Here is a 115,343-nt window from a genome sequence, read left to right on the forward strand (position 1 = left end):
ACCTCGCGGTCGGCATCGCCGCGTCTTCGCGGATCACCTAATGGTCCTCATAGGGGCCAGCCGGCCCTCCGCCGACTTCTTCCACACCCGCAACTCGACGTGCGCCTCACCGAGCGCGGTCTTGAGCTCCTCGACCTCGGCCGCCAGCGACTCCTCCCGGCTCGACGGACGGGACGACCCGCCCGCGGCCAGACCGGCCCGGCCAGCCTCCAGGAACTGCTGCTTCCACTTGCCGACCGACGTCTCCGACACCTTGTTCCGCCGGGCGGCCTCCGCGATCGTCACCTCGCCGGCGAGCACCGACAGCACGATCCGGATCTTGTCCTCGGCGGGGAACACCGGGGGCCGACTCATCTGATCTCCTTGGGCTCAGGGCCAACAAACCCCTGTGCCAAGAATTCTGACGCGCGACACTCGAACAGGACTGCCCTGAACAAAAGCCTGAACAACTGCAGAGACGGTCGCCGTGGTGCGCGCCGCGATACGCAACGGGCCGTCCGCTCCGGGTGGAGGGGACGGCCCGTGCCGTCGGCGGAAGCCGCCAGCGCCCCTGCCGCTGCCTCCGTGCCTCCCCCCGCGCCTGCCCCTGCCCCTGCCAGCGCTGCTGGCAGGGGCGCTGACGGCGCCGCTGTCAGGCGGTGGGCACCGCGGGCTGGGGCTCCCCGGCGCGGTCCGCTGTCAGCTCGGCGTGCAGGAGGCGGGCCAGCCCCGCGGCCGTGGGATGGTCGAACACGGCGGTCGGTGGCAGGCGCACCCCGGTCTGCGCGTGCAGCCGGCTGGTCAGCTCCAGGGACGTGAACGAGGACAGCCCGGCGTCGATGAGGCTGGCCTCGGGGTCGACCAGGTCCGCCGAGGCATGCCCGAGTATGTCGGCGATGTGCCCGCGCAGCAGTTCCACCAGCAGGTGCTCCCGTTCGGCCTCGGACGCCGCGGCCAGGTCCTGCCACCACTGGCCGGTCCATGCCGCCGGCTGCGCGGCGCCGTCGGCGGCCTGGCCGTCGACCGCGCCGTGACCGGCTGCCGCGTGATCGGCCGTGGTGTTGTCGGTGCCCGGGTCGTCGACGGGTTCCGCCGGCCGGAGCGGGCGGGTGGTGACCCAGTAGCGGGTGTGCTGGAAGGCGTAGGTGGGCAGCCGGACCCGGCGGGCGCCGGCGGGGATGGCCGGCGCCCAGTCCACGGCGGCGCCGTCGGCGTGCAGCCGGCCGAGGGCGGTGAGCAGCGCGCGTGGTTCCGGCCACCGGTCGCGTAGCAGCGGTACCTGGATCCCGGCGGCCGGGTCGCGCAGCGAGGCGGTTGCCAGGGCGCTGAGGGTGCCGTCCGGGCCCAGCTCGACGAACCGGGTGACGCCCAGATCCTCCAGGGCGCGGATGCCGTCCTGGAACCGGACGGTTCCCCGCAGGTGCCGCGTCCAGTAGTCGGCGGAGAGGAGATCGTCGCCGGTGGCCAGCGCGCCGGTCACGTTGGACACGACGGGGATGGCCGGTGGGGTGAACGTCAGCCGGCCGGCCTGCCGCCGGAACTCGTCGAGGACGCCGTCCAGGTGAGGTGAGTGGAAGGCGTGGCTGACCCGCAGCCGGCGGGCCTTCACCCCGCGGGCGCGGAACCGTTTGGCCAGGTCCGCCACCACCTCCTCGTCGCCGGAGACGACGGTCGACGTCGGGCCGTTGACCGCGGCGATCGACACCCGGCCGGTCAGCTCCGCCAGTTCCGCGGCGACCTCGTCCTCGGTGGCGTGCAGCGACACCATCGCGCCGCCCTCGGGAACGCTCTGCATCAGCCGTCCGCGCAGGATGACGAGAGCGGCGGCGTCGGCCAGGCTCAGCACCCCGGCCAGGTGGGCCGCGACCAGCTCGCCGACGGAGTGGCCGATCAGGTAGTCGGGCGTCAGCCCGAACGACGTGACCAGCCGGTACAGCGCGACCTCGTGGACGAACAGCGCGGCCTGCGCGAGGGCCGTCCGGTTCAGGATCGTCGTGCTCTCGGGGCGGGGCGGGGCGAGGACGAGGTCGCGCAGGGGACGGCCGAGGTGGGGGTCAAGGTGGGGATCGAGGTGGGCGGCGGCTTCGTCCCAGGCGGCGGCGAAGACGGGGTGGTGGTCGTGGAGTTCGCGGCCCATGCCGGGGCGTTGGCTGCCCTGGCCGGTGAACAGGAAGGCGATGCGCCCCGGCCCCGCCGCCGGGCGCGGCGCGCCGCGGGTCCCGCCGCCGGTGGCGACGGCGCGCAGCCCGGCGAGTGCCTCGGAGCGGTCGGCGGCGACGACGACCGCGCGGTGGGCGAACAGCGACCGGGTCGTGCGCAGCGAGTGCCCGACGTCGTTCAGGTCGAGGTCGAGGTCGGGGTGTGCGGTGAGGTGGGTGTGCAGGCGGGTGGCCTGGGCGTTCAGGGCGGTGGAGGTGCGGGCGGACAGCAGGAGGGGAACGGGGCGGGGCAGGGCGGTGCCGGCGGCATCGGTGCCGGTGGTGCCGGCGGCACCGATGGCGTCCGCGGTGCTGGCGTGGTTCTCGCTGCCGCTGGCCGTCGGAGCGGTGCCGTTCGCGCTGGTGCCGTCCGGAGCACTCGGCGTGTCCGGGGTGTCCTGGGTGCTGGCGCTGTCTTCTGGCGTGGGGGGTGCTTCGAGGATGAGGTGGGCATTGGTGCCGCTGATCCCGAAGGAGGAGACGGCGGCGCGGTGCGGGTGGGCGCTGGTGGGCCAGGGGGTAGGGGTGGTGGCCAGGGCGAGGGGAGTGGTGTCCCAGTCGAGATGGGGGGTGGGCGTGGTGGTGGAAGGAATGGTGGCGGGGATGTGGCTGTGGCGCAGGGTGTGGGTGGTGGTGATGATGCTGGCGATACCGGCGGCGGCTTGAGCATGACCGAGGGTGGCCTTGATGGCGGAGAGGAACAGGGGCTGGTCGGTGGGCCGCTGCTGGCCGTAGGTGTTGTGGAGGGCGTGGGCTTCGATGGGGTCGCCGAGGGTGGTGCCGGTGCCGTGGGTTTCGACGAGGTGGATGTCGGCGGGGGTGAGGCCGGCGTCGGTGAGGGCGGTGGTGATGACGCGTTGTTGGGCGGGGCCGTTGGGGGCGGTCAGGCCGTTGGAGGCGCCGTCGGAGTTGACGGCGCTGCCGCGGATGACGGCGAGGACGGGGTGGTTGTTGCGCTGGGCGTCGGAGAGCCGCTCAAGCAGGATCATCCCGGCGCCCTCGGAGAACGCGGTGCCGTTGGCGTCCGCGGAGAAGGGTTTGCAGCGGCCGTCGGGGGCGAGGCCGCGTTGGCGGGAGAACTCGATGAAGGTGGCGGGGCTGGCCATGACGGTGGCGCCGCCGGCCAGAGCGAGGGTGATCTCGCCGCGGCGCAGGGCCTGGACGGCGAGGTGGACGGCGACGAGKGAGGAGGAGCAGGCGGTGTCGATGGTCAGAGCCGGGCCGTGCAGGCCGAGGGTGTAGGAGATCCGCCCCGAGGCGACGCTGCCGGCGTTGCCCGTCATCAGGTGGCCGTCGAGGCCGGCGGGCGGCGGGGCGGCGAACGACACGTACTCCTGGGCGATCAGCCCGACGTACACCCCGGTCCCGCTGCCCCGCAGGGACAGCGGGTCGATGCCGGCGTTCTCTATCGCCTCCCATGACGTCTCCAGCAGCAGCCGGTGCTGCGGATCCATCGCCCGCGCCTCCCGCGGGCTGACCCCGAAGAACTCGGCGTCGAAGTCGCCGGCGTCGTCCAGGAAGCCGCCGTGGCGGGTGTAGGTGGTGCCGGAGCGGTCGGGGTCCTCGGCGAAGAGCGTGTCCAGATCCCAGCCGCGGTCGCGCGGGAACGTGTCGATGATCTCCCGTCCGTCGGCGAACAGCTGCCACAGCTGCTCGGAGGTGGCCACACCGCCGGGGAACCGGCAACCCGCCCCGATGATCGCCACCGGTTCGCGCTGGGCGTTCTCCAACGCGGCGAGCCGTTCCCGGGTCCGGGTGAGGTCGGCGGTGACCCAGCGCAGGTAGTCGACGAGTTTGCGGTCTTCTGACCGGTCTTCTGACATGGGGCGGTTCCTCTTCCGGCGGTCCTGGTCCTCTTCCGACGGCTCTTTCCGGCAGCTCGGCCGGTGGCTCTTCCGGCGGCTCAGCGGTCGGAGAGCCGGCCGAGCTCGTTGTCGATGAAATTCATGATCTCTTCGGCGCTGGCCACCGCCACTGTGGAGCTGTCGGAGCTGCCGGAGCCGTCGACGCCGGTCGCGCCACCGCTGCCGCCAGCCAGGTCGTCGAGGACCCGCCACAGCCGGGCGCCGAGATCCAGCTGGGCCGCGCCGTCGCGGCCGAGCGCGGCCAGCGCCTCCTCCAGCCGCTGCAGCCCGGCCAGCGCCTCGGCGGCGGGGTCCGGCGGTGGGACGAGCTCGGCCAACAGGTGGTCGGCGAGCGCGGCCGGGGTCGGATAGTCGAAGACGAGGGTCGGTGGCAGCCGCCGGCCGGTCGCCGCACCCAGCCGGTTACGCAGCTCGACGGCGGTCAGCGAGTCGAACCCCAGCTCCTTGAAGGCCCGTTCCGCGTCGACGGCGGCCACGTCGGCGTGGCCGAGCACGGCGGCGGCCTGGGTACGGACCAGCTCCCGCACCACGTCCACCCGGGCGGGTTCGGACAGGCCGGCCAGCCGGGTGGCCAGGTCGTCGCCGGCCACCGGCTGTGCCGCCGCGGCGGCGACGGGCAGCCGACGGGTGCCGACCAACCGGCGCAGCAGGGGCGGTACCGGTCCGCCGGAGCGGTCGAGCGTCGACAGATCCAGCCGGGTGGCGAGGAACGTGGCGGACGTCGACGTCAGGGCCTCGTCGAAGAGAGCCAGGCCGTCGGCGGTGGGCAACGCGATCAGGCCGCCGCGGGCCAGCCGGGCGAGATCGGCGCTGCCGAGGCCGCCGGTCATCGTGCTGGCCTGCGCCCACAGCCCCCAGGCGACCGAGGTCGCGGGCAGCCCGCGGGCACGGCGGTGGACGGCGAGCGCGTCCAGGGCCGCGTTCGCCGCCGCGTACGCCGCCTGACCGGCCCCGCCGAACACCCCGGCCGCCGAGGAGAACAGCACGAAGGCGGCCAGGTCCAGGTGCGCGGTCAGCTCGTGCAGGTGCCAGGCGGCGTCGACCTTCGGCCGCAGGACCGCCGCGAGACGCTGCGGGGTCACCGAGGCCAGCACCCCGTCGTCGAGCACCCCGGCGGCGTGGACCACCGCGGTCAGCGGATGCTCGGCGGGCACCGTGCCGAGCAGCGCCGCCGCGGCGTCGCGGTCGGCGACGTCAACCGCGACCTGCCGGACCTCGGCGCCCAGCTCGGTGAGCTCGGCGGCAAGCTCGGTGGCGCCGTCGGCCGCCGGCCCCCGCCGGCTGGCCAGCAGCAGGTGACGTATGCCGTGCCGGGTCACCAGATGACGGGCGACGAGCCCGCCGAGGGTGCCGGTACCCCCGGTGATCAGAACCGTCCCGGCGGGGTCGAGCCCGGTCGGCAGCCGCAGCTCCAGCTTGCCGATGTTGCGGGCCTCCCGCAGGTGGCGCAGGGCGGCCGGCGCGTGGCGGACGTCCCAGGCGATGGCCGGGGGCGCCGTCACCACGCCCCGCGTGAGCAGCCCGACCACCTCGCGCAGCTCGCGCTGGATGTCGTCGTAGTCGAGCTCCACCAGGTCGAACGGCAGGTAGCGCACCCGCRGGTGGTCGGCGGCGACCGCCTGCGGCGCGCGCAGGTCGGCCTTGCCGAGCTCGACGAACCGGCCGCCGGGGCGCAGCAGCCCCAGCGAGGCGTCGATGAACGTCCCGGTCAGCGAGTTGACGACCACGTCGACACCGGCGGCGAAGCGGGTGGCGAAGTCCAGGTCGCGGGAGGAGGCGATGTGCTCGTCGTCGAGCCCCAGGGCGCGCAGCGCCGGCCACTTGCCCGGGCTGGCGGTCGCGAACACCTCCGCGCCGAGATGGCGGGCCAGCCGGACGGCGGTGACACCGACCCCGCCGGCCGCCGCGTGGACGAGCACCCGCTCGCCCGGCCGCACCTGGGCGAGCTCGACCAGGCAGTGGTAGACCGTCAGCCAGGCCGCCGGTACCACCGCCGCCCGCGCGAAGGTCCAGGTGTCCGGGACCGGGACGAGCAGCCGGTGGTCGGTCACCGCGTGGCTGCCGACCGCCCCCGACAGCAGGCCGAGCACCCGGTCGCCGACCGCCAGGCCGGTCACCGCGGAGCCGACCTCCACCACGACGCCCGCCGCCTCGGTGCCGATCAGCGCCTTCCCTGGATACACACCGAGGGCGATGAGCACGTCACGGAAGTTCAGCCCGGCCACCCGGACGGCGACCCGCACCTCCTCGGCGGCCAACGGCCGGTCCCCCTCCTCGGTCGGGAGCAGGGCCAGGTTCGCCAGGGTGCCGCGGGCGGTGATGTCCAGCCGCCAGGAGCCCTCGGCCGGCACGGCCAGCGCCGCGGCCGGGTCGGGCCGCTCGAGCGCCGGGGCGAGCGTGGCGCCGTCCCGCAGGGCCAGCAACGGCTGCCCGCCCGTCAGCGTGGCAGGCAGGTCCGAGACGCTGGCCGAGCCCGGCCGGTCGGGGACGCCGAGGTCGACGAGGGTGATCCGGTCGGGATGCTCGGCCTGGGCGCTGCGGACCAGCCCCCACACGGCTGCGGCGGCCAGATCCGGCGCGCCGTCGCCCTCGGCGACACTCACCGCACCCCGGGTGACGACGACGATCCGGCTGCTGGCCAGCCGCCCGTCGGCGAGCCAGGACGTCAGCGTGGCCAGCACGGCGGCGGTGGTGTCGTGCACGTCGCGCACGCCGGCGCCGCCGTCGACCGCGAGGACGGCCACCGCCGGCGCGGCGTCCCCGGCGTCTCCGGTGCTGTCCGTGCCGGGCCAGGGTGACACCTCGATGCCCGTCTCCGCCAGCGCCGCGGCCAGACCGGCCGTCCATGCCGGGCCGGCCGAGGAGACCAGGCCGTCCGAAGCCAGGCCATCCGAGGAAGCCGGACCGTTCGAGGCGACAGGGGTCTTCGAGGAGACGGGGGCCTTCGAGGAGATGGTGGCCTTCGAGGAGATGGTGGCCAACACCCAGCGGGGGTGCCGCGCCGCCGGGGCCGTCCCGACCGCGTCGGTGGAGCGCCGGGGTGCCGGCACCCCGGCGGAGACCGGCGCCTCGGCGGGGAGCGGCGCCCAGACCAGGTCGTAGCGGGCGTCGCGCACGTCGACGCCGCCAAGGCTGGCAAGGCCTGCGAGCTGGCCGGCGTCGACCGGGCGGACGGTGAGGGCGTCGGCGGTCAGCACGGGCGCCCCGGACGGGTCGGTGACGACCAGTTCGACGGTGTCCGCTGCCAGCGGCCGTAGCCGCACCCGCACGAAACCCGCCCCCTGGGCGTACGCGGTGACCCCGGACCAGGAGAACGGCAGCCCGGCCTGGTCGAGGACGCCGAGCCCGAGCCCGTGCAGGGCGGCGTCGAGCAGCGCCGGGTGCAGGCCGTGCCAGCCGGCGGTGCCGCCGGCGGCGTCGGGCAGCCGCACCTCGGCGAGGATCTCGTCCCCGAGCCGCCAGGCTGCGGTCAGCCCACGCAGCGCCGGGCCGTAGTCGTAGCCGCGGGCCGCGAGGCCGTCGTACAGGTCGGTGACGTCCAGCGGTTCACCGCCCGGCGGTGGCCATTCGGCCGTGGCCGTGGCCGGGGGTGGGCCGGCGTCCGGCGACGGCGACAGGGTGCCGCTGGCCACGGCACTCCACGGCCGCGGTGGCGTGGTGGCGGTGGGTGTGGCGGCGTCCGCGTCGTACGGCCGGGTGTGGATCTCGAGCGCGCGCCGGCCGTCGTCGTCGGGCTCGGCCACGCTGACCTGCAGGTCCAGCCGGCCGGACGCCGGTATCACCACCGGCGCGGTCAGCAGGAGCTCGTCGAGCCGGCCGGCGCCGACCTCGCCGCCGGCCCGCAGCGCGAGCTCGACCAGTGCCGTGCCGGGCAGCAGCACGGTCCCGGCGACGGTGTGGTCGGCGAGCCAGGACGCGGTGCGGCGGTCGGCCTGGCCGGTGAGCAGCAGCCGGTCGCCGGTCGCCGGCCGGACGGCCGCGCCCAGCAGCGGATGGTCCAGCCCGCCGAGGCCGAGGTCGGCCGGGTCGCGGCGGCGGTGCGCCGGCTCGAGCCAGTAGCGTGACCGCTCGAACGGGTAGGTCGGCAGGTCCACCTGCTTCGGGCGCGGCCCGGCAGCCCCGGCGAACACGGTCGGGAGGTCGACCGGCACGCCGTGGGCGTGCAGCGCGCCGAGAGAGGTCAGGAACCGGCGCGGCCCCTCCTCGTCCCGTCGCAGCGACCCGACGGCCAGCGTCGGCAGCGGCCCGGCAACGGCGTCGAGCGTCTCCTGGACACCGATGGTGACCACCGGGTGCGGGCTGGACTCGACGAACACCCGGTGCCCTTCCGTCACCAGCTGGCGGATGACCGGTTCGAACCGGACGGTGCCGCGCAGGTTGCGGTACCAGTACTCGGCGTCGAGGCCGGCGGTGTCGATCAGTTCCCCGGTGAGCGTCGAATGGAACGGCACCGACGACGAACGGGGACGGATCTCGGCGAGCGCCGTCACGATCTCGTCGCGGATCGCCTCCACCTGCACGGAGTGCGACGCGTAGTCCACCGGGACGATCCGGGCCCGCACCCCGGCGGCGACCTGCGCGTCGACGAAGGCGTGCAGGGCGCCGACCGCRCCGGAGATGACGGTGGACGCCGGGCCGTTGATCGCGGCGACGTCGAGCTCGTCACCCCACGGGGCGATCAGCTCGGCGACCTGTGCCGCGGGCAGCGGCACGGAGGCCATCCCGCCGGCGCCCACGATCCGCCGCAGCACCGCCGCCCGCCGGGCGACGACCGCCGCCGCGTCGGACAGGCTCAGCGCACCGGCGACGTACGCGGCGGCGATCTCCCCCTGGGAGTGGCCGACGACCGCGGCCGGCTCGACACCGAAGGAGCGCCACAGCGCGGCGAGCGAGACCATCACGGCGAACAGGGCGGGCTGCACCACGTCCACCCTGCTCAGCCAGGCGTCGTCGGGATCGCGCAGCACGTCGCCCAACGTCCAGTCGACATGCTCGGCCAGCGCGCGCTCGCAGGCGCGCAGCTCGTCGGCGAACACCGGGAACGCCGCCGCCAGGTCGGCGGCCATGCCGAGCCACTGCGAGCCCTGCCCGGGAAAGACGAGGACGACCCGTCCCGGGTCGGCCGCCGCCGTGCCGGTGACCAGGTCGGGGCTGGGCGTCCCGGTGATCAGCGCGGCCAGGCCGCGGCGCAGCTCGTCGCGGTCCGCGGCGACGACGACCGCCCGCTCCTCGAACGTGGAGCGCCCGATGGCCAGCGCGTGCCCGACGTCGACCGGGCCGAGCTGTGGGTCGGCGTCGAGCAGCGCGTCGAGCCGCTCGGCGCTGGTGCGCAGCGCACTGGCGGTGCGCGCCGACAGCGTTACCGGTACCACCGCTGGCCCGGCGGTGGCCGCCTCGGCCGCCGTCCCGTCGCCATCTTCAATGTTGTTACTGTCGGTGACAGAAGGCTCCGGTGTGGTGTCCCCGCTGTCCTCGCTGTCCCCGGGTGGGCTTTCCAGGATGACGTGCGCGTTGGTGCCGCTGAGGCCGAAGGCCGACACCCCGACGCGCCGTGGCCGGTCGACGTCCGGCCACGGCGTCGCCTCAAGCAGCGGCTCGACCGCGCCGGCGCTCCAGTCCACCTTGGGGGTGGGGGCGTCGACGTGCAGCGTCGGCGGCAGCACGCCGTGCTGGAGCGCCATGACCATCTTGATGACCCCGCCGACGGCCGCCGCCGCCTGGGCGTGGCCGATGTTGGACTTCAGCGACCCGAGCAGCAGCGGACGCCCCTCGGGCCGCTGCGCGCCGTAGGTCGCCAGCAGCGCCTGCGCCTCGATCGGGTCGCCGAGGACGGTGCCGGTGCCGTGCGCCTCCACCGCGTCGACGTCGGCGGGCCCCAGCCGGGCCGCGGCCAGCGCGGCGCGGATGACCCGCTGCTGCGCCGGGCCGTTCGGCGCGGTCAGCCCGTTGCTCGCGCCGTCGGAGTTGACGGCCGAGCCGCGGACCACGGCGAGCACGCGGTGGCCGTTGCGGCGGGCGTCGGAGAGCCGTTCGACGAGCAGCATGCCCGCCCCTTCGGCGAAACCGGTCCCGTCGGCGGTGGCGGCGAACGCCCGGCAGCGCCCGTCGGGCGACAGGCCGCGCTGCCGGCTGAAGTCGAGCAGCAGATGCGTGGTGGCCATCACCGTCACGCCGCCGACGAGCGCCAGGTCCGCCTCGCCGCGGCCCAGCGCCGCCCCGGCCAGGTGCAGGGCGACCAGGGACGACGAGCAGGCGGTGTCGATGGTCAGCGACGGGCCGTGCAGGCCGAACACGTAGGACACCCGGCCGGAGGCGACGGAGGCGGCGTTGCCGGTGCCCAGGTAGCCCTCGAACCCGTCCGGCGGGTCCGCCATCAGCCGGGAGACGTAGTCGTTGACGTTCAGCCCGGCGAACACGCCGGTGCGGGTGCCGCGCAGCGTCGTCGGATCGATGCCGGCCCGTTCCACCGCCTCCCACGCCGTCTCCAGCAGCAGCCGCTGCTGCGGGTCGGTGGCCAGCGCCTCCCGGGGGCTGATGCCGAAGAACGCCGGGTCGAACTGGTCGGCGTCGTGGAGGAAGCCGCCCTGGCGGGTGTAGACCTTCCCGGCCCGGTCCGGGTCGGGGTCGTAGAGGTCGTCCAGGGGCCAGCCCCGGTTGGTGGGGAAGTCGCCGACCGCGTCGGTGCCGGTGACGACCAGGCGCCACAGGTCCTCGGGGGAGCGGACGTCGCCGGGGAACCGGCAGGCCATGCCGATGATCGCAAGCGGTTCGGCGCTGTCCCCGCCGGAGCCGCCGGCGCGGACGGCGGTGACCACCGGCGCGCCCGCGGCGGGCCCGCTGCCGGCGAGCACCTCCAGGAGATGGTCGGTGAGCGCCCGCGGCGACGGATGGTCGAAGACGAGCGTCGCCGGCAGGGTCAGCCCGGTGACACGCCCGAGGCGGTTGCGTAGTTCGACCGCGGTCAGCGAGTCGAAGCCCAGGTCCTTGAACGACCGCTCGGCGCCCAGCTCCCGGCCGGCGGGCAGCCGCAGGACCGCGCTCACCTGGGCGCGGACCGCGTCCGCGACGGCGGCCCGGCGCGCCGGCCGGGACAGCCCGGCCAGCCGGTGGACGATCGAGTCGGCGCCGTCCGCCGGGCCGCCGGCCGTGGTGGTCGCGGCGACCCGCCGACGCACCCGCCGGGGCGCCGCGGCGCGTGCCGCCGGCGTGGCGTCCGCGCCGGTGCCCGCCTCCTGGTTCGCACCGGTTCTGGTGTCGGCGTCGGCGTGGGTGTGGGTGTGGGTGTGGGTGTCGGTGTGGGCGGACGCCTCGGCCGGGTCGTCCGGGCGGGTGCCGGCGCCGAGCGTCCCGGCGAGCTGCCCGGCGCTGATGGAACGCAGCGTCACGGCGCCGGCGGTCGCGACCGGCGCGCCGGCCGGGTCGGTCAGCGTCACCTGGACGGTGTCCGTGCCGCGTGTGACCAGCTCGACCCGCAGCGCGCGGGCACCGACCGCGGCCAGGGTGACGTCGGACCAGACGAACGGCAGCCGCAGCCGCGGCGTCCCGTCCGCTTCGACGGCGCCGAGCGCGTCGAGGGAGAGGGGCTGCAACGCGGCGTCGAGCAGCGCCGGGTGCAGGCCGAAGCCGGTGTCGTCGGTGTCGTCGGGCAGCGCGATCTCGGCGTGGACGGCGTCCGGTGTGCGCCAGACCGCGCGCAGGCCCCGGTAGGCGTCGTCGTAGTCCACCCCGGCGGCGGCCAGCCGCGGGTACAGGTCGGAGATGTCCACCGCGACCGCCTCCGGCGGCGGCCACGCGGCCGCTGTTCCCGCCGTGGCCGGCGCGATGTCGGCCGGATTGCCGGCCGGATTGTCGGCCTGGTTGCCAGTCGGATTGTCGGTCAGGTCATCGATCAGAGCGTCGTCGGGGCCGAGCCGGCCGGTGGCGTGCCTGGTCCACGGCTCGTCCGCCGCGGCGTCCGCGGGACGGGAGTGGACGGCGAGCGCGCGCCGGCCGGTGCCGTCGGCGGCGGCCAGGGAGATCTGGATGTGCAGCGGATCGTCCGTCAGCTCCAGCGGCGTCGCCAGTATCAGCTCCTCCAGCCGGCCCAGCCCCACGTCGTCGCCGGCCCGCAGGGCCAGTTCGACGAAGGCGGCGGCGGGCAGCAGCGCCGAGCCGAGCAGCCGGTGCCCGACCAGCCAGGGGGCGCTGGTGGCCGAGACACGCCCGGTGAGCAGCACGGTGTCGCCGTCGGCCGCCCGCACGCTCGCGCCGAGCAGCGGATGGTCGACGGCGGCGAGGCCCAGCCCGGCGGCGTCGCTCGGCGCGGTCGTCACGTCCAGCCAGAGCCGGCTGCGCTCGAAGGGATAGGTGGGCAGGTCGACGTGCGCGGCCCGCCGGCCGGCGAACAGCGGCGCGAAGCCGGCCGGGGCGCCGGCCGCGTGAGCCTCGCCCAGCGAGCGCAGGAACYGCGCCCAGCCACCGTCGTCACGCCGCAGCGTCCCGATGGCGAGGGCGGTCGTGGCGGCTCCCGCCCGCTCCAGCGTCTCCCCGATGCTCACGGCCAGCACCGGGTGCGGGCTGGTCTCGATGAACAGGCGGTGGCCGTCGTCGACGAGCGCGCGGGTCGCGTCGCTGAAGCGGACCGTCTCCCGCAGGTTGCGGTACCAGTACTCGGCGTCGAGGGTGGCGGTGTCGAGCCGGCCGCCGGTGACCGCGGAGTAGAACGGCACCTGGCCCGTCCGCGGTGTCACCGACGCCAGTGCCGCCAGCAGTTCGTCGCGCAGCGCCTCGACCTCGGCGGAGTGTGAGGCGTAGTTGACCGGGATGACCCGGGCCCGCCCACCGGCGGCGTTCACCGCGTCGACGACGGCCTGTACCGCCGCCACCGGCCCGGAGATCACGGTGGCGGTCGCGCTGTTGACGGCGGCGATGCTGATCTCGGCGCCGATCGCGGCGGCCTGCCGCTCGACCTCCTCGGCCGGCAGGGCCACCGACGCCATCGTCCCGGCGCCGCTGATCCGGGCGATCGCCTGGCTGCGCAGGGCCACGATCCGGGCCGCGTCGTCGAGGGAGAGCGCGCCGGCGACGTACGCGGCGGCGATCTCCCCCTGGGAGTGGCCGACGACCGCGGCCGGCTCGACACCGAAGGAGCGCCACAGCTCGGCGAGCGCGACCAGGATCGCGAACAGCGCGGGCTGGACGACGTCGACCCGGTCGAGCGACGGCGCGCCCGGGGCCTCGCGCAGCACGTCCGGCAGGGACCAGTCGACGTGCCCGGACAGCGCGGCGGCCGCCTCGTGCAGCTTCGCGGCGAAGACCTCCGAGGTGTCCAGCAGCTGCCTGGCCATGCCGGCCCACTGCGACCCCTGCCCGGGGAAGACGAACACGACCGGGCCGGCCGTGGCCGCCGCTGGGACGGCGGTGTCCGCCACGGTGTCCGCCGCCTCCGCCAGGGCTGGGAGCGCCTCGGCATGGTCGGCCGCCACGACGGTGGTCCGGTACTCGAACAGGGCGCGGCGGGTCAGCAGGGCCTGCCCGACGTCGCGCAGGTCGAGGTCGGGGTGCGCGGTGAGGTGGGCGTGCAGGCGGGCGGCCTGGGCGCTCAGCGCGGCCGAGGTGCGGGCGGACAGCAGCAGGGGGACGGGACGGGGCGGGGCGGTGTCGGCGGTGGCGTCCGCGTCGGTGGTGTCCGCGTGGTTGTCGGCGATGCCGACGCCGGCGTCGGCTGCCGGGCTGAGGGTGACCGTGGCGCTGTCGCTGGTGCTGTCGGGTGCGGGGGGCGCTTCGAGGATGAGGTGGGCGTTGGTGCCGCTGATCCCGAAGGAGGAGACGGCGGCGCGGTGGGTGCCGGTGGGCCAGGGGGTGGGGGCGGTGGCCAGGGCGAGGGGGGTGGTGTCCCAGTCGAGGTGGGGGGTGGGTGTGGTGCTGGCGGGGATGGTCGCCGGAATGTGGGTGCGCTGGAGGGTGTGGGCGGTGGCGATGATGCCGGCGACGCCGGCGGCGGCCTGGGTGTGACCGATGGTCGCCTTGACGGCGGACAGGAGCAGGGGCTGGTCGGTGGGGCGGTGCTGGCCGTAGGTGTTGTGGAGGGCGTGGGCTTCGATGGGGTCGCCGAGGGTGGTGCCGGTGCCGTGGGTTTCGACGAGGTGGATGTCGGCGGGGGTCAGGCCGGCGTCGGTGAGGGCTGCGGTGATGACGCGCTGCTGGGACGGGCCGTTCGGCGCCGTGAGCTGGCTGCTGCGCCCGTCGGAGTTCACCGCGCTGCCGCGGACGACGGCGAGGACGGGGTGGTTGTTGCGCTGGGCGTCGGAGAGCCGTTCCAGGACGATCACGCCCGCGCCCTCGCCCCAGGCGGTGCCGTTGGCGTCCGCGGAGAAGGGCTTGCAGCGGCCGTCCGGCGCCAGCGCGTGCTGCCGGGAGAACTCGACGAACGTGTTCGGGGTCGCCATCACCGTGACCCCGCCGGCCAGAGCGAGGGTGATCTCGCCGCGGCGCAGGGCCTGGACGGCGAGGTGGACGGCGACGAGGGAGGAGGAGCAGGCGGTGTCGATGGTCAGGGCGGGGCCCTGCAGGCCGAGGGTGTAGGCGATCCGTCCGGAGGCGACGCTGCCGGCGCTGCCGGTGCCGAGGTAGCCCTCGAAACCGTCGGGCACCCGGCCCAGCAGCCGCAGTGCGTAGTCGTCGTACATGACGCCGGCGAAGACGCCGGTGGGGGTGCCGGTGAGGGTGGTGGGGTCGATGCCGGCGTGTTCGAGGGCTTCCCAGGTGGTTTCGAGCAGGAGGCGTTGTTGGGGGTCGATGGCGAGGGCTTCGCGGGGGGAGATGCCGAAGAAGTCGGGGTCGAAGTCGCCGGCGTTGTGGAGGAAGCCGCCGTGGCGGGTGTAGGAGGTGCCGGGGTGGTCGGGGTCGGGGTGGTAGAGGTGGCCCAGGTCCCAGCCGCGGTTGGTGGGGAATTCGGTGATGGCGCTGACCCCGGAGTTGATCAGTTCCCAGAGTTCGGTGGGGGTGGTGACGCCGCCGGGGAACCGGCAGCCCGCTCCCACGATCGCTATCGGCTCGTTCTCACGCGCGGTGACCTCGCGCAGCCGTCGACGGGTCTCCTGCAGATCCGTCGTCACCCGTCGCAGGTACTCCCGCAGTTTGTCCTCGTTAGCCATGGTGTTGTCAGCCCCTCAAACCGTCAGGGAGTACCGAGTTCGTTGTCGATGAAGGCGAAGATCTCGTCGTCGGACGCGTCGGGGGCCGGCCCCGCGGCACCGTTCCCACCACCGGTGTCGTGCCCGCCGTCGGTGCCGTTCCCGTCGCCGGGAGCACCGAGGTGGGCGCTCCCGTCCGTTGCGGCGAGCGCGTCGAGCAGCTTCCGCAAGCGTGCCGCGACGGCCTTGCGTCCCCCTTGGTCGGACGCGAGCGCCGGTAGCGCCGCCGCCAGCTCGTCCAGGCCGGCGAGCAGTGCCGCCGGGTCCGGGGCCGCCGCGGCGGCGAGCTGGCCGCGGACGTGGGTGGCCAGTTCGCCCACCGTCGGATAGTCGAAGACCAGCGTGGTGGGCAGCTGCAGCCCGGTCGCGTTGGTGAGCCGGTTGCGCAGCTCGACGGCGGTCAGCGAGTCGAACCCCAGGTCGAGCAGCCCACGCCGGTCGTCGAGGCTGGCCGAGGCGTCCAGGCCCAGGACGCCGGTGATCTCGCTGTGGACGAGGGCGCGGACCGCCGTGGTGCGGGCCGGCTCCGTCAGCGCGGCCCAGCGGTCGGCCGGCTGCCCGGCGCCGCCGTTGCGATCGGCCCCGGCGTCCGGCGCGGCCGCGCCCGATGGCAGGCCCGATGACAGGCCCGATGGCAGGCCCGATGGCAGGCCCGGTGCCGTGCCCGCTGCCGGGCGGGACGGCGTGGCGCTCCCGGCGGCGCCGGGGCGGGCCGGTACCAGCCCGCGGACCAGGCCGGCGGAACCCGGCCGGGTGGCCAGCGTCGGCAGGTCCAGCCGGGCGGGGACGAGGAGCGCGTCGTCCGCGCCCAGCGCCAGGTCGAACAGCTCCAGCGCGGACCGGTCGGGCAGCGGCAGGACGCCGGTGCGCGACAGTCGCCGCAGCGCGGCCGGATCCAGGCCGCCGCCCATCCCGTCCCCGTGCGCCCACAGGCCCCAGGCCAGCGAGATCGCCGGCAGGCCGCGGGCCCGCCGGTAGGCGGCGAGCGCGTCGAGGAACGTGTTGCCCGCCGCGTAGTTCGCCTGGCCGGGGTTGCCGACGACGCCGGCGACCGAGGAGAACAGGACGAACAGCGACAGATGACGGTCGGCGGTGGCCTCGTGCAGCGCCCAGGCCGCGTCCACCTTGGGCCGCAGCACCGCGTCGAGCCGCTCGGCGGTCAGCGACGTCACGATCCCGTCGTCGATCACGCCCGCGGCGTGGACCACCCCGGTCAGCGGGCGGTCGGCCGGCAACTCGTCGAGCAGCCGGCGCAGCGCGGCGCCGTCCGCCGCGTCGACGGCCGCGACCGTCACCGTCGCGCCCAGGCCGGTCAGCTCCTCGACGAGGTCCGACACGCCCGGCGCGGCGGATCCCCGCCGGCTCGTCAGCAGCAGCTGGCGCGCCCCGTGCGCGGTGACCAGCCGGCGGGCGATGAGACCGCCGAGGGCACCCGTCGCCCCGGTGACCAGCACCGTCCCGGCCTGAGCCGGGATCGAGGCCGATTCCGGTCCCGATCCCGACACCGGGGTCGAGGCCGGGGCCGCGGCGGCCGGTGGGCGCGGGCCGCCCCGGGTCAGGTGGGGCACGAGCGCCACCGAGCCGCGCAGCGCGAACTGGCTCTCGCCGGTGGCCAGCACCCCGGCCAGCGCCGCCGGGTCCGGGCCGGCGCCCTCGTCCTCGTCGGCATCGATGTCGACGAGGACGAAACGCCCGGGGTGTTCGGCCTGCGCGGTCCGCACCAGCCCCCAGACGGCGGCCGCCGCCGGATCCCGCACCTCCCCGACGTCACCGGCGGGCATCGCCCCCCGGGTCACCACGACGAGCCGGCTGCCGGCGGAACGCTCGTCCGCGAGCCATCGCTGCACCAGGTCCAGCGCCCATCGGGCGTACCGGTGCGCGGTGGCGGCGGTGCCGCCGTCCGCAGCGTTCGCTGTCTCGGGTGCCGCCGGCGCTGGCGCCGCTGTCTCTGCCGCGTCCGGCGTGGCCAGGGCGCGTGGCAGCGGGGCGAGCAGGACCGTCCCGTCCTCGGGCGGAGTCAGCTCGGCGTGCCGCTCGGCGCCGGGCAGGCCCAGGTCGTCGTCGCCCAGCACGGCCCACCGGGTCGGCGTCCCGGCGGGCGGGAACGGCAGCGGGTTCCAGGTCAGCCCGTACAGCGGTGGCCGGCCGCCGGCCGTCACCTGCCCGGYGTCGATCTCCCGGATCCGCAGGGACGCGACCGTGCCGAGGGGACGCCCCTCGGAGTCGGCGATGTCGATCCGGATGTCGTCCGGGGCGGTGCGGGTCAGGGTGGCGCGCAGCGTCGAGTGCCCACCGCTGGGCAGGCTGACCCCGCTCCAGGAGAACGGCACGGTCAGCCGTGCCTGCTCGCCGCTGTCCTCCGCCGTGACGAGCAGCACGTGCAGCAGGGCGTCGAGCAGGGCGGGGTGCGGAGTGAACACGCCCGCGTCCGCCGTCAGCGCGGCCGACGGGAGCGACACCTCCACGTGCAGGTCGTCGCCGGCCCGCCAGGCGGCGGTGAGGCCCTGGAAGGCCGGGCCGTACCGGTAGCCCCGATGCGCGAGCGCGTCGTAGGCGCCGGCCAGGTCGATGGCCCGCGCGCCCGCGGGCGGCCAAGCCGCCGCGCCGGGGGAGCTGTCCGGCGTGCCCTGGCCGTCCGGCGTGCCCTGGCCGTCCGGCGTGGGCTGGTCGTCCGGCGCGAGCTGCGCGGTCAGGTGGCCCCGCGCGTRCCGGCGCCAGGACGTCGCGGCGGTGCCGCCGTCCCCACCGGTCCCGTTGACGGCTCTGTCAGCGGCTCTGTCAGCGGCTCTGCCGCCGCTGCTGTTACCGCTCCCGTCACCGCCCCAGCCGTCGGTTTCGTCGGCGGGACGGGTGTGGATGCTGACCGCCCGGCGTCCCGCCGCGTCCGGCCCGGAAACGGTCAGCCGCAGGTGGCGGCCGCCCTCCTCGGGCAGGACCACCGGCTGTTCCAGGACCAGTTCGGCCAGCTGCCCGGCACCGACCCGCCGGCCGGCGTGCACCGCCAGCTCGACCAGGACGGCGCCGGGGACGACCACGCTGTCGGCCAGGCCGTGGTCGGTCAGCCAGGCCGCCGCGTCGCGGTCCAACCGGCCGGTGAAGATCACGCCGCCGTCGTCCGGCAGCTCGATCTCGGCGGCCAGCAGGGGATGGTCGCTGGAGCGCTGCCCGGCCCCGTCCGGGCCGGTGGGGGGTGGCGGGGGGTCCAGCCAGTAGCGCTGCCGCTGGAACGGGTAGGTGGGCAGCGGCACCGGACGCCTGGCGTCGCCGGCGAACACCGCGCGCCAGTCGACGCCCACACCGGCGACGAAGGCGGCGCCGAGCGCGGCGGCCAGCGTCTCCGGCTCCGGGCGGCCCCGGCGCAGCAGGGGGATCAGCGCGGGGGCCAACCCGTCGGCGTCGGCGAGCACCGCGTCGGCCATGGGGGTGAGCACCGCGTCCGGGCCGATCTCCAGGTAGCGGACCACCCCGCTGCCGTGCAGGGCGCGCACCGCGTCGGCGAAGCGCACCGCATCCCGGGCGTGGCGCACCCAGTACCCGGCGTCACGCAGCTCCTCGCCGCTCGCCGGTGCGCCGGTGAGCGTGGACACCACCGTCAGGCGTGGTTCGTGGTAGCTCAGCGTGGCCGCGTGCTGGCCGAACTCGGTGAGTATCGGCTCCATCAGCGGCGAGTGGAAGGCATGGCTGACCCGCAGCCGGCGGGTCTTCACCCCGCGTTCGGCGAGGACGGCGACGATCGCGTCGACGGCCGGGCCCGCCCCGGAGAGCACCGTCGCCTTCGGCGCGTTGACCGCGGCGATGCCCACCTGTCCGGCCTGCCCGGTCTGCTCAGTCCGTCCGGCCAGTTCGGCCAGCAGCGGGAGCACCTCGTCCTCGTCGGCGGCGACGGCCACCATCACCCCACCGGCCGGCAGTTGCTGCATGAGCCGGCCACGGACGGCGACCAGGGCGGCCGCGTCGGGCAGGGTGAGCACCCCGGCGACGTGGGCGGCGGCGATCTCGCCGATCGAGTGGCCGGCGACCGCGTCCGGGCGCAGCCCGAAGGACTCCAGCAGCCGGAACAGCGCCACCTGGAAGGCGAACAGGGCTGGCTGGGCGTAGCCGGTGGCGTCCAGCGCCGAGGCCAGGCCGCCCTCGCCCTCGGCCGGGGCCGGGGCGAAGACAAGATCGTGCAGGGGGCGGTCGAGATGGGGGTCGAGGTGGGCGGCGGCCTCGTCCCAGGCGGCGGCGAAGACGGGGTGGTGGTCGTGGAGTTCGCGGCCCATGCCGGGGCGTTGGCTGCCCTGGCCGGTGAACAGGAAGGCGGTGCGCCCTGGCAGGGTGGGCTGCCCGCGCCGCACCGTGGGCGTGCTGCGCCCCGCGGCCAGCGCGGCCAGGCCGTCGAGCGCTTCGCGCGGGTCGGCCGCGACCACGGCCGCCCGGTGCGGCAGCACGGCCCGGGCCGTCACCAGCGAGTATCCGACGTCGCGCAGGTCGAGGTCGGGGTGTGCGGTGAGGTGGGCGTGCAGACGGGTGGCCTGGGCGTTCAGGGCGGCGGGGGTGCGGGCGGACAGCAGCAGGGGGACGGCCGGAACGGGCCGCGGCCCGGCCGTGACAGCTGTGCTGGCTGTGCTGGCCGTGCTGGCAGTGACAGCGGTGTCAGCGCCGGTGTCGGTGGTGTGCGCGTGGCTGTCGTCGGTGTCGATGTCGGTGTCGGCCGTCGGGGTGGCGTCAGCCGCGCTGGTGGTGCGTGCGTCCGAAATACCTGAGATACCCGAAGTGATCGAAATACTCGAAGCGTCGGGAGCGTCGATGACGCGGGATGCGTCGCCGGGGGGCGCTTCGAGGATGAGGTGGGCGTTGGTGCCGCTGATCCCGAAGGAGGAGACGGCGGCGCGGTGGGTGGTGGTGGGCCAGGGGGTGGGGGTGGTGGCCAGGGCGAGGGGGGTGGTGTCCCAGTCGAGGTGGGGGGTGGGTGTGGTGCCGGCGGGGACGGTGGCCGGGATGTGGCTGTTACGCAGGGTGTGCGTGGTGGTGATGATGCTGGCGATGCCGGCGGCGGCCTGGGTGTGACCGATGGTGGCTTTGATCGTGGAGAGGAACAGGGGCTGGTCGGCCGGGCGGTGCTGGCCGTAGGTGTTGTGAAGCGCCTGGGCTTCGATGGGGTCGCCGAGGGTGGTGCCGGTGCCGTGGGTTTCGACGAGGTGGATGTCGGCGGGGGTGAGGCCGGCGTCGGCGAGGGCGGTGGTGATCACACGCTGCTGGGCGGGGCCGTTGGGGGCGGTCAGGCCGTTGGAGGCGCCGTCGGAGTTGACGGCGCTGCCGCGGATGACGGCGAGGACGGGGTGGTTGTTGCGCTGGGCGTCGGAGAGCCGTTCCAGGACGATCACGCCCGCGCCCTCGCCCCAGGCGGTGCCGTTGGCGTCGGCGGAGAAGGGTTTGCAGCGGCCGTCGGGGGCGAGGCCGCGTTGGCGGGAGAACTCGATGAAGGTGGCGGGGCTGGCCATGACGGTGGCGCCGCCGGCCAGGGCGAGGGTGATCTCGCCGCGGCGCAGGGCCTGGACGGCGAGGTGGACGGCGACGAGGGAGGAGGAGCAGGCGGTGTCGATGGTCAGGGCGGGGCCCTGCAGGCCGAGGGTGTAGGCGATCCGTCCGGAGGCGACGCTGCCGGCGCTGCCCGTCACCAGGTATCCCTCGAGGGACGCCGGCGCGCTGGGCGCCAGGTGCAGCCGGGCGCCGTAGTCGTCGTACATGACGCCGGCGAAGACGCCGGTGGGGGTGCCGGTGAGGGTGGTGGGGTCGATGCCGGCGTGTTCGAGGGCTTCCCAGGTGGTTTCGAGCAGGAGGCGTTGTTGGGGGTCGATGGCGAGGGCTTCGCGGGGGGAGATGCCGAAGAAGTCGGGGTCGAAGTCGCCGGCGTTGTGGAGGAAGCCGCCGTGGCGGGTGTAGGAGGTGCCGGGGTGGTCGGGGTCGGGGTGGTAGAGGTGGCCCAGGTCCCAGCCGCGGTTGGTGGGGAATTCGGTGATGGCGCTGACCCCGGAGTTGATCAGTTCCCAGAGTTCGGTGGGGGTGGTGACGCCGCCGGGGAACCGGCAGCCCGCTCCCACGATCACGATTGGGTCGTCGTCCGGCGCGGCGGAGGTGCCCGACGTGACGACCGCGGCGACCGTGGCGGCCGTGGCCGCTGTGTCGTCGGCCGCGGACAGGTGGTCACGTAGCAGGTACCCGGTGAGCGCCGTCGGCGTCGGGTAGTCGAAGATCAGCGCTGTCGGCAGGGTCAGCCCGGTCGCGGCGGCCAGCTTGTTGCGCAGCTCGACCGCGGTCAGCGAGTCGAAGCCGAGCTCGTTGAACGTGCGGTCGGCCTCGACGGTCTCCCCGGCCGCGTAGCCGAGCACCGCCGCGACGCCGCGGTGCACCAGGGCGGCCACGGCGTCGGCCCGCTCCTGTGGGGGCAGCGCCAGCAGCCGGTCGCGCGGCGTCTGCCCGGCCGGGTCGCCGCCGGCGTCGGTGCCGGCACCGACGCCGGCGGGCCGTGGCCGGCGGGCGGCCACCAGGCTGCGCAGCGGGGGCGGCACGACCGAGCCCGGCGCGCTCAGCGGCGTCGGATCCAGCCGGGCCGGAACGAGCACCGGATCCCGCGCGCCGAGCGTCGCGTCGAACAGTTCCAGCCCCTCGTCCAGGTCGAGGGGTACGACCCCGGTGCGGGTCAGGCGGGCGAGGTCGGCCCGGCTCAGGTCGGCGCCGAGCCCGGCCTCGCCGCCCCACAGCCCCCAGGCCAGGGAGGTGCCCGGCAGCCCGCGGGCCACCCGGTGGGTGGCGAGGGCGTCGAGGACGGCGTTGGCCGCGGCGTAGTTGGCCTGGCCGGCGGTACCGAGAATCCCGGTCACCGAGGAGAACAGCGAGAAGATCCGCAGGTCCAGCTCCCGGGTGAGCTCGTGCAGGTTCCACGCCGCGTCCACCTTCGGCCGCAGCACCGCGTCCAGCCGCTCGGGGGTGAGCGCCTCGACGATCGCGTCGTCGAGCACCCCGGCGGCGTGCACGACCGCGATCAGGGGATGCTCCGCCGGTATGGCGGCGAGCAGTTCGCGCAGCGCGTCGCGGTCGGCGACGTCGCCGGCGGTGACGGTGACGGCGGCGCCCAGCTCGGTCAGTTCCGTGGCCAGCTCGTCGGCGCCGGCCGCGGCGCGGCCACGCCGGCTGACCAGGAGCAGGTGACGGGCACCGTGCACGGTCACCAGCCGGCGGGCGATCAGCCCGCCGAGCAGGCCGGTGGCACCGGTGACGAGCACCGTGCCGTCGTCGAGCCGGGGTGTCTCGCCCCCCGGCGCCGCCGCCGCCAGCCGGGGGACGTACGCCGTCGTGCCGCGCAGCGCGAGCTGGGGCTCGTCGAGCGGCAGATCGGTGGGTACCGGGCTGACAGCGCCATGCGCTCCGTCCGTGCCAGCCGTGCCAGCCGTGTCAGCCGTGTCAGCCGTGTCAGCCGCGCGGTCCACGTCGAGCAGGACGAACTGGTCGGGATGCTCGGTGGCGGCTGTGCGGACCAGCCCCCAGGCGGCGGCCGCCGCCGGATCGGTCACTTCGTCACCGTCGGAGACGGAGACTGCTCCTTGGGTGACCACGATCAGTCGGGCGTCGGCCGGTCGGCTCTCGGCGTCGGCCAGCCACCGCTGGACGGCGTGCAGCGTCTCGTGGGCGGTGCGCCGGGCCGCGGCGTCCACCTCCACCGGGCCGTCGGGTCCCGTCCCGGCCGGGTCGTGCCGCAGGTCCAGGACGGTCCAGCCGGGAGGCACCTGTGTCGATGCCGGCGCGGTGCCGGGCCACCAGGTCAGCGGCTGCCAGGCCAGCGTGTGCAGCGAGCCGTTGCGACCGCCGCCGGCGGCGGCGATCCGGGCCCGGTCGACTGTCGCGAGGGTCAGCGCCGCCACGGTCAGCAGCGGGTTGTCCGCACTGTCGGTGAGGGTCAGCGTGACCGTGCCGGTGCCGGCCGGGACGATCCGGACCCGCACCGTGCGCGGGAAGGCGCTGGTGTGCAGGCGGACGTCGGACCAGGCGAACGGCACCCGCGTACCGGCGCTGGCACCCTCCGCCGGGAGAGCGGCGTCGAAGGCGAGCGGGTGCAGGGCGGCGTCCAGCAGCGCCGGGTGCGGCAGGAAGCCGGGCGCGGACGTGTCGCCGTCCGGACCCGCGGCCGCCTCGGCGGCCACGTCGGCCACGTCGGCGGCCACGTCGACGGTCACCTCGGCGTAGGCCGCCTCCCCGTCGCGCCACAGCCGGCGCAGCCCCCGGAACGCCGGGCCGTAGCCGTACCCGTGCTCGGCGAGCCGGTCGTACCCGTCGCCGATCGGGATCTCGGTGGCGGTGGCCGGCGGCCAGGGCAGCGGGCCGTCGCCGGCACCCGGCACCGGTGCCGGCGGCACGGGGGTGTCCGCGGCGGCGAGCACCCCGGCGGCATGCCGGGTCCACTGCGGGCGGCCCGTCCGCGGCGGGCTGGAGTGGATCGCCACCGGCCGGTCACCGGCGTCGTTCGGGGCACCCACCGTCACCTGGACGCGCACCGCCTCCCGGTCCGGCAGCACCAGCGGGCTGTGCAGGGTGAGCTCGCGCAGCGCGCCGGAGCCCACCAGCCGGGCGGCGTGCAGGGCCAGTTCGACCACGGCGGCGCCCGGCAGCACCGGGGTGCCGAACAGGGCGTGGTCGGCCAGCCACGGCGTGCTGGCCAGCGACACCGTCCCGGTGAGCACCACGCCGGCGTCATCCGGCAGCTCGACCGCGCCTCCCAGCAGCGGATGCTCGGTGTTCCACAGGCCCAGCCCGTCCGCGTCCGGCCGGGTCGGGGCCGGGTCGAGCCAGTACCGGGCGTGCTGGAAGGCGTATGTCGGCAGCGCGGTCCGGCGGGCGCCGGGCAGCGCCCGCGCCCAGTCCAGGGCGCTGCCGTGCGCGTACAGGCGGGCCAGCGCCACGGTCAGCGTCTCGGCCTCCGGCCGGCCGGAGCGCAGCGACGGCACCAGGGCCGCGGTGGCGGCCCGCTCGCCGTCAAGGCCGTCACGCGCCATCGCGGTCAGCACCGCGTCCGGGCCGACCTCCAGGAAGCTGGAGACGCCCTGACCGTCCAGGTAGCGGACGCCGTCGAGGAAGCGGACGGTGCCGCGCAGCTGGGCGGCCCAGTAGTCCGCCGAGGCGAGCTGCTCGACGCCTGCCGGGCGGCCGGTCACGTTGGAGATGACGGGGATGCGGGGCGCGGTGACGTTCAGGTTGCCGACCACCGCCCGCAGTTCGTCGAGGACGGGGTCCATGTGCGCCGAGTGGAAGGCGTGGCTGACCCGCAGCTGGCGGACCCGACGGCCGCGGGCGCGCCAGCCGGCGGCCACCCGCTGGGCGATGTCGGCCGATCCGGAGATCACGACCGCGGTCGGGCCGTTGACGGCGGCGATGTCCACCGTCCCGGTGGCGTCGGTCGAGGAGCCAGCCGAGGTGCCGGCCCGGGTGGCGGCCAGAGCTTCGGCCAGGCTGGCGGTGACCTCCTCCTCCGTCGCCTCGATGGCGATCATCGCTCCGCCCGCCGGCGCGGCCTGCATCAGCCTGGCGCGGGTCGCCACCAGCGTGGCGGCGTCGCTGAGGGTCAGCGCCCCGGCCACGTGGGCGGCGGCGATCTCCCCGATGGAGTGGCCGGCGACGAAGTCGGGCCGCAGCCCACGGTGCTCGACCAACCGGAACAGCGCCACCTCCAGCGCGAACAGCGCCGGCTGGGTGTAGGCGGTCTGGTCGATCAGCGCCGCGGCGTCGCTGCCCGGCGCGGCGAACAGGATCTCCCGCAGCGGGTGGTCGAGCAGCGGGTCGAACTCAGCGATGATCTCGTCGAGCGCCGCCCGGAACACCGGCTCGGCGCGGTGGAGCTCCGCCCCGGCGCCGGGCCGCTGCGCGCCCTGGCCGGTGAACAGGACGGCGGTGCGGACCCCCCGGGCCGCGGTCTCCCGGGCGGCCAGGTTCTCCTCGCCGCGTTCCACCGCGGCCAGCCCGGCCAGCAGCGTCGCCGTGTCCCGGCCGGCGACGACGGCGGCCCGCCCGAGGCGGGCGCGGGCGGTGGCCAGCGAGAACGCGATGTCGCGGATGTCCGGCGCGGGCTGTTCGGCGACGAACCGGCGCAGCGCCCCGGCCTGGGCGCGCAGCGCCGCGTCGTCGTGCCCGGACACCACCCAGGCCACCGGCGCCGTCTCGCCCGAGGCGGTGCCAGCGCTGTCGACGGTGCCGGTGCCGTCAGCGGCAGTGCTGTCGGCGGTGTCGGCGGTGTCGGCGTCGGTGGTGTCCACGTCCGTCCCGGCGGCCGGGGCGACGGTGATCACCGCCTCGGCGCTGTCCGCGGCGGTGGGCTGCTCCAGGATGACGTGGGCGTTGGTACCGCTGATCCCGAACGACGACACCGCGGCCCGCCGGGGGCGTCCCGGCCCGTCCGGCCAGGTCACCGGTTCGGTGAGCAGCCGGACCGCCCCGGCCGACCAGTCCACGTGCTCGCTCGGCGCGTCGACGTGCAGCGTGCGGGGCAGTGCGCCGTGCCGCATCGCCTCGATCATCTTGATCACGCCGCCGACCCCGGACGCGGCCTGGGAGTGCCCGATGTTCGACTTCAGCGAGCCCAGCCAGCAGGGCTGGTCCGCCGGCCGCCGCTGGCCGTAGGTGGCCAGCAGCGCCTGGGCCTCGATCGGGTCACCCAGCCGGGTGCCGGTGCCGTGCCCTTCGACCGCGTCGACGTCGGCGGTGGTGAGCCCGGAGCTGGCCAGCGCCGCGCGGATGACCCGTTCCTGCGCCGGCCCGTTCGGGGCGGTCAGGCCGTTGCTGGCGCCGTCGGAGTTCACCGCCGAGCCGCGCAGCACCGCCAGCACCGGGTGGCCCGCCCGCCGGGCGTCGGACAGCCGCTCGACGAGGAGCAGGCCGGCCCCCTCGCTCCAGCCGGTGCCGTCGGCGCCGGTCGCGTACGACCGGCACCGGCCGTCCGGGGACAGGCCGCGCTGCCGGCTGAACTCGATGAACGTGCCCGGCGAGGCCATCACGGTGACGCCGCCGGCCAGGGCCAGGTCGCACTCCCCGGCCCGTATCGCCGCCGCGGCCAGGTGCAGCGCCACCAGCGACGAGGAGCAGGCGGTGTCGACGGTGACCGCGGGCCCCTCCAGCCCGTAGACGTAGGCCAGCCGGCCCGACACCACGCTGGAGGTGTTCCCRGTCAGCAGGTAGCCTTCGACGTTCTCCGGGGTGGCGGGCAGCCGGCTGGCGTAGTCGTCGTACATCACGCCGGCGAACACGCCGGTGCGGGAGCCGCGCAGCGCCGTCGGATCCAGGCCGGCGCGCTCGAAGGCCTCCCAGGCGACCTCCAGCAGCAGCCGCTGCTGCGGGTCGGTGGCCAGAGCCTCCCGTGGGGAGATACCGAACAGGTCGCGGTCGAACTGGTCGGCGTCGTGCAGGAACCCGCCGTGACGGGTGTAGGTCCGGCCCGGGATGTCGGGATCCGGGTCGTAGAGGGCGTCGACGTCCCAGCCGCGGTTGGTGGGGAAGTCGCTGATCGCGTCGGTGTCGGTGGCGACCAGCCGCCACAGGTCCTCCGGGGAACGCACCCCGCCGGGGTAGCGGCAGGCCGCGGCCACGATCGCTATCGGGTCGTCGACGTCCGCGGCCGTCGCGGTGGCCCGGCGGGCCGGTGAGGCCGCCGGCTGGCCGGCCGTGGCCGGCGAGGGCGCGAGCTGGGCGAGCAGGAAGCGGGCGAGCGCCGCCGGGGAGGGGTGGTCGAACACGGCGGTGGCCGGCAGCCGCAGGCCGGTGGCGGTGCCCAGCCGGTTGCGCAGTTCGACCCCGGCGAGGGAGTCGAAGCCCAGGTCACGGAAGGACCGCTGCGGGTCCAGCGGCGTACCCGGCGGATGGCCGAGGACGGCCGTCGCGGTCGCGTTCACCAGGTCGAGGACGACGCGCTCGCGCTCGTCGGGGTCGGTCGCGGCGGCCAGCTCCGGCCAGGAGCCGCCCGCCCCGCCCGCCGCGCCGGGCCGGGCCGCCGCGGCAGCGGCGGAGACGGGGGTGGGGACGAGGTCGCGCAGGACCGTCGGCGCCTCGCCCTCGATCGTCGCCGGGGTGAGCCGGGCCGGGACGAGCAGCCCGCCGCCGTGCGCGACCGCCGCGTCCAGCAGGTGCACGCCCAGGTCGGCGGGCAGCGGCGCGACGCCGCGCCGCCGCCAGCGCAGCACGTCGGCGTCGGTGAGCCCGACGGCCATGCCGCCCGCGGCCGCGTCCCACAGCCCCCAGGCCAGGGCGGTGGCGGGACGCCCGTCGGCGCGCAGCGCCTGCGCGAGCGCGTCGAGGAACGTGTTCGCGGCGGCGTAGTTGGCCTGCCCGGCGGTGCCCAGCAGCCCGGAGATGGACGAGAAGAGCACGAACGCGGTGAGCGGGATGTCGCGGGTCAGCTCGTGCAGGTTCCAGGCACCGTCGATCTTGGGACGGAGGACCGCGTCCAGCGCCTGGGGGGTCAGACCGGTGACGGTGGCGTCGTCGAGGACGCCGGCCGCGTGGATGACGGCGGTCAGCGGATGCTCCGCCGGCACGTCCGCCAGCGCCGCCGCGAGCGCGGCGCGGTCGGCGGTGTCCGCCGCGGCGACGGTCACCGTAGCGCCGCGCTCGGTGAGGTCGGCCACCAGCTGGCCCACTCCGGGGGTGTCGGCGCCGCGGCGGCCGACCAGCAGCAGCCGGCGGGCACCGCCGGTGACGAGATGCCGGGCGACCAGGGCGCCCAGCCCGCTGGTCCCGCCGGTGATCAGTATTGTGCCGGCCGCGTCCCACACCGGCTCGGCGGGGCCGGGGACGGCTTCCGCCCGGGAGATCCGCGGGACGTACGCCGTCCCGTCCCGCAGCGCCACCTGCTCCGGCCCGCCCGGGGTGAGCCCGGTGAGCGCGGCCGTCCACCACCTGGCGGGACCGTCCGTTGCCGTTGCCGGCTGGTCCGCCGGGGCGGTGGCCGCGGTGGGCCCGGCGGGCTCGGCGGGCACCGCGGGCTCGTCGATGTCGACGAGCCCGAACCGGCCCGGATGCTCGGTCTGCGCGGTGCGTACCAGCCCCCACACGGCGGCGTTGACGAGGTCGGTCACCACGTCGCCCGGGCGGGCGGCGACCGCGCCCCGGGTGACGAACACCAGCCGCCGGGTGCCGTCCGGGTCGGCGGTGAGCCAGTCGCGGACCAGCCGCAGCGCCCGCGTCGCGGCTCCGCGCGCCGCCGCCGGCAGGTCCGCGCCGGGCTCGGCCGGCGGTACCGGCGGCACGACGACGTCCCCCTCGCCGGGGAACGCCACCTCGGCCGCCGCGGCCAGGTCGTCGGGAGACGCCAGGCCGTCGAGCAGGGCGAAGCGCGGCGTGTCCGTGTCCGTGTCGGCCGAGCCAGCGGCGTCCGCCGTGTCCGCGGAGCCGGCTGAGGAGGCGGCGCCGAGGCTGGCACCGGCGCCGGGGAGGTCCGCTGTACGCCAGGTCAGCGTGTGCAGCGCGGAGGCCGGGTCGAGCCCGGACCGGCCGAGCCGCTGCCGGGACACCGGGCGCAGCACGACCGAGGCGATCTCGCCGACGGGCGCGCCGTCCTGGTCGAACAGCGCGAGCGCGAACGCGTCCGGCCGGATCCGCGTTGCCGTCACGCGGAGCACATTCGGTGCCACGGCGGGCAGCCGGGCTCCGCTCCAGGAGAAGGGCAGGGCGATATCGCTGCCCACCTGCTGTGGCGCGAGCTCGAGCACCAGCGGGTGCAGGGCCGCGTCGAGCAGCGCCGGGTGGACACCGAACCCGTCGCTGTCCGCCGTCGCCGCATCGGGCAGCGCGACCTCGAAGCGCAGCGTGTCCCCGTCCCGCGCCAGCCGGCGCAGGCCGGTGAACGCCGGCCCGTACTCGTAGCCGTGCTCGGCGAGGCGCCGGTAGGCGGCGTCCAGCACCGCGCCGTCCGGCTCCGGCCAGTCCGCCCCGGCAGGGGGCGTCGTAGCGGACAGGCTGTCGTCCGCTACGACGGCGGTGAGCACTCCGGAGGCGTGCCGGGTCCAGGCGGAGGCACCGGCCGGCGCCGGCCCGGTGCCGGTGGCGCCGTCCGCGCCGGCGCTGCCGCCGGCACCGGTGGACGGCGTGGGGCCGTCCACCCGGGCGTGGATGTCGACGGGGCGGCGGCCGGCCGAGTCCGGACGGCCGACGACGACCTGCAGGCGCACGGCGGCGTCGGCCGGCAGCGCGAGCGGCTCCTCCAGGGCCAGGTCGGCCACGACGGGGTGGCCCACCCGGGCGCCCGCGGCCAGGGCCAGGTCGAGCAGGGCGGTCCCGGGCAGCAGTACCCGGCCGTCGATGACGTGGTCGGCCAGCCACGGCCGGGCCGCGCGCGAGACCCGGCCGGAGAACACCGCCTCGTCCCGGTCCGCGAGGTCGAGGCGCAGGTCGAGCAGCGGGTGCCCGGCCGCGTCCGGGCCGGCTGTCGCGGTGGGGGCGGTCAGCCAGTACCGCTGCCGGGTGAACGGGTAGGTCGGCAGGTCGACCCGGCGGGCGCCGGGGAAAACCGCCCGCCAGTCCGGCGCGGTTCCGTTCGCCCACAGCGTGCCCAGGGCGGCGGTGACCGTCGCGTCCGCCGGACGGTCGGGGCGCAGCAGCGGGACGGCCACGGCGTCGGCGGCCGTGGCGCTGATGGCCTGCCGGGCGGCGGCGGTCAGCGTCGCGTCCGGCCCCAGCTCCAGGTAGGTTCGCACGCCGCGGGCGTCGAGGTCGCGGACGGCGTCGTGGAAGCGCACGGTGCCGCGCAGCTGGGCGACCCAGTAGTCCGGCGAGGTGAGCTCCTCGTCGGTGGCGAGGGTGCCGGTGGCGGTGGAGACGATCGGGATACGCGGCGGGTGGAAGCTCAGAGCGGCGGCGACGGCGCGGAACTCGGCCAGGACCGGGTCCATGTGCCCCGAGTGGAAGGCGTGGCTGACCCGTAGCCGGCCGGTCCGCCGGCCCTGTTCCCGCCAGTGCGCGGCGACCCGTTCGACCGCGTCGGCGTCACCGGAGACGACGACGGCGTTCGGCCCGTTCACGGCGGCCAGGTCGACGACCGCCCTGGCGCCGGTCCCGGCGTCACGGCCAGGGTCCGAGCTGGCGTCCGAGCTGGCGTCCGGGTCGGCGGCAGCGTCGGTGTCCGACCTGGTGGCACCGTCAGCGTCCGACCTGGTGGCATGTTCGGCGTCCAGTTCGGCGCGCAGGGCTGCGATGCTGTCGCGCACCTCCCGCTCGGTCGCGGCGATAGCGATCATCACACCACCCGGCTGGCCGGACTGCATCAGCCGGCCCCGGGCGACGACCAGCGTCGCGGCGTCGGGCAGGGACAGCACACCGGCGACGTGGGCGGCGGCCAGCTCCCCGATGGAGTGCCCGACGAGCAGGTCGGGCCGCAGCCCCAGCCCTTCGGCGAGCCGGAACAGCGCCACCTCCAGCGCGAACAGCGCCGGCTGGGTGTAGGCGGTCCGGTTCAGCAGTGCTGCTTCCGGGGTGTCGGGGGCCGCGAGGATCAGCTCCGCCAGCGGCCGGTCGAGATGCCGGTCGAGCGCGGCGAGGACCTCGGCCAGCGCGTCGGCGAAGACCGGTGAGCGCTCCCACAGCTCCCGGCCCATGCCGGGACGCTGGGAGCCCTGGCCGGCGAAGAGGAACGCGGTCGGGCCGGTGGCGTCGGGGACCCGGCCACGGATCACCCCCGCGTCGGCGCTGTCGCGGGCGAGCGCGTCGAGGCCGGCGAGCAGCGTTGCGCGGTCGGCGCCCGGCACCGCGGCGCGCACCGGCAGGCCGGCCCGGGAGGTGGCCAACGAGAAGGCGATGTCGTCGACCGGTGTCGCCGGGTTCGCCGTGGCGAAGGCGTGCAGGCTGCGGGCCTGCGCCCGCAGCCCGGCCTCGTCACGGGCCGACAGCGGCCACAGCGACGGGGACGGGGTGGCCGGGCCGCGGGTGTCCGTGACCCCGTCCGGGGCCGCGTCTGTGGCCGCGTCCGGGGCCGGTTGGCCCGACTCGGCAGCGGCGGCCGGGGGCTGGCCTAGCACCGGCGCGGGCACCGGTTCGGGGGCACCCGGCGCCTCCTCGATGATGACGTGCGCGTTGGTGCCGCTGATCCCGAAGGACGACACCGCCGCCCGGCGCGGCTCGGCGCCGGCCGGCCAGGCGACCGGCTCCGTCAGCAGCCGTACGTCACCCGACGACCAGTCCACGTGCGGGGACGGGGCGTCCACGTGCAGGGTGCGCGGCAGCTCACCGCGCCGGAGCGCACCGATCACCTTGATCACGCCGCCGATGCCGGCCGCCGCCTGGGTGTGCCCGATGTTCGACTTCAGCGAGCCCAGCAGCAGTGGCCCGCGCTCCCCCCGGTCCCGGCCGTAGGTCGCGAGGATCGCCCCGGCCTCGATCGGGTCGCCGAGGGTCGTCCCGGTGCCGTGTGCCTCGACCGCGTCGACCTGGGACGGGGTGAGGCCCGCGCCGGCGAGCGCGGTCCGGATCACCCGTTCCTGCGCCGGCCCGCTGGGGGCGGTCAGCCCGTTGCTCGCCCCGTCCGAGTTCACCGCCGACCCCCGCAGGACGGCGAGCACCGGGTGGCCGAGCCGGGTCGCGTCGGAGAGGCGTTCGAGCACCACGATGCCGACGCCCTCGGCCCAGCCGGTGCCGTCGGCCGCGGCGGCGAACGCCTTGCAGCGCCCGTCGGCGGCCAGCCCCCGCTGGCGGCTGAACTCGACGAACATCCCCGGGGTGGACATCACCGCCACCCCGCCGGCCAGCGCCAGCGAGCACTCGCCCAGCCGTAGCGCTCCCGCGGCCAGGTGCAGCGCGACAAGCGACGACGAGCAGGCGGTGTCGACGGTCACCGCGGGGCCTTCCAGGCCCAGGGTGTAGGCGACCCGGCCGGAGATCACGCTGGTGGCCCCGCCGGTGAGCAGGTAGCCGGCGGAGCCGTCCGCCGGCTGGTGCAGGCGCGGCCCGTAGTCCACGGGGGAGGCGCCGACGAACACGCCGGTGCGGCTGCCACGCAGCGAGACCGGGTCGATGCCGGCGCGTTCCACCGCCTCCCAGGACGTTTCCAGTACCAGCCGCTGCTGTGGGTCCATGGCGGCGGCCTCGCGTGGCCCGACGCCGAAGAAGGCGGCGTCGAACCGGTCGGCGTCGGCCAGGAAGCCACCGGCGCGCACGTAGGAGCTGCCCGGCTGGTCGGGGTCGGGGCCGAACAGGGCGGCGAGGTCCCAGCCCCGGTCGGTCGGGAAGCCGGAGATGGCGTCGGTGCCGGCCGTCACGAGGTCCCAGAGGTCCTCCGGCGTGGCGACCGCGCCCGGATAGCGGCAGCCGATGCCCACGATCGCGATCGGTTCGTCCGCGGGCCCGGGTTCGCCCGGCCCGTCGGTGGGCGGCGTCGCCGTGCCGGTGGCACCGGTGGCGCTGTCGCCGGCGAGCGCGTCGGAGAGATGGCGGGCCAGCGCCGCCGGGGTCGCGTGGTTGAAGGTGACGGCGCTGTCCAGCCGCAGCCCGGTCGCCGCGGCCAGCCGGTCGCGCAGTTCGACGGCGCCGAGCGAGTCGAAGCCGAGCTCCCGGAAGGTGTGGCGCGCGTCGATCTCGTCCGTCCCGACGTGGCCGAGCACCAGGGCGACGGTGGTACGGACCAGGTCGAGCAGGCGCCGTTCCCGCTCGGCGCCGGCGAGCCCGGCCAGCCGGGCGGCCCGGTCGGCGGCCGGCGTCGCCGTGGTCCCGCCGACGCCGGTGGTGACGTCCGCGGCGCTCCCGGCGTCCGTGCCGTGCGTGGCCGCCGCGGCGGTGATGCCGGCCACGGGCGCCTCGACGGTCGGCCCGGTGGGGGGCCCGGCAGCGGACACAGTGGTGGGCCCGGCGGTGGGCGTGCTGATCCAGTGCCGGCGCCGCTGGAAGGGGTAGGTCGGCAGCTCCACCCGCCTGGCCGGGTGGCCGCGCCGGCCGGCCACCGCCGGCCAGTCCACCGCGGTGCCGGCGGTGAAGACGGTCGCCACCGCGGTCACCAGCGACTCCGGCTCACCGCGGCCCCGGCGCAGGGCAGCGGCCAGTACCGGCTCGTCCGCCGGCCCGTCCGCGGCGTCCCGCAGCACCTCGCGGGTGAGTGCGGTGAGGGCGGCGCCGGGACCCAGCTCCAGGAACGTGGTCACGCCCTCGGCGGCGAGGGCGCGGATGCCGTCGCCGAACCGGACCGGCTGCCGGACGTGGTCGACCCAGTAACCGGCCGTGGTCAGGTCACCGGAGCCGGCCAGCCTGCCTGCGACGTTGGAGATCACTGGCAGGGTGGGCTCCGCGAACGTCAGCTCGGAGGCGACCTGCCGGAACGCCGGCAGCATCGGTTCCATCAGCGGCGAGTGGAACGCGTGGCTGACGGTGAGCCTGCTGGTACGCCGGCCCTGGGCCCGGAAGTGCTCCGCGATCGCGGTGACGGCGTCCTGCTCGCCGGAGACGACCACCGCGCGGGGGCCGTTGAGGGCGCCGAAGCCGACCGTCCCGGACAGCAGCGGCGCGACCTCCTCCTCGGAGGCCTCCACCGCGACCATGGCGCCGCCGGGCGGCAGATCCCGCATCAGCGTGCCGCGCGCCACCACCAGGGCGGCCGCGTCGGGCAGCGACAGCACCCCGGCGACGTGTGCCGCGGCGAGCTCGCCCACCGAGTGCCCGGCCAGCAGGTCCGGGCGGATCCCCCAGCTCTCGACCAGCCGGTACAGCGCGACCTCGATCGCGAACAGCGCCGGCTGGGTGTACGCGGTGACGGCGAGCGTCTCCGCCGGGCCGTCGAACACCAGCTCGCCCAGGGGACGGTCCAGGTGCCGGTCCAGGTGCGCGACCACCTCGTCGAAGGCGGCGGCGAAGGCGGGGAACGCGGCGTGCAGCCCTCGGCCCATGCCCGGGTACTGGCTGCCCTGCCCGGAGAACAGCACGGCCAGCTTTGCCGGCCCGCCGTCGGCGGTACGCCGGATCCGGCCGCGGATCACGCCTGCGGCCGGCTGGTTGTCCGCGAGCGCGCGCAGGCCGGCCCGCAGTGCGCCGCCGGTGCGCCCGATGACGACCGCGCGTTCCTCGAACGCCGTCCTGGTGGTCGCCAGCGCCACGGCCACGTCCACCGGATCCACCGTGCCCGCTGGATTGCCCGCTGGATTGCCCACTGGATTGCCCACCGGATTGCCCACCGGATTGCCCGCTGGATCCGTGCCCGCCGGCTCCGCAGGGGCATCCGCTGACTCCGCCGGACCGGGCTGCTCCGGGCGCGCGCTGTCGGGGCCGGCGTCGTCACCGCGCTGGTCGTCGACAGGCTGGTCCTCGGCGAGCTGGTCGGCAAGCTGGTCCGCGAGGCGCCCGGCGGCGGCGCGCAGGGCGTCCGTGCCCCGGGCGGAGACCACCCAGGGCACCACGGCGGAAACCGGCCGCGACACCACGGCCGGTTCTGAGGCGGTGTCCGTTTCCGCGGTGTCCGTTTCCGCAGTGGCGGCTTCCGCAGTGGCGGCCGGCTGTGAGGAGATAGCCGGTTGTGAGATGACGGTCGGTGGTGAGCTGACAGAGGGTGAGCTGCCAGAGCCGGCCGGACGGGCGGTCGGACGCCGCCCGGGCGCCGTCTCGGCGGGGTGGCCCGTTGCCGCAGGCGGCGCGGACACCACGACGTGGCAGTTCGTCCCGCCCATGCCGAAGGAGCTGACACCGGCGAGCGCCGGTCTGTCCCCGGCGGCCCGCGGCCACTCGGTCAGGGCGGTCTGCACCCGCAGGTTCAGCTCGTCGAGTGGGATGCGCGGATTCGGCCGGACGAAGTTCAGGTTCGGCGGGATCTCGCCGTGGCGCAGGCTCAGCGCCACCTTGAGCAGCCCGACGATGCCGGCGGCACCCTCGAGGTGGCCGACGTTCGTCTTGGCCGAGCCGACCAGCAGCGGCGAGCCGGCGGGCCGGCCGCGGCCGAGCACAGCGGCGAGGGCCGCCGCCTCGATCGGGTCACCCGCCGCCGTGCCGGTGCCGTGCAGCTCCACGTAGTCGACCGTGCGGGGGTCGACGCCGGCCTGCCGGTACGCCTCGCGCAGCGTCTCCGTCTGCCCCTTCAGCCCGGGGACCGTCAGACCCTCGGTGGCCCCGTCGTTGACGACGGCGCCGCCGCGGATGACGCAGTAGATCGGGTTGCCGGCCGCGAGCGCGCTGCGCAGCGGGCGCAGCACGACCACCCCGCCGCCCTCGCCGCGGACGTAGCCGTTGGCCCGCTCGTCGAAGGTGTAGGACCGGCCGTCCGGTGACAGCGCGCCGAAGCGCCAGGCGGCCAGGGTGCCCTCGGCGGTCAGGGCGAGGTTCACCCCGCCGGCCAGGGCGAGGTCGCTCTCGCCGCGGCGCAGGCTCTCCACGGCCAGGTGCACGGCGACTAGCGCGGACGACTGCGCCGAGTCGACCACCAGGCTCGGCCCGTGCAGGCCCAGCAGGTAGGACAGGTGGTTGGCGATGACGCCCCGGTTGATTCCGGTGATGCTGTGCCGGTTGAGAGCACCCGGCCCGCCGCGGTCCACCAGCGCCGCGTAGTCGTTCCAGGTGGCGCCGATGAACACCCCGGCACGGCTGCCGGCGAGCTGGCCTGGCACGATCCCGGCGTCCTCCAGCGCCTCCCAGCCGAGTTCCAGCGTCAGCCGCTGCTGCGGGTCCATCGCGGCGGCCTGGGCCGGGGAGAGCTCGAAGAAGGGCGCGTCGAAGGYGTCCACCCGGTCGAGGAAGCCACCGCGGCGGGGCATCCCGTCGAAGGCGGGGTCGGCCGGGATGGTCCACCGGCCGTCCGGGACGTCGGTGATCGCGTCCCGGCCCTCGCGCAGCAGCCGCCACAGCGCCGCGGGGTCGGGTGCCTGCGGCAGCCGACAGGCCAGGCCGACGACGGCGATGTCGTCCACGATGCCGTTCACGGCGCCGTCCACAGGGGCACCTCCGAGGTCACCCGCGGGGGCGTTCCGGCTGACGGAGCCGGTCTCGGCGGGGACGGCGGGGGGACGCCGGTGTCGAGGCCGGCGCCGTCGGCGGCGCCGTTGGGGGCACCCGTGGGAACGGGGCGGATCTGCTGGCGGTGCTCGGTACTCATCGGTGGGATCGCCTCTTGGATCGGTGGGATCGCCTCTTGAAGGGTGGGACGGCGAGGCCGGACACGTCGGCGCCGCCCGGCTCGGGGCGGCGCTGCGCGGCGTGTGCTACGGGGCGGAGCTACGGGGCGGAGCTACGTGGTGGAGCACGGGGCGGGATCGTGTGTTACGGAGTGGAGTCGAGGAGGTCCCGCAGCGCCTGCACCGTCCAGGCACGGGTCTCGGCGGCGTGCTGGGGGGCGCCGTGGACGTCGTCGTGTTCGAGGACCGCCAGGTCGCTCAGGTGCGTCCGCAGGAGCTGGACGTCGTGCGCCGGGATGATCTCGTCACGGGTGCTGGCCACGTAGCGTACGGGGACGTTGACGGCGGCAAGCTTCTGGTCGGACAGCGCGAATCCGGGCAGCAGGTCGGGCAGCCGCTCGACGTCGACGCCGGCCAGGTGGGCGAGGGTGTCGCGGGTCACGGGGGGCAGGGCGTTCTGCCAGGCCCGGTCGGTGAACAGGTGCCGTACCGGGGCGCCGGCGGTGACGATCCCGCGCAGGCGGGGATCCTCGACAGCCCAGCGCAGCGCGAGATGCCCGCTGAAGCTCAGGGCCAGCGCGAACGTCCGGGACACGTCGGCGGAGTCGGCCAGCGCGTCGAGGATCGCCGGGAATATCCGCCAGCTCTCCGGCGTGTACCGCAGGGTGTTCTCGCCCACGCCGGGCAGCTCGGTGACGACCGCGGCCAGGCCCAGCTCGGCCGCTGTGAGCAGGACGGTAACCCACTGTTCCTTGATGCTGACGATACCGCCAGTGATGATCAGTAACGGTCGTCGCTGGCCGCCGGCCAGGCTGTCGGGGCCGACCAGGCCGGTGGTCCAGGCACCGACGGTGCCGTTGCCGATCTTCAGGTCGAGGCGTTCCACGGCGGGCACCTCGTACCGCCACTCCTCGATGGTGCGCACGCAGTTCTCCAGGGCGTCCAGACGCGCGTTGCCGTCCACGAAGGGGAACCGGGCGAAGTTGTAGAAGGCGGCGGCGGTCAGCAGCTCACCTTCCGCCTCCCGCTCCTCGGCGGCCCGCGACCATTCGTAGACCCAGGACCCCGGGCCGACCCCGTCGTGGGAGATGCCGGCGGTCAGCGCCTGGTACTCCTGCGGGCCGATGCCCAGGGTCGCCGCGTGTGCGGCGACATGCCTTTTGAGCTCGTCGACGTCGCTCATCTATGCATCCCCTCCGCCTGACTGCTGTGCCTGCTGCGTGTGTGCCTGCTGCGTGGCCACACCGACGGGCGTGCGCCCGCCGGCTGGCTCGGTGCTCGTGGGCTCCGCGGTGTTCGTGGGCTGAGTGTTCGCGGGCCGCGTGGCGGCCGCGGGCCGCGAGGCGGCCGGGGCCACGGCCCACGGGAAGGTCTCCAGCCCCTCCTTGATCTCGGCGAGCACGTCCGCGGCCTCGGCGCCGTCGATCACCCGATGGTCGAAGGCCAGGCTGAGCCGCAGCACCGGGGCCACCACGACCCGGCCGTCGCGCGCGACCGGGCGATCGACGGTCCGGCCCAGCCCGAGGGTGATGGTGGTGCCGCCGACCGAGTGGAAGCTGTCCACCGGACGGTGGCCGAGGGAGGTGACGGCGACGGTGCCCCACACCGTCGGCCGGGTTTCCAGCGGCCGGACCACCCGGCGGAACGCCCGGGCCGCCTTCGTCCAGCTCCTGGCGGCGTGCAGCCGCCGCACCCCGCCGAACTCGGGCATCGTCGCCGGGTCGCCGTCCCGGAACCGTTCGACGTGCTGCTGGATCTCCGCCAGGCTGCGGCGCTCCAGGTCCGGCACGACGGTGGCCAGCACCACCCGGTGCCCGTCGATGGTCTTGTCCAGGGTGACCTTGCCGTGCACGGCCGGGTAGCGCGCCGTGCGGGGCCGGCGTCCGTCGAGGATCGCCGCGTTGGCCTCCGGATGGTTCGCCAGGACCCGCCCTGCGACGTAGAGCACGTAGGTCACCGTCGAGTGGCGGGCCTGTGAGTCCTGTGAGCGCAGCGCCCGCAGGCGGCTCATGTCCACCTCGGTGTCGAGGAAGACGGGCGCGAACCCGCGGGTCTCCCGCAGGAAGAAGAGGGTGTGCCGGCGCTGCCGGGCCAGCTCGGTGATGGTCATCGGCGTCACACCTTCTCCAGGGCGAATCCGGCCTGGATCCACTTGCTGGACTCGACGGCGATGCCGAGCACCCGGTCGCCGTCGGCGAGCTGGGGCAGCACCCGCTCGAGCTGCTGGAAGGGCAGGGCGTTGGCGTTGTTGCCGGTCTCGTTGACGCAGGTGACCTCGTGCATCCCGGGCACGTCGAGCCGGGCCATGATCCGGGCGGTCATGGTGCCGGACAGCTGCGGTGGCAGCACGTAGTCGACCTCGTCGGAGGACCAGCCGAGCTGCTTGAGCAGCTCGGCCAGGATCTCCTCGGCCATCACGGGCACCGACGCCTCGATGGCCTTGTAGTCCTCCCGCGCGCCGGTGCCCCCCGGCTGGCGCTGTGCCGGGCCGAACCACTCCAGGATCTGGCCGGGCGCGCGGCGCAGCCCGGTCAGCCGGGTGAACACGGTGCGCAGCGCGGTGGAGTCGCCGCGCGGCTCGGTGGTCAGCACGACGGCGCCGGCGCCGTCACCGAAGAGCGCGACGTTGACCATCTCGGCCGGTGGCAGGCTGCGCAGGTCGAGCTCCAGGTCGTAGTGTTTGGCGATCACGTCGCCGCCGAGGACCAGGGCGGTGCGGTGCCGGCCGGTGAGCAGCATCTGGCGGGCGACGTCGAGCGCCTGGAAGGCGCCGGCGCACCCGGACTGGAGCTGGTAGGTGGAGACACCGTCGATGCCGAGCCGGTCGGCGACCACGTTCACGGTGGCGGGCATCAGGTGGTCCGGGGTCGCCGTGCCCATCACCACGAGGTCGATGTCCTCGGCGGTGAACCCGGAGGTCTCCAGCGCCTGCCGGCCGGCGGTCTCGCCCAGGTCGGCCAGCGAGTACCGGACCTCGCCGGTGTCCAGGTCGACCGCGAGATGGCGGGTGCGGGTGCCGATGAAGGTGTCGACCCACTCCTCCCAGATCGGGTCCATCCCGAAGCGGCGGGCCAGGGCCGCGTTGTCGACAGGAGGGCCGGGCAGCGCCGTGCCGACGGCGGCGAGGTGGACATCGGGCGGGGTCATCGGGTTCCTTCCGGGTTGCTACGGCACAGCCGGGTCGAGGGTGGCGGGTGCGGTTCTGGCTCCCTCCGGTTCCGGGATGATGGCCGCCGGCGGTGGGACGGCATCGACGGCGTCGACGGCATCGACGGCGTCGGCGTCCGCGGCGCCGAACCAGCGGGTGAGCGCCGTGCGCAGGCCCGCGCCGTCGGGCGGGTCGCCGCGCCGCGCCACCCACGCCACCTGCCCGTCCGGCCGGACGAGGACGGCCGCCAGCCGCGCGAGCTCGTCGCCGGAACGGGCACCGTCGGCGGCCTCCGTGAGCCTGGCGACGACGGTGTCGACCCGGCCGGCCCAGCCTGCGCCGAGCCGGCTCGGTGAGAAGCCCACGGCGAGGTCCGCGCCGAAATCCGGGTCGAGGCCGGTGGCGGCGTCGAGGTGTGAGTCGGGGTCCGCGCTGAGGTCGAGCAGCACCCCGCGGGCCGGGTGCAGCAGGCGGGACGTGCTGGTCAGAGCCCCGTCCGCGGTGCGCAGCGCCCGGTCGGGCAGCCGCCGGCCCACCAGCGGGTGGTCGTCGCCAAGGTCGTAGCGCAGCCCCAGGCCGGTCACCTCCGCGGCCATCAGCCGGTTCGCGTCGGGCTCGGCGAAGACCCGCGTGAGCACCTCCCGCAGGGCGTCGACCGCGGGCCCGCCACTCATCAGCACGTCCTGTGCCTGGGTGAGACGCAGGACCGCGGCCACGGCCGGGTAGCGCTCGGCGTGGTAGGTGTCCAGCAGGCCGGCCGGTGCCCGGCCCCGCACCGTCGCGGCCAGCTTCCAGCCCAGGTTCACCGCGTCGGCGATGCCCAGTCCGAGCCCCTGCCCGCCGAACGGCGGGTGCACGTGGGCCGCGTCCCCGGCGAGCACGACCCGGCCGCGGACGCTCTCGGTCGCCTGCCGGGTGGCGTTGCCGAACCGGCTGACCCATATCGGGACGCCGCCGGACAGGTCGAGCCCGGCGACGCGGGCCGCGCCGTCGCGGATCTCCTCGAAGGCCGGCGCGGCCCCGCCCGGGGCGGGGACCCGGGCGAAGTCGCAGACGAACACCCGGGTGGTGTCCGCGTCCAGCAGCGTGAGCCCGACCCAGCCGCGCTCGTTGCGCACGAACGGGAACGGGGCGCGGGGCAGGGTCAGCAGCTGGCTGGCGGGCACCCCGCGGACGTCGGCGAGCAGCACCTCGGTGGTCGCCGGCGTGCCGGGGAAGGCGAAGTCGGCGGCCCGGCGGACCGTGCTGCGACCGCCGTCGCAGCCGACCAGGTAGTCGGCGTCGAGCTGGTAGGTGCCCGCCGGCCCGGCGACGAGCGCCCGCACGCCGCCCGGCGCCCGGGTGATCCCGACGACACGGTGCCCGCGCCGGATCCACGCGCCGAGCCCGGCCGCCCACTCGGCCAGCACCTGCTCGACCTCGGCCTGTCCGATCAGGGCGGCCGGCCGGTCGGTGTCGAGCGGGCGCAGGTCCAGCCCGCCGGCCAGCAGGGCGAAGTGCCCGGCGGCCGCCGGGCGCAGGCGGTCCCCGAACAGCTCCAGCAGGCCCCGCTGGTGCCACGCCGCCAGGGTGGCGGCGTAGACACCGGGCGCCCGGGACTGCCCGGTCGGTCGCTCGAGCGCTTCGAGGACGACGACCTCGACGCCGGCGAGGCGCAGCTCGCCGGCGAGCATGAGGCCGGTGGGGCCGGCACCGACGATGACGACGTCGGTACGCGCCACCCCGTCCGCCGCGGGGACGGGTGGGAAGGATGCGGTGGCGGTCGCCATCGTCTCAGACGGGTTGGGCCAGCGGCGCCGGCCGGACGGGTGCCACCTCTGCGAGCGCCGGGAGCACCTCCGCGGCGAACAGCTTCGCCGAGGCGAACGCGGCGTCGGACGGCAGCGCGCCGAACTGGAAGGCGGCGTTGACGTAGCTGACCCCGGCCTCGGCGAACTCGACGAACTGGGCCAGTACCTCCTGCGGGCTGCCGCCGACGAGACGGTCGCGGGCCAGCGCCTCGTCCGCCGGGTCGACCGTGCCCAGCAGCCCGGGGACGACCCCGTCGACGGGCACCCCGCCCTGCGCCAGCGCGCGGGACGCGCCGAGCTGGCGGGCCACCTCGCGGACGGCCGCCCGGTGGGCGTCCGGGTCCGTGCCGACGAACACGAACCGGTTCGCGGAGAACTCCGTGTCGGTGGCGCCCGGCGGTGCCTGGTCCGCCAGGCTGTCGATGAACCGCCGCCGCTGGGCGAGGTCGGCCGGCGACGACAGCGCGAGCCCGAGGTGGTGGAAGCCGTGCCGGACCGCGAAGGCGGTCGACTCCTCGGTGGCCGCGGCCAGCCACACCGGCGGGTGGGGGGTCTGCACCGGCCGCGGCAGCACCGTGACGGTGGTGTCGATGTGGTAGTGCCGGCCGGTGAAGCTCGTCTCCGAGCGGGTCAGCAGCTGCAGGATGAGCTCGACCGACTCTTCGAAGACCTCACGGCTGTCGGCGAGGTCCCGGCCGAAGCCGTGGAACTCGTGCGGCTGGTAGCCGCGCCCGATGCCGAGGTCGACCCGGCCGTCGCTGACGGCGTCCAGCGTGGACACGTCGGCGACGAGACGCACCGGATCCCACAGCGGAAGCACGAGGATGCCGGTGCCCAGCCGCAGGTCGGGGGCGATCGCAGCCGCCTTGGTGAGCAGCAGCAACGGCGAGGCGCTCAGGCTGTAGCTGGAGAAGTGGTGCTCCGTGATCCAGATACCGGTGAAGCCTTTGTCGTTGGCCCATTCGACCTGGTCGAAGAAGTCCCGGTACTTCTCCCGGGTCGACTCCTGGTCAATGGCGGTCGAGGGGCTGAGGTAGTTGATGCCAACGCGCACTTCCGGCTYCGTTTCGGCAGGGGGAGGGGTCGGCCGTGAGACCTATCATCACGGCGTTTCCTAGTGGCTTCCTTGCCGGCTTCTAAAGTGAGTGGGCCGCCTCCGTGATTGTGCTGGGGGAGGCACGGAAACGCGATTCTGAAGCGCCGGCAAAAGCTGGCGAAGGTCGTTCTTAAGTGTTCTTGTGGACGGTTCGGGGAAACATTACCGTTGCTTCCGTTCTACTGTCCCGGACCGTTCGACCACAGTCGACCGCCGTGTTGGAGGCCGTCTTGTCTGTTGATCTTGAAGATGCCCCGTCTTTTCCGGTGCCCCGGACCGTCCCCTACCAGCCGCCGGAGTCCTACCGTCAGATCAGCAGCCGCGGCCCGTTGAACAAGGTCACGTTGTGGGACAAGCGCAGGGTGTGGCTGGTGACCGGGTACGCGCAGGGCCGTCGGCTGCTCAGCGACCCGAAGCTGTCCGCGGACCGCACCCGCCAGGAGTACCCCACGATGGCGCCGCACCTGGGGGCCCAGGCCGCCCGGAAGCTGGTGCTGGTGGGGGAGGACCCGCCGATCCACGACATCCACCGCCGCCTGCTCAACCCCGAGTTCAGCCTCAAGAAGGCGCGGGCGCTGGCACCGCGCATCCAGGAGCTGGTGGACGGGCTCATCGACGACATGCTCGCCGCCGGCCCGACAGCCGACCTGGTCCAGAGCTACGCGCTGCCGATCCCGTCGCTGGTGATGTCCGAGCTGGTCGGGGTGCCCTACGAGGACCACAAGTTCTTCCAGGCCGCCACCGCCGGGGTGATGCAGGCCCGGGAACCGGCCGAGACCGAGGCGGCCGGCGCCCAGCTCGCGCAGTACCTGGGCACGCTGGTCGAGCGCAACCTCACCGAGCCCGGTGACGGGGTGATCGGCCGGCTGGTCCACTATGTGCAGGCCGGCACCATCACCGCCGCGGAACTGACCCAGCTTTCCATGGTGCTGATGATCGCCGGGCTGGAGACGACATCGTCGATGATTCCGCTCGGGGTGGTCACCCTGTTCGCCCATCCCGAGCAGCTGGCCGCTTTCATCTCCGGCGAGGTGCCGGTACAGACAGCGGTGGAGGAACTGCTGCGCTACCTGGCCGTCACCGACTTTGCCGCGGTCCGTTGGGTCACCGACGACATCGAGATCGACGACGTCGTGATCCGGGCCGGTGACGGCATCGTGGTGTCCTCGACAATGGTGAACCGGGACGAGTCGGTGCACGCCGACCCGCACGTCTTCGACATCTCCCGGGGCAACCGTCAGCACCTCACCTTCGGCTACGGCATTCACCAGTGCCTGGGCCAGAACCTGGCCCGGCTGCAGCTGGAGACCGCCTATCGCACGCTGTTCGCCCGTATTCCGGGGCTGCGGCTGGCCGTGCCGTTCGAAGACCTGCGGATGCGCTCCTCCGGCACCATGCAGGGACTCGAGTCGCTGCCGGTCACGTGGTGACCAGGGCGGCCGACGGCCCCGCCCCGGTCCCGTCGCCCGACAACGGGCGGATACGGGTGCGCGCCGACCGGGAGCGCTGCATCGGCGCCGGGCTGTGCGTGCTGACCGCCCCGGAGGTGTTCGAGCACGACGACGACGAAGGTCTCGTGATCATCCTGGAGGCGACGCCCGCGGCGCACCACCGGGACAACGTCGAGCTGGCCCGCAGGCTGTGCCCGGCGGGTGTGATCTCTGTCGAACCGGCCTGAGCGCAAGCACGGCCGGGCCGGCCAGATCGGCCGCCGCCCGCCCTGGACGGACCTGACGCAGGCTGTAATGGAATGGGCGACCGAACAAGCCTGCCGTCGCCCGCCCGGGGCGAGCCGGCGGCCCCTGGGGCAGGACCCGTTTCCTTCGGAGGGAGGAACCTGCCCCAGCCCGCGGGGCGCCTGTCGGTGCTGGTAGTGATGCCGGCGCCGCGGGCACTCCGCGGGCGCTCCGCGGCCCCGCGCAGGGTGTCGTATGCGGATCGCGTGTTGTCAGCCGCTGTTTCTCATACGCCGTCGGCGTCCCGCTCCGCCGTGACCTCCCGCTCCGCTGTGACGTCGCCGAGCTGCGACATCAGCCGGGCCAGGGCTGCCCGGGAGGGGATCCCGAGCTTGCGGTAGATACGGGTCAGGTGCAGTTCGACGGTCCGCGGGCTGAGGTTCAGCTCGTCGGCGATCTCCTTGTTCTTCCGGCCGGTGCCGGCGACGTACGCGATCTCGCGTTCGCGGCCGGTGAGTGAGGCGAGCAGCGGGTGTGCCGGCCCGTCCGCGGGCCGGTGTGGGGTGGTGGGCCGAGGCCGTTGCCCCATCGCCGTCGGCAGCCACGCCAGCCCCCGTCCCAGCAGGAGGAACGGCAGCAGCACGGTCTGGCCGGTGTGTACGGCCAGCGCGGCGCCCCGGTCGCAGTGACGCTCGGCGTCATAGCGACACCCCAGGCATGCCTCCACCCAGGCCAGCAGCGGGACGATCTCCAGGCAGGTGGCGAGTTCAGCGTCGCTCAGCCTGTCCACCGCGGTGGCGGACGCGCAGGCCCAGGTCCGGGCGGTGGTGGTCTCGGCGGCGAAAACGGCCCGCTGCGCGTGTACCGCGTGTAATCCAGCCACCGCCAAGGTGTCACCATCGGTGATCGCTCGGGCGACGAGATCGACCTGGTCCGCCGAGGGCGGCTTCTCACCGACCATCGCCAGCAGCCCCAACGTCGCGAGCAACGAGACCTTTTCCACCGTTGGCGCGGCCAGGGAAGCCGTCAGCGCCCGCGCGAGCAGGTCGCCGCCCGCCGCCCGTCGTCCCAGCAGACATTCCCGCAGGGCGGCGGATCGATTTTCCCGGAAACGTTCCTGTCGCTGCCGTGACGACCAGTCAGCCCCACCGGTCGGCGTGCCGGCCATCACTCCGCTGATCATTGTGACCTGCTTCCGTCCATGTTGCCGCGGCCGGATGTATCCCACCGCGTTCGGACTTCCACCCCGAACCCCGTGCGGAGCCGTGGATCAATGGTCGGACCGGAGCGCTGATTTTGGTGAAACGACCCCGGTTCTGTCTGGGCGGTCGGGCCCGATCCCGGACCGGGGCCGACACTTCGGTGCGCCTTGCTCCGTCCCCTCGGGTAACGGAGAATAACGACCGACGATGTTCGTACGCGATCCGATGCTGAGAACCGGTTTCCCCGGCCCGGTATCGGGCACCTGGATCGGCGTCACGGCGGACCGCCACAGCATCGTGTCACCACTGACACGGAGTTATGGTGCCCGGAATTCTGGTCGACTGCCATCCGGTCTGCCCGGATGTGTCGAGTAAAACAATTAGTTGCCTACAAACAGCCAATGTCGAGCCTACCAGCCGTCATGACGGCGTCAAGTGAATGCGGGCAGTAACTACTGGCAGGTCCGGACGCCGGGACGGCAACGGCTCCGGAGGGGGCCGACAGGGGCGAAGACGCCGCCTGTGCGGGTCGAAGTTCATAGGCTAAGGAGTCTGGTCGAGGCAGGGAGGTTTCGCATGGGTGGCGGCGCGCATGAGTGACCTGGCGGAGGCCACCGGGCGGCCGATGCGCTCCCACGCACGGCGCAATCGGGAGCGGATCCTCGCCGTGGCCAGGGAGGCCATGACCAGCCAGGACGACGAGATATCCCTCAACGAGGTGGCTCGGCGCGCGGGTGTCGGCATCGGCACGCTGTTCCGGCATTTCGYCAGCCGGGAGGCGCTGTTGGAGGCGCTGGTGCACGACCGCACCACCGCCATCTGCGCAGAGGCGGACCGGCTGCTGGAGTCCGAGGCCCCGGGTACCGCCCTGATCACCTGGCTGTCCGATCTGATGGCGTACGTGGCTACCTATCGTGGTGTCGCAGCCGCCCTGCTCAACGGACCCCGCGACGCGCGGTCCGCGCTGCACCGCTCCTGCAAGAACGTGGACAACGCCGCCGCGGCGCTGCTCACCCGGGCCCAGCACGCCGGGGAGGTCCGCGCGGACATCGGGGTCGACGAGGTGATCGCCCTGGTCAGCGCCATTGCCTGGGTCCGGGAGCAGGCACCGGAGCGCGCCGGTCAACTGGAGGCGCTGATGTCGATTATTGCCACCGGCCTCCGGTCACCCAGTGTTATTGCTTTCTGACTCACTCGGCTCTTGCAAACTGGAGCATCACACCGGTACGGTGCGGACGTCGACACACCGGGCTGGGCTGGGAGGACGCGGCGGATGAGGTGCGGCGTCACAGCCCGTTTCCGCCGGTGTAATGCCGGCCATTCGTACGCCGTCCCGCGGTCGCAGGCCGCAAATCTGTTCCGGCGTCGCCACGTCGACTTCGGCACAGTGGTGAGTGCTTCCTGTCCGGCGGCACACCTCCCCTTGTCGCCGAGCCGCTCCTTCGGCTCCCACCGATAATCCAGCCCCTTCAGCGGCGGACCCATGCCGTGGGTCCGTTCCCCGTGTGCCGAACGGGTGTGGAGTGTTTGGCGTCTGATTCCAGATCCGTTGCTTTTTTGTGTCGTTCTGCGGAACAACAGGGGAATTTTCACCACGATGCCCGGTGATCATCTCTTCCTGCCCGCCGAGGTGTTCCGGTCCGTCTGGGGGCCGTTGCCCCGCCGGTCCAGGTGCGCGGCGCATCCCGGGCGCCGCGAGGTGCGCCCGGGTACAGGTGTGCCCGGACACAGGCGTGTTCGGGCCCGCGGGCGCGCTCGGGTGTACAGAGCGTGCCTGGGGTATCGCTGTGACGCCGAGCGTCACCGCGACCGGGGCGCCGCGCTGGCCGTACCCACCGGCCGGACCGTGCTGCCGCCGTTCCTCCTGCTGGGACGGGGGCTGGCGTGGTTGCCGACGGCCTGGCCACCGACAGGGTGGCTGCCGACGGCGTGGCCGCCGACGGCGATGGGGCAACGGCCTCGGCCCACCACCCCACACCGGCCCGCGGACGGGCCGGCACACCCGCTGCCCGCCTCACTTACCGGCTACCTCGCTCATCGGCCGCGAATGCGAGATCGCGTACGTCGCCGGCACCGGCCGGAAGAACAAGGAGATCGCCGACGAGCCGAATCCCAGCCCGCGGACCGTCCAGCTGCGCCTGGCCCGTATCCACCGCACGCTCGCAGGTCCCCTCCCGGGCGGCTCTGGCCCGGCTGATGTCGCGTCGGCGGCGTCACAGCGGTGCAGAACTTCAGACATGAATAAGAAACAATGTGTCCTCCGTTACCACTTCCAGGCCGAGAATTCGTGAACGGATATGGGGTTCCTCCGATGCCGGGAGTGGATGAGTATGTGAGACTGGGCGGAACGGGGGCCAGTCGACTGCGGTCGACGAAATCCACTCGTCTGCGGAGGTCTGATCCCATGTTCCAGTTGCTGGGCCCGTTGCGGATAATTGAGAACGATCGGGTGGCGTCTATCAACGCTCGGAAGGTGGCGACGCTTCTTGCGGTTTTTCTCATAAAGGCGAACGAGGTGGTCTCGACGGAACAGCTCGTCGCGGAACTGTGGGGTTACTCACCTCCGCGCCGGGCTGTCGCCGGACTACACGTCTATGTTTCGCAGCTGCGCAAGTTCCTCGCCGCCAACGGTCGGGACTGCTCCGACCTGGTGACCCGTTCACCGGGCTATCTCATGCGGGTCGGCCCGGACGAGCTGGATCTGCTGGAGTTCCTGCGGCTGCTCGACGAGGGACGGGCGGCCTTCCGGGTGGGTGACTACGAGTCGGCCTCCACGTCCCTGACCGGCGGGCTGGAGCTGTGGCGCGGCCGGGTCCTGGAGGACCAGCGCGGGGGCGAGATCGTCGACGGTTTCGTCGCCTGGCTCGACGAACTGCGGCTGGAATGCTACGAGAATCTGGTCGAATGCGACTTCCGGCTCGGCCGGCACCGGGAACTGGTCGGCCTCCTGCGGAATCTGGTCGCCGAATACCCGCTGCACGAGGTGTTCTATCGCCAGCTCATGCTGGCCCTGCACCGCAGCGGCCGGCGGGCCGCCGCGCTGCAGGTCTACCAGCGTGCCCGGCACACCATTGTCGCCGAACTTGGCCTTGAGCCGGGCCGCGCCGTACGCGAACTGCACCAGGCCATCCTGGTGGACGACTGATGCCTGGTGGACGACTGATGCCTGGTGGACGATCGAGGCCTGATGGACGACCGAGGCGGGAACAGTGGTCATGGTCCCCGACCGTGTCACAGGTCGACGAACTGAAGGCTGAAATCGGTGAGCTTCGTGCCCCGTACCTCCTCCGGCGGAATGGCCGCCTCGATCGCGGCCAGTTCCTCGTCGGTCAGGGTGATGCTGACGGCGGCGAGGTTCTCCAGCAGATGGTCCTGCCGGCGGGTACCCGGGATCGGCACCACGTCCGGGCCTCGGTGGGCGAGCCAGGCCAGCGCGAGCTGACCGGCGGTGACCCCTCGCTCGGTGGCGATCGCGGCCAGCCGGTCCACCAGGGCGAGATTGTGCGGCAGGTTCTCGGCGGTCAGCCGCGGCTGCGCGAGAAAGCGGAAGTCGTCCGGCCCGAACACGTCGCGGCTGCGGTACCGGCCGGTGAGGAAACCCCGGCCCAGCGGGGCGTTGGCGACGATGCCGATGCCCAGCTCGCGGGCGGTCGGAGCGACATCCTCCTCGATACCGCGGGTCCACACCGACCATTCGCTCTGCAGCGCCGTGATCGGATGCACCGCGTGCGCCCGCCGCAGCGTCCCCGCACCCACCTCGGACAGCCCCAGATAGCGGACCTTGCCGGCCTCGACCAGCTCGGCCAGCGCGCCAACAGTGTCCTCGATCGGCACCTTGGGGTCCAACCGGGCCAGGTAGTAAAGATCGACGTGGTCGACGCCGAGCCGGGTCAGTGACGCGTCGATCGCCTCCCGCACGTACTCCCGGTCACCCCGCACCTCCTGGCCGATGCCGTTGTCCGCTCGGCGGACCCCGAACTTCGTCGCCACCGCCACCTCGCCACGCCGGCCGGCGATGGCCTGGCCGATCAGCYGCTCGCTGTGGCCGTGGCCGTAGACGTCGGCCGTGTCGAGCAGGGTCACGCCGAGATCGAGTGCGCGCCGGATGGTCGCCAGCGACTCGGCGTCGTCGGTCGGCCCGTAGAACTCGCTGATGCCCAGGCCACCCAGCCCCTGTGCGCTTACCTCGAGCTTGCCGAGATAGCGGGTGGGCAGATCCGCCATGTTGTGTGCTCCGTTCTGTCCTGAACGCTGTCCGGAACCGTTTCGTCAGATTCGCCGGGCCCGGCTTCCGTGGTGCTTTCTGCTCCGCACAGCCAGCGTGGTCCCAGCTGCTTAAGCACTCCCAAACCGCGGGGGATGCCACCGGTCCGGATACGCGGGCCGGCCCGGAAGACAGCCCGGGAGACGATGTGACGGACAGCGATATCGATATTCAGCCGTCTCCGCGGGCCGCGGCCCTGTCACCCGCCACTTCGTACCGGCGGTCACCGATATGGGCCGTCGGATGCTTCCGGGTGGACCGGGAAAGGATCGGGAATGTCGTCGAGTCCGCGCCACAGCCCGCGTTCGGCCGGGCTGGGGACGCGCTCGGCCGGTACCCGCTCGGGATGGCCGGGCGGGGTCGACGGGCAGGGCCGGTTCTCGACGGGCCCGACCGGCGGCCGGACCGGGCATCCCGTCCAGACGAACACGGCCGTCTCGCCCACCAGCACCAGCGTCGAGCCGGTCCAGCGCAGGGCTGCCCGCGCACCGGTGAGCAGCCGCCGCAGGTGGCGTCCGAACAGCCACGTCGAGTCCGCCTGGCGGGAGACAGCAGGCGGGTGGACGGGCAGYCGCCGCTGGCGGCCGGACGGCGTGCGTGGGCTGGTCATGGCAGGGTTTTCCGCCCTCTTCTCCGGGCGACGAAGCGTGGCCGCCGCGCCGTACACAACCGATCGTGACCTGACCGATCATGCGGCAGCGCGCTGAAGCCCGGCTTGACCGCCCGCGGGTCCCGGCGCCCGCCCTGCTCTCCGGGCCGCCCGACCGCGGCGACCGTGTGCCTGTGATCGTCGGCCCGCTGCTGTGGTCTCGGCTCCTGGTTCGACACCCGGCCGCACCGACAGAGCCCTGTCGTGCGGGCCTGCGACCGGCGCCGGCGGACCGGACACCCACGGTGTTCCTGCCGCACCGATCCGGTTCCTTCTCGAGGGGACCAGCCGTAGTCTCTTCTGCACGTATGGTTGGCGGCGGCCCGCTCGGGTGATCCGTACGGTACGGGCCCGCATCTCGTGGGCCAGACGTGTCGGGGGATGTCGGATCCGTCCGATAGAAACGTCCTGTCCGTGACGGGTGCCTGCGCGTGGGGAGACACAGTGGTCGGGTACGACGAAAAGGTGAAGGCGCGGTCGCTGCACCTTTTGGACTACCTGGCCGCGCTCGCGCTGGAGCTGTCGACGAAACCGAAACGGCGGCTGACGGATTACGACTCGCCGCTGACCCGGCCGCGTGACGTCCCGACGCACCCGGCGGTCGCCCTGGGCCCGAGCGCGACCCGGTCGTCCTGGCTGCGGGTGGGCAAGGCGGTGGAGCCGCCACCGCCGGTGCTACCGGCCCGGCTGGCGGACCACCTGCCGGGTGTCACGGTCGATCTGCCCGACCCGCCGGCGCTGCCAGCGGATTTCGAGGAGGCCTGCGCACGTGACGGTGAGGACCCACAGCGCCTGCGGGCCGAGCTTTCCACCTGGATAACGCAGCAGTGGGAGCCATGGGCGAACACCGCCCGTCCCGCGCGGTCCGCCCGGCTGCTCTACCAGCGGCTGTACGACCTGCGGCTGCGGCTGGCCCGGGACAGCGCCACCCACGAACTGGTGTGGGGGCACGGCGTTCTGTCCTGGGCGCCGGGTGAGCACCTTATCGATCATCCGCTGCTCGTCACCCCCCTGGCGATCGAGCTGGATCCCGACAACGGGGACCTGAGCGTGCTGCCGGACGGCTATCCCGGTGTCGAGACCGACCCGTTGCACGGGCTGGGGATCGCCGCGCTCGAGGAGCTGGGCGCGCTGCGCGACGCCGTCCGGGCGAGCCCGCCGGACCTGTGGAGCGAGGACGGGCTGACCGAGGTGTACCGGCAGATCGTCGCCCCGCTGGGCCTCGACGCCGAGCTTCTCCTCGGCCGGCGGGGCCCGTTGGCCGACCATGTCCCGCCGCCGGCGGCCTCGCCCGTGCTGGTGGACACCTGGGTGCTGTTCGTCCGTCCCCGTCCAGCGCTCTACCAGCGGTTCTACGCCGAGCTCCGGCAGGTTCTCACCGAGCGTGACGTGCTGCCGGAAGCGCTTGCCGCGGTCGTGGACAACGAGAACGCCGGCCGGCTCCCGGGCGCAACCGCGACAGCCGACGACGATGCCGGTGCCGCCGCCGGTCCGCTTGGGCGGCGGCTGCTGATGCCGCTGCCCACCAACGACGAGCAGGAACGCATCGCCAGCCAGCTCGAACGGTCCCGTGGGGTGACGGTGCAGGGCCCGCCGGGCACGGGCAAGAGCCACACGATCGCGAACCTCGTGAGCCATCTCGTCGCCCATGGCAGGCGGGTGCTGGTCACGGCACACAACGAGCAGGCCCTTGCCGTGCTCCGGGACAAGATCCCGGCCGAGCTGCGTGACCTGTCGATCGCGGTGCTCGGCTCCACCTCCGCGGCCCTCGGCGAGCTCCGCGCCTCCGCGCAGATGATTATGGACGCGGTGTCGAGCATCGACGAGGGGGTCGAGCGTGCGACGGTCGACGCGCTGCTGACGGACCTCGACGCCGCGCACGCCGAACGGCGCGGGCTGGAGCTGCGGCTGGTCGACCTGCTCGCGGCCGAGGCCGCGGAGTTTCCCCTCGCCGACGGGCCGGCGAAGGCCGCCCGGGTGGCCGACTGGCTCGCCAGCCACGAAACCGAGTGGGACCGCATACCGGACCGGCTCACCGAACATCAGCGTCCCCCGCTGTCGGTGGCCGAACTCGACGAACTGATCCGGTGCGCCGCCATCCCCGCGGCGGACGCGGCCGCGGCCCGCCACGACCTGCCGGCCCGGGGAAGCCTGCCGTCAGCCGGCCAGCTCGCCGAGCAGTACCGGCGGCTCGACAAGCTGCGCGACGACCTCGCCGACCTGGAGGCCCAGGGCGCCTCCTTCACCGCGGTGGACACGTTGGGCGGCGACGCTCTCGCCGACCTTCTCGCCGCGGTCCGCGCGGCGACGGCCCGTGTCACCGCCGCCGAGCAACCGTGGCTGGCGGCCGTGCGCGCGCAGGTCGCGCAGTCGCGGGCATACGCGGGCCTCTGGGCGGAGCAGGCCGAACAGCTCGCTACCGAGACCCGGACGATCGTGGAGCTGCGCCGGGCGACCTTCGGCCGGACGGTCGTCGTCGCGGAGGGTGATCCCCGCGTCCAGGAGGCGACGCTCAACGATCTTGCCGAGAGGTTCGCCGCCGGCCGGGGCGTGCCCCGGGTGGGCGGTCGGGAGCTGCGGGCCTTTCACGCAGCCACCCGCGTCGACGGCTTCGAGCTGCGCACGGTCGACGACGTCGAGACGGTCCGGGCGAAGATCCGCGAGCGGACAACCGTCACCGCCGCCGGACGTCGTTACCACGATCTGGTCGGTACGGTCGGCGGGCCGCCGCTGTCGGCCGACGACCCCGCGTTCGTACCGAGCCTGGAACACCACGTCGACCTGCTGCGCGACGCGATCGCATGGGAGATCACCGATGGGCCGGCGCTGCTGGACCGGCTACGCGCCGTCCTGCCCGGCACGCCCGCCCGGCCGACCGCCGCGCAGTTGGCCGCCGCGGGAGACATCCTGGAGGCGGCCGCGAAACGCGGGGAGGAGCGCCAGCTCACGGCATGGTTCGACAGATGGCGCGAATATCTCGGCGGCGGCGGTGGGCAGCCGGACCCGGGACCGTTGTGGGGGACGCTGCGCGACGTCCTCGACCGGCGTGACCGGCACGACCTCTCTGCCTGGACGGCCACGTGTGACGAGATCGAACGGCTCACCGAGCTGCGGCCGGCGCTGGACCGCCGCGACGCGCTCGCCGGCCGGCTCGCCGCTGTCGCTCCCCTGTGGGCCGCAAAGATCATCGGCAGCGGTGGGGACACGGCCGTGTGCGGCTCGGCGCCGGACCTGCCCGAGCTGTGGCGCTGGCGTCAGGCCCAGACCTGGCTGGACGYCCTGCTCGAACGCGGTGACGCCGCCGTCCTCCAACGGCGGATCATCGAGGCGACGGCCGCTGTCCGCAGGCTCGTCCTCGACGTCGCCGTCCGCTCCGCCCGGCTCGGCATGAAGGCCAACCTGCGCGAGGAGCAGCGTCGCGCGCTGATGGGCTGGCTGCAGGCGCTGGCGAGGATCGGCAGGGGAACCGGCAAGTTCGCCCGCAGGTGGGAGGCGGACGCGCGCGAGCAGATGCCCGCCGCGATGGGCGCCGTCCCCGTCTGGATCATGCCGATCCACCGTGTGCTGCAGAGCTTCGACCCACGCCGGACGGATCTCTTCGACGTCGTCATCGTCGACGAGTCCAGCCAGTGCGACGTGCTGTCCATGGGAGTGCTGGCGCTGGGCCGCAAGGTCGTCGTCGTCGGGGACGACAAGCAGATCAGTCCGGCGGCGGTCGGTGTCGACCGGTCCCGGGTGTTCCAGCTGATCGAGACGCATCTTCCCGACCTCCAGCAGCGTTCCCTCCTGGATGTCGAGGCCAGCCTCTACGACACCGCCACCAGGGTGTTTCCCGACGTGGTGCTGCTACGCGAGCACTTCCGCTGCATGCCGGACATCATCGAGTTCTCGAACCGCTTCTACGCCGGCAGAATCCTCCCCCTGCGGGAGGGCACCGACCTCGGGATCGGCTCGCCGGTCCACCCCGTCCGCGTGCCCGACGGGGTCCGTACCCGCGGACAGTACGGGGACGTCAACGAGCCCGAGGCGTCCGCCGTGGTCCAGCGGATTCTCGGCTGCCGGGACGACCCGGCGTACGACGGGATGACATTCGGCGTCGTCACACTGCTCGGGAACGCGCAGGGCCGCCTGATCGAACAGAAACTGCTCGCCGTGCTCGGYGGCGACGAATACGAACAACGGCGAATCCGGGTAGGTGACCCGTACAATTTCCAGGGCGACGAGCGGGACGTCATCTTCATTTCCGTCGTCGCCGACGACAACCKGTCGGCCGCGACGAAAAAGGCCGACCAGCAGCGGATCAACGTGGCGGCCAGCCGGGCCCGCAACCAGCTCTGGATCTTCCACAGCGTCGACCCGGGCGCGCTGCACGCCGACGACGTGCGTGGACACCTGCTCACCTACGCATACGCCGTCAACGACCCGCAGGCGCAGGCCGCCACCCTCGAGGAAAAATGCGAGAGCGATTTCGAGAAACGTGTCCTGCRGGATCTGCTGCGCCGAGGCTACCGGGTACGCCCGCAGCACGAGGCCGGCGGCTGCCGCATCGATTTCGTCGTGCAGGGTGAGCACGACCGGCTGGCCGTCGAATGCGACGGTGAGAAGTTCCACGGTCCGCAGCGGTGGGAGGCCGACCTCCGCCGCCAGCGAATGCTCCAGGATCAGGGATGGAAATTCTGGCGGGTCCGCGGCTCGGCCTACTACCGGCACCCGGAAGCTGCGCTCGCCTCCCTGTGGGAACGACTCGACGAACTCGGCATCCGCCCCGCCGTGACCGCCGCGGTACCCGAGCAGCAGTCCGCGTCACCCGTCATGTCCCCCCTGGAGTGATCGCCGGACCCGCGTCGTCACACCACCCGGTCGTCCCACTTTTTCGCGGTGCCGGCGCCGGGGGTGCTGAAGACCTCGCCGGCGGGTCGGGAGCCGAAGTGTCCGTCGAKGATCTCGAAGGAGTCGAGGGTGACCAGGGCCGGATGGCTGACCGCGCAGGCGTGCGCGAGCCGCAGCAGGTCGTGCCGCAGCCCACCGACGTAGTTGGCGACCCGGGCGGCCTTGTCCTGGGGGTCGAGCCCGCGGGTCAGCCAGCGGGACTGGGTGGCCACCCCGGTGGGGCAGCGGCCGGTGTGGCAGCGCTGCGCCTGGATGCAGCCCAGGGCCAGCATCGCCTCCCGGCCGACGTTGACCAGGTCGCAGCCCATGGCCATGGCCAGCAGCGCGGTCTCGGGGAAGCCGAGTTTGGCCGAGCCGACGAAGACGATCCGCTCATCGAGCCCGGCGGCGGCGAAGATACGGTGCACCCGGCTGAAGCCGAGCTTGAACGGGAGCGCGACATGGTCGCTGAAGGCCAGCGGTGCCGCGCCGGTGCCGCCCTCGCCCCCGTCGATGGTGATGAAGTCGACCCCACGGCCGGTGGACACCATCCGGTTGGCAAGGTCCTCCCAGAAGCCCAGCTCGCCCACGGCCGACTTGATCCCGACCGGTAGCCCGGTCGCCGCGGCGATCTCCTCGACGGTGTCGAGCAGGCTGTCCACGTCGCTGAACGCGGAATGGGTGGACGGGCTGACGCAGGTCTGCCCGACCGGCACCCCCCGGATGCGGGCGATCTCGGGCGTGACCTTCGCCGCGGGCAGGACACCGCCGAGGCCGGGTTTCGCCCCCTGGCTGAGTTTGATCTCCACCGCGCGGATCGGATGCCGGTCGACAAGCTCCACCAGGCGTTCGAGACTGAACCGGCCGTCGGGTGTGCGGCAGCCGAAATAGCCCGTGCCGATCTGGAAGACCAGGTCACCGCCGTGTAGGTGGTGTTCGGAGACGCCTCCTTCGCCGGTGTTGTGCAGGCAGCCAGCGATGGCGGCGCCCTTGTTGAGGGAGGCGATCGCCGGCGCGCTCAGCGCGCCGAAGCTCATCCCCGAGATGTTCACCACCGACGCCGGCCGGAACGCGCGGGCCCGGCCGCTCGCCGCGCCGAGCACCTTGCGGCATTCCAGCCGGTCGTCGTCGGGCGCGGGCGCCGGCAGCGGGAAGACCGCCGGTTTGACGATGAGGTAGTTCGCCGACAGCTCCAGGTCGTTGTCGGTGCCGAAGCCGAAGCTGGCGTTGGCCCGTTTGGCCGTGGCGTACACCCAGCGGCGCTGGTCGCGGCTGAACGGCCGCTCCTCGTCGTTGCCGGTCACGATGTACTGGCGCAGCTCCGGGCCGACATCCTCCAGCAGGAAGCGCAGATGCCCGATGACGGGAAAGGTGCGCAGGATCGAGTGCCGGCGCTGCAGGACGTCGTACAGCGCCACCACGCACACCAACAGGAGAATTCCGAACGCCACCCAGCCGACTACTGCCATACCCCTATTGAACCCACAACCGTTGCCTGTTTGGCCCAGCCCGGGGCACTCGCGCGTGGCGGTCACGGCTTCGTCAGCCATACCGGACCGTGCCAGCGCCACATCGGTGGGGGATGCAGTACACACCCGCGAAAGACAGCGCCCGCAACCGGGTGCGGAGTCCGCCCGGCCGACGGCTCCCAGCCCGRCATGTTTCCCAGTCCGACCGGTGTCATCGACCGTTGCCACTGACCGTTGTCCGTCAGGCCGGCCAGCGCGACGCGGCCCTTACCCGGTGCCTTTCCCACCCTTCGGGCCGGTCCGGACGGGCGGCCTGGTCGCCAGGACGGCTTCGAGACGGGAGGAACGCAGCGCCCAGGCGTGCACGTCGGGGTCGATCCAGCCGAGCAGGCGGTGGATGGTCTCCGTGTCCGCGCGGAGGTCGCGGCGGTGGACGGGCTCATGGTGGGCGATCCGGTTGCGTAACGTGTGCAGCCTGTCGACCGCCTGGTAGACATCGCCGCGGCGCTGACGCTTCATGTGCGGGAAGGCGTGCCGCAGGTGCCCGCTCCACAGGGTCGTCTCGTGGCGTTTCGCGAGCGGGAATTTCCAGAAGCCGAAGTTGAGCCCGGCCACCACGCGGTCGGGTGTCTCCGGTTGGCGCATCTCGCGGATCTGCGCTCGTACGGCTCYGATGTCCCTGCGGGCCCTCTCCGACAGGATGCCCACGGGGTCGTCGTACCAGTGGCCGGGCCGGGCGGCGTGGTAGTCGGTGRGCCTGTCGTGGAGCGCGTTGCGCAGGACGACCTCGACGATCCCGAGGGCCTCGTGGAAGGCACCCGAGACGGCGATGTTCCACTCGTACAGCTCGATGCCCGCGGCGAGATCCCTGTCGCGGGCCCGCAGATAGGAGGTGAGGCGTGCGGACGAGAGTGCGTCGGCGACCGGCGGCAGGTGCGCGTCGGTGCTCATGAGTGGCTTCGTGGTAGGATGACTGACGAAGACCCCGGAAGACCTCTGCCACGGCATGCCTCCGGGGTTACTGTTTTCGAAGTCGCTTTTTCCGGGACGACTGTTTCCGAGATTGTCGTTCCCGGAGTCGTTGTTCCCGGGGCCACTGCTTTCGGAGCTGTTGTCCTCCTGCTGTTTCCCGGTTTCGGTACCCCCGGCAGGCCGGCTGGCAGGCTCACGGCAGTGCCCGGGCCGGGAACCTTCTTTTTCATCCTGTTCTCCCCTGTGATTTTTATGCCGGTCACGACGAATTATCCTGAACGACGTGTCAGAGCAGTGATCCGTGCTGGCACGGTGGATTTTTTCTTGTTTTCTGACAGCTTCGTCCGATGGCCATGGTGGAATACGTGCGGCCGCGGCCCGTACCACAACGGCCGGGGATCGAAGAAAGCATGGATCCGGCGGCTGACCGACATACGGATATGAAGCTGCCGGCTGATGACGGTGGAGATCGCCCACGCCTCGGCCTGTTGTCCGGGGGCTGGTGTCTCGGGGGCGTAGCCGGCCTGGTCGACCAGGCCGGCCAACGGCCGCAGGCGGGGCAGGTGGTCCGCCAATTGGACCACCTCACCGGTGGTGAGCAGCGGTGTCGCCGGAATCCCCGCTTCGCGCAGCCGGTCCAGCGTTTCCCACCACGCGCCCAGCACGACACGGCGCGCTGAAGGATCCCGGCGTCGGCGGGCTCTGCGCAATGCTTTCGCGACCGGCACCACCGTGGGTATGAGAAGTACCAGAAGCACGACGGCGATGCTCGTCAGCACCGCGCGAAGAAGGGACGAGGGGCGGGCCGGGGCTGTCGCCGGCTTCTTGGCAAGGTCCGTCCCGCCTGTCGCGGAGGGTGGTGGCGCCGTCGCGCCGGCTTTTTTCAGGGGATCGTCCGCCTGCGGATTCTGCCCACTGAGTGGAGCCGGGTCCTKCCGGCTCCCGATCGGGTTGTCCCGTGGGCTCGGGTCCAGCGTGACCCAGCCGAGCCGGGCGAAACGGACCTCCACCCAGGCGTCGACGTCGCGTCCGGTGGCGACGAAGGAATTTCCGTCGTATTCGGGTCGGAATCCCATCACGACACGGGCGTCGAAGCCGAGCCAGCGGGCCATCGCGGCGTATGCGCTGGCGTATTGTTCGCTTGTTCCGCGACGGTCCTCAAGCAGGCGCTGGATCTGATAATATCCGTGCCCACCCGCCACTTTCTCGGCCTGATCATAACTGAACTTACGTCCACCGGCGAGCTCGCTGTTATTGGTGAACTGCTGGTAGAGCGCCAGGAGCTGTGCCGAACCCCGTGGTTTCCCGGCGATGGTGTTGTCGATGAAGGTGCGGACCAGTTGTGGTGGATCGGGGATGCGCGGCTCGGGCGCCGCCGCCGGTTCGTCCGTCAGAACCTCGTCCRCCCGGGCGTCGAGGATCGTGGATGTCGCGGAGTAGTCGCGCGGTGCTGTCCCCCCGGTGGGGACGGCCAGATCCCCGGTCGTCCCGTCCACCGCCAGCCCGGTGACGCTCATCCGGGTGGGCCGGCCGGCGACGGGCAGCCAGTCGGGATCACCGACGGCCAGATGGATCTGTTGCGTCACGGCGATCCTGCGTGTCGTGTCGGGCTCCGCGCTGTCGGCTCTGTCGCTGAGGGTGGTGCCAGCTCGGCGGAAGTCGCCGTCGACCGTCCAGTACCGGCCGTTGAAACGGGTCAGGGTGGCCATCCGCAGGAGGCTGCCGGGTCGGCTGACCGTGCCGGTGATCCTGAGCGGCCGGCTGTCGTCACGCAGGGCGAGGTACTGCTGCAACGGGCTGACCCCGCTACGGGGCTGGACCGGCGCCTGGACGAACGCCTGTGCCTCCAGCGGTTCCCGCAACCGGGCACCTGGGGCGTGCGGCCCGAGCGTGACGGCCGCCAGGACTGCGAGAACCACCGGCACCACGGCCAGGATGAGCCCGCCCGGCCGTGGCCGGCGGCCGGTGAGCACGAGCACACCGCCGAGCCCCACCAGCACCGGCCCGTACCAGGCCGGCAGCGGTTCGACCGAGGCGCCCAGGGCCAGCGCGGCGAGCAGCGTCACCAGGGGTGGCACGGCGCGGACAAGCGGGCCGGCGTTGTACGCGGCCAGCAGGCAGGCCGCGAGCGTGGTCCAGCCGGTCAGCAGGGCCACCGAGGCGAGCGCGGGGCCGCCGGGATCGGCCGGCAGCGCGGCGGTGAGCAGGTCCCACGGGCCGTGGACGACGCCGGCGCCGGTGCCGGTGGCCAGCGCCGCGGTGAGCGCCACGGCGGCGCTGCCCGCGAGCCCCGCCGTGGCGGCGGACAAGCGCGGCCGCAGCAGCACCGCGAGGGCGGCCAGGAAGGCCACCGTCGTCGAGCTGCCCACCGCGAGCAGGAAGGCGGCAGAACCGGGCACGCCACCGAAAACCGGCCCGAAGCCCCCACCGGCGAGGGTGCCGATGAGCCAGGTCAGCACCATCCCATACGGATTCGGTGATGTCCCGCGACGGGGGGTGCGCAGGCCGTGTCGCTCTGACGCCGAGGATTCCGGGCGGTGCCCCGGATATCCTGGGCGCCCCGGCGCGGTGCCGGCCGTTCGGGCGCCCGCTGGATGCCGGCCCTGGACAGGTGACCGCCGGGTACGCGGGCCGGTGCTCCGGCTGCCCTTCATGCCGTGCCCCCCGTGACCATCCTGTTCCAGGCGGCGGCCGCCTCGACGGCGGTGCGCGCGGTCAACGTCGTCATCCCCAGCTGGCGGCGGATACCGGGCCGGCCGGGCGTGCCGTCGCCAGGCAGCGAGACCACCACCACCGGGCTGAACCGGCGGCGTTGTCGGGCGAGCCGGGCCAGCACCGCAGTGTCCACCGCGCCGGTGACGACGACCAGGGCGCCTCCGGCGGACAGCCGTTCGAGGTCGCCGAACATGCCGACGGCCGCGGTGTCCTCGGTGCGCTGGGCAAGGGAGAGCCGGTCCAGCGTCGATGTCGCCCCGGCGGTCAGGATCTCGTCGAGGCGTTCACCGACGACGCGCAGCACGACAGGTCGGCCGAGACCGGCGACGCTGCCGACGACCGAGGCGGTGATTTCGACGGCCTCTTCGAAGGCCGCCGGGTCATATCTGTCCGCCCGCGTGTCGAGGAGCACGCTGGTGGCCGGCTCGGTCGTGTCGATGTACTCGCGGACGACCAGAGTCCCCAGCCTGGCCGTGGACCGCCAGTGGATGCGACGGGGGTCGTCACCAGGGACGTATTCCCGCAGGGCCGCGAAAGTGATCGTGCCGAGCCGGGCGTTGTCGTCGGTCCGGCCTTCGTGATCGAGTACCGTCCCGGCCGGAAGCGGGCGCAGGGGATGGGTCCGTGGATGCACCCACAGCACGCCGTCGGCGGTCTGCCGCTGGGCCCAGAGGAACAGCCCGAGCGGGTCCCGGCGTTCGACGGTCAGCGGTCCCAGCCGCATCCGCCCGCGGTGTTCGGTCGGTACGGCGTAGGACAGCGCGCGGGTCCGCCCTCGTGGGACGGGCRCCACGGACAGCTCCACGGCGACGTCGCCGACGTGGTCGACGGCGGTGAACGCGGGTGCGGGCCGCCGGGAGGGATTGCGCACCTCGATGCTGCCCTCGACCGGCTCACCCACGCTGACCCGTTCCCGGGGCAGCTTCCTGGACAGCACCACCACTGGCCGGACCAGTACGGCCGTCATCCCCCCGAGGAGCAGCGTGCATGTACCGACGGCGATCGTGGTGAGCAGCGGGTAGCCCAGTGCCACACCCGCCAGATAGGTGAGTACGGCGCCCCCGGCGAGGGCACGGCCGGTACGGGTGACGGAGAACCGTTGCACACCGTTGCGGCGGAAGGCTCCTCGCGCCGATTTCGTCACGGACCACGCGGCGGGGAACCGTATGGCAGGGAGCCGTTTCATGCCGTCGTGGCTGAGAGAGCGGGCACCCGGACGCTGTCCAGGACCTCGGCGAGGACACCGGCTGCCGTGTTGCCGTGCACCTCGGCATGGGCCGACAGCACGAGCCGGTGGGCGAGTACCGCCACCGCGGTGGCCCTGACGTCGTCCGGTGTCACGAAATGGCGCCCCAGGCAGGCGGCGTGCGCCTGGGCCGCGCGGACGAGGGCGAGGCTTCCCCGGGTGCTGATCCCCAGGTGCAGCGCCTCGTGCTCGCGGGTGGCGAAGGCCACCAACGCGATGTAGCGGGCGATCTCCGGGGAGACATGGACCGACGTCGTGATCTCCTGTCGCAGCCAGGAGACCTGTTCGAGACGGACGACCGGGTGCAGCGTCGGCGGCGCCGAGCGGGCTCGCCCGAGCAGGATCTTCTCCTCGACCGCCACGTCGGGGTGGCCGAGCGAGATCCGCATGAGGAAGCGGTCGAGCTGCGCCTCCGGCAGCCGGTAGGTCCCCTCCAGGTCGACGGGGTTCTGGGTGGCCACCACGAGGAACGGCGTGGGCACCGGGTAGGTGGTCCCGTCGACGGTCACCTGCCCCTCCTCCATCACCTCCAGCAGCGCCGACTGCGTCTTGGGGGAGGCCCGGTTGATCTCGTCGGCGATGACGACGTTGGTGAACACCGGGCCCTGGCGGAACCGGAAGGCCGCCGAACGCTCCTCCCAGACGGACACGCCGGTGATGTCGGTGGGCAGCAGGTCGGGGGTGAACTGGATGCGCTGGCAGTCGCCGCCGATGCTCGCGGCGAGCGCCTTGACCAGGGAGGTCTTGCCGGTGCCGGGCACGTCCTCGACGAGCAGGTGCCCGCCGGCGAACAGGCATGCCACCGCCAGGCGGGCCGCCTCTGTCTTGCCGTGCAGCACCTGCTCGATGTTGGCTACGACGGCGTCGGCGGCGGACCGCGCGCCATCGACGCCGGCCGGCGTCGGGGCGGCCGCCGGCTGGTGGGGCATCTGGTAGGGGCTGGTCACAGGTGTGTCCTCACGGTGTGGTGGGCGGGGCGATACAGGCCGGCTGCGGCAGTGGGGTCGGTGGCGGCGCGGTGACGCCGAAAGCGATCACCTGGAAACACGTCCGTCCGCCGGCCGGCACGGTGACGGAGAAGGAGGTCTGGCCCGCGGGTAGCAGTGACGGAACCGTGACCGGCTGATACTCCTGGCCGTCGCTCGAGCGAAGGACGAGATATCCCTCGAGGCCGGGCAGCCCCTCGGCGTCCCGTGCCCAGGTAACGGTGGCGGTACTGTTCTGCCCAGCGCTGATGGAGGTGGCAACGGGGTACTGCTGGGGGCCGGCTGGCGAGACGGTGGATCCGGGCGGGGAAGCGCGATGCTGGAGCAGCGCCACGCCGACGCCGACAGCCAGGCCGAGCAGGACCAGCGTCCCCGTGGCGGCCAGCGGCCCCCTGCCACGCCGCCGCGGCGCGGATTCTTCCGGACGCACCGGCAGCCGGCGGCTGCTCTCCCGCGTCTCCAGTTCGCCGCCACCAGCGCCTGCGCTGACGCCGGGACCGAGGAGGTCATCGGCATCGGACCTGTACCCGCTGTGCTCGTCCCCGGACGGGCGGCCGCTCKTCACCGGGACGACGGGCGCGATCAGCTCCGGCGCGTCGGTGAACTCGGCCCACCGGCGTGCCACCTCCACGGCGGTGGGCCGTGCGGCCGGACGATCGTCCAGACATGCCGCGAGCAGTTCCCAGATCTGTCCGTCGACCCCGTCCGGGTGAGGGAGCGGCCGTTGACGGGATCGGCGCCGGCCTGGAGCGCCCGGGGGCCCGCTGTCCGGTCGCCGGCCGATGAGCAGTTCGCAGGCGGTGACGCCGAGCGCGTAGATGTCCGCGGGCGTGCCCATCTCCTGGCCGGCGGGCGCCTCAGGGGCGATGTAGCCCGCGGTGCCCAGCGATGTGGTGTGCACCAGTCCGGCGATGTCACGGGCGATCCCGAAGTCGGCGAGCAGGGCCGCGGGCCGGCCTGCCCGCTCGGTGACGAGGATGTTCTCCGGTTTGATGTCGCGGTGCACCACCCCGGCGGCGTGCACCGCGCTGAGCGCGCTCGCGGTCTGGGCCATCAGACGGGCCACATCGCCCGCGGGGAGACGCGGCCCGTCAACCAGTCGCCGCAGGTTCCCCCCGGGGACGAAGTCCATCACGATGGCCCGTACCTCGCCCTCCGCCACCAGGTCGTGTACCCGGAGCAGATGATCATGCTGTAGGCGGGTCAGCGTCTCGTGCTCGCGCAGGAACCGTGCGGCGGTGCGGGACCGGTCGCCCGGGACGACCCGGAGCAGCTTCGCCGCCACGCGGCTGCCGTCGTCCACCCGACGGGCGGCCCACACGGTGCCGGCTGCGCCGCTGCCGATCTCCTCCTCCAGCAGGTAGCGACTGCCCAGCTGGCGGACGCCGGTACGGACGGGAACGGGTGCGGCTGGTGGCACCAGCGTGTCGTTGCCGGCGTCGGGCCGGGCCGCGTCCGCGAGCGCGTCGGCAAGGTCGTCCAGAGTGGCAGGGCGCCGTGCCGGGTCGGCGGCCATGGCATCCCGTAGAGCGGCGTGTAACCGGATCGGGATGCGTGGAGCGTGACCACCGGCGGGTGCCTGCCCGGCGGCCGCGTCCGCCAGGGCGGACCAGCCGGCCAGCAGGGACGCGTACGCATACACCCGCGCCCTGGCGGTCCAGACCGCCGGCGTGCGACCGGCTCGGATGATCTCAGGTGGTTCGTGGCCGAGCCACGGGCCCGACGCGGTGCGCAGACCGGCGAGGGTGGGGGGCAGCGGCGTGGCGAGGACGAATCCGCCGGTGGCCGTGATCCCGAGTTCCGGGGGTGCTCCGACGAAGCCCGCGGTGGTCAGCGCGCGCAGTCCGTCCGCGATCGTCCGGGCGGCTCGGGCGATCCGCTCGGCGTCGAGCCGGGCGGCCACGGCCGGCTCCGTGACCGGCCGCGCGTCCATCTGCCCCAACAGCAGGTACGGCCGGCCCTCCGCGTCCACGCCATGATCGATCAGCGGCTGGACGACGGTTTCGTCGACATCGGCGAGGATGGCCTCCAGTTCCGCGCACTCCACCCGGATCCGCCGCAGCCGCGCGGGGTCGAGCGTGGCCGTGACCAGCAGCAGTTCGACCCGCTGACCGTCGCGTTCACATACCGCGGGAATGCTGAGCAGCGGCCCGCCGGCAGGTACCGACGCGAGCAGCCGAAGGCCGGGAACTCCTGGCAGTGTCATGACCCGCGAATCCACTCCAACACGGTAAATATTCAAATGACGAACATCCGGCAATGGCGTGTGCGTATGTACACGCCGCCGGGCCCGCCGTATTCAGGCACGAAGGTCTCCCGCCCGGCTGGCCGTCTCCTGGTCCGTGGGACCGATCCGTGGAATTCTGTCGGCCGGGAAAGGCCGCCGATCCGGGTGCCCCCGGAGCCTAGCGAGCCGGCCGGCACGGCGGAACCGGAAGGTCTCCCCATACGACCTGCCGGATACACCTGACCGGACATGGCGGACCTGGAACCCGGCCCGAACCCGGCCCGCGGTGGCGGGAACGACGGCCAGGCCGGCGGCCGACAGCCTGGCCAGGCCCGGTCAGGTGGAATCCGGCCCAGGTTCCTGGCCGATGAGACGCAGATCCGCCGGGGTGATCAGGCCGGTGGTGAGCACGTACTCGGCGAGCGCCGACAGCGCGTTCCAGCCCTGAAGATTCGGTACGCCGTCGTCGGTTAGCCGGGTTCGCAGATATTCGATCCGCTTTATCAACGTGGTGCGGTTCCAGCCCAGTCGGGCGGCCGCCGCGGCGTACGACCGAGGGGCCGGATCGTAGCGGTCCCCGTCCTGGAGATAGCCCGCGAAGAGCGCGACCAGAGCGAGCCGGTCGGCGTCCTTGATCGTCACCTTCAGGCCGGCGGAGGTGGGTATCCCGGTGGGCGCCTTGGGCTGTCGGCCAGCGGCTGGCGGACCGTACATGATCAGTTCATGGCTGCGGGCCGCGCCGTCGACAATCACCCGGAGGCGTCCCTCGACCGGATCCCGCTTGCCAGGCCCGACCACCCTGCGTAGCCCGAACGGGTCGACGGTCGCGAAGTGCCGCGTCGCGCTGGGATTCGACAGCATCCACACCTCGCCGATCCATTCCACCAACCCGGCCAGTCTGGAGATCGCCTTGTCCTCGGGATCGAGACAGACGGTGCATCCGTCGTCCCGGCCGAATGTGAAGGTCTCACCGGGCACTGTCCGATGCTCCAGGCCATCTGTGACGACACGTAGGTCCACCCCGTCCACCTCGCGCTGCCTCCGCACCCGAACGTCGTTGGGGAAGCCTCCCCGTTTCCACCTTCTGTGGCGTTTTGTAGCCTAACGGACGCGCCAATCCATCGAGAGAGGAGCCAGGGTGAGCCGAGCCGGGCGTTTCGCGCCGCCACGCCTGTTCAGGAGACCTGCGAACCGGGCAGTCGGCGCGGTAACCGTGGTCTGTGTACTGGCCGCCGTCCTCGCCGTCGCCGTTGGTGTCGGATACACCGCCACCCGGCCCTTTCTTGATGACGGATCCACATATGCCGCGAATGGTTACACGCTCACCCATCTCAACGGTGAGACCGGCCAGGCGGACGCGACGGCACGACAGCCGATCGCCACCGGGCAGGAAAAGGTGCAGGTGATCCCCTCTCCGGACGGGCAGGTGATCGTGCACAACAGGAACACTGACACGGTCCAGTCCTTCGACGGCGCGACCCTGACGCCGAACGCGCCGCCGGTCAGCATTCCACGCGGCAGCGCGTTCGACAGCGTGGAGGTGGGTGTCACGCGGTCGGGAGGCTACGTCGTCAACCGGAAAACGGACAGCGTCGAGACGATCGGCACCCCGCAACGCGGGCCGACGCGTATCGCCATCCCGGACGGTATCCTCGCCCAGGCCGAGGCCAGCGGCTCGGTGCAGGTTCCGGTCGACGACTCGGTGTGGGTGCTCACCAAGAAGAACAGCGTCGCCGAGGTGACCGGCGGCCGGGTCGCGCGGACCGTGCCATTCGATGGCTCACCGGTCGGTCTCACCGTCGCGGACGGCCATCCCGTCGTGGTGGTCGCCGACGGCCGGGCATACGCCGTGGACGGCCGGGCCCCGCGCCAGCTCGGCAAGCTGTCCCTCGCCGGGTCGAATGGGTCGAATGTGGTGCTGGGCTCATGGCGGGGCGCCGGCCGTTACGTCGTGGCTGTCGACAAGGTCAAGGGAAACGTCGCGATCCTCGACCCGCGTGTCGGCACCGAGCGGGCCGTCCAGCTTACCGGCCCGACCCCGACCGACCTGGACTCGCCGGCCACGCTCGGTAGCTGGATCTATGTGCCGGACCGTAATGATCATAATGAGCGCGGCGGGCAGCGGCAGGGTGGGGACGCCAGGCCGAGGCTGTGGCGGATCAACCTTTCGACCGGTCTGGCTGAGGGCCGTCCCTTCGATGTGCCCGGTCAGCACGGCCCCTTCGATCTGTGGGTCGACGGCGGCCGGGTATGGGCCGGCCAGCAGTATGATCAGCGGACGCTCGTGGTGGACGCCGACGGGCACGAGCGGGACGCCGACAAGGGCGCTAGGTCCGAGGTGGTCGACAGCGAGTCACGCACCGGAACCGAAGGTCCGCGAGGTGCCCAGCCCACGCCGTCGGCACCACCACCTGTAGCGCCGTCGGCGCCGGCCGCACCGCCCACGGCCGTGYCGCGCCCGCCCGCGGACGCCGCGCCGCCGGCCCGGCGGGTCACCGTGCCGTCGTTCCCGAAGGGCACTCTCCACCAGCAGGCGTGTGACCGTCTCGAACAGAGCGGCCTGCGCTGCCAGCCGCTCCCCGCGGGAGACCAGGACGGCCTCGCGGCTGACGAAGTGATCAACACGAGTCCGCGGGCCGGCGCCTTGGTGCCCGAGGGCAGCCCGGTGACGGTCAGCTATGTCGGGCCGTTGCGGACCCCGAACGTGCTCGGACAGCCCGTGGACAGCGCCTGTGACTACCTGCGACAGGCGGGGCTGCTGTGCACGACGAAGCAGCCCAGCGGCACCCTGGCGCTGTCTCCCGAGCAACTCGGCCAGGTGTCCGGCCAGAGCCCCCGGGCCGGCGCGTCGGTCGCCAAGGGCAGCACGGTCACGCTCACCTACTACGACAGCATCGCCCTGCCCTCCTTCATTGGTCAGCCGCAGGGCACGGCCTGCGCCACCCTCGCCACCTATGGGCTGAAGTGTGACCCGAAGGAAGGCGGCACCGCTGTCGGCACCGGCCAGGCGCCCGGCACCGTTGGCGCGCAGGACCCGCCGCCGTCGACGGTGGTGAAAGCCGGCAGCACGGTCACCGTGACGTACTACTCCGGCCAGAACACCGTGGGGGACTATGTCAACCCGGTGCCGCAGACCTACCAGGACGCCTGCGCCAAGGTACGGGCCGCCGGTTTCACATGCACTCCTGTCGAAGGCGTGACCGCGGCCGGAACAGGCCAGCAGTCCGGCACGGTCTACGCCCAGAGTCTGGGGCCCGGGACCAAGGCGAAAATCGGCTCGACCATCGACATCACTTATTACAGTCCGAACAACACCCTATCAACAAGCTATGTCGGATGGGACATCAACGCAGCGTGCGCCGACATCAGCGCCCACGGGTTCACGTGCAATCCCGTACCGGATCTTTTCCCTGTCGCCAACCAGGTGGGGGCGCAGGACACGCCGGTTGGTAAGCAGCCGATAGGCTCACCCGTCACGCTGCGCTATTCCCCCTGGCAGCCCGTCGAGTACACGCTGTACCAGCACAACACCCTCGACGTCTGGGCGTTGCGGAAGACCCCTGACGGCCCACCCGACGGTTACGGCCGGCGATCCGTGCCGATCGGCCGCGCGTACGCGCCCCCAGGATCAGAGAACMTGCCGGGCGCACGGAATATCAACGGCTTCTACTGCACGGCTGGCAAAGGTCGGTGCAACGGGCTCGACGTCAATCACTTCTACTCGTACTCGCAGATTGGCAGCTATTCGCCTGCCGATTCAGGACCATGGAACGGGCCGAACCTGATAGCGAGGTTCATGCCGTGCGGCCTCGGCAGGGGGGAGCGGCCGGTCTGGCGCACCTGGACCGCCGGTACGCCGCGGTACTACAACCTCACCACGACCCAGCCCGCGGGGTCGACGAACGAGCTCCTCGGCTGTGTCTGGTGAGCCCACGTGGTGGGCCGGCTGTCACGCGACCCGGCCCACCACGAAACCGCTCCCGCTAGGCGACGTCGAGCCAGGCGCGCAGCGCCTGGCGGATCACTTCGCTGGCGTTGGTGTGGTCGGCGTCCGCGCGGGCGGCCAGGGCCGCCCGCATGTCCGGGTCCAGCCGCACCGGTACGACCTCTCCCGGCGCCGATCCGATCGGACGCCGCCCGCCCCGGCGGCGCAGGAGTTCGACGTCATAGCCGGCCTCGGCCTCCGCTGCGAGCGTTGTCACGAGCTCGTCGGTCACCAGGACGCCTCCCGACGTACGGGTGTGCTCTGTCTCGCCGGTCATCTCGTCCCTCCTTGTCACGGCAGGAGACTGCGGTACTTCGGACGCATCCGCATCGCATGAATGATCAATTCGGTCCCGTCGTCGAGGAGCAGTACGACGATCTCCAGGAAGTTGCCTGCCCGGTCCGGCCCCAGCCGAAGCTCTCGCGGCGGCTTCTCACCGTCGAGGGGGTAGGCAACCAGGTAGCCCACGGCAGCGTGGGTGATGTCCCCGTCGGCCACGCCGTGCTTGCGGGCCGAACGGTGGATCTTCACGGCTACTATCGTAATACGAAACTTTGCGGCCGTCGTCGGGCCACTCGTCTCCGCCACCCGAAGCCGCTTCGTTCGTCCCGCCTCGCCTCACACCGCCCATCTCGAAGACCAGCCCGATGCGAGGGCCGATGGAGGGCATCACGGAACGCCGTCCCAAAGCGCTCACGCATGGTGGATGCTGGTGAACTCCCTGATGGCGGCGTCGACCCCGGCTGCCGARACCGGGTCGGCGACCATCGTCAGCGCGGCGTTCCCATCAGCGGCGTCGGCGTCCTCGCAGTGCCCCAGCCAGAGCTCGCCCGGGCCGCCGTCGAAGACGGCCAGCAGCCCGTCGACCCGCGCGTCGTCCCCGGCGTCGTCGGTGCGGGCGAGCACGGTGACCCGCCGCCAGCCGTCCGCCGGTGCGGGGAGGGCGTCCGCCAGCCGGCGCTCCGTGGCCCGCAGCCTGCGCCGGCCAGGCCGCCCGGTGCCCGGGGAGGGATTGACAAGATCACTGAGTGTCACGCGTAGGCGAACGTCCAGCGCGTGTGTGTCAGGGTCGTGCTCGAGATCGTGCAGCGGCCCGTCGCTCCAGTGCCGTACCAGTCCGCGGTCACCCGCGACGAGGGCGCAGGCCCGTGTCGTACCGGGGTCACCGRCCGGCCTGATCTGCTCGACGGCGATGTGGACGCGGCCGGCCGCCACGGCGCCGACCACCGAGGCAAGCGGTCCCGCGAGCCGGAGCTCGCCGTCGGCATGGACGTCCACCAGACCACGAGCGGCCAGCCCGGCAAGCAATTCGTCGTCCAGGAGGGGGTGCAGCTCCTCGTCGATCTCGTTGTAGCCGCTGTACGGCACATGGGGAAACCGCCGGGCCCCGAGGCAACGGGCAATGGCGGTCAGCTCGTCACCGGTGAGCCGGACAGCGGTCGGTGGTTTCTTCGTCACAAGATTGACTCGAATATTTTTTTGGCGCTATTGCCAGCGGATTTGAGGCCGTTGCCCACGGCTTTGACGCCGTCGCCCACCGCGTCGGCGGCGTCGTCGACATGGTCGCCGACGAATTTGCCGCCGTCCAGACCGTAACCGATCCCCTCGCCGAGGATGACAGTCGGCGGGGTCGGAATGTTACCGATCAGGTGCGCTGTGTTGGCCGCGAAATCGACGGTATTACCAAGGCTCGGATCGTCCCAGAGTTTCTTGCCAGCCATGAAGGTGCTACTGGCATCGACGATGACGCCGGCCACCGGTATGGCACCGGCTGCCCGTCGGCTACCGGGGCTGTCCAGCAGCCGCCGGGCGTGCCCGGCCAGATTATCGGCCGTGGTCGCCCGTTTGGGGAAAAATGGGAGTATTTTTTCCGGCGTGTCACGGCCAGTCGGTATCCGACGGCTCTCGAAACGGCCGAGCGCTTGTTTCCCGAGCGCCTTCGGAAGGCTGTCCGCCTTGCGTATCGACTCGTGCCACTCCCTGGCAGTGAGAATATCTGCACTCACTTTCATACCGAGCGCACCCGACAGCTCCTTCAGTGCACGCAGGGAACGCTCATCCCATTTTGTGATATATCCCGCCGCTTGTAGCTCCCGGACATCCCGCCGCGTCAACCGCAGATCCTTCTCTGCCTTCCTCAGCAGCTTTCTGCGGGTCCTGATGTCACGTTGGAGACGTTGCGCCAGCGCGCTGTCACCGGCCCGGTGGGCGGCCTCCTGCCTGTTCTCCAGGTCCATCAGCAGCCGCGAGCTGCGACGTACGTCGTTCCGTAGCCGGAAGACGCGTCGCCTGCCCTGTCGACGGAGGAGTATCTCTGGGGCCTCGCCGAGGGCGATGGCGGAGAACGCCTTGACGCGGTCCAGCCAGCCGGGGGTGTCCGCCCGTTTCGCGTCGGCGCCGATCTGGCCGAAAGCCGTGGCCGCCGCGGTCAGGTCGTCAGCGGCGCGCTCGAGCCGGTCGCGCAGTGTTGCCAGCCCTGCGACGACTGTCTGTGCCTCCGGGGGCAGCCCGCCGGCGTCGATGGTCAGGGCGTTGGCCGCCTCGCGTACCAGGCGTGCCTGAGCGCGCAGGTCATGGTCGGTGTCGAAGAGTTCGGCGAAGACGAAGACGAACAGGCCCGCGAATCCCGTCACGGCCCCACCACGGACTGTTTCGTGACCGCCATGGCAAGCCGGCTCGTCGCCACTGTGAGGTCCGCCCGCGCCGCGTCGGCTTTCCGCTCGTACCTGCGGGCGATGTTCTGGAGTTCGTCCACCATGTCGGACACGTTGGCCCGGGCCGAGCCGACCGCGTTCCTGGCCGACTCGGCCCTCGTCCGGGCCCGGTCGATCCGTGCGGATTTCGAGCGCATGCCACGCACATCGATCGTCACGTCGGACAACCTGTCCAGCGGGGCCCGCAACCGGGCCGCCACGGCGCGGCACTCCCGCGCGTAACGATCGGCCTCGTCCAAGCTGTCCTGGAGCGCATCGGCCCTTGCCCGGAGGATGTCCACCTCACTCATGCTCATCAGCTTGGGGGAATGCTGCCTCCAGACGGTATCGGGAGCCCTTCCCAATAGGCTGGGGAGGGCTCCCGATGTCATTGTCGCTGTGCCACCCGTAGCGTTGGTCGTGATTTCAGTTGGCGACCGTGGCCATGGCTGTGATCGATGGCCGGTGACGGGACGATCGAATCGAACGGAGATGACGATGTATCAGCTCGACCCTGCCCAGGCACATGACCTGGGGCGTAAGTTCGGGCAGCAGGCGGACGTGGAGACCACCGCGCTCGTCCACGATATGAACAGCAGCGTCCACCGTATGCAAGGCAWGATCAGCGTGCTCACCACCGGAGTGAAGAGCATGGACTGGAAAGGCCGGCGGGCGACGTCGTTCGACAATCTGTGGGAGAGCGAGTTCCGGCCGAACATGACACGCATGCAGCATGCGATCGAAGAATTCGTCCCCGTCCTGGAACGTATGAAAATGGCGCTGAAGGACGCGGAGGCCGCCATGCACGCGCACGCCCGCGACACCGAGGCCATCGACCACGCGGTCTGAACACGAAATACGCGGCCCGACACGAAGTGCGCCGACCCGAGGCGCTCCGACGCGAAGTACGAGGTCAGACGTGGAGTACGAGGTCACGGTCGTCGGCCCACGGGGCCGTGTGACACCGCTGCTGATCGAAGCGGACGCGACGGCCACCGTGGGCGAACTGCGTACCGCCGTTGCCGAGCTGCTCGCCGGCCACGCTGACACGACAGCCGGCCGGCCCGGTACGGCACGCGCCGATACGGCGGAGGGCGGCACGGCAAAAGCCGGTATCGCGGGCATCGGCGTCGCAAACGCTGATTCGGCGAATACCGATATGGCAGGCGCTGCCATGGCGGGTGGCGTGCTCTTCATCGACGGTGAGCTGGTCCCCGCCGGCCGGCGGCTGGCCGACATCGTCATGACTGCGGGTACCGCGTTCTCGTTCGCCCGTCCGGAGGATGTCCGGCTACCGGGAAAGTCAGTCTCACGGGACATTCCGGCCGAGCGTTCCAGCGCGGGAAACACGCCGGATCCGGGCCGCGAGGTGGCGGTGGTGGGCGGCCCGGTGGCGGGCGCCAGTGCGGCGCTGGCAGGCGAGGGCCACGCCGGCACACTTGTGCTCGGCCGTACCGCCGGCTGCGACCTGGTTCTCGACGATCCCGAGGTCAGCCGTAGACACGCCGAGATAYGCACCGACCGCACCGGCGCCGTGCTGCTCGCCGACACCGGATCACGTAACGGTGTCGGGTGGCGCGGCTACCGGGCCACCGCCGACATCCGGCTTCGGGACGGCGACGTGGCGCAGCTCGGTGAGAGCATGATCACCGTCCGGCCGTACGCCGGAGCCGACGCCCGGCTGGAAGCCGACGCGGCGCACGGCGTGCGCCGGTTCAACCGGCCACCGAGGATCGTGCCACCGCGGCGTCGGCCCGAGATCGCCGTGCCGGCCGAGCCGGAGAAGCCGCGGGGCTTCCGTTTCCCGCTCGTTACGGTGTTGCTTCCTCTGCTGTTCGCGGCTGTGCTCTACGCGCTRCTGCCGAACGCCGGCTACTACCTGCTCTTCATGCTGCTCTCCCCGGTGATGGCCGTCGCCCACGCCATCACCGAACGGCGTGGCGGACACCGGGAGTATCGCCAGAAACTACGCGAGTACCAGGCCGAACTGGACGCGGTACGTACCCGGCTGGCCACTGCCGCGCTCGAGGAGGAACAGGCCGCCCGCGATGCGCTGCCCGACCCCGCGATGCTGGTGCGTTACGCGACCGGCCCGACCGGACGCCTGTTCGAGCGCCGCCCCACCGACGAGGACTTCGGACGGCTGCGCGTGGGGCTGACCGACCGCCCCGTCGACGTACGCCTGAGYGGCCCCGGCGCCGAGAACGAAGAACTTCCGACCGCGTACGCGGTGCCGGTGACGGTGGAGCTGACGCGTGCCGGTGTGCTCGGCGTCGCCGGACCCCGGAAGGCGGTCCTGCCCGTCACGCGGGCGCTGCTGGCCCAGGTGGCCACCCTGCACGCGCCGCACGACTTCGGGATCGTGCTGTTCACCGGCCAGGACGAGGCCGCGGACTGGGAGTGGGTGAGCTGGCTGCCGCACACCCTGCCGCACCGGACGGACCTGGCCTGCCGGCGGATGGTGGCCACCGACCGCGAGCAGGCCGAGGCCCGCATCGCCGAGCTGCGGCGCATCATGGACGAGCGCCGGGCGGATCAGCATGCCGGGCTGCGCGACCAGGCTCCACCGGGGCRCCGTCTGCTGCTCCTCCTCGACGGGGCACACCGGCTGCGCACCCTGCCGGGACTTGCCGACCTGCTTGCCGACGGGCCCGGGCTCGGCGTGTACGCGCTGTGCCTGGACAACACCGAGTCGAGCCTGCCGGACGAGTGCCGCGCCACCGTCGTGGTCACCAACGACTCCGGGAGCCGGGTCCGGGTGACCCATCCGCACCGGGACGCCGAGGCCGAGGTGCTCGTGGACGGCCTGCGGCATTCCCTGGCCGAGCGGGTCGCCCGCGCACTGGCCCCGGTCCGGGTGCTCGGGGCCCGTTTCGGCGACGACGGCGACCTGCCCGATCACGTACGTTTCCTCGACATCTGCGGGCTCGGCGCGGATCCCGGAGCCTGCGACATCGCCGCGCGTTGGGCCGCCGAACCCGGCGGACGCAGCACCCGGATACTGCTCGGCGCCGACGCGTCCGGCCCGGTCGCCGTGGACCTGCGCCGGGACGGGCCGCACGCGCTGATCGCCGGCACCAGCGGCGCGGGCAAGTCGGAGCTGCTGCAGACCCTGGTCGCGTCCCTTGCGCTCGGCAACACCCCCGAGGCGCTCACCATGGTCCTGGTCGACTACAAGGGCGGCAGCGCGTTCGCGGACTGCCGCGACCTGCCGCACTGTGTGGGTATGGTGACCGACCTGGACGGCCACCTGGCGGACCGCGCGCTCGCCTCGCTGTCGGCCGAGCTGCGCCGCCGGGAGACGATTCTCGCCGCGGCCGGTGCCAAGGAGATCGAGGACTACTGGGCGGGCGGCGGCAGCGGCCTGCCTCGGCTGGTCATCGTGGTCGACGAGTTCGCCACCCTGGTCGAGGAGGTGCCGCGGTTCGTCGACGGCGTGGTCGGCATCGGTATGCGGGGGCGCAGCCTCGGCGTCCACGTCGTCCTGGCCACCCAGCGGCCCGCCGGCGTGGTGAACGCCGAGATCCGGGCCAACGTCAACCTGCGGCTGTGCCTGCGGGTGACCCGTGCGGAGGAGAGCGCCGACGTGATCGAGGCGCCGGACGCGGCGCGCATCTCCCGGCTGCACCCCGGCCGCGCGTACCTGCGGACCGGGCACAGCGAGCTGACGGCCGTACAGTGCGCCCGGATCGGCTGGCCTCGTCCCGACACGGCAGCCGCATCGTCCACCGGCGAGACGGTGACGGTGACCCGACGCCGGATCACCGACCTCGGCCGGCCCCGGCGGGCGCGGACGGATCGGGCCACGGCCGCCCCCGGAGTGGGCCATGCGGGTGCCACCGACCTGACCGTCGTAGTGGCGGCCGTGCGGGCCGCGGCGGAGCGGATGGAGCTCCGCGCGCCGGCAAGCCCATGGCTGCCGCCCCTGCCGGAACGGATCACTATCTCCGATCTCGACATGATGCCGGCCGCGCCAACGCCGCCGGTCGGGTCCCCGGTGGCCGTGCGGCTCGGGCTGGCCGACCATCCGGCCCGACAGGCGCAGGAGCCGTTTGTGATCGACCTCGAACAGAGCGGACCGCTGCTGGTCGCCGGAATGGCGCGCAGCGGTCGTTCGACCCTCCTGCGTACCCTGGCGGCTTCCCTCGCCACCCACGCCAGCCCCGCCGACGTGCACCTGTACGCGCTGGACTACGGAAGCCGGGCGCTGGCCCCGCTGGCGTCGCTGCCGCACTGCGGTGCCTGGGTGACCGGTGACGAACCCGACCGCGTTGACCGGCTGCTGGACATGCTCACCACCGAGGTTTCCCGCCGTACCCGCCTGCTCGCCGCCGGCAGCCATGCATCGCTGGGCGAGCAGCGTGCCGCGGCGGCACCGGCGGACCGGCTGCCGTACCTGGTCCTGCTGGTGGACCGGTACGAGACGTTTCTGGCCCGGCACGCCGAGACCGACGGCGGACGGCTGGTGGAGACACTGGACGGACTGCTCGGCCGCGGCCCCGCCGCCGGCATCCTGCCGGTGCTGGCCACCGACCGGACCGGCTTCACCCGTCGCCTTGCCAGCGCGGTCGCCACCCGTCTGGTGCTGCGCCAGGCCGAGCCCGACGACGTGACCGTCTTCGGGCTCAGCCCGCGAGATGTACCGCGAGCCATGCCAGCCGGCCGGATCGTGGCCGTACCGCACGCGGTGGAGGCACAGATCGCCCTACTGGCGGCGGATCCCGAGGGCGCGGCCCAGGCCGCGGCGGTCGAGGAGTTGGCCGACACGCTCACTTCCCGCTGGAAGGCTGTTGACAATGAACGCCTGCCACACCGGATCGACCCGCTACCAGATCTGATCACCGTGACCGACCTCGCGCGGCTGCGAACCGGACCGTCACCGAGCCTCCCGACGGTCTGCACGGTGGGTGTCGGCGGTGACCACCTCGCCCCGATCGACGTGGATCTCACCGGCACCGGTTCGGCGTTCCTCGTCAGCGGCCCACCGCGTTCGGGGCGCAGCACAGCCCTGGCCGCTGTCGTCACCTCGCTGACCGGCCGCGGCACCGGCGAGATGCCGGTGGTGATCTGCTGCCCACGCCCGTCGCCGTTGACGGGCCTCGGCAGCCTGCCCGGGGTGGCGCGGGTCCTGCACGGCACAGAGCTCGGCATGGAACTCGACGACATGATCGCCGAGCTGCCCGGCCCGGTGGCGGTTATCGTCGACGACGCCGAGCTGCTCGCCGACGGTCTCGCCGCCGACGTGCTCGAACGAGTGGTCCGCGGCGCCCGCGACGAAGGCAACCTGGTCGTCGCCGCCGGAACCACCGAGGATTTGGGGACTCAGCGTTACCGGGGCTGGCTCGCCATGCTCAGGCGCGACAGGCATGGCCTGCTGCTCAACCCGTCGTCGCACGTCGACGGTGAGGTCCTCGACGTCAAGCTGCCTCGGTCGACCAGGGGCGGCTGGCCGGCCGGGCGGGCCCTGCTGGTCGAAGGCGGCGTCACCGTGCCGGTGCAGATACCGTTGTACGATAAACCGGTTCGACCGGTCCGTCAGGAATCCCGGATCGCGGCCCGAATACCGTCATTCTGATCCGTCATCACCCTGATCAAATATCGTCATCCGGCGATATTGTCTTCTTGTCTGGCCGCCCGGGCTCCTTTCTTGTTTCCTGGCGGCTGTGCCGCCATGGTGCTTGCTTTGTTCGCCGACGCCGACGCCGACGCCGACGCCGCCGACGTGTCACAGGGATAACCGGGAGGCCGTCACAGGGGGATGTTGCCGTGGCGGCCGCGGCGGGCGGGCGCGTCGGCGAGGACCTGCGCGATGCGCCGGCGGGTGTCGGCGGGATCGATGACGGCGTCGATGACACCGAGGGCCAGCCCCCGGTCGACCCCGCCGGCGGTGCGGGCGTGGTCGTCGACGAGCCGGGCGAGCAGCGCCGGCCGCTCGTCGTCGGACACCGCCGCCAGGGCCCGGCGGTGCAGGATGCCGACCGCGGCCTCGGCACCCATGACGGCGACCTCCGCCTCGGGCCAGGCCAGGACGGCGGTGGCGCCCAGCGAGCGGGAGTTCATCGCGATGTACGCCCCGCCGAAGGACTTCCGGGTGACGAGCGTGACGCGCGGCACCGTGGCCTCCGCGAACGCGTAGAGCAGTTTGGCGCCGCGGCGCACCACCCCGTCCCATTCCTGGCGGACGCCCGGCAGGTAGCCGGGAACGTCGACGACCACGACCAGCGGGATACCGAAGGAGTCGCACATGCGGACGAACCGGGCGGCCTTCTCGGCGCTCAGCGAGTCCAGGCAGCCGCCCTTGCGCAGTGGGTTGTTCGCGATGACGCCGACGCTGTGGCCGTAGAGACGGCCGAGCCCGACGACGATGTTGGGCGCCCAGCGGGGCTGCAGCTCCTCGAAACCGTCGCCGGTGGGGTCGTCGTCGACGAGCCGGCGCACCAGCGGCCGGACGTCGTAGGCCCGCCGCGGCCGGTCCGGCAGCAGCGCCCGCAGATCCTCACCGACGTCGCTGGCACCCACCTCGGCGGTGCCGACCGTGCCGGTGCCGGGGCCGCTGACACTGAGCGTGCTGGCGCCGACCTCGATGGTGCTGACCTCTGTGGTGGAGCTGATCTCGTCGGCGCCGGGCTCGGTCCTGGGCCCGGGGAGGGCGGCGGCCAGGCCCCGGCCGACGCCAAGGTCGAAACGGCCCGGGTCGGCGAGCAGGGAGGTGATCCGGCGGGCCCGCTGGTAGGCGTCCCGCTCGGAACGGGCCAGCACGTGGACGACACCGGAGCGGCGGCCGTGCGCGTCGGCGCCGCCGAGCCCCTCCATGTCGATCTGCTCTCCGGTCACGCTGCGCACGACGTCGGGACCGGTCACGAACACGCGACCGGCCGGCGCCATGATCACGACGTCGGTCAGCGCCGGCCCGTACGCCGCGCCGCCCGCGGCCGGCCCGAGCACCACCGAGATCTGCGGCACCCGGCCGGAAGCGTGGATCATGGCGGCGAAGATCTGGCCGATGCCGTCGAGCGCTTCGACACCCTCGGCGAGGCTCGCCCCACCGGAGTGCCACAGCCCGATGACCGGGCTTGCGGTGCGGACCGCCTCCTCGATGGCGGCCACGACGTGCCTGGAACCCTCGGAACCGAGCGCCCCGCCCATCCGGCTGCCGTCCGTACAGTAGCCGATGACCGGGATGCCGCCTATCCGGCCCCGCCCGGCGAGTACCCGGCCGCTGCCGGTGGAGGGGAACGGGGCGAACGAATCGGGGTCGAACAGGTGGGACAGTCTGCGGCGGGGATCGCGGACGTCCTGCTCGGGGATACTGATACCGATACTGACGCCGGCCCGCGTGCCGTTGGCTACCTCCGTCATTCTTGCAAGGATGCCGGCCTGTTCTAAAGTTTTCCTGTACACCACTGTGACCGGTATCCACCGGCCATCCAGGTGCGGCTCGGGGAAGGTCACGCGGTCTTTGTCGGTAATCTCCGGAGCAAGGTCGTGGCGGTCCACGGAAACCCATGAACGTAACCGTCCGTCACGGCGTTTCCGGTCGGAGCTGGTTTGTGACAACAGTGTCCGTCCCGGTTGGCGGACGGCTCGCGCCCACCGTCAAAGCCCGACACAGGACCAGGCGGACCGCGGTACGCGGGCAACGGCGCCGCCTGACGCGGCCGGCGTGCCGGTGGGGTCCGGTGGGCCGGGGATCCCGGTTGAACCGCGGATCCGCGGTTCCGGTGAACCGTGGGACGCGCGGGCCTATCGGCCGGTGGTCAGCGCGTAGAGTCGCTCCAGGCTCGTCGCCTCCAGGACGTCCGGCAGGGACAGTCGCTGCCCGGTCGTCCGTTCCAGAATGGTCGCGAGGGTGAGCAGGTGCACCGAGTCCCAGCCGGGTATCTCGTCGAGTTCTCGACCGGCGTCGGTGGCCGACACCGGCAGGCCCAGTTCGTCGCGGACGAGCGTGACCAGATCCTCGATGCTGTCCATCCGTCGTCTCCATTCGTTGTGGTCATTCGTCGTGATCATTCATTGTGATTCTCGTCGCGGTCACCTTCATGACCATGCCTGTGGCCGTGCTGGGAGCGCGTCGTCGGTGCCGGGAGACCGTGGCCGGACCGCATCGGCCGTGGACGGTAAAAACCGCGTCCTACATCCTGCGGGACGCGCCTTGGACGGCGCTAATTCCGGCCCTGGGCCCGACCGGCAACGAAGCCGTACGGCATCACACCCGTACGACGTCGGCGATCACAACACTAGCGGAACTTTAGTCCCCGCTTTAGTCGCCGTCCGGATGATTTGACTGTGTGGCCGTGGCGTTCGGATGGCGTTCGGCTGGCATTCGGACGGCATTCGGACGATCCGAGGGCGGTCACGACGGTTGGCGAATTCCGCCCGTGGATCGACGTCGATCCACTCTTGAGAAAGGTCCCGGCGATGACGGTCTCCAGCACCACCGGTTCCGCGCGGCCCGCCCCCGGCGTTTCCCCGGCACCCGCCGACGGCCGGCGGGCCGCCACCGACCTGCTCGGCCTGCACCGTGACGGCCGGATAGCCGCCGAGTTCCCCCGGGTCCGCCAACTGCTGGCGGACGCCTCCGCGGAGGAACTGGCGCGGGCGGGGCGCCTGCTCGTCCAGGTCGACCCGGACGAGGTGCTGCGGGAGCATCCGTCGACCCCGGTCGTGCGGATCGCCGTCACCGCGCACGGCACGGTCTCCGCGCTGCTGCCGGCCCTGGCCGGGGAACTCGGCCGGCACGGTCTGCTGCTGCGCTCCCACCTGGGGACCTTCGACAGCTACGTGTTCGAGCTCACCGATCCCGGCAGCTCCCTGCACGCCCATGGAGCCGATCTCGTCCTGGCCCTGCTCGACCCGACGATCGTCTTCGACGAGGTGCCGCTCCCGTGGGATCCCGACGCGGTCGAACGGGTCCTGGACGCCAAGATCTCCCTGCTCGAGACGCTGGTCACCCGCTTCACCGAGATCAGCCGGGGAACCCTGGTGCTCAACACGCTGCCGTTGCCACGCCGGTTCACCGCCCAGCTCGTCGACCATCGGTCGCGGGCCCGGCTGGGGGCGGTGTGGCGACGGGCGAACGCCCGGCTGCTCGGCCTCACCGAACGCTTTCCCGCGCTGGTGGTGCTCGACCTGGACCCGCTCGTCGCCGAGGGCGTGCCGGTCACCGACTCCCGGCTGACGGTCTACGCCAAGGCCCACCTGTCCGCCGGCCTGCTCGCCGCCTACGCCCGGGAGGTCGGCCACCTCGCCCGCAACATCACCGGGCGCACCAGCAAGGCCCTGGTGCTCGACCTGGACAACACCCTGTGGGGCGGGATCGTCGGTGACGACGGGGTGGAGGGTATCGAGGTCGCAGGCTCCTACCGGGGTGAGGCGTTCCGGGCCGTGCAGAAGGTCGTGAAGCAGATCGGGGCGCAGGGCGTGCTGCTCGCCGCGGTCARCAAGAACGAGGCCGACGTGGTGCGCGACGCGCTCGCCGGGCATCCGGAGATGACGCTGCGCCCGGACGACTTCGTGCGGGTCATCGCCAACTGGCGGCCCAAGCACGAGAACCTCCTCGACCTTGCCAGCTCGCTCAACCTCGGGGTCGACAGCTTCGTCTTCGTCGACGACTCCGCCTACGAGCGCGGCCTCGTCCGGGCCGAACTGCCCGACGTCGCCGTGGTCGCGGTCGACGAGGACCCCGCCGGTCACCTGGACGCGGTGCTGCGCGACGGATGGTTCGACACCCGGGAGCTGACCGCCGAGGACCGTGTCCGGGTGCGTCGCTACCGGGAGGAACTCGACCGCCGAGACTTTCAGGAGGGCTTCGCCTCGATCGAGGAGTACCTCAGCGGCCTGGGGATCGTGGTGCGGCTGGGGGTGGCCCGGGAGGCCGATGTGCCCCGGGTCAGCCAGCTCACCCTGCGGACGAACCAGTTCAACACCACGACCCGCCGGCTGCCCGCGCCGGACCTGCGTGATCTGCTCGACCGGCCGGAGCACACGGTGCTCACGATCCGTTCCGAGGACCGTTTCGGTGACAACGGCCTGGTCGGCGCGGTTTTCCTGCGCCGGCTGGAGGAGGTCGTGCACATCGACAACTTCCTGCTGAGCTGCCGGGTGTTCTCCCGGGGGATCGAGCAGGCCTGCCTGGCGACCGTGCTCGAACGTGCCCGTGACACGGGTGCGCACGCCGTCGCCGCCACCTACCGGCCGACGGCGAAGAACCGCATCGTGGCCGACTTCTACCCCCGGCACGGGTTCGTCCCGGCCGAGCCGGGCCCCGCGGACGGGCGGGACGGCGGCGAGGATGTGACGGCGTTCCGGCACGACCTGACGTCGGTCACGCAGGTGCCCGCGTACGTCACCCTGCTCGACGAGACCCTGGTGGCTGGCTCATAGGTGGCTGGCTCGTAACGGGTGGCCGGCAGGTACAGACAGCTACCAACAGCTACCAACAGCTACACAGGCTACTGCAGACAGCAGTACGGCCCGCCGTGACCGTGACGGCGGGCCGTATTCGCGTGGCGCGAACTGTAGCTGGTGGGCAGGAGCGGGAGCAGGTGGCGGGCGGGGGCAGGGCCCGCTCACACGACCGGATGCGGTCCAGCAGGATGATCGGCACGAGGATGCCGGTGGCGTAGCCGCTGTCGTTGCCGAGACGGCTGAGCCAGAACAGCGCCAGGGCCATCACTGTTGCGGGCACGTCAGCACCGGGGGTCATCTGCTCTCCTTGTCGGGTGACGTCTTGTCCGGTGACGGCAGGGGGTTTCCCGCCTGTGTCGCGGGCTTCCCAGCCACGGCACAAGGTTCGGTTCAGCGGCTCTTCCTACCGTCGAAGACGGATCCCGATCCCGGTCCCATCCGTCCGAACAGCAGCGAGGAGAACCGCCATGCCCTCTCTCCGTCCCCCGCAGGGACTCCGTCTCCCGTCGGCCGGCCGTCTCCCGTCGGCGCTCGCTCCGGTGCGGACGGCCGTGACGTCCGGGGTGCTCGCGACTCTCGCGGTGCCGCCGCTCGCGCCTCCTCGGGGCACGACCATCGCTGACCCGAAGAACGCCCTGCTGCTGTTCGACCTGGTGGAGAAGGTACTGGCCTACGACTCCAACAACGAGGACCCGAACGGGGAGAACCCGACCCTGGACGACGTGGCCGAGGTCGCCTACGAGTTCGTCGGCGCCGACGGCAGGACGATCGGGACGACCAAGGGCTACGGCCGGATGTTGTACCAGCGTCCGGACGGTGGCTTCGTGGCCTACTTCTCGGAGGAGATAAAGCTCCAGGACGGCAACGTCATCCGCACGGGCGGGCTCGTCGACGACAGCCGGCTGACCGCGGGGGAGCAGGCGACGATCAACGCCGTCGGTGTCGCGGGCCCGTTCCGGGGCGCCGTGGGCTTCCGGCAGTTCCGACCGGTCGTCCCGCACAAGGAGTACCAGTCCAACATCGTGCTCTACCGGCGGTAGACCGCCCGCGGGCCTGCCCCGCGCGGCCGTCCGCGATCCGGGGTTACCGGCCTTGGCCGGCCACGTTGTTCCCGGGCCCCGGCCGGGCCGTGGCCGGGCCGAGGTCACGGCCGTCGCGCTCGGAGCCGTCGCGCTCGGGGCCGTCGTGGTCACGGCCGGGGCCGTGGTCGGCGCCGGCGCCCGAGCCAGGGTCGCGGGCCGTACGCGGGCTGGATGCGATGAGTAGCTGGGTGTACGGGTGCGCGGGTGCCGCGAACACCCGCGCGGTCGGCCCCTCCTCGACGATCCGGCCGTTGTGGAGGACCGCGACCCGGTCCGCGACGTCCGCCATGCTCGCGAGGTCGTGCGAGATGATCAGCATGGCTATCGCCTGGTCGTCGCGCAGCCGCGCGAGCAGCCGCAGGATGTGCGTGCGGTTCGCGGCGTCCAGGGCGCTGACCGGTTCGTCGCAGATCAGCAGCCGGGGGTGGGTGACGATCCCGCGGGCGATCGCGACCCGCTGGCGCTGGCCGCCGGAGATCTCGCCGGGCAGACGGTCGAGGAACTCCGGGCCGAGGCCGACGGCGACGAGGGCCTCGGCGGCGCGCTGACGGCGTCCCGCGGGATCGAGCTCCCGACGGATCGCGAGCCCTTCCGTGACGATGTCGGTGACCCGCTGGTCGGGGTCGAGCGAGCGCAGCGGGTCCTGGAAGATGAACTGGATCCGGCCGCGGCGGCGCAGCGCCCGCCGGTGCCGACCGCGCAGGCCCTGGATCTGCGCCCCCTCGAACCGGATCGTGCCAGCGGTGGGGCGCACGAGGCCGACGATGGCCCGGCCCAGGGTCGTCTTGCCCGATCCCGTCTCCCCGATCAGCCCGACGATCTCGCCGGGGGAGATCGTGAGGTCGACGCCGTCGAGGACGGTGTGGGTGATCCCGTCCGGGCCGTGGAAACCGGCCCGCAGGCCGGCCACCCGCAGCAACGGCTCGTCGTCCGCGAGAGACAGGTCGTGGGACGGGCCGGTGCTGGCCGCTGGGCCGGCGTCGGCCGGCAGCTGGGCGGTGATCGGTTCGCCGGCCGCGTCGGAGTGCTTGCGGGCGGCGGGCACGAGCTCAGACCCGGACAACTGGCACCTCCTGAGCGGACCCGGGAGAGGCGGCCGGCACAGCGCCTGCCGAGGCCGCCGCGACCAGGGAACGGGTGTAGGGGTGGGAAGGCCGGTGGACGATCTCGTCGGCCGGCCCGGTCTCGACGATGCGGCCGCGGTGGAACACGGCGATCCGGTCGCACACGCCCGCCACGATGTCGAGGTCGTGGGTGACGAACAGCAGGGACATGTTCAGCCGTGCCCGCAGGGCCGCCAGCAACGCCAGTACCTCGGCCTGGGTGCGCACGTCGAGCGCCGTGGTCGGCTCGTCGGCGACGAGCAGGTCCGGCTCGCACGAGACAGCGACGGCGAGCATGACCCGCTGCTGCATCCCGCCGGAGAGCCGGCTGGGGATCTGCCGGGCGACCTTCGCCGGATCCCGGATCTCCACCGCGGAGAGCAGTTCGAGGGCCCGCTGCCGGGCCTCCTGTCGGCCCAGCCCGCCGTGGCGGCGCAGGACCTCGGTGAGCTGCCGGCCGACGGTGAGCGACGGGTTGAGGTAGGACGCCGGATCCTGGAACACCGTCCCGATCCGGGCGCCACGCAGTGGGCGCCACTGCTTCTCGGTCAGCGCGGTCACGTCCTGGCCGTCGAAGACGATCGTTCCGCCGCTGACGGCGCAGCCTTCCGGCAGGGCGCCGAGCAGCGCGCGGCAGGTGAGGGTCTTCCCGCTGCCGGACTCGCCGACGAGCCCGAGAGCCTCACCACGGCCAAGGGTGAAGCTGACCGCGCGCACCACACCGCCCCGGTGGCCAGTGGCCGTGTCGCCATGATGGCCGGTGGCCGTGTGGGTGGGCGCGGTCACCCACAGGTCCGTCACCCGCAGCAGCACGGCGCCGGAGCCTTCCTGGAACGACGGGTCGTCAGGAATATCCGCAACGTTCCTGACACCCGTGCTGTCAGCTGTGTCCGCACCCGGTGTGTCCGCATCCGTTATATCCGTATCCGGCAGATTTGTATCCGGCACATCTGAATCCGGCACATCTGAATCCAGCACATCTGAATCCAGCGCGCCTGTATCCGGTACGTCCGCGGTTGCCGGGCCGGACGGGCCGGCCTGGTCAGCCGGCCCGTCCGCCGGGCTGGCGGGGTCGGGGCCAGTCGTGGTGAGGCCCACCAGCAGGCTCCCCGGCCCTGTCCCGACCTGTTCGGGCAAGGCGGGCGAGGTGACGGGGGAGGGCGTGGCGGTGCGGGACGGGCTGGGGCGCGAGTGCCTCGGATTCCTCGCGTTCCTCGGGTTCCTTGCGTCAAGGCCCTCGCGTAGCCCGTCCGCGAGGGTGTGGAACGACCAGATCGTCAGGACGATGATCAGCCCGGGCCACAGCGGCGCGAGCGGGTCCTCCCACAGATGGCTGGTTGTCACCGCGAGCATGCCGCCCCAGGTCGGCGCGGGAGGCTGGCTGCCCAGGCCGATGAAGTTCAGGCTCGAGCTGGTGAACACCGCGCCGCCCAGCGTGATCGAGGTGGTGACAGCGATCGTCGGCAGGACCTTGCGCCCGACATGCCGGCGGATGATCCACCATCGAGAGGCGCCCAGCAGGGCGGCCGACTCGACGTACTGGGTGCGGCTGAAACCGAGCGCCTCGGCCCGGACGATGCGGAAGAAGCGTGGCGCCATCAGGAACCCGATCGCGATGACCAGGGCGGCCGGGCCGTTCGAGAACAGCCCGCCGACCGCGACCGCGAAGATCACGGTGGGCAGTGTGAGCAGCGCGTCGACCGTCCGCAGGGCGGCGAACGCGGACCAGCGGCCGAGCAGTGCGGAGGCGATGCCCGGCAGCACGCCGAGCAGGGCGCCGAGGGCCGTCATCGCCACGGCGCTTAAGATCGTCTCGCGGGTGCCAGCGACGAGCCGGCTGAGGGTGTCCCGTCCCAGGTAGTCGGTTCCCAGCCAGTGGCTTCCGCCGGGAGCGGCCAGGGCCGAGTCGAGGTCCTGGGCCAGGGGGTCGTGGGGGGCCAGCGTCTCACCGGTCACCGCGACCGTGAGGATCACGATGATGAACAGGCCCGCCGCCCGGGTGGGCAGCGAGGAGAAGACGGCCCGCAGGGCGTGTCTCATCGGTGCTCCTCCCTGGTGGCCGGCCGCAGCCGGGACAGCAGCGTGTCGACGGTGATGTTGGAGATCAGGACGAACGCGACCGTCACCAGCAGCACTCCCTGAATGACTGGCACGTCATGGCTGGTGGCGCCCTGCAACGCGTATCGTCCGATCCCCGGCAGGCCGAACACCGTCTCCACGACGACGGCCCCGCCGAGCAGGTCGGGCAGTTCGAGGCCGAGCGTGGCCAGGGCGGGCCCGGCGGCGTTGCGCAACGTGTGGCCGAACAGGATGTGGGCCGGGGACAGCCCGCGCAGCCTTGCCCCGACGACGTAGTTCTCCCCGAGCGAGCTCACCAGGGAGGTGCGCAGCTGCCGGGCCACGACGGCGCCGGGCAGCAGGCTGAGCGTGAATCCCGGCATGATCACATGGCGGAGCCAGTCGAGGGGATCCTTCGCGATCGGCACGTACCCGCTCGCCGGCAGCCATCGCCAGGTCACCGCGAACAGGACGACCAGCATGACCCCGACCAGGAACACCGGGACGGTGAGCGCGAGCGAGGACACCGCCGTCACCAGTCGGTCGACGACGCTTCCCCGCCACACCGCCGCCGCGATACCGGCCGCGGCGCCGAACAGCACGGCCAGCACCACGGCGACGCTCACGATCGACAGGTCGACCGCGAGCCGCTGCCCCAGGCTCTGGGCGACCGGGATGTCGGAGAAGTACGACCTGCCGAGATCCCCGCTGACGGCGTCGCCCAGCCAGCTGAAGTACTGGACGACGAAGGGGCGGTCGAGTCCCCACAGGTGCCGCAGCTCGACGACCTGTTCCAGGGTCGCGTTCTGGCCGAGTTTCTGCGCGGCCGGGTCGCTGGGCGACAGGAAGGTCAGGGCGAAGATGACCAGGCTGCTGATCAGTGCCACGATCAGCGCCGTGGCCAGCAACGCCGCCACGCGGCGGACGGCGGGCAGGAGGACCCTGGTCGCTCCCGCCCGCCGGCCCCGCGGGCCGAGTGTGATCTCGGTCATGGGATAGCGGGTCCGCCTACGCGGCCAGCCGGACGCCCTCGAGCCGTGGCGAGGTGAGATACCCGACCAGGCCCGTCAGCTTCTTCGAATGGGCGAGCAGCCAGGGCTGGGAGAACACCAGGACGTCCGAGCCCTTTGTAGCGGCTATCTTCGTGGCCTCCTGCAGGGCGGGGGCGTAGCCCGGGTCGTCGATCGGGAACCGGGCGACGTTCTTCAGCGCTTCGGTGAGTGCCGCCGGGTCGTAGCTGCTGTACTGCGTGGCGGTGGTCGCGAGCTGCTGGGCCGGGGCCTCGCGRCCGAAGGTCCCGCTCAGCAGCAGGCCGACCTCACGCTTGACGTAGAAGCGTTCGGCGACCTGCCCGAACGGGATCTTTTCCAGTTTGACCGTCAGCCCGATCGCCTCGAACTGGGCCTGCAACAGCTGGGCCTCCACCTCGCGGTCCACCCCGCCCGGGCTGGTGAAGTAGCTGATGACGACCGGTGTGCCGTCGTATCCCGCCTCGGTCAGCAGCGCCTTGGCCTTCGCCGGATCGTGAGCATAGAGGTTCTCAAGGGACGGGTTGTAACCGACATAGCCGCGGGGGAAGGGCTGGTAGACCACTTCGCCGTGGCCGGCGTTGAGCTTGTCCAGCAGTTCCTGCCGGTTGACGGCGTGGTTCAGCGCTTCGACAATCTTCGGATTGTCGAACGGCTTGATCGTCCGGTTGATGGCGAGGTTGGAGATCTGCAGGCTGCGGAACTCCTCCACCTGGAGGCCCGCCGCGGTCAGCGCCTTGGCCTGCGGTGGGGAGATGTAGTTGGCCAGCTGTATCTCGTCGCTCTGCAGCGCCGCCGCGATGGTGGCCGGGTCGGAGAGGAACTTCAGGGTCACCCCGGCGAGGTGGATGTTCGCCGCGTCCCAGTAGGTGGGGTTGCGCGCCAGCTCGGCCTGGCCGTCCGGCACGTAGTTGGTGAGGGAGAACGGACCGGCTCCCACGGGCTTCGTGGCCAGCGCCTTCACGTCACCGGCCAGCGCCCGGGGGCTTACGATCATGCCGCTGCGCCCGCCGAGGACGAGGGGCAGTGCGTAGTCCTGGCGGCTGAGGTGGAAGACGGCCTCGGTCGGGGTGGTCGCGTCCACCGAGGCGATCGCGGCGAGGGACGGCGCGACCTGCGAGCCCGTCTGGCTCTTGCCCCGTTCCACGTTCTGTTTGATCGCCGTGGCGTCGACCGGTGCGCCGTCGGAGAACGTCTGGCCGGGGCGGAGGGTGAAGGTGAGCGTGAGTCCGTCAGGGGAGAACTTCCACTCGGTCGCAAGTCCCGGCCCGGCATCACCGTTGGGCATCAGCCGTGTCAGAGAGGCGTAGGCGAGGCTCAGCGGGGTGACGTCGATACCGGAGTTGGAGGCGACGGGATCCCAGGTTGACAGTGGCGGTATCGACCAGCTCAGCACACCGCTGGCGGCGGAGGGGTCCGAGGACGCCGTGTCGTCGCTGCCGCAGGCGGCGGCGGTCAGCGCGACCGCCGCTACTACGACGGCGGCGAGAACGGGGCGTCGACCGCGCCGGTGGCGGCGCCGACGGCTGACAGCGGATAAGACGTTCTGCACCGTGTTCCATTCATACGGGTACGGCGGGCCGCGAGCGGCGTCCGCCGAATCTTGTGATGACCGGATTCTTTTGTGGTGTGTCGTATAATTGTGTGTCTGTTGCCGTGTCGACGTGGATGCCGTGTCGACACGGATGAAGTGTCGGCATGGACGACGTGCCGCCGTGACATTCCTGAGGTGGACGCCTCGGCGTTTGTTTGTGAGATGTCGAGGCGAAGGGACTGTTACGGTGGGTACGCAAAATCGTCGGAACCGCGGGTCCGGCGGGTCCGGGAACAGTGGAACATCGAGAACATGACCGGCGCTGGGCCACGACTGGCACAGACGTGACCGGGCCGTGACGATTTCATCGGTCGGTACGGAAGATGGGGCAGGAGAGCTTCCGTCGCGGAGGACATGGGGCGGTTTCTGGAAACGTCCGGCGATACGGGAGCGGAGGGTACCGGATGGCTGGTGCCAGAGTCCCTGACTCGTCGTCCCTGATCTGTTCGGAAACGACTACCGACTGTTCGGCCTGTGGCGGGCCGAGATTTCACGGGATGTCCGGTTGAACGATCCGCCCGGACCCGGACAGGATGCGGTCACAACGACACCGAAGTCGACATGGCGCCGACGGAAGAAGATCATCCGCCGAATCCTCACGCCCCTGTACACACCGTCGAGGGTAACCAGAGCGGGACACACGGGAACGCGGTCGTCCATTGTGCCCCTTCCTCTGAGATCATCATATGTCGCATCCGACACCGTACCGGCACGGTACTCCGGTTAGCAAGGCCCCCACCAGGAGCTCGCTCCTCGCAGGCGTGCGCTGCCCACCAGTTCCCATGGTCAGCGATGTGGCCGGTGGCGCGGAGCGCTCACCCGGTTACATTGTCGGCCGTCGGCGCCTTCACCGGCTTCGCCTTCGGCGGCTTCGCCACGACCAGCGCCCACGGCGCCTGACCCAGGAAACGGGCCCGCGGCCGTACCCCCGACACGAACCGGGCAGCCTTCTTCGGCAGGGGGAATTCCGGCACGAACTTGTGTCCCGGATAAACGACATCACGCCTGGCGGCTTCCGGCTTCCGGCCGACGCCGAGTGCGCTCTCGTCCGCGTAGAACCGAATCGTGCTATTCRCAATAGGGGGCCGCTCTGGTTCTCGGGGCCGCACCGAACGTCGAGGTCCAAGCGGAAAACCAGTCGATTCACATACGGGTCGGCTGTGAGATCATGGTGAGGTGACCGCACCCGCCCTCATCCTGTGGGACATAGACTGCACCCTCGTCACCATTGACCTGGTCAGCCGGGAGATCTACGCCCGCGCCTTCCAGTTCGTGACCGGCCGTCCCCTGCGGGAGCTGGCCGACATGACCGGCCGCACCGAGCGCGCGATCCTGCTGGACACGCTCCGGCTCAACGGCGTGCCGGACGACGAGCCGACCTTTGACGCCTTCTACGAGGCTCTTGGTCAGGCCGCCCACCAGCTCGAAGGCCGGATGAAGGAGTCCGGCCGTCGCCTGCCCGGTGCGAAGGAGGCTGTCGCGAGCCTGGTGGCCAAGGACACGGTKCAGTCCGTGGTGACCGGCAACATCCGCTCCATCGCGGCCACCAAACTTCACGCCTTCGACCTGGAAGACCACGTTGACCTGGAAGTTGGCGGCTTCGGGGATGACGACAGCGACCGAACCGTACTGGTACGGCTCGCGATCAAGCGGGCCGAGGCCAAGTACGGCGTGACCTTCCCACCGAACCGGACCGTCGTCATCGGTGACACGCCGCACGACGTGAAAGGCGCCCACGATGCTGGCGTGCGGGCGGTGGGAGTTGCCACCGGCAGTAGTACCGCGGTGGATCTTGAGGCTTCCGGGGCTGATGCTGTCCTGCCAGATCTCACCCGGCCCCGCGCCCTACGGGCGGCTGTCTTCGGCCTCGTTGGTTAAAGCCGCTGGGTCAGGTCGTCGCCAGGCGGAACCGCTCTGCGAAGTCCCGGGCCGCGGGCACTGCGCCGAACGGCGCCAAGCCGTCTGCAAACTCTTTCAGGCGCAGGGCCACCCGGGTGGATCCGATGGCTTCGCTCACCTCCAGGGCGTTGCCGGCTGTCTGGCAGGCCTGCTCGACGTTGCCAGCCAGCAACTGGCACTTGGCCAGCCGGGACAGGTAGTGCACCCGGTCCCGCACCCGGTAGGGCGCCCGTCGGGTGAGCAGATCAATGGCTTCCGTCAGCGCCGTCGAGGCCTCGGTCGTCAAGCCCAGTTCGAGGAAGCAGGCACCCTCCTGGGCCGCTACTTCCACCTCGTCGACGTAGGATACCCACAGTGGTTCATCGCGGTGGCCGGYGCGCTCAAAGTCGGCGCGGGCTGTGTCAAGGCTTCGCAGACAGCCGTCCTGGTCACCCACCCCGGCTTGGGCACGGGCCAGGCGGGTGCCCAGCATCGTCCTGGTCAGCGGCGTGAGGTTCGTGGTCCCCGAGGCCAGCGCGGTTTGCGCCAGTGACAGTGCCGGCCCTCRCCGCCCCCGGTAGGTCTCCTGCAAGCTCATGTACGCTAGGGCGCTGGCGGCCAAGCCCGGTTCGTCGCCCTCGTGCGCTACGTAGATCGTGGTGGTGAAGTAGCGGCGGGCCGTCCCGTGGTGGTCGGCGTCGAGCGCCAGCCAGCCGGCCATCTGGGACAACTGTCCGAAGGGCACGAGCCCGTCGCCCGAGTCCTGCTCTACGGTCACTGCCATCCGGGCGACGTAACGAGACAAGGGCAGATACAGACTGTCACCACCTAGTTCGTCGTCGAGCTGCAAGAACAACTTCAGCAGCAACTCGGCACTCTGGCCGTTGGTCATGCCGTCGAAGGCCGAGATCCCGATGGTGGGTGTGCGTCTCTCGCCAGCGGCCAGGGGCAGCCGGCCAGATGTCAGGCTTCCGAGTAAGGCGGGCAGATCCGGCCCCACGGGCACGGCCGCCGCCGCCGGGGCGGACTCGACCGGTTCGCTGCGCTGCTCGGGGAGCTGAAACCACAGGAAGCGTCCCGGGATGCGCAGGGTCCGTGCCCACATCACAAGCCGGTCCAGGTCCTTGATCGGCGGGCCCGACTCGATGCGGGACAGCTGCACCTGGGAGATACCGACCCATCCTCCGACCAGCTCCTGGGACAGCACCCGGCCGTGCCACGGATTGCGTCGGTAGGCGGCGACGACCCGGCCGATATGCCAGCTGGCCAAGGCATCGCGCAGCTCGTCCGTCTGCCAGAAATGATCTGGCACCACCGGGGCTTGGAGACGCAGTTCCTGCCGTTTGCGCTGGCACGCCGCACAGGATCCGGTGGCGTTGTAGCGGGCCAGTCGGCTCCCGCAGGAACGGCAGTACCGGCCCGGTGCGACGTTCATATTTTCCCCGACCTGTCCCCATTCGCGGCCGTCCCGGCGCGCTCGGCAACAGTGTAAACACACGCCCGTCACCCCGGGTCAAATCCTGGAAACATCACGTATAGGCGTCATACATCCCTGGGCATGGTGGGGTCCGGGATGCTCGTTCACGCTTGAGCCCAGGCGCCCGGGGCCGGGTCGAGGTACGGCTCCCCGGTTCCGGGCGTTGTCCACATCGGGTGATCTTCATATCAGGACGGGAGGGCCGGTGGACGCAAACACCGGAGGGCAGGACTCCGCACTGGGACCGCCGGGCGCTGCGGCGTTGCACCGCATCGCCGCTGGGTTCGCGGCCGCGTGGGGACATCTGGAAGCCATTGGCGTCGCCCTCGCTTGCGCCGTAGACGAGCTACCCACCACGGCCGTGGGGCAGGCGGTCATCGAAGAGCGGACGGAAGCGGTTGCGGCCGAGCTACGCCGCTTGGGCGGTTCAGCCGGCATGAACCTGCCGTCCGCAGTGGCTCCGCAGCCAGCCGCCCATCTGCGGTCGAGCGTCCATCAGTTCGCCGCGACCACCACGGCCCCGGCGCTGACCCGACATGAGGTAGCCCAGTTACTCCAGACCCGGGGACTTGGGGATCTCATCGACACCGCCGGTCTCTTGGTTTCGGAGCTCATCACGAATGCGGTCCGGGCCACCCAGGCGCTGGACAGTAATCCGAAATCCATCGTGACCATGCGCCTCAGCTGGGCCGCCGCAAGCCTCATCATCGAAGTCTGGGACCGCAGTCCACAACTGCCCGTACTCCAAGATCAATGCCTCGATGGCGAGGGTGGTCGGGGCCTTCACATCGTGGAAGCCCTGAGCCTCGCTGCAGCCTATTACCCGTCGCCCACCGGCCAGGGCAAAGTCACCTGGTGCCAGATCGAGGCGCCGATACCCGCTGAAGCTGAGGCGCCAACACCTCTTCTTCCATACCGCCGGCCGAGTGTCGCCCGCACCGATCCCGGTCTGGTTTTCGATGATCTAGTGGTATTACGGCGAGTCCTGGACGGCCTGCGCGCCCTTGACACCAGTCTGCCTCGGGGTGACGCTGTGAGATACTAGCGTTCCACTTTTCGCCCACGCATACCGTAACCCGGAGTTTTACTCATGCCGCTTGTCGCAGATAGCTGGATGACCGAACACCCCGCCTGGCTCCCCACCGAAAAAGGGGCGCGCCGCGTATTTGCATTGCCGGGTGGCCCGGTCCTGGCAGAGGTGGAAGGCGACAGCCTCACCCTCACCGCGCTCGGTGGAGACGACACCGAGCCGGCGGCAGACGTCTTCAGCCTGCCGGACGGTGCCGCCGCCGAGGTGCCGCAGTTGGCGAAGGAACTGTCCGGACTTGGGCGGGTGGGGCGCTTCCGCAACCCGTCGCTGTGGGAAGCGCTGGGTACTGCCATCCTGCGCCAGGTCATCCGGGCGGGGCAGTCCAAGAGGCTCTTCCGCGAGCTGTGCGCGGCTCACGGGGAGCAGGTACCGCTGCCGGATGGTGACGCTTACGCGCTGTTTCCTACGCCGGAGACCATCCTTGCTCTGACGGATGAGCGGTTCGCCGAACTTGGCCTTGCCTTCAAACGGGCTGCCTTGCGGGCTGCCGCCACGGCATATCTGAAGCATGGTGTCGGCTGGAGCCGTCTTTCCCTCCCCGTCCTCGTCGACGAGTTGCAAGGCGTTCAGCGCATCGGCCCGTGGACGGCCGGCGCGGCGATCGCTGACTACACAAATGACTGGAGCCTGTATCCCTACGCCGACCTGGCGGTGCGGACCTGGGCGGGACGGGCCGCCCCGTCACACCTTTGGCTCCACCACGAGCGCGCTTTCGGCGCCCAGTGGCGCCATCTAGCCAGCGAACACCTTTCTACGCTCACCCTTCTGACCCTTGCTTGGGGATCGCAGTATGGAGATATCGGATGACGGCGCCGTTCGGGGCGCCGACCTGAGCCGTCCGCTCGACGCGGTATTTGTCAATGCCCCGCTGCGGGACTATAGTCTGCGGCCCCGGGTCAATGATTTCACCCTGCCGGTTCTGGGCATGGCCTACATCGCCACGTATGCGGCAGCGCAAGGCTTCAACGTCGGGATTGTCGACGCCGAAGCCCTCGGGCTTGGCGTCAAGGAAACCTGCCAGCTTGTGAACCGCCTCGGTCCACGCTGGGCCGGCTTCAACCTGCTGGCACCGACGTACGAGATCAGCGCGGAGATCGCCTCCGGTCTGGACCGGGACATCTACGTCATGGTGGGCGGCCATCAGGCCAAAGCCATGCCCGAGACCATCATCACCGACCCCCGCTTCGGGGCTCTCGAAGCTTTGGTGCTCGGCGAGGGCGAGACCCGGGTGGCGGAGCTGCTGAGAGACAGGCGCGCACGGGCCGACCTGCCCGGTGTCATGTGGCTCGACCCAATTCTGCACCAGCCCGTCACCGGCGGCAGGCCAGGCGCGGGCCACCACCTGGCACCCGACGTGGACCGCCTGCCCTTCGTCGACCGCCGCTTCCTGGCGAACGACCCGTACGAGGCGCCGGACGGCCGGATAGAGGCCAACATGGTCGGCGCCCGCGRCTGCCCCTACGATTGCTCCTTCTGCGGCGCCGCCGTCAGCGCCAACCCCGACATCACCATCCGCACCCGCACACCTGCGGGGATCATCGCCGAGATGGAGGCGCTGCACGAGGCCTACGGCGTAACCGCCTTCCGCTTCGTCGACGATCTCTTTCTGGGCTACGAACGATTCATCCGCCGCTGCATGGACGCCTTCACAGCCCACGGCATCGGTGGCCGCTATGTCTGGGACGCCACCGRCCGTATCAACATTCTGCACCGGGCCGACGACGCCTTGCTCGATCTGCTCGCAGCCAAYGGCCTGCGCGAGGTGGCTCTGGGCGTCGAGTCCGGCAGCGAACGGCTCCTCGGGTACATGGGCAAACGCATCATGCCGGACATGACCCGCTCCGCGGTCCGCCGCCTCACCGAGCGCGGCATCTCGGTGAAGGGCTACTTCATCCTCGGCTTCCCCACCGAGACGCGCGACGAGTTGGCCGCCACCGTCCGTCATGTCAGGGAGCTGTGGGAAGTGGCCGATCCACATCCGGGGAGCTTCCGGGCCTCCGTCTTCGAGTTCCGGCCGTATCCGGGCACACCGGAGTGGAGCCGGCTGTTGGCCACCGGCCGCTACCAGCCGTCACAGTTGCTGGCCTACACCGCCGTGGACCTCACCAAAGGCGGCGTCGACGAAGCCATGCGGGGGCGCGATGAATTCAACTTCTCGGTGAATATTCAGTTCGGGGAGGCCAATGTGGAGGAGGTACGAGCCGCCCTCATCGAGCTATCCCGCGAGCAGCACGCCCGTTCCAGCATCCGCCGATGAACAGGGGCTTTTTCGTCGCCATCGACGGCCCCAGCGGCATCGGTAAGAGCACGGTCACCGCGGCCCTGGCCCGGCAGTTCGCGGGACAGGGCCTGCCTGTGCTGGCTACCAAAGAACCCACGGCCAGTCCCCTGGGTAGCCTCACGCGTTTTGGCACGGACGACTACGAGGGTCTGGCTCTGGCCTGCCTCGTGGCCGCCGACCGCTACCAGCACCTCGAAACCGAGATCCGTCCCGCCCTCGCCAGCGGCACCGTGGTGGTCTGCGACCGCTACGTCGCTTCATCCCTCGTGTTGCAACGCCTCGACGGTGTACCAGCCAAGTTTCTATGGACGCTAACCGAGCAAGCCGACCGGCCCGACCTGACCGTCATCCTCACCGGCGATCCCATCCGCTCCCGCGAGCGGGCGGCCCGGCGCGGCCTCTACAGCCGCTTCCACCGCGGCGGCCCGGAAGCCGGTGCAGCCGAGGCCGAGGCATACCGGGCCGTCGCCGCCGAACTCCAAGCCGCCGGCTACGCCGTCGTGGTACACGACATCGGGACTCAGACGGCCGAAGAGGTGGCCGCCGTACTGGCAGCTTCGGTGCTCTCCCGGCGGGAAGGTAGCCGGACCACCGCTCCTTCCTGAGCCGCCCGCACGAGGGAGTCATACGTCTCGGTCGTGCGGGCGGCCGGGACACCCAGCGCCGTGACGAAGGCTGCCAGCTCCTCTTGGATCTGGGCGGCGGGCTCGTCGTCGGGCACCATCCGTTCGAGTTCCAGGAAGGTCCCGACCCCTTCCAACTCGTCCAGGCACAGCGACACGTCGCCGTGCTGGCCGGTGCGCCGCGTCTTCGCCACGCGGACGGTCGCGCGGTACCCCATACGCAGGATGGCCTCGTGCATCTGCCGGCGGTCCGCGACCTCCGTCTCGTATTCCAAGCAGTCCTGAGCATTGACGCCCGGCTCCTTCAGCGTGAGCCAGTGGCGCCCGTCCACTGTGCGAAGCCGCAGGAACGAAACTCCAAGCCTGCTGTCCCCGAAGGACCAGCCCACCGGGGCAAATGCCTGGTCATCCTGGTAGGCCGGTTTGCCAACATGAATACCCCGCGCCCTGAGGGCGACGAGCAGCGCCTCCGGGTCTGCCACGGAATACTTGACCTCGACCTCGCGCACCGGCTACCTCCATAGTTGGAACGACTGCAACCAGTTTAGCGAGACGTCATCCAGGCGCGAGAGCGGGGTTGTCCCCGCATGTCCACCACGAAGGAAAAAATCTGTTACGCATGACATAACGAGCGTTATTCATAGCCCATTGACCAGGAGGCATGGACTTCCTCAGTCGCAAAAACGCGCGCGATGGTCATGGCGGCGGTCCGGTATGTTGTCAGTCGGCTGGGAGATACAGGTCGGCGTCTATCATGTCGTTCATGGCGGTGGCCAGTGCTCGACGCCGTTTCGTCTTTCGCGCCGCATACTCCTCCAGATCGGCCACTGCGACCCGCCGGTGGCGACTGCCGGGAAGGGCCCGGGCCGGAATGGTCCCGTCGTCGAGAAGTTTCAGCAGCAACGGGCGTGAGATCCCCAGGTAGGCCGCTGCCTGGTTCGGAGTCAGTTCGCCGGTGGAGTCGGGGGAGAGGATCCGCACGCGATGCCCGGCCGCCTGCTCATAARCCGTGTGGAGCAGGGCGCGCAGCACGGCCACGGGCGCGTCGACCTGTACGCCGCCCACGACGAGCACCACCGACCCGGAGTCTGATGACGCGATCGCCTGTTCCACGGCCGATGCGAGGTCCGACGACGCCCGTCGGGTCGGGGCGTCCGGGCTGTTCAGCTCAAGAACCGCCGGATGGGACGTCATGCTTCCTCCCGCGTCACCGGTTCCACTATCGATGATCATAGTAGCTTCTATCTGAAGCATCTGTAAATCTACTCGATCTCGATCTCGATCGCGGGACGCAGWCGGATCATTGGGATCTCTCGAGCCCGGAAGCCGGTCGGCAGGGGAGTCTCGACGAACTCGCCTCACTGGTGGGTGGACGGCGATGAATTCCGCGCCGCAGCCCGGCTTGCGGTGAACCGGCTCGCGGGCCGTGACAGTATCCGGTATGTAACGCTATGCGCTGCCCGGCCGCATAGCGGACCTGTCGGGCCCGATCGCTACGCTGTGCTGGTTGTCCGTCCGGCCATGCTGTCGTTACCCGGGGCAGGGTGGTCGGCCGRCATGTGTCGGCCGGGCGCTGCCTGGCCAGTGGGGGCAGGCCAGGCGCTGCCTGGCCAGTGGGGGRAGGTGACACCGTCGTCATGAGTGCGGTGATCGAAAATCCGATCATCAACTCGCCGTACGCCGAGCCGAGACGGCACTGGCAGTTCGACGAGCAGGGCCTGATCACCGACGAGCTCGCCGCCGTCCGGCGGCCCAGCGAGTCGTGGATCCCGGTTCCCACCCCTCGCAAGGGCCGGGGGAAGGCGGTGCAGACCGAGCTCGACATCCTCGACGTGGCGGAACGGCGCCGTCGTAACGAGCAGGTCGACCAGATCCGGGACCGGGTCGCCATCTGGCGGCAGCGGCGTTATCCGAACGTCACCCCGACGACCCGCCGTCTGCTGGAGTACTGGTCGGACGAGGAGCGGGAGAACCGCGTCCTGTTCTGCCAGCGGGAGGCGGCCGAGACGGCCGTCTTCATCGCCGAGGCCGCGCCGAAGCAGGGCGACGAGTGGGTCCGCAACGCCCTGGCCGAGCAGAATCTCGACCACAATGACGGGCTGCCGCGGGTCGCGTTCAAGATGGCGACCGGCGCGGGCAAGACGGTCGTGATGGCGATGCTGATCGCCTGGCAGACCCTGAACAAGGTCGCGAGCCCGAACGACGCCCGTTTCACCCGACGCTTTCTGATCGTGACACCCGGCGTCACGATCAGGGACCGGCTGCGGGTGCTGCTCCCCGCGGACGAGGAGAACTACTACAAGCAGCGCGATCTCGTCCCGGCAGATCTGTGGGGCCCGCTGCGCCAGGCCGAGATCGTCGTCACGAACTTCCACTCCTTCCTGCCGCGCGCGACGAAGGAGGGCAGGGGGATCTCGGCCAACACCAAGCTTCTGCTGACCGCGGGCGGGGCGGACGACCCGTTCGTCGAGACCCCGGACCAGATGGTCAACCGGGTGCTGCGGGAGTTCTCCAGCTCCCGCTCCTCCGAGATCATCGTGCTCAACGACGAGGCGCACCACTGCTACCGGGGCCGGGCGGCCGCGGTCGGCGAGAACGCCACGACCGAGGACGACCTGGCCGGAGAGGAGAAGAAGGAGGCGCACAGCCGCAACGCCGAGGCCGGGGTGTGGTTCTCCGGGCTGCGCCACATCGCCCGCAAGATCGGTATCAAGACGGTGTACGACCTGTCCGCGACACCGTTCTTCCTCAAGGGATCCGGTTATCCGGAGGGCTACCTGTTCCCCTGGGTCGTCAGCGACTTCTCCCTGATGGACGCGATCGAAGCCGGCATTGTCAAGATCCCACGGGTGCCGGTGGACGATGACGCCATCGGTGACGAGGTGGCCTACCTGCACCTGTGGTCGAAGGTCGGCACCGAGCTGCCGAAACGGCTCCCGAAGGGCACGACGCTGGCCGGCCAGGGCCTGCCCGGCGCGCTGGAGGGGGCGCTGCGCAGCCTGTACGGCAACTACGCCAAGGCGTTCGCCCGCTGGGAGTCCTCCGACGCGGCCGCCCGCGGTGAGACGCCGCCGGTGTTCATCGTGGTCTGCAACAACACGACCGTCTCCAAGCTGGTCTACGACTTCGTCTCGGGTTTCGAGCAGGCCATGGGCCGGGTGAGCGCCCTGGTGCCGGGGGCACTGCCGTTGTTCTCGAACGTCGGGGACGGGCATTGGCTCGCGCGTCCCCGCACGATCCTGGTCGACTCCATCCAGTTGGAGTCCGGCGAGGGCCTGAAGGAGGACTTCAAGAAGATCGCGGCCGCGGAGATCGAGGCGTTCAGGGCCGAGCACGCCGCCCGCACCGGCCGGCCGGGCGAGGAGCTGGACGACGCCACCATCCTGCGCGAGGTCATGAACACCGTCGGCAAGGCGGGCCGGCTCGGTGAAGGCGTGCGCTGCGTCGTGTCGGTGTCGATGCTCACCGAAGGATGGGACGCGAACACGGTCACGCACATCCTCGGGGTGCGCGCGTTCGGGTCGCAGCTGCTGTGCGAGCAGGTGGTCGGGCGCGGCCTGCGTCGACGCTCGTACACGGTGAACGAGGACGGGATGTTCGAGCCGGAATACGCCGAGGTCTACGGCGTGCCGTTCTCCTTCATCCGGGTCTCACCGGAGAACGCCGACCCGCGGCCGCGCCGGCCGCAGACGCAGGTGAAGGCGGTCGAGGACCGGGCGGACGCGCGGATCGTCTTCCCGAAACTCGACGGCTACCGGATCGAGATCCCCGACGGTCGGCTCACCGCCGACTTCGGCAGGGAGCACCATTTCGAGGTGCCGTTCGACATCGCGAGCTGGACGGAGATCCGTGGGGTCGTCGGCGAGCAGGAGGTCCACGATCTCAGCGAGCTGGCCGGGAAACGACCGCAGGAGGTCGCCTTCCGGCTCGCGCACACGATGCTCAACCGCTTCTTCAATGACGCCGGCGGGCAGCCCCGGCGCTGGCTGTTCCCGGATCTCGTCCGGATCGCCCGGCAGTGGCTGGACGAGTGCGTGACCTACGCGCCGGGAGCGCGCGTCGGTCATCTCACGCTCGCCGAGCTGCGGGAGATCGCGGCCGAGCAGATCTGGCACGCGATCACCCCGGAAAGCGGCCCCGGGGAGGAACGGGTCACCCCGATCTTCCGCCGGTACGACCCGTGGGGCTCGACCGATGCCGTCGACTTCTTCACCACGAAGCGGACGATGCGGACCGACCCGCGGAAGTGCCACGTCAACCATGTCGTGCTCGACGGCTTCGACGGCAACACCTGGGAGCAGATCATGGCCCAGACGCTGGAGTCCCTGCCGCGGGTCGCGGCCTACGTGAAGAACGACCATCTGGAGTTCGACATCCCCTACGTGCACGGCGCGCGGACCCGCCGCTATCTGCCGGACTTCCTGGTGCGGCTGGTCCGACGGGACGGCGACGTGCCTCGGCACCTGATCGTGGAGGTGTCCGGCTCGTTCAAGACGCACAACGCCGCGATGCGGGCGATGACCTCCAGCAAGGCGGACACCGCCCGCAACCTGTGGTGCGCCGCGGTGAACAACCACGGTGGGTACGGCCGCTGGGGCTATATCGAGATCACCGATCCGGTGACCACCCGGGAGAAGCTCGACGAGGCGATCGACCTGCTCCACGCGGACGCGCCGATCACCGGGCTGCCGACATGACCGTTCCCAGCGGTGTGACCGGTTCCAGGAGAGGGGAAGACAAGCATGCCGCCGCGTAGGAAGGCGCCCGCGCCGGCGGGCCCGGTTCCGGTGACGTCGATCCGCCACGACGACAAGCGGGTCAACATCCCCACCGCGGACGCGCACGACTTCGTCCCCGACGAGGTCGAGCAGCCGGTCACCRTCGTGTACCAGCGGGATCCGTCACTCGACCCGCAGCTGGTCTGGAAGGGCAAGGACGCGCAGGACTCGGCCGACCTCGCGGTGACCGCCCCGCCCGTCTACATCCAGGAGAAGATCGACCCGCTGGTGCTGGTCGAGGAGGTCCGCAAGGCGTCCGCCCGGGGTGCCCGGCAGGATGAGCTCGACCTGTTCGCCGACTTCGACGGCCTGGACGACTTCGACGCGGTCGACTACTACCGGCACGCGGCGAACTGGTMCAACCGGATGATCCTCGGGGATTCGCTTGAGGTCATGGCGTCGCTCGCCGAGCGCGAGGACCTCCGCGGCAAGGTTCAGATGATCTATCTGGACCCCCCCTACGGCATCAGGTTCGGCTCGAACTGGCAGGTCTCCACCCGCAAACGGGACGTCAAGGACGGCAAGCTGGAGGACGCCACCCGCGAGGTCGAGCAGATCAAGGCGTTCCGCGATACCTGGGAGCTGGGCATCCACTCCTACCTGTCGTACCTGCGCGACCGCCTGACGGTCGCCCGCGACCTGCTCACCGACTCCGGCAGCATCTTCGTCCAGATCGGCGACGAAAACGTCCACCTCGTCCGCAGCCTGCTGGATGAGGTATTTGGCAGTGAGAATTTTATTTCCATGATTACCTATGGAAAAACATCGGGGCAAACGGCCGACTTTATCTCAGCCACGAACGATTTTCTGCTTTGGTATGTTCGCGACACAAGTAAGGCAAAGTTTCGAAGGCTTTACCTTCGGCGCGATCTCGGGGCGTGGGATCCGACAAGTATGATCAAGTTGAGCTCGGGAGTGGCAGAAGAATCAGTGCTTCTGAAGCTGTCCGCGAAGAGCTACATGGTCGAGCATTTCGACTGGATAACCTTACAAGTCAGAGTGTGGGGCGTGCAAAAGGTGRGGGTGCATCCTCCTGGTTTCCGGTAAGGGTCGGCGAACGGGAATTTCGTCCGACGTTGCAGTCGCGATGGAAAACCAACGAAAGAGGAATGAAGCTACTACAAATTGCGGGTAGAGTTCAGCCTACGCGCAATACTCTTGCATACGTTCGCTATCATGACGATTTCCCTGCTTATCCATTGTCTTCAAGTTGGACGGACATCGGCGGAATCCAAAGTCGGGTAGATCCAAAGATCTACGTTGTTCAAACTGCTACGCGTGCAATCGAACGCTGCATGTTGATGGCCACCGATCCGGGGGATCTGGTGCTCGATCCGACGTGCGGGTCGGGGACGACGGCACTGGTCGCTGAGCAGTGGGGGCGGCGGTGGATCACTATTGACACGTCCCGGGTGGCGATCGCGTTGGCGCGRCAGCGGGTGATGGGGGCGAAGCTGCCCTACTATCTGCTCGCGGACTCCCCGGAGGGACGGGCGAAGGATGCCGAGGTCACCGGGACGCCCCGGCCCATCGGCGGCACGAAGGGGGACATCCGCAAGGGTTTCGTCTACGAGCGGGTCCCGCACRTCACCTTGAAGTCGATCGCGAACAACCCGGACATCGTCGAGGGCATGACCCGCGACGAGATCGACGCGGCGATCAGACGGCATGCCGAGAGCGAGCTGCTCTACGACCGTCCGTACGAGGACAGGCGGAAGATCCGGGTGTCCGGCCGGTTCACGGTGGAGAGCCTGTCACCGCATCGGGCCCTCGGCCTCGAGGTGGACCTGCCCCGCACCGAGCGAGCGGCGGCGGAGTCCTCGGAGGCCGCCTCGTACGAGTCAACGATCCTGGAGAACCTGCGGGCCGCGGGCGTCCAGAACGGGCTGCGGCGGGAACGGCTCGTCTTCGACACCCTCGAGCCGCACGCCGGCCGGTACGTGCAGGCCGTCGGCACCCGCCGGGACGCCGACGCCGGCACCCCGCAGCACGTCGCCGTCGCGATCGGCCCGCAGTACGGCACGGTCAGCCCGGCGCTGATCAAGGACGCCGCCCGGGAGGCGCTGCGCGGCCAGGGCCATGACCTGCTGCTCGTCCTCGGGTTCGCCTTCGACGCCCAGGCAGGCGAGGTGGTCGGGGAGTTCCGCCCGTCCAACGGCGCGGACTTCGCCTCCGTCACCGCCGAACGCCAGCTCGGACGGCTGCCGATCCTGCTGGTCCGCATGAACCCGGATCTGGCCATGGGCGACGAACTGCTGAAGAAAACCGGCGCGGCGAACCTGTTCACCGTGTTCGGCGAGCCGGACATCGACATCGAGCACACCCCCGACGGGCTCGTGATCGACATCCGGGGCATCGACGTGTACGACCCGACCACCGGCCAGATCCGCTCGCACGACCCGTCCAGCATCGCGCTGTGGATGGTGGACACGGCGTACAACGGGGAGTCGTTCTTCGTCCGCCACTGCTACTTCTCCGGGGCTGGCAACGACCCCTACGCCCGGCTGAAGAAGGCGCTGAAGGCCGATATCGACGAGGCCGCCTGGGCGACTCTCTACACGACCCGTTCCCGGCCGTTCCCCAAACCCGACACGGGCCGGATCGCGGTCAAGGCCATCAACCACTACGGCGACGAAGTCCTCAAAATCTACGAAGTGTGACGGGACTGAACGGGGGACCGGCAATGGACTACACGGCCGCGCAGCGGGCAGCGATCAGCACCCTGGACGACCCGCTGCTCATCATCGCGTGCGCCGGGTCCGGCAAGACGCAGGTCATCTCCCAGCGGATCGTCGAAATCCTGCGCCGGCCGGGCGTCCGCCCGGAGAACGTGGTGGCGTTCACCTTCACCGAGAAGGCCGCCGCCGAGCTGAAGAACCGGACCCTCGAGCTGATCGAGCACGACCTCGGCCCGATCCACGGCCTGGCCGACATGTACATCGGCACGATGCACGGCTTCGCCCGGTCGGTGTTACAGACCTGGGTTCCCGAAACCTTCAAGTACGCGGTCCTGAACGAGATCCAGAACCGGCTGCTGGTCGACCGCAACAGCAACAAGTGCGGGCTGACCACGGCGAAGGCCATGGTCAAGGGGACATCGAGACCGCTGTGGAGGTACAAGGAGTCGGGACTGTTCATGCAGGTGGTCGGCATCCTGCGTGAGGACGACATCGACCAGGAAAAAATCCCCGAGGACCTCGACGAGGCGCTTGGGATGTACCGCACGGTGCTGCACAGCCTCCGGTATTTCGACTACACCGAACTGCTCCGCACCACGGTCGACATGCTCGAGTCCGATCCGGGCGACTCCATGGCCGGCCCGCTGGTCCGTCATGTCCGGGACGCGGTGCGCTATGTCGTCGTCGACGAGTACCAGGACACCAACCACATCCAGGAACGGATGATTCAGGGCCTGTGCCGGTTCGGGGCGAACCTGTGCGTGGTCGGCGACGACGACCAGACGATCTACCAGTGGCGCGGCAGCGCGGTCAGGAACATCCAGACCTTCACCCGCCGTTACCCCGGGGTCCGCAGCGTCACCCTGGATGACAACTTCCGGTCCAGCCCCGCGGTGGTGTCGCTGGCGCAGACGGTCGCCGAGACCCTTGTCGACGACAGGCTGGCCAAGAACATGGTCGCGTCCGGCCACCAGGAGTTCGACCGCGGCGATCTGCTCGCGGTCGAGTTCAGCGGCGCCGACGACGAGGCGGTGTGGATATGCGACCGGATCGCAGCCCTGCGGGGAACCCCTTTCCGGGACGACCGGGACGAGGCGCCGCGCGGCCTGAGCTGGTCGGACATGGCCGTCCTGTTCCGCAGCGTCGCCAAGGACGCCGACCCACTCGTCGCCGAACTGAAACGGCGGGACATTCCCTACGTCATCAAAGGTCTCGCCCGGCTGTTCGACGCGCCGGAGATCCAGGCCTGTGTGACGGCGTTCAGCTACATCATCGGTGAATCCGGCGCGGACGATGTGCGCGATTCCTGGAATGCCGCTGATATCGGTCTCGACGCCGCGGATCTGACCGCCGGGCTGAAAGTTCTCGACGAGGCGAAGAACTGGCAGCCGGGCGCCCGCTGGGGTTCCTACACCCTGCAGCGGACCTACCTCGACTTCCTCGAGGCCGTCGGCCTGCGGGAGGACACCGTCCCGTCGGCGGACGGCACGGTGCGCGGCGAGCTGGTGTTCTACAACCTCGGCAAGTTCAGCCAGGCGATCTCGGACTTCGAGCAGATCCACTTCCAGTCCGACCCGGCCAGGAAATACGAGGGCTTCGTGCGGTGGCTGACCCACCATGCCCCCGGCTACTACGCGGAAAGCGACGCCGACGTCGGATACGCCACCCCCGACGCGGTGACCATCGCCACCGTCCACCAGGCCAAGGGGWTGCAGTGGCCGGCGGTGTTCGTCCCCGCCCTGCGGAAGAACCGCTTTCCGTCGAAGCGGCAGGGCGGGATAAACGTCTTCCACGTCATACCCGAGAACGCGGTGCCGGACGCGGAACGCTACCGGGGCACCGAAGCCGACGAGGCCCGGCTGTTCTATGTTGCCGTCACCCGGGCGCAGAAATACCTGGCGCTGTCCTTCTCGCCCGGAGGGTCATCCATGTACGCCAGGCGATCGGTGTTCTTCGATCTGGCGACCCGCAACCCGAACGTGCTCACCGCGGCACCCCCGGTGCGGACGGTCGCGCGGCTGGAACCGCGCCCGCGGCACGAGCTGCCGGATGTCACCCTGAGCTTCAGCGAGCTGAAATATCTGTTCGAGTGCCCGTACCAGTTCAAGTTGCGTTTCCTCTATGGATTCAACCCGCCGATCCATGAGGCGCTCGGCTACGGCAAGTCCGTCCACGACGTCATGGCGGAAATCCACAAGCGGGCCATCGACGGTGATCTGGCCTCGGCCGCCGAGGTCGCRGACCTGGTTGACCGGCACCTGAACGTCCCGTTCGCCTATCCGGCGCTGCGGGAGCAGCTCCGCGATGCCGCCCGCAAGGCCGTCAGCCGCTACCTCGCCGAGAACCGGGGAATCCTCGGGCAGACCCTGCACAGCGAGCAGCAGGTACAGGTACGGGTCGCCCCGGGCATCACGGTGGACGGCCGGATCGACCTCATCCGCCGCCTGGACACCAACGAGACCTCGATCGTGGACTTCAAGTCCACCGAGCGGGCCCAGGCCGAGGAGGTCACCCGCGACCAGCTGCACGTCTACGTCCTCGGCTACCAGGAGCTCACCGGCCGGCGGGCCGACCTGGTGGAGGTGCTCAACCTCGACGAGCGTTCCCGGAGCACCCGCGAAGTCGTCGACGAGTCCCTGCTCGGCGACATCCAGAACAAGATCCGGAACGCGGGGGAGGCGCTGCGCGCCAACGACCTGCCACGCCACCGGCACTGGTGCAAGGCATGCGCTACCTGCGACCTCGCCGGCATCTGCCGCGACAAGCCTGCCTGACGGAGGCCGGACAAGAATCAGTAAAATCATCTGTACCTTCTGGTATCCAGATATGTCCAGATATCGCGAGTGACGATTCCGAGAGATGACGGGGGCGGGATGGCACTGTCCAGGGCTGCGGCACGGCTGTACGCGGAGATCGGCCCCACCTGGTCCAACTGCGGTCCGTTGCAGAACCGCCTGAAGATACGGGGTGACACGCAGTTCGCCGCCGTCGTGGAGGAGCTTGTCACGGCCGGGCTGGCGGTCCTGGAGGGACGGCGGATTCGCCGAGCGGACGCCGGCGACGGCAACGCCCGCCTCCAGCCGGAGATGTCCGCCGACGCACAGCAGATCTTCGACCGGCTTCCGCCGGACGGCAGCGCCATCGGTGGTCTGCAGCTCCGCGGCCTGGTCAGGCTTACCAACGATCGTTATCGGGCGGCCGTGGAGGAGCTCAAGGCCGCTGGCCTCGTCCGCCCGGGACGGGGCCGTGGCGGCACGCTCGCCCGCGCGGACGACGCGCTCCAGTCACCGGACGCCGAGGTGCCCGCAACCTCGCTGGACGACGCCAGGCTCACGCCCGCGGGCCCCGGGCAGCTGGTTCACCGGGAGTCCGAGCTGTACCAGCCGTTCGTCGACTGGTACCGGAGCGACCTCGACACCAGAACGCTCACGTTCGGCCACGTGCGCGAGACCGCGACCGCGCGTGGCCGGGCCCGGGCCAGCGGTCAGTGGTCCCGGCCCGACGTGGCCGCGGTTGAGGTGTGGAGCTCACCCCTGCTGCCCGACGTCGAACTCACGATCTCGTCCTTCGAGATCAAAAGGGCGTCGGAGGCCAACCGGCTGGAATCGCTCTATGAGGCGGCGGCGCACGGCCGGTGGGCGCACTACCCGAGTCTCGTCGTCGAAACGGCTTCTCCCGAGGCTGAACTGGCACTACGCGAGGACATCTGGCCGGAACTCGACAGGCTGAAGCTGGGTCTGTACACGATGTACAACCTTGGCGACGGGACCTTCCAGATAGAGAAGCACCTCTTTCCGCCGCGGCAGACGCCCGAGCTAGGTTACCTGGATGAGTTGCTGGAGCATTTCTTCTCGGAGGACAAAGCGTTGCGGGAGAAGTACCAGCAGGCGATCGGACGGTAGCCGGCCGCCTAAGAAGATCGGCACGAGTTTGTCGCTGTGTACGCTGACACAGCCAAAAAGCGTACACAGCGACAAACTCGTGCCAATCATGGTCTGCGTGGGTGGTTATCTCGCCTCGTCAAGCGGGGAAAGGGCCGTGGGCGGAGCCGTGACGGGGAAACGTGAAGTGCGAGAGGTCGGAAAGTACGTCACCGCTCCGTTCACGTACTTGTCCGGCCGTTCGATGGTGCTGCCGCGGATGGTACGGACAGGCTGGACGGCGTGGGGGCGGATGGATCGGATGCGGCGGGGGCGGCCGGTAGCGGTATCGCCGGAGGTGTTGTGGCCGGGTGGGATCTGTCCGGGGGGGCGGTGCGGGGGGTGGGTACGGGGGGAGGCGGCGGGGCGAGGTCGGCCAGGGCGGCTGGCAGGGCGCGGCTGAGGCCGGTGATGTCCGGCTGGATGGTCGGATCGCTGTACAGGGCGACGCCGATGAAGTCGCGGCTGCTGGTCACGGCGACGCTGAGCCCGTGCCCGCGGGCGAGCGGCACGATGCCGTAGAGCTCCCGCATCGGGGCACCGGCCAGCCGCGGGGTTCTGTTCGATCCCGGGATGTTGCTCACCACGATGTCGAACAGCAGGTTGGCGCCGCGTCCGGCCAGCGGCGCGACGAGATGGTGCACCGCGGCGGGCAGCGAATGGGCCAGCAGCGGGAAGGCGCCGGCTCCGCGGTACGGGCCGGCGGCCTTGTTGCGTTCCATGGCGACGCGGACGGCCCGCAGCCGCCGTACCGGGTCCGGTTCGGACACCGGCAGATCACACAGGTATCCGGACAGGTTGTTGCCCTGCCCCAGCCCCGCGGTGTCGACACGCAGAGCGACCGGGATGAGCGCCCGCGGCACGGCCCCGCCGAGCCCACGGTCGCCGGAGTCCAGCCAGTCCCGCAACGCGCCGGCGAGCACGGCGAGCACGACCTCGTGGGCCATGACCCGGTGCCGCTGCCGGATCCGCCGGACCGCGCCCGCATCCAGCTGGACGAGGGTCAGCCGCCGTTGCGGTGGCGTTCCCGGCTGCTTCCCTGGCAGGGACAGCACCCCCGGCAGGGACGGCTTTCCCGTCAGGGTGGACACCGCGGACAGACGTGTCCTGCGCAGTACCGACGCCGCGATGCCCAGTTCGCGTGTGGTCCGGCGGCCGGTCTCGATCAGTTGTCCGGTGATCAGGGAGGGGCCGGCGACCAGCGTGGGGATCGCGTTGAGCCACTGGTCCGGCCGGAGCACCGAGCGCCATGCCCCACCCCCACCCGCCCCCGGCCCGCCCGCGACCGCCGGTTCGGCCGCGGAGGAGMCAGCCGCGAAGGATGTGGAGGACACGGAGGAACTGGTCGTGGAGGAGGGGCTGGCCGTGGCTGGCGGAGCCGTTGCGGCGTTGCCGGCCGGAATGTTCCCGCCGCGGCGGCCGGGCACGGTGAACTCGTCGTATATCGCGGAGAAGAGGCGGACGCCGCTCTGGCCGTCGGTGAAGGCGTGGTGTGCTTTGAGCAGGAGCGCGAAACGCCCGTCGGACAACCCGGTGATCACATGCGCTTCCCACAGCGGCCGGACGGGATTGAGCTGGGACGCCATCGCGCCCGCGGCGTACTCGGTGAGCTGGTCGTGGGTGCCGGGGGGCGGCAGACAGCAGACCCGGATATGTGCCTCCACCTGGAACTGCGGGTCCCCGACCCATTCCGCGGCGGCGGGCGGTAGCGTCGTCGACCGGAGGCGCTGCCGGAACTGAGGGAAAGCGCCCATCCGCTCGCTGAGCAGACGGACCAGTTGCTCGATACCGACGGGGTGGGCCGGCTCGAATATCATCAGCGCGCCGATGTTCATCGGGGCCRCCGGGTCGTCCAGTTTCAGAAATGCCACGTCCAGTCCGCTCAACCGCTCGCCGGCCATCCGGCCTTCCTCTCCGTATCTTGTTTGTCTCGGTTCCGTGTCTTGTCTCGGTGTCTCGTCCGTCGTGTCCCGATGTCGGTTCCGTGTCCGTGGATCGGTCGTGCGGCGGCTGCCGCCGTCTGCCGGCAGCCGCCGTGCGCGTTTTCTGACGTGCGCCGTATGGGATAAAACCTCCACCATTCCACCGGACATCACGTGCCCATCGAAATGTTAGCCGATGATCGGCGCTCCATCCGGGGCCCGGCGAAACAGATCTGTTTGTCCGATGGCATACCGGTGTCCTTCTTTCTGGATCGTTTCCGGGTCGGGTTCCGGTCGTTCTCGACTGTCGTGAGTACGGGTGTTTGTCCATCGTGCCGTCGCGTCGGTCGATCACGCTGTGTCGATATACCATGCCGCTAGGGTTGCAGGATGTCGTGAATGTCCGGTATTACTGTCACGTTGCGTTACTATCATCCAGTCGACTGATCCGGTCGGGGCGGTGCGACGGTGAATCCGCCGGCGGGTTACCGGTGACGCGAGCGTGTTCGTTCCACCGGCTTGCCGCCGGCCCGGAACGGGCGCGCCGGGAAAACATGACGAGAAAAAGGAAGAAAAAGGATGCGAGCCACGACCGGGAATCTGAAGACCACGGTGGGCCGGGAGGAACTGCGTGCCCTCGTCGCGGATGCCCTCGAACGGTCGCCGGCCGAGGTGACCGACGAGGCCGACCTCGTCGGCGAGTTCGGCCTCGACTCGCTCGCGGCGCTGGAGATCGTGGTGCGTCTTGAGAAGCTCTACCGCATCCGGGTGAAGGACGAGGAATTCGCCGGCATCACCTCGCTGGACAGGATCCACGACCTGCTGACAGCCAAACTCAAGGAAAGCTGACACCACTCGGGACTCGAGGAGATCTGGAGAGCTGACACTGCCCGGGCGATATCCGTCCGGCCGTCGTGGCGTGGTGACCGGACGGACGGACGGGCGGGGCCCGGCCTGCCGGACCGGTCACAGCGGGAGGACCGGTTACAGCAGGCGGACCGGGGCACCGTCGTGCCAGGCGAGGATGTTCTCGACGATCTGTTCGTAGAACGTCCGGTAGCTGTCGGTGGTGACGTAGCCGATGTGGGGGAGCAGCAGGGTGTTGCGCAGCGTCCGCAGCGGGTGGTCGACCGGGAGGGGCTCGACGTCGTAGACGTCCAGGCCGGCGCCGGCGATGCGCCGCTCGCGCAGGGCGGCCAGGAGCGCCTCCTCGTCGACGATGGGCCCGCGGGAGGTGTTGACCAGGTAGGCCGACGGCTTCATCAGGGCGAGATCGGCGGCGCCGACCAGGCCGCGGGTCGTCTCCGACAGCGGCATGTGGATGGTGATCACATCGGAGTCGGTGAACAGTTCCTGTTTGCTGACGGCACGCACGCCGTGCGGGGCGGCGCGTTGCGGGGTCAGGTGCGGTGACCAGGCGATGACCGACATCTCGAATGCCTGCGCCAGCCTGGCGACCGGTGTGCCGAGACGGCCGAGGCCGACGACACCGAGGGTGTGCCCGGCCAGGCCGGGGCCGATGGTGTGCTGCCAGCCGCCGGCCCGGACGGCGGCGTCCTCCTGCGCGAAGTTCCGGGTGAGCGCGATGATCATTCCGATGGTGAGTTCGGGCATCGCGTTGCCCCACCCGGTGGTCCCGCAGACGGTGACGCCCTGTTGCCGGGCCGCGTCGAGGTCGATCGCCGCGTTGACCATCCCGGTGGTGACCAGCAGCCGCAGCGCGGGCAGCGCACGCAGCAGGTCGGCCGGGAACCGGGTCCGTTCGCGCATCGCGACGACTATTTCGCTGTCGCGCAGGCGCCGAACCAGCATGTCGCGGTCGGGGATGTGTTCGTCGACCACCTCTATCGGGTAGCGGTCGCGCACCGCGGACCAGTCGGCGCTGCTGAGCGCCACCCGCTGGTAGTCGTCCAGGATCGTCACCGTCGGCATGGAAGTCAGCCCACCACCCGGCCGTGCCGCTCGCCGCCCGACCGGCAGCCGGCTATGCCGCCGCCTGACCGGGAACCGCTCGGCCCGAGGCCTGACAGGTATCCGCTCGGCCCGAGGCCTGACCGGGAACCGCGTGGACGACCGACCGACCGGGCTGCCATGACCTTCGCCGGCGTCGGGCGGCCACGGTACGCCACCACGCTCGCCGCGGTCGCTGTCGCCGCGGTCGCTACGGAACGGGCTTCGCTCATGGCTGCTCCTGGTACGACCCGGCCGGAGGACTGGAGGATGTTCGTTACGTTACGGCTCCGGGACAGGGCGGGTACCGCGGGCCCCACCGGTCCGCTGATCGGGCCTGGCGCCCTCTCGGTGGCCCGGGGCCTCGGCCACCTCGGGCCGTGGCCGGGAAAATGCCTTGACCTGAAGTCAGGTTCAGCTCGTAGTGTTCTTGTGCGTCGGCGGGGTGGTGACCGTTCGTCGCCCGTGCGGTCACCGGCCCACCGGTCGGTCCGGTCGGTCCGGGTACGCCGATCGGTCCGGGGACGTACGGGTCGAACGGGGTGAGCGGGGCGGGCGGCGGTGCGGGGCGGTGCCGCCCCGGTCGTGCGGATGGCACCGCGGCACGCCGCTGCCCGGCACGCCGGTATGACAGCGTTGCCACCGTTCGGACTATCGTTCCGCTTCGCCTCGCCCTGCCGCGGAGAGAGACTGCATGCTGATCCGACTTCTGCGGGCCCGCCTGGGCCCCTATGCCCGGCCGATCGAGATCCTGGTCGGCCTGCAACTGGTGGCGACCATCGCCATGCTGTACCTGCCGACGCTGAACGCCGACATCATCGACCACGGGGTGGTCGTCGGCGACACCGGTTACATCCTGCGCACCGGCGGGATCATGCTTGGCGTCACCGTCGTGCAGATCCTCTGCTMCGGTACCGCGGTGTACTTCGGCGCCCGGACCGCCATGGGGTTCGGCCGGGACGTCCGGGCGGCCGTGTTCGACCGGGTGCAGTCGTTCTCCGCCCGCGAGATCGGCCGGTTCGGCGCACCGTCCCTGATCACCCGGGCCACGAACGACGTCCAGCAGCTCCAGATGCTGGTACTGATGATCTTTACGTTGATGGTGTCCGCGCCCATCATGTGCCTGGGCGGTATCGCGCTGGCCCTGCACCAGGACGTCGGGCTGTCCGTCCTGCTCGTCGTGATCGTGCCGGTCCTCGGTGTGATTATCAGCCTGGTGGTGCGCCGGATGCGGCCGCTGGGCCGGGCGATGCAGGAACGCCTCGACACCGTCAACCGGATCCTGCGGGAGCAGATCAGCGGGTTGCGGGTGATCCGCGCGTTCGTCCGGGACGACCACGAGCAGCGGCGGTTCGGGGTGGCCAACGCCGAGCTGACCGACGTCGCGCTGCGGTTCGGCCGGTTGATGGCGCTGATGTTCCCGCTGGTGCTCATGGTGGTCAACCTCGCCAGCGTGGCCGTGCTGTGGTTCGGCGCGCACCGTATCGACGCCGGCCACATGCAGATCGGTGCGCTCACCGCGTTCCTCAGCTATCTCATGCAGATCCTCATGTCGGTGATGATGGCCACCTTCATGTTCATGATGATTCCCCGTGCCGAGGTGTGCGCGGAACGTATCCAGGAGGTGCTGGAGGCCGACTCCAGCCTGCTGCCGCCGGTGAACCCGGTGCGTTCCTTCGACCGGCACGGTGAGCTGGAGCTGCGCGGCGTCGGGTTCCACTATCCGGGAGCGGAGGCGGCGGTGCTGCGCGGGATCGCCCTGCGGGCCCGGCCCGGCCGGACCACCGCGATCATCGGCAGCACCGGCAGCGGCAAGACGACGCTGCTCGGCCTGATCCCGCGGCTGGCCGACGCCACCGAGGGCGCGGTGCTCGTCGACGGAGTCGACGTCCGGGACCTCGACCCGGCGCTGCTCGCCACCACCGTCGGGCTGGTCCCGCAGAAGCCGTACCTGTTCTCCGGCACCATCGCGACCAACCTGCGCTACGGCGACCCGGACGCCACCGACGACCAGTTGTGGCAGGCCCTGGAGATCGCGCAGGCGAAGGAGTTCGTCGAGGCCATGCCCGACGGCCTGGACACCGTGATCGCCCAGGGCGGGACGAACGTCTCCGGCGGGCAGCGGCAGCGCCTGGCGATCGCCCGGGTGCTGGTCCGCCGTCCGGAGATCTACCTGTTCGACGACTCGTTCTCGGCCCTCGACTACGCCACGGACGCGCGCCTGCGGGCCGCGCTCGCCCAGGAGACCGCCGGCGCGACCGTTGTGATCGTCGCCCAGCGGGTCGCCACCATCCGCGACGCCGACCAGATCATCGTGCTGGACGCCGGCGAGATTGTCGGTACCGGCAGCCACCATCAGCTGATGGCGGGCAACACCACCTACCGGGAGATCGTTCTCTCCCAGCTCACCGAGGAGGAGGCCGCGTGACCAGTCCGGCACCAGCGGCACCAGCGGCGGCGGCGGCGCCGCGCCGGGGTCCGGCGCCGATGGGCGGTCCGGGCCGCTTCTTCATGGGTCATGGCGCGGCGGAGAAGTCGATGGACTTCTCCGGGTCGAGTCGCCGGCTCCTCGGCCTGCTGCGCCCGCAGTCCCACCTGTTCGTCGCGGTGATCGTACTGGCGACGATGAGCGTCGGGCTCACCGTGCTCGGCCCGCGGCTGCTCGGGCAGGCCACTGACCTGGTGTTCGCCGGGATCTTCAGCCGGCAGCTGCCGGCCGGCACGTCGAAGGCCGAGGCCGTCGCCAACCTGYGCGCCACCGGCCACGGCACCCAGGCCGACCTGCTCGCCTCGCTCGACGTCACTCCCGGCCAGGGGATGGACTTCGGCGCCATCGGCTCCGTGCTGCTGTGGGTGCTCGTCGTCTACGTGCTGGCCGGGCTGTGCGGCGTCGGGCAGGCCAGGCTCACGAACCTGGGGCTACAGCAGGTGATCGGCACGCTGCGCGCGGACGTACAGGCCAAGATCTCCCGGTTGCCGCTGCGCTACTTCGACCGCCAGCCCCGGGGTGAGGTGCTCAGCCGGGTCACCAACGACATCGACAACCTGCAGCAGAGCCTGCAGCAGAGCCTGTCGCAGATCATCGCGTCCGTGCTGACCATCGTCGGCGTCCTGTCGATGATGATCTGGATCTCCTGGGTGCTCGCGTTGATCGCGGTGGTCGCGGTACCAGTGTCGATCATCGCCGCGACGCGGATCGGGAAGCTGGCTCAACCGCAGTTCGTCACCCAGTGGAAGGTCACCGGCCGGCTCAACGCGCACATCGAGGAGATGTACACCGGGCACGCGCTGGTCCGGGCCTTCGGCCGCCAGCAGGAGTCCGCGCAGACCTTCCGCGACTTCAACGAGCAGCTCTACGCCGCCAGCTGGCGCGCACAGTTCATCTCCGGGCTCATGCAGCCGGCGATGATGTTCATCGGGAACCTCAACTATGTGCTGGTGGCGGTCGTCGGCGGGCTGCGGGTTGCCTCCGGTTCGCTGTCGATCGGCGAGGTGCAGGCGTTCGTCCAGTACTCCCGGCAGTTCAGCCAGCCGCTGTCCCAGGTCGCCAGCATGGCGAACATGGTGCAGTCCGGGGTCGCCTCGGCGGAGCGGGTGTTCGACCTGCTCGACACCGCCGAGCAGGCACCCGAYCCGGTCGTCCCGGCACACCCGGGGCGGCTGCGTGGCCGGATCGCCTTCGAGCACGTCGCGTTCCGCTACGAGCCGGACAAGCCGCTGATCGAGGACCTGTCGCTGATCGCGGAACCCGGGCACACCGTCGCGATAGTCGGCCCGACCGGCGCCGGCAAGACCACCCTGATCAACCTGCTGATGCGCTTCTACGAGGTCACCGGCGGCCGGATCACCCTGGACGGCGTCGACATCGCCACCATGTCGCGCGAGGAGCTGCGGGCGAGCATCGGCATGGTGCTCCAGGACACCTGGCTCTTCGGCGGCACCATCGCCGAGAACATCGCCTACGGCGCCGAGGGCGCCACCCGGGAGCAGATCGTCGCCGCGGCCACCGCCGCGCACGTCGACCGCTTCGTGCGCACCCTGCCGGACGGTTACGACACGGTGCTCGACGACGAGGGCGCCGGCGTCAGCGGCGGGGAACGGCAGTTGATCACCATCGCCCGGGCGTTCCTCGCCGAGCCCCTGATCCTCGTCCTGGACGAGGCGACCAGCTCGGTGGACACCCGC

The 115,343-nt window shown here is 71.7% G+C and carries 60 protein-coding genes (1 of these 60 running past the window's edge); 23 read left to right on the plus strand and 37 right to left on the minus strand.

The features are described 5' to 3' along the window. Positions 1-33 precede the first annotated feature (33 nt). From BL254_RS14130 to BL254_RS14170, 10 genes are all read right to left on the minus strand, one after another. On the minus strand, positions 34-354 hold the full coding sequence (locus BL254_RS14130) for a helix-turn-helix domain-containing protein (protein ID WP_076843522.1): 321 nt from the start codon (positions 352-354) through the stop codon (positions 34-36). Positions 355-631: 277 nt separating this feature from the next. Then, complete coding sequence (locus BL254_RS14135; protein WP_052914945.1) at positions 632-4,000, minus strand: type I polyketide synthase; 3,369 nt, start codon at positions 3,998-4,000, stop codon at positions 632-634. 80 nt (positions 4,001-4,080) lie between these two features. Beyond that, positions 4,081-15,138, minus strand: a complete 11,058-nt coding sequence (locus BL254_RS28385) for an SDR family NAD(P)-dependent oxidoreductase (RefSeq protein WP_371390658.1) — start codon at positions 15,136-15,138, stop codon at positions 4,081-4,083. A gap of 62 nt (positions 15,139-15,200) precedes the next feature. Next, complete coding sequence (locus tag BL254_RS28390; RefSeq protein WP_076843524.1) at positions 15,201-36,122, minus strand: type I polyketide synthase; 20,922 nt, start codon at positions 36,120-36,122, stop codon at positions 15,201-15,203. Next, a complete protein-coding gene (locus tag BL254_RS27135) occupies positions 36,107-36,283 on the minus strand; it encodes a hypothetical protein (RefSeq protein WP_157180475.1) in 177 nt (58 codons plus the stop codon). The genes BL254_RS28390 and BL254_RS27135 overlap by 16 nt, the downstream gene beginning before the upstream one ends. Positions 36,284-36,447: 164 nt before the next feature. Further along, entirely contained in the window at positions 36,448-37,485 is a 1,038-nt protein-coding gene (locus BL254_RS14150) for an alpha/beta hydrolase (RefSeq protein ID WP_047223137.1), read from the minus strand. Then, a complete protein-coding gene (locus BL254_RS14155; RefSeq protein ID WP_076843553.1) occupies positions 37,486-38,412 on the minus strand; it encodes a 2-oxo acid dehydrogenase subunit E2 in 927 nt (308 codons plus the stop codon). A 5-nt stretch (positions 38,413-38,417) separates the two neighbouring features. Further along, on the minus strand, positions 38,418-39,449 hold the full coding sequence (locus BL254_RS14160) for a 3-oxoacyl-ACP synthase III family protein (protein WP_047223138.1): 1,032 nt from the start codon (positions 39,447-39,449) through the stop codon (positions 38,418-38,420). An 18-nt stretch (positions 39,450-39,467) separates the two neighbouring features. Beyond that, on the minus strand, positions 39,468-41,219 hold the full coding sequence (locus tag BL254_RS14165) for an FAD-dependent monooxygenase (protein ID WP_076843525.1): 1,752 nt from the start codon (positions 41,217-41,219) through the stop codon (positions 39,468-39,470). A 4-nt stretch (positions 41,220-41,223) separates the two neighbouring features. After that, complete coding sequence (locus BL254_RS14170) at positions 41,224-42,294, minus strand: LLM class flavin-dependent oxidoreductase (protein WP_076843526.1); 1,071 nt, start codon at positions 42,292-42,294, stop codon at positions 41,224-41,226. Positions 42,295-42,602: 308 nt separating this feature from the next. Between BL254_RS14170 and BL254_RS14175 the strand changes: the two genes are divergently transcribed. Both BL254_RS14175 and BL254_RS14180 read left to right on the plus strand, forming a co-directional pair. Beyond that, positions 42,603-43,766 carry a cytochrome P450 gene (locus BL254_RS14175; RefSeq protein WP_200902415.1) on the plus strand — a complete coding sequence of 388 codons (1,164 nt, stop codon included), beginning with the start codon at positions 42,603-42,605 and terminating at the stop codon, positions 43,764-43,766. Next, on the plus strand, positions 43,763-44,014 hold the full coding sequence (locus tag BL254_RS14180) for a ferredoxin (RefSeq protein ID WP_083731083.1): 252 nt from the start codon (positions 43,763-43,765) through the stop codon (positions 44,012-44,014). Before BL254_RS14175 ends, BL254_RS14180 begins: the two co-directional genes overlap by 4 nt. Positions 44,015-44,298: 284 nt before the next feature. On the opposite strand, the gene BL254_RS28395 is transcribed toward BL254_RS14180, so the two are convergent. After that, entirely contained in the window at positions 44,299-45,195 is an 897-nt protein-coding gene (locus tag BL254_RS28395) for a helix-turn-helix transcriptional regulator (protein ID WP_254858140.1), read from the minus strand. A 611-nt stretch (positions 45,196-45,806) separates the two neighbouring features. Here BL254_RS28395 and BL254_RS14190 point away from each other — a divergent pair. Then, positions 45,807-46,403 carry a TetR/AcrR family transcriptional regulator gene (locus BL254_RS14190; RefSeq protein ID WP_254858142.1) on the plus strand — a complete coding sequence of 199 codons (597 nt, stop codon included), beginning with the start codon at positions 45,807-45,809 and terminating at the stop codon, positions 46,401-46,403. 1,215 nt (positions 46,404-47,618) lie between these two features. Next, entirely contained in the window at positions 47,619-48,359 is a 741-nt protein-coding gene (locus tag BL254_RS14195; RefSeq protein WP_076843528.1) for an AfsR/SARP family transcriptional regulator, read from the plus strand. 86 nt (positions 48,360-48,445) lie between these two features. Here the strand turns inward: BL254_RS14195 and BL254_RS14200 are convergent, their stop codons facing one another. Both BL254_RS14200 and BL254_RS14205 read right to left on the minus strand, forming a co-directional pair. Then, complete coding sequence (locus tag BL254_RS14200; protein WP_076843529.1) at positions 48,446-49,438, minus strand: aldo/keto reductase; 993 nt, start codon at positions 49,436-49,438, stop codon at positions 48,446-48,448. A 263-nt stretch (positions 49,439-49,701) separates the two neighbouring features. Continuing rightward, positions 49,702-50,088, minus strand: coding sequence for a DUF6059 family protein (locus BL254_RS14205; RefSeq protein WP_076843530.1), 387 nt, complete (start codon positions 50,086-50,088; stop codon positions 49,702-49,704). Positions 50,089-50,571: 483 nt separating this feature from the next. Here BL254_RS14205 and BL254_RS14210 point away from each other — a divergent pair, with 483 nt between their 5' ends. Beyond that, positions 50,572-54,957, plus strand: a complete 4,386-nt coding sequence (locus tag BL254_RS14210) for an AAA domain-containing protein (protein ID WP_254858144.1) — start codon at positions 50,572-50,574, stop codon at positions 54,955-54,957. A 17-nt stretch (positions 54,958-54,974) separates the two neighbouring features. Here the strand turns inward: BL254_RS14210 and BL254_RS14215 are convergent, their stop codons facing one another. The 7 genes from BL254_RS14215 to BL254_RS14245 all read right to left on the minus strand — a co-directional run bounded on the left by BL254_RS14215 (position 54,975) and on the right by BL254_RS14245 (position 65,658). Further along, positions 54,975-56,465, minus strand: a complete 1,491-nt coding sequence (locus tag BL254_RS14215) for an FMN-binding glutamate synthase family protein (RefSeq protein ID WP_076843531.1) — start codon at positions 56,463-56,465, stop codon at positions 54,975-54,977. 267 nt (positions 56,466-56,732) lie between these two features. Then, positions 56,733-57,416 (minus strand): hypothetical protein, encoded by a 684-nt coding sequence (locus tag BL254_RS14220; protein ID WP_076843532.1) that lies wholly within the window; start codon positions 57,414-57,416, stop codon positions 56,733-56,735. A 290-nt stretch (positions 57,417-57,706) separates the two neighbouring features. Further along, positions 57,707-59,899 carry a transglutaminase domain-containing protein gene (locus tag BL254_RS14225; protein ID WP_076843533.1) on the minus strand — a complete coding sequence of 731 codons (2,193 nt, stop codon included), beginning with the start codon at positions 59,897-59,899 and terminating at the stop codon, positions 57,707-57,709. Positions 59,900-60,087: 188 nt separating this feature from the next. Then, a complete protein-coding gene (locus BL254_RS14230; RefSeq protein ID WP_217699287.1) occupies positions 60,088-61,296 on the minus strand; it encodes a DUF58 domain-containing protein in 1,209 nt (402 codons plus the stop codon). Positions 61,297-61,334: 38 nt separating this feature from the next. Further along, entirely contained in the window at positions 61,335-62,327 is a 993-nt protein-coding gene (locus BL254_RS14235; RefSeq protein ID WP_047223184.1) for a MoxR family ATPase, read from the minus strand. 28 nt (positions 62,328-62,355) lie between these two features. Continuing rightward, positions 62,356-64,590: a serine/threonine-protein kinase gene (locus BL254_RS14240; RefSeq protein WP_139342308.1), complete on the minus strand. Its 2,235-nt coding sequence runs from the start codon at positions 64,588-64,590 to the stop codon at positions 62,356-62,358. A 357-nt stretch (positions 64,591-64,947) separates the two neighbouring features. Continuing rightward, positions 64,948-65,658, minus strand: a complete 711-nt coding sequence (locus BL254_RS14245) for a hypothetical protein (protein WP_047223147.1) — start codon at positions 65,656-65,658, stop codon at positions 64,948-64,950. A 91-nt stretch (positions 65,659-65,749) separates the two neighbouring features. Here BL254_RS14245 and BL254_RS14250 point away from each other — a divergent pair, with 91 nt between their 5' ends. Continuing rightward, on the plus strand, positions 65,750-68,539 hold the full coding sequence (locus tag BL254_RS14250) for a PASTA domain-containing protein (RefSeq protein ID WP_083731086.1): 2,790 nt from the start codon (positions 65,750-65,752) through the stop codon (positions 68,537-68,539). A gap of 55 nt (positions 68,540-68,594) precedes the next feature. Here BL254_RS14250 and BL254_RS14255 read toward each other — a convergent pair whose 3' ends face one another. The 5 genes from BL254_RS14255 to BL254_RS14275 form a co-directional block, all read right to left on the minus strand. Continuing rightward, on the minus strand, positions 68,595-68,873 hold the full coding sequence (locus tag BL254_RS14255; RefSeq protein ID WP_076843536.1) for a ribbon-helix-helix protein, CopG family: 279 nt from the start codon (positions 68,871-68,873) through the stop codon (positions 68,595-68,597). A gap of 14 nt (positions 68,874-68,887) precedes the next feature. Next, the gene (locus BL254_RS14260; RefSeq protein ID WP_047223149.1) at positions 68,888-69,127 is read right to left on the minus strand and encodes a hypothetical protein; all 240 of its coding nucleotides are present in this window, start codon (positions 69,125-69,127) and stop codon (positions 68,888-68,890) included. 162 nt (positions 69,128-69,289) lie between these two features. Further along, positions 69,290-70,054, minus strand: a complete 765-nt coding sequence (locus tag BL254_RS14265) for a hypothetical protein (RefSeq protein ID WP_076843537.1) — start codon at positions 70,052-70,054, stop codon at positions 69,290-69,292. Continuing rightward, a complete protein-coding gene (locus BL254_RS14270; RefSeq protein ID WP_047223151.1) occupies positions 70,051-71,229 on the minus strand; it encodes a hypothetical protein in 1,179 nt (392 codons plus the stop codon). The genes BL254_RS14265 and BL254_RS14270 overlap by 4 nt, the downstream gene beginning before the upstream one ends. Next, positions 71,226-71,600, minus strand: a complete 375-nt coding sequence (locus tag BL254_RS14275) for a hypothetical protein (protein WP_139342309.1) — start codon at positions 71,598-71,600, stop codon at positions 71,226-71,228. The genes BL254_RS14270 and BL254_RS14275 overlap by 4 nt, the downstream gene beginning before the upstream one ends. 187 nt (positions 71,601-71,787) lie before the next feature. Between BL254_RS14275 and BL254_RS27140 the strand changes: the two genes are divergently transcribed. Together BL254_RS27140 and BL254_RS14285 are read left to right on the plus strand one after the other, a co-directional pair. Then, positions 71,788-72,138 carry a WXG100 family type VII secretion target gene (locus tag BL254_RS27140; RefSeq protein ID WP_175648375.1) on the plus strand — a complete coding sequence of 117 codons (351 nt, stop codon included), beginning with the start codon at positions 71,788-71,790 and terminating at the stop codon, positions 72,136-72,138. Between the two features lie 70 nt (positions 72,139-72,208). After that, positions 72,209-76,864 (plus strand): FtsK/SpoIIIE domain-containing protein, encoded by a 4,656-nt coding sequence (locus BL254_RS14285; RefSeq protein ID WP_217699288.1) that lies wholly within the window; start codon positions 72,209-72,211, stop codon positions 76,862-76,864. Between the two features lie 173 nt (positions 76,865-77,037). Here the strand turns inward: BL254_RS14285 and BL254_RS14290 are convergent, their stop codons facing one another. After that, positions 77,038-78,648 carry an acyl-CoA carboxylase subunit beta gene (locus BL254_RS14290; RefSeq protein ID WP_047223154.1) on the minus strand — a complete coding sequence of 537 codons (1,611 nt, stop codon included), beginning with the start codon at positions 78,646-78,648 and terminating at the stop codon, positions 77,038-77,040. A gap of 384 nt (positions 78,649-79,032) precedes the next feature. After that, positions 79,033-79,260: an acyl carrier protein gene (locus BL254_RS14295; protein WP_013873331.1), complete on the minus strand. Its 228-nt coding sequence runs from the start codon at positions 79,258-79,260 to the stop codon at positions 79,033-79,035. A 447-nt stretch (positions 79,261-79,707) separates the two neighbouring features. On the opposite strand from BL254_RS14295, the gene BL254_RS14300 reads away from it, so the two are divergent. After that, complete coding sequence (locus BL254_RS14300) at positions 79,708-81,672, plus strand: HAD family hydrolase (protein WP_076843558.1); 1,965 nt, start codon at positions 79,708-79,710, stop codon at positions 81,670-81,672. Positions 81,673-81,721: 49 nt separating this feature from the next. Here the strand turns inward: BL254_RS14300 and BL254_RS14305 are convergent, their stop codons facing one another. Continuing rightward, complete coding sequence (locus tag BL254_RS14305) at positions 81,722-81,994, minus strand: hypothetical protein (RefSeq protein WP_139342311.1); 273 nt, start codon at positions 81,992-81,994, stop codon at positions 81,722-81,724. 169 nt (positions 81,995-82,163) lie between these two features. Here BL254_RS14305 and BL254_RS14310 point away from each other — a divergent pair, with 169 nt between their 5' ends. Further along, positions 82,164-82,736 (plus strand): allene oxide cyclase barrel-like domain-containing protein, encoded by a 573-nt coding sequence (locus tag BL254_RS14310; RefSeq protein ID WP_162233207.1) that lies wholly within the window; start codon positions 82,164-82,166, stop codon positions 82,734-82,736. Between the two features lie 43 nt (positions 82,737-82,779). Here BL254_RS14310 and BL254_RS14315 read toward each other — a convergent pair whose 3' ends face one another. The 4 genes from BL254_RS14315 to BL254_RS14330 are packed head-to-tail and all read right to left on the minus strand — an operon-like array spanning position 82,780 to position 88,519. Beyond that, a complete protein-coding gene (locus BL254_RS14315; RefSeq protein WP_083731087.1) occupies positions 82,780-83,841 on the minus strand; it encodes an ABC transporter ATP-binding protein in 1,062 nt (353 codons plus the stop codon). Further along, the gene (locus BL254_RS14320) at positions 83,828-85,921 is read right to left on the minus strand and encodes a dipeptide/oligopeptide/nickel ABC transporter permease/ATP-binding protein (RefSeq protein WP_052914602.1); all 2,094 of its coding nucleotides are present in this window, start codon (positions 85,919-85,921) and stop codon (positions 83,828-83,830) included. The genes BL254_RS14315 and BL254_RS14320 overlap by 14 nt, the downstream gene beginning before the upstream one ends. Beyond that, complete coding sequence (locus tag BL254_RS14325) at positions 85,918-86,931, minus strand: ABC transporter permease (RefSeq protein ID WP_047223155.1); 1,014 nt, start codon at positions 86,929-86,931, stop codon at positions 85,918-85,920. Before BL254_RS14325 ends, BL254_RS14320 begins: the two co-directional genes overlap by 4 nt. Before the next feature lie 16 nt (positions 86,932-86,947). Continuing rightward, positions 86,948-88,519, minus strand: a complete 1,572-nt coding sequence (locus tag BL254_RS14330; protein ID WP_047223156.1) for an ABC transporter substrate-binding protein — start codon at positions 88,517-88,519, stop codon at positions 86,948-86,950. Between the two features lie 1,218 nt (positions 88,520-89,737). On the opposite strand from BL254_RS14330, the gene BL254_RS14335 reads away from it, so the two are divergent. Further along, on the plus strand, positions 89,738-90,439 hold the full coding sequence (locus tag BL254_RS14335) for an HAD family hydrolase (protein ID WP_047223157.1): 702 nt from the start codon (positions 89,738-89,740) through the stop codon (positions 90,437-90,439). 10 nt (positions 90,440-90,449) lie between these two features. Here BL254_RS14335 and BL254_RS14340 read toward each other — a convergent pair whose 3' ends face one another. After that, positions 90,450-91,874 (minus strand): helix-turn-helix transcriptional regulator, encoded by a 1,425-nt coding sequence (locus BL254_RS14340; RefSeq protein ID WP_076843541.1) that lies wholly within the window; start codon positions 91,872-91,874, stop codon positions 90,450-90,452. 247 nt (positions 91,875-92,121) lie between these two features. Between BL254_RS14340 and BL254_RS14345 the strand changes: the two genes are divergently transcribed. From BL254_RS14345 to tmk, 4 genes are read left to right on the plus strand one after another with little or no spacing between them, the layout of a single operon-like run. Further along, positions 92,122-92,961 (plus strand): ATP-binding protein, encoded by an 840-nt coding sequence (locus tag BL254_RS14345; RefSeq protein ID WP_235433514.1) that lies wholly within the window; start codon positions 92,122-92,124, stop codon positions 92,959-92,961. Between the two features lie 45 nt (positions 92,962-93,006). Continuing rightward, complete coding sequence (locus BL254_RS14350; RefSeq protein ID WP_217699289.1) at positions 93,007-93,813, plus strand: hypothetical protein; 807 nt, start codon at positions 93,007-93,009, stop codon at positions 93,811-93,813. Beyond that, on the plus strand, positions 93,797-95,263 hold the full coding sequence (locus tag BL254_RS14355) for a B12-binding domain-containing radical SAM protein (protein WP_076843542.1): 1,467 nt from the start codon (positions 93,797-93,799) through the stop codon (positions 95,261-95,263). The genes BL254_RS14350 and BL254_RS14355 overlap by 17 nt, the downstream gene beginning before the upstream one ends. Beyond that, positions 95,260-95,892 (plus strand): dTMP kinase, encoded by a 633-nt coding sequence (gene tmk, locus BL254_RS14360; protein WP_052914603.1) that lies wholly within the window; start codon positions 95,260-95,262, stop codon positions 95,890-95,892. The genes BL254_RS14355 and tmk overlap by 4 nt, the downstream gene beginning before the upstream one ends. Here the strand turns inward: tmk and cyaB are convergent. Together cyaB and BL254_RS14370 are read right to left on the minus strand one after the other, a co-directional pair. After that, positions 95,808-96,419 (minus strand): class IV adenylate cyclase, encoded by a 612-nt coding sequence (gene cyaB / locus BL254_RS14365; protein ID WP_076843543.1) that lies wholly within the window; start codon positions 96,417-96,419, stop codon positions 95,808-95,810. The two genes, tmk and cyaB, sit on opposite strands and share 85 nt — an antisense overlap. Positions 96,420-96,630: 211 nt before the next feature. Further along, positions 96,631-97,104, minus strand: a complete 474-nt coding sequence (locus BL254_RS14370) for a helix-turn-helix domain-containing protein (RefSeq protein WP_076843544.1) — start codon at positions 97,102-97,104, stop codon at positions 96,631-96,633. Positions 97,105-97,547: 443 nt separating this feature from the next. On the opposite strand from BL254_RS14370, the gene BL254_RS14375 reads away from it, so the two are divergent. From BL254_RS14375 to BL254_RS14390, 5 genes are all read left to right on the plus strand, one after another. Beyond that, positions 97,548-100,607 carry a BPTD_3080 family restriction endonuclease gene (locus BL254_RS14375; protein ID WP_052914605.1) on the plus strand — a complete coding sequence of 1,020 codons (3,060 nt, stop codon included), beginning with the start codon at positions 97,548-97,550 and terminating at the stop codon, positions 100,605-100,607. A 45-nt stretch (positions 100,608-100,652) separates the two neighbouring features. Further along, on the plus strand, positions 100,653-101,735 hold the full coding sequence (locus BL254_RS27770; RefSeq protein ID WP_217699290.1) for a DNA methyltransferase: 1,083 nt from the start codon (positions 100,653-100,655) through the stop codon (positions 101,733-101,735). Between the two features lie 254 nt (positions 101,736-101,989). Then, the gene (locus tag BL254_RS27775) at positions 101,990-103,348 is read left to right on the plus strand and encodes a DNA methyltransferase (protein WP_254858146.1); all 1,359 of its coding nucleotides are present in this window, start codon (positions 101,990-101,992) and stop codon (positions 103,346-103,348) included. A 23-nt stretch (positions 103,349-103,371) separates the two neighbouring features. Then, a complete protein-coding gene (locus BL254_RS14385) occupies positions 103,372-106,140 on the plus strand; it encodes an ATP-dependent DNA helicase (RefSeq protein WP_076843545.1) in 2,769 nt (922 codons plus the stop codon). Positions 106,141-106,239: 99 nt separating this feature from the next. Next, complete coding sequence (locus BL254_RS14390; protein ID WP_047223161.1) at positions 106,240-107,268, plus strand: hypothetical protein; 1,029 nt, start codon at positions 106,240-106,242, stop codon at positions 107,266-107,268. Between the two features lie 200 nt (positions 107,269-107,468). Here the strand turns inward: BL254_RS14390 and BL254_RS14395 are convergent, their stop codons facing one another. Beyond that, a complete protein-coding gene (locus BL254_RS14395) occupies positions 107,469-109,379 on the minus strand; it encodes a wax ester/triacylglycerol synthase domain-containing protein (RefSeq protein ID WP_083731089.1) in 1,911 nt (636 codons plus the stop codon). 408 nt (positions 109,380-109,787) lie between these two features. Here BL254_RS14395 and BL254_RS14400 point away from each other — a divergent pair, with 408 nt between their 5' ends. Continuing rightward, complete coding sequence (locus BL254_RS14400; RefSeq protein ID WP_047223162.1) at positions 109,788-110,057, plus strand: acyl carrier protein; 270 nt, start codon at positions 109,788-109,790, stop codon at positions 110,055-110,057. 135 nt (positions 110,058-110,192) lie between these two features. Here BL254_RS14400 and BL254_RS14405 read toward each other — a convergent pair whose 3' ends face one another. Then, positions 110,193-111,140: a D-2-hydroxyacid dehydrogenase family protein gene (locus BL254_RS14405; protein WP_047223163.1), complete on the minus strand. Its 948-nt coding sequence runs from the start codon at positions 111,138-111,140 to the stop codon at positions 110,193-110,195. Between the two features lie 712 nt (positions 111,141-111,852). Here BL254_RS14405 and BL254_RS14410 point away from each other — a divergent pair. Both BL254_RS14410 and BL254_RS14415 read left to right on the plus strand, forming a co-directional pair. After that, entirely contained in the window at positions 111,853-113,586 is a 1,734-nt protein-coding gene (locus BL254_RS14410) for an ABC transporter ATP-binding protein (RefSeq protein ID WP_076843547.1), read from the plus strand. A gap of 59 nt (positions 113,587-113,645) precedes the next feature. Next, a protein-coding gene (locus BL254_RS14415; protein ID WP_076843548.1) for an ABC transporter ATP-binding protein crosses the window boundary here: on the plus strand, positions 113,646-115,343 show its 5' portion. The gene runs 222 nt beyond the window's last position; only the first 1,698 of its 1,920 coding nucleotides appear in the window; its start codon is at positions 113,646-113,648; its stop codon lies off the right edge, out of view.

The sequence above is a fragment of the Protofrankia sp. BMG5.30 genome (assembly GCF_001983005.1).
Lineage (GTDB): Bacteria > Actinomycetota > Actinomycetes > Frankiales > Frankiaceae > Protofrankia > Protofrankia coriariae.

Bases quoted from the DNA above. Each gene is read 5' to 3' on its own strand.
- BL254_RS14130 (WP_076843522.1), bottom strand. From the start codon at position 354: ATGAGTCGGCCCCCGGTGTTCCCCGCCGAGGACAAGATCCGGATCGTG.
- BL254_RS27135 (WP_157180475.1), bottom strand. From the start codon at position 36,283: ATGAGTACCGAGCACCGCCAGCAGATCCGCCCCGTTCCCACGGGTGCC.
- BL254_RS14150 (WP_047223137.1), bottom strand. From the start codon at position 37,485: ATGAGCGACGTCGACGAGCTCAAAAGGCATGTCGCCGCACACGCGGCG.
- BL254_RS14155 (WP_076843553.1), bottom strand. From the start codon at position 38,412: ATGACCATCACCGAGCTGGCCCGGCAGCGCCGGCACACCCTCTTCTTC.
- BL254_RS14160 (WP_047223138.1), bottom strand. From the start codon at position 39,449: ATGACCCCGCCCGATGTCCACCTCGCCGCCGTCGGCACGGCGCTGCCC.
- BL254_RS14165 (WP_076843525.1), bottom strand. From the start codon at position 41,219: ATGGCGACCGCCACCGCATCCTTCCCACCCGTCCCCGCGGCGGACGGG.
- BL254_RS28395 (WP_254858140.1), bottom strand. From the start codon at position 45,195: ATGATCAGCGGAGTGATGGCCGGCACGCCGACCGGTGGGGCTGACTGG.
- BL254_RS14195 (WP_076843528.1), top strand. From the start codon at position 47,619: ATGTTCCAGTTGCTGGGCCCGTTGCGGATAATTGAGAACGATCGGGTG.
- BL254_RS14235 (WP_047223184.1), bottom strand. From the start codon at position 62,327: ATGCCCCACCAGCCGGCGGCCGCCCCGACGCCGGCCGGCGTCGATGGC.
- BL254_RS14255 (WP_076843536.1), bottom strand. From the start codon at position 68,873: ATGACCGGCGAGACAGAGCACACCCGTACGTCGGGAGGCGTCCTGGTG.
- BL254_RS14275 (WP_139342309.1), bottom strand. From the start codon at position 71,600: ATGAGTGAGGTGGACATCCTCCGGGCAAGGGCCGATGCGCTCCAGGAC.
- BL254_RS14290 (WP_047223154.1), bottom strand. From the start codon at position 78,648: ATGACGGAGGTAGCCAACGGCACGCGGGCCGGCGTCAGTATCGGTATC.
- BL254_RS14295 (WP_013873331.1), bottom strand. From the start codon at position 79,260: ATGGACAGCATCGAGGATCTGGTCACGCTCGTCCGCGACGAACTGGGC.
- BL254_RS14305 (WP_139342311.1), bottom strand. From the start codon at position 81,994: ATGACCCCCGGTGCTGACGTGCCCGCAACAGTGATGGCCCTGGCGCTG.
- BL254_RS14310 (WP_162233207.1), top strand. From the start codon at position 82,164: ATGCCCTCTCTCCGTCCCCCGCAGGGACTCCGTCTCCCGTCGGCCGGC.
- BL254_RS14320 (WP_052914602.1), bottom strand. From the start codon at position 85,921: ATGAGACACGCCCTGCGGGCCGTCTTCTCCTCGCTGCCCACCCGGGCG.
- BL254_RS14325 (WP_047223155.1), bottom strand. From the start codon at position 86,931: ATGACCGAGATCACACTCGGCCCGCGGGGCCGGCGGGCGGGAGCGACC.
- BL254_RS14350 (WP_217699289.1), top strand. From the start codon at position 93,007: ATGCCGCTTGTCGCAGATAGCTGGATGACCGAACACCCCGCCTGGCTC.
- tmk (WP_052914603.1), top strand. From the start codon at position 95,260: ATGAACAGGGGCTTTTTCGTCGCCATCGACGGCCCCAGCGGCATCGGT.
- BL254_RS14375 (WP_052914605.1), top strand. From the start codon at position 97,548: ATGAGTGCGGTGATCGAAAATCCGATCATCAACTCGCCGTACGCCGAG.
- BL254_RS14390 (WP_047223161.1), top strand. From the start codon at position 106,240: ATGGCACTGTCCAGGGCTGCGGCACGGCTGTACGCGGAGATCGGCCCC.
- BL254_RS14400 (WP_047223162.1), top strand. From the start codon at position 109,788: ATGCGAGCCACGACCGGGAATCTGAAGACCACGGTGGGCCGGGAGGAA.
- BL254_RS14405 (WP_047223163.1), bottom strand. From the start codon at position 111,140: ATGCCGACGGTGACGATCCTGGACGACTACCAGCGGGTGGCGCTCAGC.